107 protein-coding genes, 1 tRNA gene and 2 pseudogenes (1 of these 110 only partly in view) are annotated in these 112248 nt (G+C 63.9%); 45 read left to right on the forward strand and 65 right to left on the reverse strand.

The genetic code is table 11. From position 1 onward, the window contains the following. The coding region (locus AWB67_RS12525; RefSeq protein ID WP_235025127.1) for a methyl-accepting chemotaxis protein at positions 1-821 on the reverse strand (821 nt) is incomplete at its 3' end. Positions 822-1195: 374 nt separating this feature from the next. Here AWB67_RS12525 and AWB67_RS12530 point away from each other — a divergent pair. After that, positions 1196-1591 carry a response regulator gene (locus tag AWB67_RS12530; protein ID WP_087656571.1) on the forward strand — a complete coding sequence of 132 codons (396 nt, stop codon included), beginning with the start codon at positions 1196-1198 and terminating at the stop codon, positions 1589-1591. Positions 1592-1619: 28 nt separating this feature from the next. On the opposite strand, the gene AWB67_RS12535 is transcribed toward AWB67_RS12530, so the two are convergent. The 4 genes from AWB67_RS12535 to glcD all read right to left on the reverse strand — a co-directional run bounded on the left by AWB67_RS12535 (position 1620) and on the right by glcD (position 6849). Further along, a complete protein-coding gene (locus tag AWB67_RS12535; protein WP_087656572.1) occupies positions 1620-2930 on the reverse strand; it encodes an MFS transporter in 1311 nt (436 codons plus the stop codon). A gap of 110 nt (positions 2931-3040) precedes the next feature. Continuing rightward, positions 3041-4258, reverse strand: coding sequence for a glycolate oxidase subunit GlcF (gene glcF, locus AWB67_RS12540; RefSeq protein ID WP_087656573.1), 1218 nt, complete (start codon positions 4256-4258; stop codon positions 3041-3043). 24 nt (positions 4259-4282) lie between these two features. Further along, on the reverse strand, positions 4283-5350 hold the full coding sequence (glcE, locus tag AWB67_RS12545) for a glycolate oxidase subunit GlcE (RefSeq protein WP_087656574.1): 1068 nt from the start codon (positions 5348-5350) through the stop codon (positions 4283-4285). Beyond that, positions 5350-6849 (reverse strand): glycolate oxidase subunit GlcD, encoded by a 1500-nt coding sequence (glcD, locus tag AWB67_RS12550; RefSeq protein ID WP_087656575.1) that lies wholly within the window; start codon positions 6847-6849, stop codon positions 5350-5352. Before glcD ends, glcE begins: the two co-directional genes overlap by 1 nt. 222 nt (positions 6850-7071) lie before the next feature. On the opposite strand from glcD, the gene glcC reads away from it, so the two are divergent. The 3 genes from glcC to AWB67_RS12565 all read left to right on the forward strand — a co-directional run bounded on the left by glcC (position 7072) and on the right by AWB67_RS12565 (position 9502). Continuing rightward, entirely contained in the window at positions 7072-7839 is a 768-nt protein-coding gene (glcC, locus tag AWB67_RS12555; RefSeq protein ID WP_087656576.1) for a transcriptional regulator GlcC, read from the forward strand. A gap of 225 nt (positions 7840-8064) precedes the next feature. Beyond that, positions 8065-9129 (forward strand): HoxN/HupN/NixA family nickel/cobalt transporter, encoded by a 1065-nt coding sequence (locus AWB67_RS12560; protein ID WP_087656577.1) that lies wholly within the window; start codon positions 8065-8067, stop codon positions 9127-9129. Positions 9130-9133: 4 nt separating this feature from the next. Beyond that, positions 9134-9502: a hypothetical protein gene (locus AWB67_RS12565; protein WP_087656578.1), complete on the forward strand. Its 369-nt coding sequence runs from the start codon at positions 9134-9136 to the stop codon at positions 9500-9502. Here the strand turns inward: AWB67_RS12565 and AWB67_RS12570 are convergent, their stop codons facing one another. The 3 genes from AWB67_RS12570 to AWB67_RS12580 form a co-directional block, all read right to left on the reverse strand. Further along, positions 9503-10270, reverse strand: a complete 768-nt coding sequence (locus AWB67_RS12570) for an MBL fold metallo-hydrolase (RefSeq protein ID WP_087656579.1) — start codon at positions 10268-10270, stop codon at positions 9503-9505. 7 nt (positions 10271-10277) lie between these two features. Further along, positions 10278-11159 carry a bifunctional helix-turn-helix transcriptional regulator/GNAT family N-acetyltransferase gene (locus tag AWB67_RS12575; protein WP_087656580.1) on the reverse strand — a complete coding sequence of 294 codons (882 nt, stop codon included), beginning with the start codon at positions 11157-11159 and terminating at the stop codon, positions 10278-10280. An 81-nt stretch (positions 11160-11240) separates the two neighbouring features. Beyond that, a complete protein-coding gene (locus AWB67_RS12580) occupies positions 11241-11738 on the reverse strand; it encodes a winged helix-turn-helix transcriptional regulator (RefSeq protein WP_087656581.1) in 498 nt (165 codons plus the stop codon). A 192-nt stretch (positions 11739-11930) separates the two neighbouring features. Here AWB67_RS12580 and AWB67_RS12585 point away from each other — a divergent pair, with 192 nt between their 5' ends. Next, entirely contained in the window at positions 11931-12575 is a 645-nt protein-coding gene (locus AWB67_RS12585; protein WP_087656582.1) for a cysteine hydrolase family protein, read from the forward strand. Then, complete coding sequence (locus tag AWB67_RS12590) at positions 12572-14149, forward strand: aldehyde dehydrogenase (NADP(+)) (RefSeq protein WP_087656583.1); 1578 nt, start codon at positions 12572-12574, stop codon at positions 14147-14149. Before AWB67_RS12585 ends, AWB67_RS12590 begins: the two co-directional genes overlap by 4 nt. A 5-nt stretch (positions 14150-14154) precedes the next feature. Here AWB67_RS12590 and AWB67_RS12595 read toward each other — a convergent pair whose 3' ends face one another. The 3 genes from AWB67_RS12595 to AWB67_RS12605 all read right to left on the reverse strand — a co-directional run bounded on the left by AWB67_RS12595 (position 14155) and on the right by AWB67_RS12605 (position 16350). Next, the gene (locus AWB67_RS12595; protein WP_087656584.1) at positions 14155-15222 is read right to left on the reverse strand and encodes an extracellular catalytic domain type 1 short-chain-length polyhydroxyalkanoate depolymerase; all 1068 of its coding nucleotides are present in this window, start codon (positions 15220-15222) and stop codon (positions 14155-14157) included. Positions 15223-15300: 78 nt separating this feature from the next. After that, positions 15301-15792, reverse strand: coding sequence for a TIGR01841 family phasin (phaP, locus tag AWB67_RS12600; RefSeq protein WP_159964839.1), 492 nt, complete (start codon positions 15790-15792; stop codon positions 15301-15303). Positions 15793-15972: 180 nt separating this feature from the next. After that, positions 15973-16350 carry a phasin family protein gene (locus AWB67_RS12605; RefSeq protein WP_327365775.1) on the reverse strand — a complete coding sequence of 126 codons (378 nt, stop codon included), beginning with the start codon at positions 16348-16350 and terminating at the stop codon, positions 15973-15975. 562 nt (positions 16351-16912) lie between these two features. Here AWB67_RS12605 and AWB67_RS39525 point away from each other — a divergent pair. Next, positions 16913-17164: a hypothetical protein gene (locus AWB67_RS39525; protein ID WP_125477590.1), complete on the forward strand. Its 252-nt coding sequence runs from the start codon at positions 16913-16915 to the stop codon at positions 17162-17164. Positions 17165-17489: 325 nt separating this feature from the next. Here AWB67_RS39525 and AWB67_RS41815 read toward each other — a convergent pair whose 3' ends face one another. Both AWB67_RS41815 and AWB67_RS12615 read right to left on the reverse strand, forming a co-directional pair. Then, positions 17490-17699 (reverse strand): hypothetical protein, encoded by a 210-nt coding sequence (locus AWB67_RS41815; protein ID WP_087656699.1) that lies wholly within the window; start codon positions 17697-17699, stop codon positions 17490-17492. Positions 17700-17751: 52 nt separating this feature from the next. Further along, positions 17752-18465: a FadR/GntR family transcriptional regulator gene (locus tag AWB67_RS12615; protein WP_087656587.1), complete on the reverse strand. Its 714-nt coding sequence runs from the start codon at positions 18463-18465 to the stop codon at positions 17752-17754. A gap of 150 nt (positions 18466-18615) precedes the next feature. On the opposite strand from AWB67_RS12615, the gene AWB67_RS12620 reads away from it, so the two are divergent. From AWB67_RS12620 to AWB67_RS12635, 4 genes are all read left to right on the forward strand, one after another. Further along, entirely contained in the window at positions 18616-19497 is an 882-nt protein-coding gene (locus AWB67_RS12620) for a fumarylacetoacetate hydrolase family protein (protein WP_087656588.1), read from the forward strand. Continuing rightward, positions 19494-20279, forward strand: a complete 786-nt coding sequence (locus AWB67_RS12625) for an alpha/beta fold hydrolase (RefSeq protein WP_087656589.1) — start codon at positions 19494-19496, stop codon at positions 20277-20279. Before AWB67_RS12620 ends, AWB67_RS12625 begins: the two co-directional genes overlap by 4 nt. Before the next feature lie 23 nt (positions 20280-20302). Further along, positions 20303-21646 (forward strand): metal-dependent hydrolase family protein, encoded by a 1344-nt coding sequence (locus AWB67_RS12630; protein WP_087656590.1) that lies wholly within the window; start codon positions 20303-20305, stop codon positions 21644-21646. 155 nt (positions 21647-21801) lie between these two features. Continuing rightward, entirely contained in the window at positions 21802-22992 is a 1191-nt protein-coding gene (locus AWB67_RS12635; protein WP_235025129.1) for an MBL fold metallo-hydrolase, read from the forward strand. A gap of 336 nt (positions 22993-23328) precedes the next feature. On the opposite strand, the gene xylB is transcribed toward AWB67_RS12635, so the two are convergent. Together xylB and AWB67_RS12645 are read right to left on the reverse strand one after the other, a co-directional pair. Beyond that, a complete protein-coding gene (gene xylB / locus AWB67_RS12640) occupies positions 23329-24798 on the reverse strand; it encodes a xylulokinase (protein WP_087656592.1) in 1470 nt (489 codons plus the stop codon). 34 nt (positions 24799-24832) lie between these two features. Beyond that, positions 24833-25561 carry an SDR family oxidoreductase gene (locus tag AWB67_RS12645; RefSeq protein ID WP_087656593.1) on the reverse strand — a complete coding sequence of 243 codons (729 nt, stop codon included), beginning with the start codon at positions 25559-25561 and terminating at the stop codon, positions 24833-24835. Between the two features lie 656 nt (positions 25562-26217). Here AWB67_RS12645 and AWB67_RS12650 point away from each other — a divergent pair. Further along, entirely contained in the window at positions 26218-26910 is a 693-nt protein-coding gene (locus AWB67_RS12650; protein ID WP_087656594.1) for a FadR/GntR family transcriptional regulator, read from the forward strand. 7 nt (positions 26911-26917) lie between these two features. On the opposite strand, the pseudogene AWB67_RS12655 reads toward AWB67_RS12650, so the two are convergent. Beyond that, positions 26918-27412, reverse strand: a pseudogene (locus tag AWB67_RS12655) (YbiU family protein); the annotation flags it as partial. Between the two features lie 55 nt (positions 27413-27467). On the opposite strand from AWB67_RS12655, the gene AWB67_RS12660 reads away from it, so the two are divergent. Next, positions 27468-28427 carry a helix-turn-helix domain-containing protein gene (locus AWB67_RS12660; protein WP_087656595.1) on the forward strand — a complete coding sequence of 320 codons (960 nt, stop codon included), beginning with the start codon at positions 27468-27470 and terminating at the stop codon, positions 28425-28427. Between the two features lie 205 nt (positions 28428-28632). Beyond that, the gene (locus AWB67_RS12665) at positions 28633-31818 is read left to right on the forward strand and encodes a bifunctional diguanylate cyclase/phosphodiesterase (protein WP_087656596.1); all 3186 of its coding nucleotides are present in this window, start codon (positions 28633-28635) and stop codon (positions 31816-31818) included. A 3-nt stretch (positions 31819-31821) separates the two neighbouring features. On the opposite strand, the gene AWB67_RS12670 is transcribed toward AWB67_RS12665, so the two are convergent. Beyond that, positions 31822-33303 carry an amidohydrolase family protein gene (locus AWB67_RS12670; RefSeq protein ID WP_159964841.1) on the reverse strand — a complete coding sequence of 494 codons (1482 nt, stop codon included), beginning with the start codon at positions 33301-33303 and terminating at the stop codon, positions 31822-31824. Here AWB67_RS12670 and AWB67_RS40790 point away from each other — a divergent pair. Further along, a tRNA-OTHER gene (locus tag AWB67_RS40790) sits at positions 33267-33366 on the forward strand. The genes AWB67_RS12670 and AWB67_RS40790 overlap by 37 nt on opposite strands. Before the next feature lie 200 nt (positions 33367-33566). Here the strand turns inward: AWB67_RS40790 and AWB67_RS12675 are convergent. Then, the gene (locus tag AWB67_RS12675) at positions 33567-34382 is read right to left on the reverse strand and encodes a uracil-DNA glycosylase family protein (RefSeq protein ID WP_087656701.1); all 816 of its coding nucleotides are present in this window, start codon (positions 34380-34382) and stop codon (positions 33567-33569) included. A gap of 192 nt (positions 34383-34574) precedes the next feature. On the opposite strand from AWB67_RS12675, the gene AWB67_RS12680 reads away from it, so the two are divergent. Next, a complete protein-coding gene (locus AWB67_RS12680; RefSeq protein WP_235025130.1) occupies positions 34575-34892 on the forward strand; it encodes a hypothetical protein in 318 nt (105 codons plus the stop codon). A gap of 30 nt (positions 34893-34922) precedes the next feature. After that, the gene (locus AWB67_RS12685) at positions 34923-36497 is read left to right on the forward strand and encodes a S8 family serine peptidase (protein ID WP_087656597.1); all 1575 of its coding nucleotides are present in this window, start codon (positions 34923-34925) and stop codon (positions 36495-36497) included. Between the two features lie 21 nt (positions 36498-36518). On the opposite strand, the gene AWB67_RS12690 is transcribed toward AWB67_RS12685, so the two are convergent. From AWB67_RS12690 to AWB67_RS12725, 8 genes are all read right to left on the reverse strand, one after another. Then, the gene (locus AWB67_RS12690) at positions 36519-36863 is read right to left on the reverse strand and encodes a response regulator (RefSeq protein WP_087656598.1); all 345 of its coding nucleotides are present in this window, start codon (positions 36861-36863) and stop codon (positions 36519-36521) included. Between the two features lie 166 nt (positions 36864-37029). Beyond that, the gene (locus AWB67_RS12695; protein ID WP_087656599.1) at positions 37030-40482 is read right to left on the reverse strand and encodes a response regulator; all 3453 of its coding nucleotides are present in this window, start codon (positions 40480-40482) and stop codon (positions 37030-37032) included. A 90-nt stretch (positions 40483-40572) separates the two neighbouring features. Continuing rightward, positions 40573-41730: a 2-aminoethylphosphonate--pyruvate transaminase gene (locus AWB67_RS12700; RefSeq protein ID WP_087656600.1), complete on the reverse strand. Its 1158-nt coding sequence runs from the start codon at positions 41728-41730 to the stop codon at positions 40573-40575. A 54-nt stretch (positions 41731-41784) separates the two neighbouring features. Next, positions 41785-42951: an ABC transporter permease gene (locus AWB67_RS12705; RefSeq protein ID WP_087656601.1), complete on the reverse strand. Its 1167-nt coding sequence runs from the start codon at positions 42949-42951 to the stop codon at positions 41785-41787. A gap of 8 nt (positions 42952-42959) precedes the next feature. After that, entirely contained in the window at positions 42960-44114 is a 1155-nt protein-coding gene (locus AWB67_RS12710) for an ABC transporter permease (protein WP_087656602.1), read from the reverse strand. 21 nt (positions 44115-44135) lie between these two features. Next, positions 44136-44828 (reverse strand): ABC transporter ATP-binding protein, encoded by a 693-nt coding sequence (locus AWB67_RS12715; RefSeq protein ID WP_087656603.1) that lies wholly within the window; start codon positions 44826-44828, stop codon positions 44136-44138. A 1-nt stretch (position 44829) separates the two neighbouring features. Then, positions 44830-46038 (reverse strand): efflux RND transporter periplasmic adaptor subunit, encoded by a 1209-nt coding sequence (locus tag AWB67_RS12720; RefSeq protein WP_087656604.1) that lies wholly within the window; start codon positions 46036-46038, stop codon positions 44830-44832. A gap of 166 nt (positions 46039-46204) precedes the next feature. Continuing rightward, positions 46205-47056: an alpha/beta fold hydrolase gene (locus tag AWB67_RS12725; RefSeq protein ID WP_087656605.1), complete on the reverse strand. Its 852-nt coding sequence runs from the start codon at positions 47054-47056 to the stop codon at positions 46205-46207. Between the two features lie 96 nt (positions 47057-47152). Between AWB67_RS12725 and AWB67_RS12730 the strand changes: the two genes are divergently transcribed. Then, positions 47153-48004 (forward strand): LysR substrate-binding domain-containing protein, encoded by an 852-nt coding sequence (locus tag AWB67_RS12730; protein ID WP_200822219.1) that lies wholly within the window; start codon positions 47153-47155, stop codon positions 48002-48004. A 39-nt stretch (positions 48005-48043) separates the two neighbouring features. Here the strand turns inward: AWB67_RS12730 and gudD are convergent, their stop codons facing one another. From gudD to garL, 3 genes are all read right to left on the reverse strand, one after another. Continuing rightward, a complete protein-coding gene (gene gudD, locus AWB67_RS12735) occupies positions 48044-49393 on the reverse strand; it encodes a glucarate dehydratase (protein WP_087656606.1) in 1350 nt (449 codons plus the stop codon). A 37-nt stretch (positions 49394-49430) separates the two neighbouring features. Then, positions 49431-50531: a lactonase family protein gene (locus AWB67_RS12740; RefSeq protein ID WP_087656607.1), complete on the reverse strand. Its 1101-nt coding sequence runs from the start codon at positions 50529-50531 to the stop codon at positions 49431-49433. Positions 50532-50933: 402 nt separating this feature from the next. Further along, positions 50934-51719 (reverse strand): 2-dehydro-3-deoxyglucarate aldolase, encoded by a 786-nt coding sequence (gene garL / locus AWB67_RS12745; protein ID WP_087656608.1) that lies wholly within the window; start codon positions 51717-51719, stop codon positions 50934-50936. A gap of 197 nt (positions 51720-51916) precedes the next feature. On the opposite strand from garL, the gene AWB67_RS12750 reads away from it, so the two are divergent. The 4 genes from AWB67_RS12750 to AWB67_RS12765 all read left to right on the forward strand — a co-directional run bounded on the left by AWB67_RS12750 (position 51917) and on the right by AWB67_RS12765 (position 55157). Beyond that, positions 51917-53500 (forward strand): aldehyde dehydrogenase (NADP(+)), encoded by a 1584-nt coding sequence (locus tag AWB67_RS12750; RefSeq protein WP_087656609.1) that lies wholly within the window; start codon positions 51917-51919, stop codon positions 53498-53500. A gap of 170 nt (positions 53501-53670) precedes the next feature. Further along, on the forward strand, positions 53671-54375 hold the full coding sequence (locus AWB67_RS12755) for a FadR/GntR family transcriptional regulator (RefSeq protein ID WP_087656610.1): 705 nt from the start codon (positions 53671-53673) through the stop codon (positions 54373-54375). Positions 54376-54657: 282 nt separating this feature from the next. Continuing rightward, the gene (locus AWB67_RS12760; protein WP_087656611.1) at positions 54658-54840 is read left to right on the forward strand and encodes a hypothetical protein; all 183 of its coding nucleotides are present in this window, start codon (positions 54658-54660) and stop codon (positions 54838-54840) included. After that, entirely contained in the window at positions 54837-55157 is a 321-nt protein-coding gene (locus AWB67_RS12765) for a multicopper oxidase domain-containing protein (protein WP_327365785.1), read from the forward strand. The genes AWB67_RS12760 and AWB67_RS12765 overlap by 4 nt, the downstream gene beginning before the upstream one ends. A gap of 6 nt (positions 55158-55163) precedes the next feature. Here the strand turns inward: AWB67_RS12765 and AWB67_RS12770 are convergent, their stop codons facing one another. Together AWB67_RS12770 and AWB67_RS12775 are read right to left on the reverse strand one after the other, a co-directional pair. After that, positions 55164-55622, reverse strand: coding sequence for a type II 3-dehydroquinate dehydratase (locus tag AWB67_RS12770; RefSeq protein ID WP_087656613.1), 459 nt, complete (start codon positions 55620-55622; stop codon positions 55164-55166). A gap of 60 nt (positions 55623-55682) precedes the next feature. Beyond that, positions 55683-57050, reverse strand: a complete 1368-nt coding sequence (locus AWB67_RS12775; protein ID WP_087656614.1) for an MFS transporter — start codon at positions 57048-57050, stop codon at positions 55683-55685. Between the two features lie 209 nt (positions 57051-57259). Between AWB67_RS12775 and AWB67_RS12780 the strand changes: the two genes are divergently transcribed. Then, entirely contained in the window at positions 57260-58042 is a 783-nt protein-coding gene (locus tag AWB67_RS12780; RefSeq protein ID WP_087656615.1) for an IclR family transcriptional regulator, read from the forward strand. A gap of 6 nt (positions 58043-58048) precedes the next feature. On the opposite strand, the gene AWB67_RS12785 is transcribed toward AWB67_RS12780, so the two are convergent. The 3 genes from AWB67_RS12785 to AWB67_RS12795 form a co-directional block, all read right to left on the reverse strand. After that, positions 58049-58639 (reverse strand): TetR/AcrR family transcriptional regulator, encoded by a 591-nt coding sequence (locus tag AWB67_RS12785; protein ID WP_087656616.1) that lies wholly within the window; start codon positions 58637-58639, stop codon positions 58049-58051. Between the two features lie 19 nt (positions 58640-58658). Further along, entirely contained in the window at positions 58659-59042 is a 384-nt protein-coding gene (locus AWB67_RS12790; RefSeq protein WP_087656617.1) for a tautomerase family protein, read from the reverse strand. A gap of 74 nt (positions 59043-59116) precedes the next feature. Then, positions 59117-59689 carry a cytochrome b gene (locus tag AWB67_RS12795; protein ID WP_087656618.1) on the reverse strand — a complete coding sequence of 191 codons (573 nt, stop codon included), beginning with the start codon at positions 59687-59689 and terminating at the stop codon, positions 59117-59119. 268 nt (positions 59690-59957) lie between these two features. Between AWB67_RS12795 and AWB67_RS12800 the strand changes: the two genes are divergently transcribed. Then, a complete protein-coding gene (locus tag AWB67_RS12800) occupies positions 59958-61412 on the forward strand; it encodes an NAD-dependent succinate-semialdehyde dehydrogenase (protein WP_087656619.1) in 1455 nt (484 codons plus the stop codon). A 39-nt stretch (positions 61413-61451) separates the two neighbouring features. Here the strand turns inward: AWB67_RS12800 and AWB67_RS12805 are convergent, their stop codons facing one another. Next, on the reverse strand, positions 61452-62570 hold the full coding sequence (locus AWB67_RS12805) for a 3-deoxy-7-phosphoheptulonate synthase (RefSeq protein WP_087656620.1): 1119 nt from the start codon (positions 62568-62570) through the stop codon (positions 61452-61454). An 83-nt stretch (positions 62571-62653) separates the two neighbouring features. Further along, complete coding sequence (locus tag AWB67_RS12810; protein ID WP_087656621.1) at positions 62654-63706, reverse strand: Gfo/Idh/MocA family protein; 1053 nt, start codon at positions 63704-63706, stop codon at positions 62654-62656. 106 nt (positions 63707-63812) lie between these two features. Between AWB67_RS12810 and AWB67_RS12815 the strand changes: the two genes are divergently transcribed. After that, positions 63813-64769 carry a LysR family transcriptional regulator gene (locus tag AWB67_RS12815; RefSeq protein ID WP_087656622.1) on the forward strand — a complete coding sequence of 319 codons (957 nt, stop codon included), beginning with the start codon at positions 63813-63815 and terminating at the stop codon, positions 64767-64769. 12 nt (positions 64770-64781) lie between these two features. Here AWB67_RS12815 and AWB67_RS12820 read toward each other — a convergent pair whose 3' ends face one another. From AWB67_RS12820 to AWB67_RS12855, 8 genes are all read right to left on the reverse strand, one after another. Further along, entirely contained in the window at positions 64782-65030 is a 249-nt protein-coding gene (locus AWB67_RS12820) for a hypothetical protein (protein WP_087656623.1), read from the reverse strand. Between the two features lie 172 nt (positions 65031-65202). After that, positions 65203-65763 (reverse strand): LolA family protein, encoded by a 561-nt coding sequence (locus AWB67_RS12825; RefSeq protein ID WP_087656704.1) that lies wholly within the window; start codon positions 65761-65763, stop codon positions 65203-65205. A gap of 7 nt (positions 65764-65770) precedes the next feature. After that, the gene (locus AWB67_RS12830) at positions 65771-66247 is read right to left on the reverse strand and encodes a low affinity iron permease family protein (RefSeq protein ID WP_087656624.1); all 477 of its coding nucleotides are present in this window, start codon (positions 66245-66247) and stop codon (positions 65771-65773) included. Positions 66248-66326: 79 nt separating this feature from the next. Continuing rightward, complete coding sequence (locus AWB67_RS12835) at positions 66327-67283, reverse strand: ABC transporter permease (protein ID WP_087656625.1); 957 nt, start codon at positions 67281-67283, stop codon at positions 66327-66329. Positions 67284-67302: 19 nt separating this feature from the next. Continuing rightward, a complete protein-coding gene (locus tag AWB67_RS12840; RefSeq protein ID WP_087656626.1) occupies positions 67303-68280 on the reverse strand; it encodes an ABC transporter permease in 978 nt (325 codons plus the stop codon). Then, complete coding sequence (locus tag AWB67_RS12845) at positions 68277-69857, reverse strand: sugar ABC transporter ATP-binding protein (RefSeq protein WP_087656627.1); 1581 nt, start codon at positions 69855-69857, stop codon at positions 68277-68279. The genes AWB67_RS12840 and AWB67_RS12845 overlap by 4 nt, the downstream gene beginning before the upstream one ends. Positions 69858-70146: 289 nt before the next feature. Then, complete coding sequence (locus tag AWB67_RS12850; protein ID WP_087656628.1) at positions 70147-71175, reverse strand: ABC transporter substrate-binding protein; 1029 nt, start codon at positions 71173-71175, stop codon at positions 70147-70149. A 112-nt stretch (positions 71176-71287) separates the two neighbouring features. Continuing rightward, positions 71288-72343 (reverse strand): LacI family DNA-binding transcriptional regulator, encoded by a 1056-nt coding sequence (locus AWB67_RS12855; protein WP_087656705.1) that lies wholly within the window; start codon positions 72341-72343, stop codon positions 71288-71290. Positions 72344-72686: 343 nt separating this feature from the next. Here AWB67_RS12855 and AWB67_RS12860 point away from each other — a divergent pair, with 343 nt between their 5' ends. Both AWB67_RS12860 and AWB67_RS12865 read left to right on the forward strand, forming a co-directional pair. After that, positions 72687-73472 (forward strand): phytanoyl-CoA dioxygenase family protein, encoded by a 786-nt coding sequence (locus AWB67_RS12860; protein ID WP_087656629.1) that lies wholly within the window; start codon positions 72687-72689, stop codon positions 73470-73472. Next, positions 73469-74419 carry an aldose 1-epimerase gene (locus tag AWB67_RS12865; protein WP_235025131.1) on the forward strand — a complete coding sequence of 317 codons (951 nt, stop codon included), beginning with the start codon at positions 73469-73471 and terminating at the stop codon, positions 74417-74419. The genes AWB67_RS12860 and AWB67_RS12865 overlap by 4 nt, the downstream gene beginning before the upstream one ends. Before the next feature lie 103 nt (positions 74420-74522). Here AWB67_RS12865 and AWB67_RS12870 read toward each other — a convergent pair whose 3' ends face one another. Further along, entirely contained in the window at positions 74523-75392 is an 870-nt protein-coding gene (locus tag AWB67_RS12870) for a LysR family transcriptional regulator (protein WP_087656631.1), read from the reverse strand. 90 nt (positions 75393-75482) lie between these two features. Here AWB67_RS12870 and AWB67_RS12875 point away from each other — a divergent pair, with 90 nt between their 5' ends. Beyond that, positions 75483-76454, forward strand: a complete 972-nt coding sequence (locus tag AWB67_RS12875; protein ID WP_087656632.1) for a zinc-dependent alcohol dehydrogenase family protein — start codon at positions 75483-75485, stop codon at positions 76452-76454. 245 nt (positions 76455-76699) lie between these two features. On the opposite strand, the gene AWB67_RS12880 is transcribed toward AWB67_RS12875, so the two are convergent. Next, complete coding sequence (locus tag AWB67_RS12880; protein WP_374729816.1) at positions 76700-78550, reverse strand: outer membrane protein assembly factor BamB family protein; 1851 nt, start codon at positions 78548-78550, stop codon at positions 76700-76702. Between the two features lie 297 nt (positions 78551-78847). Between AWB67_RS12880 and AWB67_RS12885 the strand changes: the two genes are divergently transcribed. Beyond that, positions 78848-79459 (forward strand): histidine phosphatase family protein, encoded by a 612-nt coding sequence (locus AWB67_RS12885; RefSeq protein ID WP_087656633.1) that lies wholly within the window; start codon positions 78848-78850, stop codon positions 79457-79459. 190 nt (positions 79460-79649) lie between these two features. On the opposite strand, the pseudogene AWB67_RS41820 reads toward AWB67_RS12885, so the two are convergent. The 3 genes and pseudogenes from AWB67_RS41820 to AWB67_RS12900 form a co-directional block, all read right to left on the reverse strand. After that, positions 79650-79856: pseudogene (locus AWB67_RS41820) on the reverse strand (hypothetical protein); the annotation flags it as partial. A 314-nt stretch (positions 79857-80170) separates the two neighbouring features. Continuing rightward, complete coding sequence (locus AWB67_RS12895) at positions 80171-80488, reverse strand: hypothetical protein (RefSeq protein ID WP_087656634.1); 318 nt, start codon at positions 80486-80488, stop codon at positions 80171-80173. 135 nt (positions 80489-80623) lie between these two features. Then, the gene (locus tag AWB67_RS12900) at positions 80624-80872 is read right to left on the reverse strand and encodes a hypothetical protein (protein ID WP_087656635.1); all 249 of its coding nucleotides are present in this window, start codon (positions 80870-80872) and stop codon (positions 80624-80626) included. A gap of 119 nt (positions 80873-80991) precedes the next feature. On the opposite strand from AWB67_RS12900, the gene AWB67_RS12905 reads away from it, so the two are divergent. Then, entirely contained in the window at positions 80992-81366 is a 375-nt protein-coding gene (locus tag AWB67_RS12905; protein ID WP_087656636.1) for a hypothetical protein, read from the forward strand. A 4-nt stretch (positions 81367-81370) separates the two neighbouring features. Here the strand turns inward: AWB67_RS12905 and AWB67_RS12910 are convergent, their stop codons facing one another. From AWB67_RS12910 to AWB67_RS12920, 3 genes are all read right to left on the reverse strand, one after another. After that, the gene (locus AWB67_RS12910) at positions 81371-81625 is read right to left on the reverse strand and encodes a hypothetical protein (protein ID WP_087656637.1); all 255 of its coding nucleotides are present in this window, start codon (positions 81623-81625) and stop codon (positions 81371-81373) included. Between the two features lie 34 nt (positions 81626-81659). Beyond that, on the reverse strand, positions 81660-82859 hold the full coding sequence (locus AWB67_RS12915) for an amino acid aminotransferase (protein ID WP_087656638.1): 1200 nt from the start codon (positions 82857-82859) through the stop codon (positions 81660-81662). Positions 82860-82944: 85 nt separating this feature from the next. Continuing rightward, positions 82945-84378, reverse strand: coding sequence for an amino acid permease (locus tag AWB67_RS12920; protein WP_087656639.1), 1434 nt, complete (start codon positions 84376-84378; stop codon positions 82945-82947). Between the two features lie 320 nt (positions 84379-84698). Here AWB67_RS12920 and AWB67_RS12925 point away from each other — a divergent pair, with 320 nt between their 5' ends. The 3 genes from AWB67_RS12925 (at position 84699) to AWB67_RS41430 (ending at position 85815) form a co-directional block, all read left to right on the forward strand. Continuing rightward, on the forward strand, positions 84699-85172 hold the full coding sequence (locus AWB67_RS12925; RefSeq protein ID WP_087656640.1) for an Lrp/AsnC family transcriptional regulator: 474 nt from the start codon (positions 84699-84701) through the stop codon (positions 85170-85172). Positions 85173-85272: 100 nt separating this feature from the next. Further along, entirely contained in the window at positions 85273-85587 is a 315-nt protein-coding gene (locus AWB67_RS12930) for a hypothetical protein (RefSeq protein ID WP_125477591.1), read from the forward strand. A 63-nt stretch (positions 85588-85650) separates the two neighbouring features. Continuing rightward, entirely contained in the window at positions 85651-85815 is a 165-nt protein-coding gene (locus tag AWB67_RS41430) for a hypothetical protein (protein WP_200822220.1), read from the forward strand. A 57-nt stretch (positions 85816-85872) separates the two neighbouring features. Here AWB67_RS41430 and aroQ read toward each other — a convergent pair whose 3' ends face one another. Together aroQ and AWB67_RS12940 are read right to left on the reverse strand one after the other, a co-directional pair. Further along, positions 85873-86307, reverse strand: coding sequence for a type II 3-dehydroquinate dehydratase (aroQ, locus tag AWB67_RS12935; protein ID WP_087656642.1), 435 nt, complete (start codon positions 86305-86307; stop codon positions 85873-85875). Between the two features lie 169 nt (positions 86308-86476). Further along, positions 86477-87910, reverse strand: a complete 1434-nt coding sequence (locus AWB67_RS12940; RefSeq protein WP_087656643.1) for an MFS transporter — start codon at positions 87908-87910, stop codon at positions 86477-86479. A gap of 508 nt (positions 87911-88418) precedes the next feature. On the opposite strand from AWB67_RS12940, the gene AWB67_RS12945 reads away from it, so the two are divergent. Next, positions 88419-88808 carry a cupin domain-containing protein gene (locus tag AWB67_RS12945; RefSeq protein ID WP_087656707.1) on the forward strand — a complete coding sequence of 130 codons (390 nt, stop codon included), beginning with the start codon at positions 88419-88421 and terminating at the stop codon, positions 88806-88808. Here the strand turns inward: AWB67_RS12945 and AWB67_RS12950 are convergent. Further along, positions 88805-89008: a hypothetical protein gene (locus AWB67_RS12950; protein ID WP_125477592.1), complete on the reverse strand. Its 204-nt coding sequence runs from the start codon at positions 89006-89008 to the stop codon at positions 88805-88807. The genes AWB67_RS12945 and AWB67_RS12950 overlap by 4 nt on opposite strands. 193 nt (positions 89009-89201) lie before the next feature. Here AWB67_RS12950 and AWB67_RS12955 point away from each other — a divergent pair, with 193 nt between their 5' ends. The 6 genes from AWB67_RS12955 (at position 89202) to AWB67_RS12980 (ending at position 94608) form a co-directional block, all read left to right on the forward strand. Further along, positions 89202-89972 (forward strand): SDR family NAD(P)-dependent oxidoreductase, encoded by a 771-nt coding sequence (locus AWB67_RS12955; protein WP_087656645.1) that lies wholly within the window; start codon positions 89202-89204, stop codon positions 89970-89972. A gap of 13 nt (positions 89973-89985) precedes the next feature. Next, the gene (locus AWB67_RS12960) at positions 89986-90849 is read left to right on the forward strand and encodes a CmcJ/NvfI family oxidoreductase (RefSeq protein ID WP_087656646.1); all 864 of its coding nucleotides are present in this window, start codon (positions 89986-89988) and stop codon (positions 90847-90849) included. A 221-nt stretch (positions 90850-91070) separates the two neighbouring features. Further along, entirely contained in the window at positions 91071-92066 is a 996-nt protein-coding gene (locus AWB67_RS12965) for an ABC transporter substrate-binding protein (RefSeq protein WP_374729818.1), read from the forward strand. After that, positions 92063-92899: an ABC transporter ATP-binding protein gene (locus AWB67_RS12970; protein ID WP_087656648.1), complete on the forward strand. Its 837-nt coding sequence runs from the start codon at positions 92063-92065 to the stop codon at positions 92897-92899. Before AWB67_RS12965 ends, AWB67_RS12970 begins: the two co-directional genes overlap by 4 nt. Beyond that, positions 92892-93743 carry an ABC transporter permease gene (locus AWB67_RS12975; protein ID WP_235025132.1) on the forward strand — a complete coding sequence of 284 codons (852 nt, stop codon included), beginning with the start codon at positions 92892-92894 and terminating at the stop codon, positions 93741-93743. Before AWB67_RS12970 ends, AWB67_RS12975 begins: the two co-directional genes overlap by 8 nt. A gap of 52 nt (positions 93744-93795) precedes the next feature. Continuing rightward, the gene (locus tag AWB67_RS12980; RefSeq protein WP_235025133.1) at positions 93796-94608 is read left to right on the forward strand and encodes a type 2 periplasmic-binding domain-containing protein; all 813 of its coding nucleotides are present in this window, start codon (positions 93796-93798) and stop codon (positions 94606-94608) included. 6 nt (positions 94609-94614) lie between these two features. Here the strand turns inward: AWB67_RS12980 and AWB67_RS12985 are convergent, their stop codons facing one another. The 8 genes from AWB67_RS12985 to AWB67_RS13020 form a co-directional block, all read right to left on the reverse strand. After that, on the reverse strand, positions 94615-96993 hold the full coding sequence (locus AWB67_RS12985) for a two-partner secretion domain-containing protein (protein WP_235025134.1): 2379 nt from the start codon (positions 96991-96993) through the stop codon (positions 94615-94617). Positions 96994-97144: 151 nt separating this feature from the next. Further along, entirely contained in the window at positions 97145-98104 is a 960-nt protein-coding gene (locus AWB67_RS12990; RefSeq protein ID WP_087656650.1) for a D-2-hydroxyacid dehydrogenase, read from the reverse strand. Positions 98105-98106: 2 nt separating this feature from the next. Then, positions 98107-100101 carry a transketolase gene (tkt, locus tag AWB67_RS12995; protein ID WP_087656651.1) on the reverse strand — a complete coding sequence of 665 codons (1995 nt, stop codon included), beginning with the start codon at positions 100099-100101 and terminating at the stop codon, positions 98107-98109. A gap of 104 nt (positions 100102-100205) precedes the next feature. Then, on the reverse strand, positions 100206-102065 hold the full coding sequence (locus tag AWB67_RS13000; RefSeq protein WP_087656652.1) for a TRAP transporter large permease: 1860 nt from the start codon (positions 102063-102065) through the stop codon (positions 100206-100208). A 4-nt stretch (positions 102066-102069) separates the two neighbouring features. Beyond that, positions 102070-103110 (reverse strand): TRAP transporter substrate-binding protein, encoded by a 1041-nt coding sequence (locus AWB67_RS13005; RefSeq protein WP_087656653.1) that lies wholly within the window; start codon positions 103108-103110, stop codon positions 102070-102072. Positions 103111-103288: 178 nt separating this feature from the next. Continuing rightward, positions 103289-104053 (reverse strand): SDR family NAD(P)-dependent oxidoreductase, encoded by a 765-nt coding sequence (locus AWB67_RS13010; RefSeq protein WP_087656654.1) that lies wholly within the window; start codon positions 104051-104053, stop codon positions 103289-103291. 55 nt (positions 104054-104108) lie between these two features. Then, on the reverse strand, positions 104109-105110 hold the full coding sequence (locus tag AWB67_RS13015; protein ID WP_087656655.1) for a transketolase family protein: 1002 nt from the start codon (positions 105108-105110) through the stop codon (positions 104109-104111). Then, positions 105107-105952: a transketolase gene (locus tag AWB67_RS13020; RefSeq protein ID WP_087656656.1), complete on the reverse strand. Its 846-nt coding sequence runs from the start codon at positions 105950-105952 to the stop codon at positions 105107-105109. Before AWB67_RS13020 ends, AWB67_RS13015 begins: the two co-directional genes overlap by 4 nt. Before the next feature lie 214 nt (positions 105953-106166). Between AWB67_RS13020 and gcvA the strand changes: the two genes are divergently transcribed. Beyond that, entirely contained in the window at positions 106167-107057 is an 891-nt protein-coding gene (gene gcvA / locus AWB67_RS13025; RefSeq protein WP_200822221.1) for a transcriptional regulator GcvA, read from the forward strand. 12 nt (positions 107058-107069) lie between these two features. Here the strand turns inward: gcvA and AWB67_RS13030 are convergent, their stop codons facing one another. Continuing rightward, positions 107070-107492: an ACT domain-containing protein gene (locus AWB67_RS13030; RefSeq protein ID WP_087656658.1), complete on the reverse strand. Its 423-nt coding sequence runs from the start codon at positions 107490-107492 to the stop codon at positions 107070-107072. A 138-nt stretch (positions 107493-107630) separates the two neighbouring features. After that, a complete protein-coding gene (locus AWB67_RS13035) occupies positions 107631-108722 on the reverse strand; it encodes a LacI family DNA-binding transcriptional regulator (RefSeq protein ID WP_235025135.1) in 1092 nt (363 codons plus the stop codon). Positions 108723-108824: 102 nt separating this feature from the next. On the opposite strand from AWB67_RS13035, the gene AWB67_RS13040 reads away from it, so the two are divergent. The 4 genes in view from AWB67_RS13040 to AWB67_RS13055 are tightly spaced (at most 21 nt apart) and all read left to right on the forward strand, a layout consistent with a single transcriptional unit that may run on beyond the window. After that, entirely contained in the window at positions 108825-109841 is a 1017-nt protein-coding gene (locus AWB67_RS13040; RefSeq protein ID WP_087656660.1) for a Gfo/Idh/MocA family protein, read from the forward strand. 21 nt (positions 109842-109862) lie between these two features. Continuing rightward, complete coding sequence (locus tag AWB67_RS13045; RefSeq protein ID WP_087656661.1) at positions 109863-111455, forward strand: acyl CoA:acetate/3-ketoacid CoA transferase; 1593 nt, start codon at positions 109863-109865, stop codon at positions 111453-111455. Next, positions 111448-112230, forward strand: a complete 783-nt coding sequence (locus AWB67_RS13050; protein ID WP_087656662.1) for an enoyl-CoA hydratase/isomerase family protein — start codon at positions 111448-111450, stop codon at positions 112228-112230. Before AWB67_RS13045 ends, AWB67_RS13050 begins: the two co-directional genes overlap by 8 nt. A gap of 1 nt (position 112231) precedes the next feature. Then, on the forward strand, positions 112232-112248 hold the beginning of the coding sequence (locus AWB67_RS13055; protein WP_087656663.1) for an aldehyde dehydrogenase family protein. It continues 1525 nt past the right edge of the window; 17 of the gene's 1542 nt are visible here — the first part of the coding sequence; the start codon lies at positions 112232-112234; its stop codon lies beyond the right edge, outside the window.

Consider the following 112248-nt stretch of genomic DNA (forward strand, 5'->3'; position numbering starts at 1 on the left):
CGCGACGACAAATCGATATTGCCCGCCGCGATTTCCTTCGTCGCCGAGGCGATCGATTCGCTGCCCGAGCGCACCGTGCGCACGGTCGTGATGAGGCTTGTCTGCATTTTCGTAAGGCCGCGCAGCAGTTGGCCCATTTCGTCGTTCGACGTCACGACGACTTCGGTTCGCAGATCGCCGGCCGCGATGGCATCGAACTGCGCGAGCGCTGCGTCAAGCGGCCGCGCGATTTTGCGGCGCAGCGACACCCACGAATAAGCGGCGGCCGCCACGCCCAGCAGGATCGCGGCGATGCTCAGCGTGCGGAACCGGTTGAACTTCGCCTCGCCTTCTTCATACGCCGTCTTCGCTGATTCGAACTGGAACTTGCGCAATTCGACGCCCGACTTTGCGAACTCCGTGAAAAGCGCCTGCATTTCGTTGGCGCCCTTGAGAATTCTGTCGTGATCGTTGGCGCGAATGTCGGCGTAGCTGGCATCCAGCAGCTTTTGCAGCGCGAGCCGCTGGCTGTTGAAAGCGTCGGCCAGGGGCTTCTCGCCCGGCTCTACCGGCAACGCCGAGTAGGTCGTCCAGGCGTCGTCGGAGGTCTTGCGCATCAGCGCGCCGCGTCCGATCGCGTCTTCGGCGGCCGGCGTGCCCGCGTTCAGCGCGGCGCGGTCGAAGCTCAGGCGCTCGCGCGCCATGAACATCTCGGCGTTTCCAACCGACACGGCGCTCGGCATCTGGTTGGTGAAAAGTTCATGGCTCGTGGCATTGGACTGGCTCATGCCGATCAGGCCGATGGTGCCGATCGCTATCAAAAGCGCGCTCAGAAACGTCATGGCCAGTGCCAGCCGGCCTTTTATCGTCGAAAACATGGATGGTTGGGATCGCACCGCGAATTGCACGGCAGCGGCGGCGGTGCGCCTGCTGGGTGGAACGGGCGAGAACGCCCGGACAACCGTTTAACGACAGCGGCGCGATTACCTTGAGGATTTGCGCGCGCCTCGATGCGACGCTGCAAATTCGTCGCATCAATGTGCGGGCCCCGGAGCGCATGCGCAAAGCTACTCTCCGGGGAACTAATACAGGCTGGTTTTGCGTTGGCGAAACTTCGCAGCCTTGTCGCAGCGCGTGCCGCTGTATGGCATTGAGCTTGCTTGGCTGGTAAGAAGTGCGCGCCGCGCGCTGCTGAGTTAGGGACGGTGGAGCTCACATGAAGATCCTGGTTATCGACGATGTTCGCGATTCAGCAGACAGTTTGGCGGCGCTCGCGGCCGAATTGGGACACTCCGTCGAGGTGGCCTACGACTGCAAGACGGCGACGGAGTACGCGACCACCACTCGCTTCGACGTGATCCTGTGCGACGTCGGCCTTCCCGACGGCGACGGCAGACACGCCTGCGAACGCCTTCGCGACGAAGGCGCCTCGCAGGACGCGTGCATGATCGCGGTGACGGGGCGAACCGATTTGCACGACGACGACTTCCCGTCGTTCGATGGCTATTTGCACAAGCCCTTCGAATGGCCGGTGCTGAAGCATGCGCTCGAAACCTGGGCCGCCGCGGGCATCGACTCGGACGCGCCGCACCCAGCGCGTGACGCCCGTTAGAGACGTCGGGCCGGCGGAGCAGCCTCTCTCAGCGATTCACCGTCTGCCGCGGATGACGCAGCGCGAGCACCGCGCCTAGCACGAGTGCGCCCGCCACGCAGTAGATCCCCGCATTCGTGCTGTGCGTCACGTCCTTCATCCAGCCGATGATCGACGCGCTCACGAACCCTGCCAGATTGCCGATCGAATTGATCATGCCGATGGCCGCCGCCGCCGAGCCGCCCGCGACGATCGCGCTCGGATAGGTCCAGAAGACCGGCATCGTCGCGAGCATGCCGGCCGTGCCGACCGTCAACGCGATCATCGCGAGCGGGATGTTGCCGGTGAGTTGCGTGCTGGCGAAGAGACCGGCGCCCGCGAGCACCGCCGGAATCGCGAAGTGCCAGCGCCGCTCGCCGGTGCGATCCGCGCTGCGCGCCACGAGGAACATGCTCGCGACCGCGCACGCATACGGAATCGCGCTGAGAAGGCCGACGTCGAGCGCGCTCTTCACGCCGGTCGCTTTCACGAGCGTCGGCAGGTAAAAGCTGATGCCGTACAGGCCCATCATGCAGCAGAAGTAGATGGCAGCCATGCGCCAGATGCGCGCATCCGTGAAGACGCCCGCGAGCGACCCGTGCGTCTTGCCGGCGCTGTCGCGTTCGATGTTCGCTTCGAGCACTTGCTTCTCGTCATCGGTGAGCCAGCGCGCCGCGCGGATGCCGTTCGGCAGGCAGAAAAGCGTCACGACGCCCAGAATCGCCGACGGAATCGCCTCGAGCAAGAAGAGCCACTGCCAGTTCGACCAGCCGCCCACGCCCTGGAACGCGTTCATGATCCAGCCGGAGAGCGGCCCGCCGACCACGCCCGCGATCGGAATGCCCATCATGAAGAGCGCGTTCATGCGTGAGCGCCGCTCGGCGGGGAACCAGTAGGTCAGATAAAGCACGATGCCGGGAAAGAAGCCCGCCTCCGCCACGCCGAGCAGAAAGCGCATGACGTAGAACGCAATCGGCGTCTTGACGAACAGCGCCGCCGCCGAAATGATCGCCCACGTGATCATGATCCGCGCGATCCACACTCGTGCGCCCACGCGATGCATGATGATGTTGCTCGGCACCTCGAACAGGAAATAGCCGATGAAGAAGATGCCTGCGCCGAGGCCGTACACGGTCTCGCTGAACTTGAGGTCGTTCAGCATCTGCAGCTTGGCGAATCCGACGTTCACGCGATCCAGATAAGCCGCGACGTAGCAGATGAATAGAAACGGCAACAGGCGCCAGGTGGCTTTCGAGTAGGCGCGGGCTTCGACGGTGGCGCGGTCGAAGACGGTGTCGGTGGTTTTGGCGAGGATGTCCATATGTCTCCAGTCTCTTCGGATGATACGAAAAGGGGCCGCCCGTGCGCGGCTCGTGGCCGTGCGGGCGATCTAAAAATGCTCGGGTGATTCAAAAAATCTGAAGACGCGCCTCAAGCGATCGCTTCGTCGACGATCTCGATCCAGTGGCGCACCGCTGTGCGTCCGCCCGCGCCGAGGTGCGTCTGACAGCCGATGTTGGCCGTCGCGATGACGTCGGGCTTGCCGCTTTCGAGCGCGTCGAGCTTGTTGTCGCGAAGCCTGCGAGCGAGTTCGGGCTGCGTGAACGAATACGTGCCGGCCGATCCGCAGCACAGGTGCGCATCAGGCACGGGCGCGAGATCGAATCCGAGCCGGCCGAGCACGCCTTCCACCGAACCGCCGAGCTTCTGCGCGTGCTGCAGCGTGCACGGGCAATGAAACGCGACACGCTGATCCGCTTCGATGCTCAACTGTTCGAGCGGTAGCGCTGCAAGCACTTCGCCGAGATCGCGCGTCAATTCGCTCACGCGGCGCGCCTTGACGGCATAGAGCGGATCGTCGCACAGCAAGTGGCCGTATTCCTTGACGAACGCGCCGCAGCCGCTCGCCGTCTGGATGATCGCTTCGGCGCCCGCGTCGATCTTCGGCCACCATGCGTCGATGTTGCGGCGAGCGCGTTCGAGCCCCGCGTCCTGTGCGTTCAGGTGATAGTCGGTCGCGCCGCAGCAGCCCGCCTCGGGCGCGCCTTCGATGCTGATGCCGAAGCGGTCGAGCACGCGCGCGGCGGCCGCATTCGTATTCGGCGAGAGCGAGCGCTGCGCGCAGCCTTCAAGCATCAACATCTTCCGCGCATGCCGCTTGACTGGTCGCTGGCCGGCTGCGGCCGCTTCATGCGGAATCTTGTCGCCGAGCGCGGCGGGCAAGACCGGCCGCATCATCCGCCCGACTTTCAGCAGCGCACCGAACGTCTTCGCGCGCGGAATGACGTGGCGCAGCCCGGCGCGCAGCGCACGCTCAGCGGCGGGCCGCGCGACGCGCCGCTCCAGCATCTCCCGCCCGATGTCGAGCAGCGCGTGATACGTCACGCCCGACGGACACGTCGTCTCGCAGTTGCGGCACGTCAGGCACCGGTCGAGGTGGAGTTGCGTCTTGTCGGTGACGGGCTCGCCTTCGAGCATCTGCTTGATGAGATAGATGCGTCCGCGCGGGCCGTCGAGTTCGTTGCCGAGCAGTTGATACGTCGGGCAGGTCGCATTGCAGAAGCCGCAGTGCACGCACGAGCGCAGGATGTCCTCCGCTTCCTTTGCGCGCGGCAGCAGTTTGGCTTCGTCGCTGAGATTGGTTTGCATGATCGGTCGCCTCTCGGTCTCGCGTCAGTAGTCGGCGTACATGCGCCCGGGATTGAAAATGCCCTGCGGATCGAGACGCGCCTTCAGTTGCCGGTGATAGCGCATCAGCGGCGCGGGGATCGGGTGAAACGGCTCGATGCCCGGCGTTCGCGTAAAGCACGTCGCGTGGCCACCGTGCGCGCTCGCGATCTGGCGAATCGTCGCGGCGGGCGCGTCGCTCTTGAGCCAGCGCTGCGCGCCAGCCCAGTCGAGCAGAGCCGCGCCCGGCAAATCGACGAGCGGCGTATCGTTCGGCAGGGAGAGGCGCCAGAGCGGACGCGGGTCGTCGAAGAATGGCAGGCGCTGTTCGCGCAGCGACGCCCAGAAGCGCGCATCGATCGCTTCGCCGCCGATGCGTTCGAGCGCCGCGCGCACCGATCCCGCGCCGCCTTCGAGCCGTACGTGCAAACGGCCGTCGAGATGGCAGGCGCCCGTGACCGGCAACGCCGACTTGCGCCACGCGGACAGCTCGCGCATCGCCTCATCGGCGTCGATATGGAGCGCGAGGCAGCGCGACTCGCGCGGCTTCGGCAGCACCTTCAGCGACACTTCCGTGATCAGCCCGAGACAGCCGAAGCTCCCGCCGATCAGCCGCGACACGTCGTACCCCGCGACGTTTTTCATCACCTGCCCGCCGAAGCGCAGATGCTTCGCTTCGCCCGTGATCACGCGGCAGCCGAGGATGAAGTCGCGCACTGATCCCGCCCAGGGACGGCGCGGACCCGACAAACCGCTCGCGACCGCGCCGCCGACCGTCGCTTCGCCGCCGAAGGCTGGCGGCTCGCAGGGCAGCATCTGGCCAGCGTCGTCGAGGATCGCGTTGATCTCGGCGAGCGGCGTGCCGGCGCGCGCTGTAATGACGAGCTCACTCGGCTCGTAGCTCACGATGCCGCGATGCGAACGCGTGTCGATCTCGTCGGCGGCGACCGGCCGTCCGAGAAACGCCTTGCTGTCGCTGCCGCGGATGCGCAGCGGCCTTTTGTCCGCGAGCGCTTCGCGAACGTGTTCGACGAGGCGCGCGCTGTCGTCGATGGAGATCAGGTCACGTCGCATCAGAAGCGCTCCAGTTCGGGAAAGGGCAATGCGCCGTGATGCACGTGCATCGAGCCGAATTCGGCACAGCGGTGCAGCGTCGGCACGTTCTTGCCGGGGTTGAGGAGGCCGTCCGGGTCGAACGCGGCTTTCACCGCGTGGAAGAACGTCAGTTCGTCGCTGTTGAACTGCGCGCACATCTGGTTGATCTTCTCGCGCCCCACGCCATGTTCGCCCGTGATGCTGCCGCCGACCGCGACGCACAGTTCCAGGATGCGCGCGCCGATCGCTTCGGCGCGTTCCATCTCGCCGGGGGCATTGGCATCGAAGAGGATTAGCGGGTGCATGTTGCCGTCGCCCGCATGGAACACGTTCGCGACGCGCAGCCCATATTGTTCCGACAGCTCCGCGATACCGCGCAACACGCGCGAGAGTTCGCGGCGCGGGATCGTGCCGTCCATGCAGTAGTAGTCCGGCGAGATGCGGCCGACCGCCGGAAACGCGTTCTTGCGGCCGGCCCAGAAGCGCTGGCGCTCGGCTTCGTTCGCCGCGAGCCGGATGTCGGTCGCGCCCGCCGCGCGCAAGAGCGCCTCGACGCGCTCGCAATCCTCCTGCACGTCTGACTCCGCGCCATCGACTTCGCAGAGCAGCAGCGCTTCGGCATCGACGGGATAGCCCGCGTGGATGAAGTCCTCCGCCGCACGGATCGAGAGGTTGTCCATCATTTCGAGCCCGCCGGGAATCACGCCCGCCGCGATGATCTTCGCGACCGAATCGCCGGCTTTCTCGACGTCGTCGAAGCTCGCGAGCAGCACCTTCGCGCTCTGCGGCTTGGTCAGCAGCTTGACCGTGACCTCGACCACGATGCCGAGCATCCCCTCCGATCCGGTAAAGAGCGCGAGCAGGTCGAAGCCAGGCGAATCCAGCGCTTCGGAGCCGAGCGTGAGGCGCTCGCCGTCGATCGTCACGACCTCGACCTTCAGGATGTTGTGGACCGTCAGCCCGTATTTGAGGCAATGCACGCCGCCCGCGTTTTCGGCCACGTTGCCGCCGATCGAGCACGCGATTTGCGACGATGGATCGGGCGCGTAGTAGAGACCGTGGGGTGCTGCGGCCTGCGAGATCGCGAGGTTGCGCACGCCGGGCTGCACACGCGCGGTGCAGGCCTCAGGATCGAGTTCGACGATGCGATTGAAGCGCGCCATCACGAGCAGGATGCCTTTTTCGAGCGGCAACGCGCCGCCTGACAGACCCGTACCCGCGCCGCGCGCGACCACCGGTATGTGATGCGCTGACGCGTACTTCATGAGCGCGACGACTTCATCGACGGTGCCCGGCAGCGCGACCAGCATCGGCGTGATGCGGTACGCGGAGAGGCCGTCGCATTCGAAGGGGCGCAGGTCTTCTTTCGAGTGGAGGAGCTGGAGGTCGGGGAGAAGCGTCGTGAGGTCGCGCACGATCGCGGCTTTGTCGTGATCGCGCAAGGGGCCGTCGAGCGCCTCGTCGTAGGCGTAGGTCATGGGGTGTCGTCTCCAATGTTGGCGCTCGATAAACGCCTTGTTTGAACCGATTCTTGCGGCTTGCCACTGCCCTGTCGAACGGTTTCACACTGGTCGTACCACTTTCTGCCATGCGTTCTCTTAAATCAGAACCAGTGCTTCCCTTGCTGGTATAGCGTTTGGCGGAAAATGTGAGTCGCGGCGTGCTACCCTAGGAAGGTGGTCATACCAGTGGGAGGCGCGATGAAAGAGACCCAACCCGAAGCCAAACGCCAGCTCGCGGACGTGGTCGTCGAGAGAATCGAACGACTGATCGTCGACGGCGTGCTTAAGCAGGGGCAGACGCTGCCGTCGGAGCGGCGGCTGACGGAAAAGCTCGGCGTGTCGCGCACGGCGCTGCGCGAAGGGCTGAAGATCTTGCGGGCCCGCGGCCTGATCGAGACGTCGCAGGGAAAGGGATCGTTCGTCGCGAAACTGAGCGCCGAACCCGCGCAGGCGCCGATGATGCATCTGCTCGGCTCGCAGCCGCGCACGCTCTACGATCTGCTGGAGGTGCGCGAGATGATCGAGGCGGAATCGGCGCGGCTCGCGGCGTTGCGCGGCACGCCCGCCGACTACATCCTCATTACGCGGCGCTATGAAGAGATGGTGGCGGCGAACTCGCGGGACACGGACGCCTCGACGCACGCGCGGCTCGACCACGCGTTCCATCTCGCGATTTCCGAGGCGTCACACAATCCAGTGCTCGTGCATACGCTCGCCACGCTCAACGATTTGATGCTGAGCTCGGTGTTCGCGTCCGTGAACAATCTCTATCACCGCGAGGCGCAAAAACGCGCAATCGATCGTCAGCATGCGCGGCTCTATAACGCGGTGACCGGCAAGCTGCCCGAGCAGGCGCGGCGCGCGGCTAGCCAGCACATCAAGAGCGTGCGCGAGAACTTCGCGGAGATCGAGCAGGAGGAGCAGCGGCTCGTGCGCTCGACGTTGCGGCTGGAAGGGTGGACGTGACTATCGATAGCGCGGTCCAGGCGTGAAAGTGATCGTGCTGCGAAGCGTCTTAGCCTTGATGATGCTTCGCGTAGACCGTCGCAAGCAGTTCCTCGTCAATTGTTATCGTGATTCGCTGCATGGCGGTTTCCTTGGACGGAGCCTGATCGGGTATGAGCTATTTTTGTAAAGGTATCATTTGACGCGAAGCGGATACGAGCCAACCATCGACCTTACAAAAAGCACATGACAAACTTCATCCGGGCAATATTCGGCGATGACAACGGGCAGTTGCGTCAGAAGGTCGTCACGGTCTATGCGCTTCTCGTCGCGTTCAATGTTGCCGCCTGGATCTGGGCATTCGTCGCGTTCCACGACTATCCGCTGCTGATGGGCACCAGCCTGCTTGCGTATTCGCTTGGGCTGCGCCACGCGGTCGACGCGGATCACATCGCGGCGATCGACAACGTCACGCGAAAGCTGATGCAGGAAGGCAAGCGTCCGATCACGGTCGGGCTGATGTTCTCGCTCGGCCATTCGACGATCGTCGTGCTCGCATCGGTCGGCATCGCTGCGACTGCTATGGCCTTGCAAAGCAGGATGGCTGGCTTCAAGGAGATCGGCGGATTGATCGGCACGCTCGTGTCGACGTTTTTCCTCTTCGCGATCGCGCTGATGAACCTCGTGATTCTGCGCTCCATCATCCGTGCGTTTCGTCGCGTTCGGCGCGGTGAGCCATATAACGATGAAGACTTCGACCTGCTGCTCGCCGATCGCGGATTTCTCGCGCGCCTCTTCCGCCCGCTCTTTCGCCTGATCACCAAGAGCTGGCACATGTACTTCCTCGGCTTCCTGTTCGGCCTCGGATTCGACACGGCGACCGAAGTCGGGCTGCTCGGGCTTTCGGCCGCAGGTGCCGCGCAGGGCATGCCGATCTGGTCGATCCTCGTCTTCCCGGTGCTCTTCACAGCAGGCATGACGCTGATCGATACGACGGACAGCATTCTCATGCTCGGCGCATACGGCTGGGCGTTCGTCAAGCCGATCCGCAAGCTCTACTACAACATCACGATCACGACGATTTCCGTGATCGTCGCCTTGCTGGTCGGTAGTATCGAAGGGCTTGGCCTGCTCGGCGACAAGCTGCGGATGAGCGGCTGGTTCTGGGACTCTGTCGCGCGGCTGAATGAGAACTTCGGGTTGATCGGCTATGCGATCGTGGGGGTGTTCGTCGTCTGTTGGGTGCTGTCGGCCGTAGTCTACAAGTGGAAGCGCTTCGAAGAAATCGACGCTGGAACAACGTCTCTCTAAGACGATGCCATCGACCGTCCGCAACTCGCTCGTCTGGATCTTCGAGCCGTTCGAGCGCGATGCCACCTACATTCGAAAGAGGATGTTCGGCTGCGACGCCGCGTATGTCGATGGCCTGCTCTGTCTCGTCGCAGCCGATCGGGACAAGCCGTGGAATGGCTTGCTGGTGTGCACGTCGCAAGAGCGCCACGCGGCGCTTATCGAAGAGATACCTGCGTTGCGGCCGCATCCGGTGCTTGGCAAATGGCTTTACGTGCCGCAGGACGATCCGGAGTTTGAAGCCGTCGCAGAGAGGATGACGGCGCTCGTACTGGCGCGCGACGGGCGCATAGGCGTCGAGCCTAAGCCACGCCGGCGTAGCCGGAAAAAATGATTACGTTCGCTTCGCGAGATACGCATCGATCAGCGTGACGAGCCGTTCCCGGCCGAAGCTCGTGTCATGTCCCGCGTGAACGACGCGCACAGGCAATTCGCGCAGACGCTTCATCGTGCGCACGTAAGTCGGGATATCGGCGCCTTTGATCTCGTCGAGCAGCGGACCATCATAGATCGCGTCGCCTGAAAATAGCGTGCCGCTGGCCGCTTCCCAAAGCCCGATGCTTCCTGGCGAGTGCCCCGGCAGATGCAACACCTCGAAATGCCGGTCGCCGAGATCGACCACATCGCCTTCGGTGACGGTTTTCGTCACGGACGCGCCACGCAAGTGGTACTCCGACATCTGGTACTCGGCATGCGGAAGCGCCGTGATCAAGTCACCGTCGAACGGGTAACCGAATGCGCTGTATCGGCGAATCGCCGCCTCGCCCAATACCGATGCCAGCAGCGTTCCGCGCTCTCGCGGCGAGCGCAGGTTCTCCGCCTCCAGTTCGTGGACCAGCGTGTGCTCGAACTCGTGATGTCCGCCGACGTGGTCGGAGTGCGTATGCGTCGCGACGGCAGTCACGTCTTTTTGCAGCAGGTGCCGCGCGGCGTCGCGAAGGCTCGCGATGCCCATGCCGGTGTCGATCATCAAGTCGCGGTCGCGGCCGCGTACATGCCAGATATTGCAGCGCATGAGCGGCACGACGTGCGGCTCCCACAGCAAGGTGATTTCATCGCTGATGCGTTTCAGTTCGAACCATCGGTCGGCAATTGGGAGCATAGAGTGTTTAGAGTTTTTTTTCGAACCAGTGATGCGCGTATGGTTCGTCGTTGAATGCGTCGACCTCAATATATCCCGAGCGTCGATACAGGTTGATTGCCTCGGTCAAACCCCGGTTCGTTTCAAGGCGAATCGCGCGGGCGCCTGCCTTCTGCGCATGCCGCTCGGCTTCGGCCAGCAATTGCCGCGCGATGCCGAGCCCGCGTGCGGACGAGCTCACCCACATGCGCTTCAATTCAGCCGGCGCCTTCTTGTGAAACTTGAGCGCCACACAGCCTGCAACGCTGCCGCGCAGTCGCGCGACGATCAGTTCCCCGGCGGGGGGCGTCAGGTCCTGTGCATCTGCGGAAAGGCTCAACGCCGGATCGAAGCCAGTTTCAAAACGCCTATCGAGTTCGGCGAAGTATTTGTCGAAGCATGCGCGCGCGTCGTCGCTCGTCGGGTCTTCGATCTCCATGCGCACGAGCGACGGTTGCAGCAAGCGCTCGACTTCGGCCATCGCCGCGACGAGCGTCGCGCGTTGCTGCTCGTTAAGCGATTCGAGAATGTGCGAGGCGACCGAATCCGATCGGCGGTCCAGCTCGGCGCGTTCTGCGAGGCCAGCCTTGGTGAGGCGTGCTTTGCGCACACGACGGTCGTCGTCGCATGTTTCTACCACGACGAATCCCTGCTTTTCCAATGCGCGCAGCGTGCGGCTGATGTAACCCGAGTCGAGACCGAGTCGAGTTCGAAGCGCACGGACTTCGACGCCATCGATTCCGATTTCCCAAAGCAGGCGCGATTCGCCCATTGGACGGGCGCGGCCGAGGAAACGCTCGTCGAGCGCGCCGATGCCTTCGGCGACCGTCCGATTGAAACTTCGAACCTGCTGGATGGGATGCGCGTTCATATCTCTGACTTTAGTCAGAGATTTCGCGGAAGTCAAATTGATCAGCGCGAGCTTCGTGCCGCGATCGCGCGATGCAAGCTGCTACTTCCCCTTGAACACCGCGCGCCGTTGTTCCCGTTCCTTCGCGAACCGACTGCTCATGGTCGCATCCAGATCCTTCCGTTCGACTGGAACGCCGCAATGCGCGCAAACGTTCCCTAGCCCCACATCGTGTCCACATTCACGATGCACGAAACGCACGGCGACCTTCTCGCGCTTCTCCTTGCACCAGGTCTCGCCCCATGCGCGTAGTGCGTGAACGACGGGATAAAACGACCGCCCCTTCTCCGTCAGACGATATTCATACCGCAGCGGCTTCTCGCTGTACGGATGACGTTCGATCATCGCGTCCGCTTCCAGCGATTTTAAGCGTGTAGCGAGCATCTGCGGCGTTGCTTCGGTCTGAATCTGGATTTCCTCGAAGCGCGTCGCGCCCATGAACAGTTCCCTTAAGACCAGAACAGACCATCGATCGCCGACGATATCCAGCGACCGCGCAACTGGACACACCGTGCTGGCCTTCTCCGAAACTCGTGCCACGATTCATTCTCCCCAAGTCACTCTCAATTTCATAGTAGCACGATTCCCGGACGGCAACGCGTACCCGAATCGTACGGAACAGCGCAAACAATCTTGACACTATGTTTTTCATAGTCGTATGCTGCGACCAGCGCAACCGATGCGCGAAGCGTCGCGAAATCTTCGTATCAAAGCCTCTACTGGAGAACCGAAATGCCCGATTCCACCAACTACCGTGCGGAGCGCACCGGCCTGTTACTCGTCGACCCGTACAACGATTTTCTGTCGGAAGGCGGAAAGATATTCCCGATGATCAAGGAGATCGCGACGAACGTCAGGCTGCTCGAGAACCTCCGTTCGACCGTCGCTGCCGCGCGCAAGGCGGGGATACAGGTCGTGTACGTCCCGCATCGCCGCTGGCAACCCGGCGATTACGACAACTGGGACCATCCCAACCCGACCCAACGTCTTGTCCAGCAACGTCACACGTTCGAAAAGGGCACATGGGGCGGCGAATGGCATCCCGACTTCGTGCCGCAGGACAACGACATCATCGTCCACGAACATTGGGCGCAAAGTGGATTCGCCAACACCGATCTCGACTTCCAGTTGAAACAGCAGGGCATCACACATGTAATCGTCGTCGGCTTGCTCGCGAATACGTGCATCGAATCCACCTCGCGCTTTGCGATGGAACTTGGCTATCACGTCACGCTTGTGCGCGATGCAACGGCCGCCTTCACCGCGGAGATGATGCATGCGGCGCACAAGCTGAATGGCCCGACTTTCGCGCACGAAATCCTCACGACGCAAGAGTTGATCGCGGCGCTGCCCGTTTCGCAAGGAGAACCGTCGTGAAGCTCACTGGCAACCTGCTGATCGGCGCGCATGAATTGAGCGCGACCGCCGGCAGCATGAAAGCACTGAACCCCGCAACGAACGCCGAAATCGAACCGTCCTTCGCATTCGGCGGCGTCGCGGAAGTCGACCGCGCAGCACGACTCGCCGACGACGCCTTTGACAGCTACAACAACACGACGCTCGACAAACGCGCCGCGTTTCTCGAGCGCATCGCCGATGGCCTCGACGCCATCGCGCCCGAACTCGCGCAACGCGCGTCGCTCGAAACGGGCTTACCGGTCGCGCAGCTCGAAGCCGAAGCCGGTAAATCGGCGACGCAGTTTCGCCAGTTCGCGGCCGTCGTGCGTCAAGGGCGCTTCCGGCAGGCGACGATCGATCCCGCTCAGCCGGAGCGTCAACCGCGCGCGCGGATGGATCATCGGATGCAGAAGATCGCGCTCGGTCCCGTCGCGATCTTCGGCGCGAGCAATTTTCCGATCTCGTATTCGGTCGCGGGCGGAGACACCGCGTCGGCGCTGGCGGCGGGCTGTCCGGTGGTACTGAAGGCGCACAACGCGCATCCCGGAGCGTCCGAAATGATGGCTCGCGTGATCCGGCAGGCCGTCGAAGATTCGGGCCTGCACGAAGGCGTGTTTTCGCTGTTGCGTGGCGGCGGCAATGAAATCGGCGAGGCGCTCGTCGATCATCCGCTCATCAAGGGCGTCACCTTCACCGGCTCCGAAGGCGGTGGCATGGCCCTGTATCGGCGAGCACAGCAACGTCCCGATCCGATCCCCGTCTTCACCGAAATGACGAGCGTCAATCCGACCTTCGTGTTGCCTGCTGCGCTCGCGGCACGCGGCCGAGACATCGGCGACGGCTTCACCGAACGCATGCTCGTGACCGTCGGTCAGGCGTGTCTGAAGCCCGCGATCCTGCTCGCTATCGACGGTCCCGGCTACGCCGAACTCAGGCAGGCGATGATCGCCCGCGTAGAAGCAATGCACGCCCGCACGATGCTGACGCCCGGCATCTCGACGGCGTATCGCAAGAACGTGGAGCGGCAGCGCAACGCGGGGGCGGAGAGAATCGCAGCGGGCGGCAAGGCGCAGGGCGCGTGGGACGGCGAATCGATTCTGTTCGAAGTCGATGGGGCGCACATGCTCGAGGAGCCGTCGCTATCGGAGGAAGTGTTTGGACCGGCAGCGTTGCTCGTGCGCGCGAAGGACATCGAGCAATTGGTTGCCATCGCGAAGCAGTTTCGCGGACAGCTTTCGGCCACGATGCAGGTCGACCAGGCCGATCACGCGCTCGCCGCTCGTCTGTTGCCGGTGCTCGAGCGTCGCACTGGCCGCATCGTGATCAATGCGTTCGCGCATCCGCAAGAGGTGTCGAATGCGTCGATTCACGGTGGACCGTTCCCGGCGACGTCGGACAGCCGCTTCACGTCGGTCGGCACGACGTCGATCGAGCGATTCTTGAGGCCGGTGTGCTATCAGGGCTTTCCGGACGACCTGCTGCCGGAAGCGTTGAAGCGGGACAATCCGCGCGGCATCTGGCGCGTGATCGATGGTGATCTGGCTAAAGCCTGAGTGACCTATGCATCCAGCGCGAATTGCGCAAAGAACCGCACGATCTCGCGCGTCGCATGCGGCCCGCGAACGTCGGTGTGCGTGCCGTCGGGGTTGCCGCCGGACCACGCGTGGCCGAGCCCGTGCACGATCCACTGCTCGCCGACCGTCACGTTTTCCTGATCGCGAAACACGTGGCGCGTGTACGCGTAGCCGTTCTCCGCGCTTTCGAGATGCGTCAACGCGGGCGGATGCGCGTCTGCTTCATCGCCGAGCAAAAGGCGGCTCATCGCGACGATCTGCTCGCCGTTGCGCGGATGCACGGTATCGTCGGCATCGCCGTGAAAGACGATCAGCGGCACCGCGCGCGCCCGGATTCCCTCCGCCGACGACACCGGCAGACGCACCTTGCCCATGCCGTCGTTCATTGCGCAGAGCGCGGAAAGCGGTTCATCGGCGACGCCGAACGCCATGCCCGAATGGATCGCGGCGGCCGCATATAGCTCCGGATGCGTCACCGCGAGATTGACGGCCATCGCGCCGCCCGCGGACATGCCCGCGACATACACGCGCGCGGCATCGACGTTGCACATCGCCATCACTTCGCGCGTGAGGGCCGCGACCATCGCCGTCTCGCCCGATTCGCGCGTCTGGTCGCCCGGACGGAACCAGTTCCAGCAGCGAAAGAGATTAGCGCCTTCCGACTGCTCCGGATACACGACGATATAACCCTCGGCTTCCGCGACGGCATTCATGCCGGTGCCTGCCGCGAAGTCGTCCGGGTGCTGCTGCGCGCCGTGAAGCATCACCATCAGCGGCAGCGGCTGGCCGTCGTAGCCGCTCGGGATATAGAGTTTGAAGGGGAGCGTGTCGCCGTCGTGCTCGAAACGGCGGCTCAGCCATTGGGCTCCGCCAGTTGCCGGCTCGATTCGGACGACCGCTTCTTCCACTTCCGGGACTACGTCCTTAAGCGGCTGAGCTGCCACAGCCGTCTCTGGATCGACGAAAAATTGTGCCGTGAGCCCCATCGGTCCGAGTGCGAGAAGCGACCAGAACGTGTCTTGGGCCGAAGCAAACGGATCGGAAGTGGTCATCGGGTTTCCCTAAGTTAAAACGAACGCAATAAAAAGCCCGCCTGACGCGGGCTCCAAAACAACGGTGCTACAGGACAATCAATGCTTCTGAGCGATTTCGCTGCTCGCATCGACGACGACAGCAGCGGTTTCGTCGGCGGCATCGGCCGATTCCTTCGCGGCGTTCGACAAAAGTGCGACCGGACCCTTCGCGAATGCTTCACTCTGCTGCGCGGCCGTTTCGAACACGCCCTTCATGTTGAAGCCGTACTTGCCGAACTGGCTGCGCGTTTCGTTCAGAATGTCGGTTTCGGTCGAGCGGACGATATTCAGGAAATGGCGCGAATACGCTGCCGCTTTTTCCGGCAGCGCCGCGAACAGTTTCGGTTGCAGGCTCAGGAATTCACCCGGCTTTACGACCGGACCGGCCTTCAGAACCGAGGTGCTTTCTTCCATAACCGTCTTGATCGTCTGCACGTTCAGTTCGGCCAGTTGCTGGAGTCCGCTCGCATAGCGCTTGGACACGCTGACGAACAGCTGAAAATTCGATGCCGCACCCGACGAAGCCTGCTGGGGAAATGAAGGAAACATTGACCGCTCCTGTGTGAGAGTTCGCCCTGGACCGGTCAATCCGGACCATCGAATGGCTTTTTGCTGCATTGCAACAATGAAGCCATCATACGGCAGTCTCGGCAGGCGTCAAGCATCGATTTTCGATCTGTGCAAATTGGCGGCATGGACAAAAGTTCTGAACATTACCGGCTGAATCGGCTATTTGGAGGGCGTAATCGTCTTCAAAGCCTGCATGTTTTCTTCGGCACGCCGCGTCATTGCCGCGATTGCGGCCGTTTGCGACTGCTGCGCGATTTCCGCGAGCTGGCGCATATTGTCGAAGGCCTTTTGCAGCGATTTTTGAACGAATTCACTTTGGCTCGCCATCACTTCGGTAGGCGTAGCGCCTTGAATTTGCTGCGCCGCGGTCTGAATGGCGCGCGCATTTTCGTTCAGCAATTCGGTTTGCTTGCGGATCAGCGCCTGCATCCCTTCATAGGCGAGCCGATTTGCCTCCGTCAGTGCCTGCAGGTCCTTGCGCGTCGACTCGGTAATGGAAGCCGAATCGACGCCGGGGAATTTGAATTGCTCCAGCATTTTCGTGAAGTCGGTAAGCGGATTAAATGGCGTTGACATGGTGTCTCCTCGATCCGTTAATCAATAAACCAAAGTGAATTGGAGCGTCACACAGTATGGGCCAGCAGAAAATAAAATCCGCCTTTTATGCGACTGCCGGGCACTTGCTTCATCACGCTTGCCGAACCGTTACAGCCTTCTTTCGTTCTGACGCACGTCGCATGCCTGGACGCACGTCGAAAGCATATCTTCTGGTTTTTCGCGCGGCGCCGGTCTATAAATCATCATTGCAACGCCCCTTTCGCCCGTTGCCGACCCACAAAGTCACCCCGCACATATTCGTGCTTCCGACAGCGCGCGTCGGATAATGCCACGCAGCCTCTACCAACAGACTCGACCGGCATTCCAGTCAAAAAACGCGGGCTCGCCATAACACGCCCGCTTCCGTCATTTACGATGCTTTCCCGCCCGGCCCACGCCCAGCTTTCCGGGTTCCCGAGCGATAACAAATTCGGACGTTTGCCGATGTGCAAGGCACATTGGTAGCGTCGAAACGTAACCCGTGCATAAACGAGGCGCCAATATGAGAACCAGGCTTATTCGAGTTGCGAGTGCAGTCGTGCTGTCGATGGGCGTCGGTATCGCCTATTCGCAGACGACGCAACAAACCCCGTCCTCCTCCGATCAATCGTCGATGTCGCAGACTGCCGCGCCGAGCACCGGTGATTCGTCGTATGGCGGCTCACCGGCGCGGGGAGCCTATGACAGCGGACGCACCCGATACAACACCGCGTGCATCCCCGGCCTGTCGTGCGATATCTTTCAGGGATCGTAGAGAATCGCTTCACTCTCAAGAAGCGTCCAGCGTGGCGCTTCTTGCCGCCACCTCTCCCGCCCGATATTCTTGCCCATCGACCGTTCGACAACGCATTTCAAGGGGCAGCGTGGATGACCTGCTGCTGACGTGTTGACGAATTAAAAAAACTTCCCTAAACCGCCTGATAAGTTCTTGATTTCCTAATTGGAAAGGTTCACCTGAGCCTAGACAAATCGAAGCACGCGCAAGAATGGTCTTCGATGGCAATGACGACATGATTCTTCCCCTGTTCGTGCTCCGCGGTCATCGCGTTATCACGCCAAGCCTTTCGCGCCGGTCCTGTCTAGCCGTGGCTGTCGACCCCCGCACGGGCCCAGCTGAGGCCAGCGTACTGTGCTTCCTCTTCTGTGTCGAAAAGGCCAAGGACGCCCGATGCGTCAACCAGCCTGTTGTTTCGGGTAATGGTGCCACCCGCCGCGTACTTCTCGGGTTGCAGAATGTCTGCTTGCTGGAGGATTGCGTGGCCCCAGATGCTGTAGCCGTCTTCGCATATCGGATTGCATCAGTACAGGTCCTTACGTGCGCAAATCACAACGCGCGACCCGTCATAGGCCGAATAGATTGTGCTGAATCTGACGCAGGTGTCCGGTGAGCATCTGGCCGGCCTGCTCCGCGTCGCGGTCGCGTAGCGCTTCGACAATCGCCCGGTGCTGTGCCTCGTATTCCTTGCGGCGCTCAGGGGTGAGCGAGTGGCGCTTGAGACGACCCCATTCGCCCTGCTCGCGCACGCGATTCGTCAACTCAAGCACCTTCAGGAAAAACGAGTTGTGAGTCGCGAGAGCGAATGTGCGATGCAGCTCGCCGTCCCAATGCTCGAACTCCTCGACCGTCGCGGCAGCCTCCGAGCGCTCAATGCATTCCATCATTCGCGCGAAGTCCGATGACGTGGCGTTGCGCGCGATAAGTTTCGGCATCAGTGGTTCGATAAGAAGGCGCGCTTCCATCAGCTCCGCTGGACTCGTCTGAGTTTCTGGCGGCTCGTCGGCCACGACTTTGGATGGAGGCAATGACTCCGCTGCCCCCGCCAGGACGAACGTGCCGCTGCCGACCGTCTGCGTAATCAGACCGCGGTCTTTCAACTCCTGCAGGACGCGGCGCACAGCCCCGCGCGATGCACCGAACTGTTCGCTCAATTGCCGTTCGGCGGGAAGCCTGAAGCCGTCCCGCATCCGGCCTGATGCAATCTCATCGACCAAATAAGCCGCGAGCGCCTTCGCTCCCGCGGCGCGTATCGGACTTTTCGCTTCAACTTCGTTCATTTTTATAGCTCCCCGCAATGCGTTGACGCAATGATACCAAATTACGGTACCAATTGGCTATGTTTTGGTTAACCATGACTTGCGTGGTCTCCTTTTTGGTTCTACATTACGTCCTACGCCAACCAATTGGACCAAATTAGGAGTTACTCCATGAAACTTGCAAACCTTGAATTTGACGGCGCCAAGGCGCTCGCCCTCGTCGATGCTGAAAAGTCGGTGTTCTGGCCTATCGCTACCCTGGTCCCGGAGTTCGAAGGCGATATGGTCCAATTGGTCCAGTCGTTCGCAAAATTCAAGGGCGACCTCCGACCGCGCGGTGAAGGACGTCCCCTGAGCGAGGCAAAAGTGCTGGCCCCCATCGACCAGCCGCGCCGCAATATCTTCTGTGTCGGCAAGAACTATCACGAGCACGCGGCGGAATTCCAGAATTCCGGTTTCGACAGCAGCGCCAAAGATGGTGAACACGCCCCCGAAGCGCCCGTCATATTCACAAAGCCTGCCAGCACAGTCATCGGCCCGGGCGTGAAGATTCCGCGCCACACGAACGTCACGAGCCAACTGGACTACGAAGCGGAACTTGGCGTGGTCATCGGCAAGGCCGGCCGGGGCATCAAGAAGGCCGATGCGATGGACTATGTCTTCGGCTACACGGTCATCAACGACTTCACCGCTCGCGACCTGCAGAAGCTCCACCGCCAATGGTTCATCGGCAAGTCGCTCGACGGCTTCTGCCCGATGGGTCCGTATCTCGTGACGGCCGACGAAGTCGACGGCCAGAACGTTGATGTGAAATGCTGGGTGAACGGCGAACTGCGTCAGAACTCGAACACCCAGCAACTAATTTTCGACATCCCGACGCTCATCGAAACGCTTTCGGCTGGCATCGAATTGCAACCGGGCGATGTGATTGCGACGGGCACGCCTGCTGGCGTCGGCATCGGCTTCAATCCGCCGAAGTTCCTGCAACAGGGCAATGTGGTCCGCATCGAGATTCAGAACGTCGGCGTGCTGGAAAACGAGGTGGGCGAATGAGCACGGCGCTGATTCGAAACGTCGCCGTTGAAGTCGACGGCGACGGCCAGGCGGTGGTTTGTATTCATGGTCTCGGCGGGTCATCGAATAACTGGACGCCGGTGCTGTCGGCGTTCGAGGGTATGAAGGTCGTCCGGCCTGAGTTGCCGGGAAGCGCCCGGTCGGCACTGGCATCCCAACCGCTTTCCATCGACCTTTACGTCGATACCCTGGCGAGCGTGCTGGGAGAACTCGGCGTATCGAAGGCGCACGTCGTAGCGCACTCGATGGGCACCATCGTCGCGCAGCATCTGGCCGTCAAGCACCCGGAGCTCGTGAAGAGCCTCGCGTTGTTCGGTCCGTTACTGGCTCCGCCGGACCAGGGCAGGCCGGGCATTCAGGCTCGTGCGGCGCTGTCCCGCGAAAAGGGCATCGCCGGCGTGCAAGAAATCGCGGACGTCATCGTCAAGGCTGCGACGAGCGCCGAAACGAAGGCGCAGCGCCCGGTGACGCTCGCACTTGTTCGTGAAAGCGTGATGCGACAGTCGCCTGAGGGTTACGCTCAAAGTTGTGAAGCGCTGGCGGGCGCCCAGGCAGCCGAGGTCGAGAAGATTTCAGTTCCGACGTTGCTGGTCACCGGCGACGAAGATGGAGTCGGACCGCCGGCAGCGGTCAAAGCCATGGGCGAGCGCATCGCCGGAAGCAAGGTCAGGGTCCTGTCGGGCTGCGGCCACTGGACGACCTTCGAAAAGCCTGCCGAATGCGCCGAAGAGCTCAAGGCCTTCTATCAGTCAATGCAGTAAGTCCCCCACCTATCGGAGGAGACATGAACGCAACCGTATTCACCAACGTCAATATTTTCGACGGCACCGGCGCTGACCCGTACATCGGCGAAATTCTGGTCGAAGGCAATCGCATCACCCGCGTCGCCAAGAACGGCGATACCGTCAACACGCCGAATGCGCGCGTCATCGACGGCCGTGGCCGGTTCATCATGCCGGGCATGACCGAAGCCCACACGCACTTTTCGTGGAATGACCAGCCGTCGCTGTCGGCGATTCAGTTCATGCCGCCTGAAGAGCATATCCTCTGGTGCGTGCGTGTGGCCAAGCGCTATCTGGAAATGGGTTTCACGTCCGCGCTGGGTGCAGCCGCCGCGAAGCCACGTCTCGATGTCGTGCTGCGGAATGCCATCAACGCCGGCGAATTCCCGGGGCCACGCTATCTGGCAGGCAGCCAGGAAATCACGACGCTCGGCGGCTTGGGCGACAACACGCTGCCCCATCTTCCGTTCCGCGAGTTAAGTTTCGGCGAAGTTGTGAGCGGCCCGGAAGAAGTGCGTCGCGCGACACGCATGTTCATCAAGTACGGCGTCGACCATCTGAAAATCAACCTGTCCGGCGAATACATCGCCGGCATTCCGGCCGAAGTGTCTCCGTTCTCCGAGGAAGAAATCGCAATGCTCTCGGCGGAAGCCAAGCGTGCGGGAAAGCGGGTCGCCGCTCACGCCCGTTCCAGCGAATCGGTCAAGCAGTGCGTGCGTCACGGTCTCGAACTGGTGTTCCATGCGAGTTTCGCAGACGAAGAGGCGCTCGACATGCTGGAGGCGAACAAGGACAAGCATTTTGTCGCGCCTGGAATCGGCTGGCTGGTCAGCACGCTTTACCACGCCGAGAAGTGGGGCATCTCGGAAGAGGTCGCGACCAAAATGGGCTACGCCCGCGAGCTGGAAGTCGCTTCCGAAACCCTGAAGAAGATGCACAAGCGTGGTATCCGCATCTTGCCAGGCGGCGATTACGGCTTCGCGTGGATGCCGCATGGCACGAACTCTCGTGACCTCGAGCATTTCGTGAAGTACATCGGCATGACGCCGAAAGAGGCGCTCCTGTCGGCAACGCAACTGGGCGGCGAACTGATGATGCAGCCAGAGAGCATTGGCAAAATCGCCGAAGGCTACTACGCGGACATCGTTCTCGTCGACGGCGATCCGCTTCAGGACCTCAAGGTCCTGCAGGACCCGACGAAGATTTCTCTCGTTATGAAAGATGGCGAAATCATCAAGAGCTGCTACGACGTGAAGATTCCAGAAGCTGCCATTCATGTCACTGGAGGCAACGAGCCAATGCGGGACTCGGGTGTCAGCAAGGCACTGCACGCCGAGGCGCACTGACTTTTTTCCGGGCTCGCAATAGCCCGGCAATCCCACGATAGAAAGTGAGCCCAGACGCCCGCGCGTATCGCGCGGTGAGTCTGCGCGCGTCCAAAAAATAGCTTCGGAGACAAGCAGCGATGTGTGACTGCATTGGTAAGGCCCTCGAGCTGGGCATGTCACGACGAGGTTTTCTTGGCGCAGGCTGGAAAATGGCCGGCGCTGGCGTGCCGCTTCTCCTGGGCCTTCCTGCCAGTGCGGCCGAAGTCGACCAGCGCAAGCAATCGATGGTGGCCGCGCGAAGCCAGGCGCAAAATCACGACACCCGGCTCGTTTTGCTCGGCACCGCGGGCGGACCAGTATGGTGGCCCAATTGCGACCGCGAAGGAATTTCTTCTGCTCTTGTGGTCGGTGATGCCGTGTACGTCGTCGATTGTGGAGACGGCGTCGGGAAGCGCTACAAGCAAGCCGAGCTTGGTCCCATCAATACCGTCTCGGGCATGACCGGCATGGAGAATCTCAGAGGGATATTCCTCACTCACCTTCATTCAGACCACACCATCGATTACTTCAACCTGTTTCTGTACGGTTGGTACGACGGCCTGTCGGGAGTGAAGCAACCGGTTCAGATTTATGGGCCTGGACGGCGTGGCCAGATGGAGCCCATCTTCAACATCCCTGGCCAGAAAGCATCTGCGCCCCCTCCCATCGTCAATCCCGAGAATCCGACGCCGGGTACGGTCGACATGACCAACTACCTGTACCAGGCATACGCTCTCGATATCAATGACCGTCTGCGTGATGCCCATCGGCCGGACCTGCGCACGCTGATGCAGGTCCACGACATCGCCATTCCTCCGGTCGCTGGATTCAAGAGCCCGAACGAGACGCCCGTTCCTAACATGGAGCCGTTCCTTGTCCATGAGGATGAGCGGGTCCGCGTGACGGCGACGCTGGTCAACCATTTCCCGATTTGGCCCGCGTTCGCATTCCGCTTTGACACGGACGATGGCTCCGTCGTGTTCTCGGGTGATACCTCGCCATGCGACAACCTGATACGACTCGCCCGCAATACCGACGTTCTTGTGCATGAGGTCATCGACACCAGTTGGGTCGACGCGCTCTTTCCACCGCCCGTCGGCGAGAAGGAGGCAGCGTTCAAACAACATCTGCTGAGCTCGCACACCTCCATTGACGATGTGGGCAAAGTCGCCGAGGCGGCCGGTGCGAAAACGCTGGTGCTGTCTCACATCGCGCCGGGCCATGCGCCACGCGCGAACTTGATGCGAGCGCAACGCAACTTTTCCGGTCAGCTCATCATCGGCGAAGACCTGATGCAAATTGGTGTCGGCCGCAAACATGGCTGATTTCCGGAAATAGACGCCTGCTTACACTTTTTTTCTGCCAGCGACCTTCGTGTGGGCGGCGACAATGGCTTTGTCCGGCGTAGCGACATTCATCTTGGCCGGTAGTGCGGAGTCGGAGGCGGCGTAGCCGCCGCAGACGACGAACTGCCAGCGACGCCGGGTCGGCGAGGCCTAGGATGGCTGACTAAATCTAAAAAGAGGCGGTCAGCCCATGTCTGGAAACCGCATTCCCGACCGAAAGGTCGAAGTGATGAGAATAGCCTCTTCCCCGTCCCGTAAAGCATTTCGACGACCTTCCTTTGCAGCCACTACTCCGCTTGCCCGCTCTGAAATGGGCTATATGTTGAATCGAAAAAGTGGTTGCATCTGCTTGTGTAGAACTCGGAACGACTCTAGCCGCTCTGACAAGATTGAATGCCGCTCATCGTCTGGAATGAATTCCTCCCATAGCGATGGGGCGCGCACGACGACGGAAATATCTCCTTCAGCCGCTAACCAGCCAAGGCGGGCGGCTCCGAGCGCCGCGACACACTGTGTGTCGGGCGGGCGGCGTATCGGCACCCCAAACGCGTCAGCAATCAACTGTGTCCATAGCGTACTGCGTGCGCCTCCACCGATAAGGAACAGCGAAGCCATGCGGGTGCCGTCCGCACGCAGAGCATCGAGGCCGTCCGACAAAGCAAATGTAACGCCCTCAAGGACCGAATATGCAAGCATGGCACGGTCAGTCGACTCAACAAGTCCGCAAAACACGCCTTGCGCGTATGGGTCATTGTGGGGTGTCCGTTCACCAGAAAGGTATGGCAGGAACAAGGGGGCTTTGGCGCGGCTATTAACGCTGACCCGTTCTGCCTCACTTAGCAAACACCCTTCGTCGGCCGATGTGAGTTTGCATAGCCAACGAACGCAACTGGCCGCAGACAGCACAACGCTCGTCCGGTGCCACCTGCCCGGAATCGCGTGGCAAAGCGCGTGTACCCCTAGTAGCGGGCTCGGCCGAAACCGCTCGGTCACGACAGACACCACTCCCGAGGTACCGAGAGATAGAAATCCATCACCCGATTCCGCTGCGCCGACACCCAGCGCGCTAGTCGCGGTGTCGCCTCCGCCGGCCGCAACGATTACATTTTTGGGCAAGCCAAGTTCGCTGGCGACACTGCCAAGCACAACGCCGGCCGCTCGGCTTCCTTCTTCAATCGAAGGCACCTTTATTCGCGTCATGTCACATGCTTCCAAAAGCTCGTCGGACCACTCGCGACGTCCGACATCGAGCCAAAGGGTTCCCGACGCATCGGACGGGTCTGTGAGCTTCATACCGGTCAGACGCAGACGTAGATAGTCTTTCGGCAGCAAGACGCACGACAGTTGGCGGAAGTGCTCCGGCTCGTGTCTAGCGACCCATAAGAGCTTCGGTGCCGTGAGCCCGGGCATCGCGCAATTGCCTGCGATTTCATGCAGCCTCGGTGCGCGGGCAGTGAGTTCAGCGCATTCAGCCACGGCCCGCATATCGTTCCACAATATCGCCGGGCGAAGCGGCTGGTCTTTGGCATCGAGCAAAACGGCACCATGCATTTGACCAGAAAGGCCAATGGCTTGTATGCACTCAAACGCGTCGGGATAGTTCTTACGCAGCGTCGATAGCGCAATCCGCGTAGCTTGCCACCAATCCTCTGGGTCCTGCTCCGACCATCGGTGCCTCAGCCGCGATATTTCCAGCGGATGACGAGCGGTCCCGACAATGTGACCATCGCCGGCGAGCAGTAGGACTTTCAATTCGGTCGTGCCGAGGTCAATGCCGAGGAACATTATTTCAACCCAAGATGATTACTGCTTGTATCAACTAAAGGTCGAAGTTGGTCGGCATCAGCACTACGTCACGAATGGTCAAACCGCGTTGTCGCGTCAACATGAACATGATGACGTCAGCTACCTCACTGGCCTCAATCAGGCTGCCCGATGCTTTGGCTTCGTTTAGTTTTTCCTCTGGCCAGTCGGCGAGCAACGCGCTAATGACCGGACCGGGTGACACGGAGCCGACGCGGATTCCGTGTTTGAAGACCTGGCGCCGCACCGTCTGAACAAAGCAGTTAATCGCCCATTTGGACGACGCATAGACCGGCTCCCATGGTGTCGGAAAGTGAGCAGCGAGTGAACTGGTCACGATAATGTCGCCGGTCCGTCGGGCTATCATGTGGGGCAAAACGTCGTGAATGTTTTTCATCACGACATTGACGTTAAGATTCAGCATCCGGTCAATTGCGGCCGTATCCGCGTCCACCAGTTCGCCGCCGACGTATGTGCCTGCGTTGGCATGCAGGATGTCGATTTGCCCCGTGATTTCCAGCACGCGCGGCACGAGCGCCGAGCACGCCGTCGGGTCGAGCAAATTTACGACAAGCGGAACCGCCGCATCGCCGTGTTTGGCGCAGATTGTTTTCAGCGCAGCTTCGTCACGGTCCACTAGTACGACGCGTGCACCTGCCGACAAAAGTGCCTCGGTGCTGGCCAGCCCGATGCCTGATGCAGCGCCCGTGACAACGGCGACCTTGCCCTGCAGTTCTTTTTCCATTTCCGATTTCTCTCGCTGACTTAGCCATCTGTCGGACCGACCACCTGTTCGGCTTCCGCGGCTGGCAATGCGGAATTTGGACCTACATCTGTTCCTCGGTGTAAGCGTCCGATAATTCTCTATGCACGATAGCCCCGCTCGACATTTGATTGCTATTGAGTGGTCAATTGCTCTGTATAAGAGCAAATATGCGGTTCGAGTGATGTACTGTCAAGATGATTCTGGAGGGTAAAAACCCCCAGCGTTGGGCGGCAGCGTCCGCATTTTCCACGCGAACACCGAGGCGGCCCAGCCAAAGCGCGTCCGACCCGCCGCCGCACCAGGGCGCGTCATGCGACGATTTGGGTCGTCCGATGCAGAGCCCTGAGGATAATGAGTGGGCAGTGAACGGTCAGACCAGCCATGCCGGGCGTGTTTGCAGGGTTTGCGTGCGCGTGACGGGACGTAAAGAGGCGGGTACAGCGCTCACCGTGGGGTCGCGCATCGCTTCTAGCCATTCGCACGTTGGGGTCCCTGAAGCGAGTCGTCCATAACAGGATATAAAAGACTTGCCTATAGGCAGGTCGGCATGACCAACTCTCTATTTCATCCTGCAAGCAACCGAACGGCTCGGGAAAATACCTATTATCGAAGGGAAGACTTTTTTATTTCCGAACATGACGACAACCGAAGGCATCAGCCTTCCCGACAAAGTCTGCAAGCTGGTCATCGAAGCGATATTGCGCGGCGAGTTTGCCGTCGACAACAAGCTCCCCACCGAGTTCGAACTGACCGCCCGCTATGCCGTGTCGCGCACGACGATTCGCGAAGCCCTTTCGCGCCTGCGATCGGAAGGGATCGTCGAGTCGCGGCGCGGGTCGGGGAGCTACATCCTGCGCATGCCCGGTCGCGCGGAGCCGTCCGCGCCGTCCATCTCGAGCATCGCCGACGTCGAGCGGTATTACGCGTTCCGCCTGTGCGTCGAGGCGGGCGCGGCGGGCCTGGCCGCGCAGATGCGCACGGACGCCGACATTGCATCGATTCACGCCGCGTATCGCGCGCTCGACCGGCGCGTCGACGACGCGGTGTCAGGTGTGGAGGGGGATCTCGAACTGCATCTGGCGATCGCGCGCGCGTCGCACAATCCGTTTTTCATCTCGACGATCGAACACGGCCTCGCGCCGATCCGTCAATGCATGGAACTCGCGCGCAACCTCGGGCAAACGCAGAGCCACGCGCGCTTCGAGCAGGTGCAGGCGGAGCATCAGGCGATCATCGACGGCATCGAGGCGCAAGCGTCCGAGGAGGCGTCCGCCGCGATGCGCCGACATATCGAGAACTCGCGGCGGCGCATTTTCGAAGGCGCGTAACACTTGTTCACAGCGTGAACCCGAGCTGATCCTTCCCGAGTTCCGTCAAGCTCGCCTCCCCGGCCCTGCCGACGAAATCGGTTTCGAAGTTGTCGGCGGGAAAATCGGGCGGGCTGCGGCCATTGAGCAAAGTGGGCAACTGCCGCTTCAGATATTCGTCGTTTTTCGCGCAGGCCGGCGCGGCCGAGATGTACATCACGTTGCTGTAGCCCGTCCCGCGATGGGCGTCCTCCACCGCGTGGATCACGTCGCTGTGCCAGAACACCGTGTCGCCCGCCTGCATGTTCGGAATCGACGAAAGCGCCTCGTGCAGCGGCCCGTGCCACTGAGGTTCGATAGACAAAGCACGGCCCGGCAGCGCGCCGCACAGGTCATCGTCCGCGACCTCGTCCTGCAGTGCGCGCGGCAGCACGTACACCATCGCGTTGGCGATCGGCACGAACTGCAGCGTGCCGTCGCCCGGGCCTTGCGGCGTCAGCGCGGTCCAGCTCTGGAAGGTCTTAGCCCGGAGCGCGCCAGAGTGATACGATGCGGTCAACTACTTCGCGAATCCTGCCATGAAACCGGCTTACGAACACGTCGAGATGGGCAGCGGCTGCTCGGTGCGGGTGTACCACCGCCAGTTGCCGCGCATTCCGTTCGAATGGCACCATCATCCCGAGTACGAACTCACGCTCACGATGAACAGCCGCGGCAAGCGCTACATCGGCGATTCGATCGCAACTTACGCGGGCGACGATCTCGTACTCGTTCCGCCCGACCTTCCGCACACGTGGTCGTCGAACCGTTCCATCGATGCCAGCGCGCCGCAGGTCGCCATCGTCGTGTGGTTCGGCGGCGACTGGGCGCGGCGCGTGGCCGATTGCTGTCCCGAATACGACGCGCTTCACCGGCTCTTGAGACGCGCGGCCTGCGGGCTCGCGTTCAGTCCGGAGGCGGGCGCGGCGCTCAGGCAGCGCAGCGGCGAACTGCTCGCGGCATCGGCGCGGGAACGGCTGAATGCCGTACTCGACGTGCTCTGCCAGCTCGCCGACGCGGACGCGCAACCGCTCGCATCGCCGAGCGCATTCGACGGCAGCCGCATCGGACGGCCGTCGGGGCACGAGCCGGAGCGGATCAATCGCGCGCTGGCGGTCATCGAGGCGCGCTTTGCGCAGCGGCTGACGCTTGCGGAACTGGCTGCGTCGGCGACGCTGTCTGAGCGCACACTTAACCGCTATTTCGTGCAGCACGTCGGCGAAAGCGTGGGGAAATATGTGAATCGCGTGCGAATCGGCCACGCGTGCCGCATGCTCGCCGATACGTCGTGGCCGGTTTCCGTGATCGCCGCGCGCTCGGGCTTTCCGAACATCGCCAACTTCAACCGGCAGTTCCGGGCATTCAAAGACACGACGCCCGCGGCGTATCGCAAGGAATTCACCGGCAAGTCACAGCAGCCGCTCGACACGACTCCGCTCGACCTGCGCTCTCCCTCGCTCGAACGCGGTGCGCGCCAAAAACGCCCATCTGCACCTTAAAAGCACGGATCTGCACCCACATAGGGAAAATCAATCGAAAACTAAATATCGATGATTTTCTGCCGTTAGTCCTGTGATCCAACGGTTTCAGGTCGGCGAAACCGGCCGCACGAAACCGGACCACGACTAACCCAGTGAGGTCGATCTTGAGGCGTTCCCCAACCGTCGAGTCGCCCGCGCAGTTCCTCCAGCGCCGGAAAGTCTCATGAACCGCAACCTGTTCTTCCGGCTGCTGGCGCGGCTGCGAGTCGGCCGCAAGCTGCTGCTCATCTACCTGCTCGACCTGAGCGCGGTGATCTACATCAGCGGCATCCTGATCCACGAGAAATACCTCGCGATCGATTTCTCCAACAAGGAAATCGTCGGCAACGCGTATGTGCGTGATGCGCGCGACGCGCTGGTCGATGTCGCGCTGGCCGCTGCGGGCCAGCGTCCGCCGGCCGCGCGCTTCGAGCGGACCGCGACGCAGCTCGCCGCCGCCGAGCAGCAATACGGTGAGCATATGCAAAGCGCCCCGCTCAACGAGCGCGTGCGCAGCGCGCTCACCGCGATGGCGCACGAGCGCGACCCGAGCCCTGCCGCGGCGAGCGCGGCGCTCGACGCCTGCCGCGAGCTGATTACGCGCATCGGCAACCAGTCGAACCTGATCCTCGATCCCGACCTCGACAGCTACTACGCGATGTCGCAATCGATCCTGCGCTACCCCGCGCTGCTGGACGCCGTGAACGGCATCGGCCGTCATCTGCACGAAGGCATGCGCTCGGCGCATTCGCACGAAGAGGTGCGCACGCGCTATCTCGTGCTAGAAGGCCAGCTCGATGCCGTGTTGCAGGGCCTGCGTTCGGACTTCGCGGAAGCGGGCGCGGCGAACCATACGCTCGAAACCGCGCTCGCGCCTTCCGTCGAACGCATGCGCACCGCCGTGGAGGCGTTCCGGCACGCGGCGCGCATCGTCGTGGACAGCAGCGAGACGGCGGACCCAGCGATGCTCGCCATCGTCGATACGACGCAGCAGACGCTCGTCGTGAGCGTCGACGAAGCGTGGCGCAACACCGGCGAGCATCTCGACGGCCTGCTGCACGCGCGCGTGCACGGCCTCTTCTCGCGCATGTGGCTGCATCTCGGCACCGCGCTGTTCCTTCTGTGCATGATCCTCGCGATGGTGTATTTCGTCGCGCAGCAGATCTCGTATCCGCTGCGCAAACTCGCGGGTGTCATGGACACCGTGCGCCGCACCGGTGACCACTCGCAGCGCGCGACGTGGCACAGTCAGGACGAAATCGGCCAGCTCGTGCGCGGTTTCAACGACATGCTCGAACAGCTCGACCGCGAACGCGACGTGCAGAAGGAACTCGCCGCGACGGCGCGCGCGTCGGCGGCGCAATACGCGCTCGTCGAAGCGACGCCGGTGCCGATGGTCGTCACCGCGATCCCCGGCCACGAAGTTCTGCACGCAAACAAGCCGGGCCTCTTCTGGCTCAACGGCTGCGCGACCGATCCGTGGGCGTTCAGCCTCGATTCATCGACGCGCGCGCGTTTCTTCCAGCAGCTCTCGGATCACGACGCGATCGACGAATTCGAAGTCCACTGGAAAGCGACCAGCCAGCCGACCTGGGCGATGCTTTCCGCGCGGCGCTTCACGTTCCAGGGCCGCGATGCGATCCTCACCGCCTTCACGCCGATCAACCAGATCAAGCTGATGGAGCAGCGGCTGGAGCTGTGGGGCAAGGTCTTCGAGGCGTCGTCGGAGGCGATCGTGATCCTCGACAAGGACGGCCGCCTCGTCACGGGCAACCCGTCGTTTTATCGCGCGACTGGCTACCGTATCGACGATGTGGTCGGCAAGCCGGTGTCGTTCATCGTCGGCAACGGCGAAGACGGCGCGCACGGCGGCGTGATTCCGGGCCTCGATACGCGCATCGACCGCACGAGCACCTGGCACGGCGAAGCGCAGGTGCGCCGACGCGAAGGCGGCGATTATCCGGCGTGGCTGATGATCAGCGCCGTGCGCGACAAGCGCGGCAACGTCTCGCACTACATCTGCACGCTGATCGACATCACGGACCGCAAGAAAAGCGAGGAGCGCATCCAGTTTCTAGCGGAGCACGACGTGCTCACCGAACTGCCGAACCGCGCGCTCTTCGCGACGCGTCTCGGCGTTGCGATCGCGCAGGCGGAACGCACGCGGCAGCGTGTCGCGGTGCTGTTCATCGACCTCGATCATTTCAAGAACATCAACGATTCGCTTGGGCATCACATCGGCGACGGCCTGCTGCGCTCGGTGTCGCGCAGGCTCCTCAAGGCGGTGCGCAGCAACGATACGGTGAGCCGTCTCGGCGGCGACGAGTTCACGGTGATCATGAACGCCGTGACCAACGCCGGCGACGTCACGCGCACGATCGACCAGCGCCTTATTGCGCTGCTGCGCGAACCGCACGAGATCGGCGGCGTGACGCTGCAGGTGTCGTGCAGCGTGGGCGTCGCGCTCTATCCCGACGACGGCCGCGACATCGACACGCTGATGCAGAACGCCGATGCCGCGATGTATCAGGCGAAAGCGGCCGGGCGCAATCTCGTCAAGTTCTTCTCCGCCGACATGGCCGAGCACGCGCGCCACCGCCTGGCGCTCGAAGCGTGCCTGCGCACGGCGATCGCGCGCAAAGAGATGCGGCTCGCGTACCAGCCGTGCATCGACGCGCGCACGGGCGCGCTCGTGAGCGTCGAGGGCTTGTTGCGCTGGAACAATCCCCAACTTGGCTCAGTGCCGCCGGGGCAGTTCATCCCCGTCGCCGAGGAAACGCGGCTCATCGTGCAGATCGGCGCGTGGGTGATTGATGAGGCTTGCCGTCAGCTCGCGGAGTGGCGCGAGAACGATGCGCTCGATATCCGCGTGTCGGTGAATCTCTCCGCGATCCAGTTGCGCGATCCCGAACTGCTCCCGGTGCTGACGAAGAGCCTTGCGAAGCATCGCGTGCCGCCGCAAAGCCTCGAACTGGAGATCACCGAAACGGTGCTGATGGACAGCGCCGAAAACTACGTCGATGCGATCCGCGCGATCCGTGCGCTCGGCGTGAAGCTCTCGCTCGACGATTTCGGCACGGGGTATTCGAGCCTCAGCTATCTAAACCGCTTCCCGCTGGATCGTTTGAAGATCGACCGCGCGTTCGTGCACGACATGCTCGACGCCCCCGCCGATCTCGCGATCGTCAAGGCGATTATCGAGCTCGGGCACGAGCTGGGGTTGCGGGTGGTGGCCGAAGGCGTCGAGAGCGAGCATCAGGCAAAGATTCTGCGCGGCATCGGCTGTGACGAGTTGCAGGGGTTTCTCTTCTCGGCGGCGCTGTATTCGGAGGATTTGTGGTCGTGGTCGAACGAGCGGGCGGCGGCATGACTGTCAATACAACGCCGCCAGCCCCTTTCGTATCACGTCGGGCACGTTAGGCTCCGCCGCGATCCGCTTGAGGAAATTCGGATCGTCGGCGACGGTCAACGGGTCCAGTTCGATCGGACCGAGCACGGTCGAGAGCGCCGGTCCGGCAAATGCCGCCGGCTGGAGATTCGGCCCGGTGAAATCCTCTAGGCCGTCGTACGGCAAACGCGGGCGCTGATCCATGCCCGTGCTCTGAATCTCGTCGAGTGCGAGCGTCCAGACGACCGGCTTCGGCGCGTCCATCGCCGCGAGCCGCGCGTTGGCCGGCGCCGGCTTTCCGCTCTCGATCTCCTTCGCGAGCTTCGGCAATTGCTTGAACGCGCGTTTGAGCGCCTTCGTCGCCGCACCGAGCGAGACCTTCGCGACATCGGGATCGCCCGTCGCCTGTTCGAGAAACAACTGGCGTTCTTCCTTGCCGACCTTGAGCGTCTCGCCCTCGGCATCGAGCGCCCTCATGATCGCCGGCAGCCCATAGCGCGCCACGCCGTTGATCATCACGAGCTGGATCGCCGTCTCCTTCGATTCGATCAGCCCTTCGTACGGATCGCCCGTATTCCCATCGATCACAATCAGGTCCGCGCGCTTGCCCGCTTCCAGACTGCCGAGCGCCGCCTGCCACTTGAGGATCGCCGCCGCGTCGCGCGTCGCCATCGCGACGAGATCGCGCGCGCTGAACAATCCGTCGAGCATGTGCTGCGAGTACAGCCACGCCACCTTCAATTCGCCGAGCAGGTTCTTGCTGCCCGAAGGAGACCAGTCGCTGCCGATGCCGATCCGCACCTTCGCCTTGCGCGCCGCATCGACGTGGGCGGTCGCGCCGTACAGCAGCAGGTTGCTGAGCGGCGACCACACCATCGCGCCGCCGAAGCGGGCGAGCGTCTCGAAGTCGCCGGGGACGAGGCCCGCCGCGTGGATCGCGGTCAGCCGGTCGTTGATCGCCCACTTGCCCGGCGTTACTTCGAGCGCGAGGAAGTGTTTGCGCGCAGTGGATACGGTCGCGTCCGCGGGCGTGATGCCCTCCGCGAGATGCAGCAGGAAGCAACTATCCTCCTGGTTCAGCCGCGCGAGGAACGATTTCGCGCTTTTGGCATCGACATCGGCGATGCGCGCCTTTGCCTCCGACAGCGCCGGATCGTCGGTCTGTTCGACGTTGCGCAAAATTCCGCGATAGTAGCGCTGCACGCCCGCGTTGCTGCTGAGCATGATGCCCTGGCTCGTCGTGACGCCGCCAAGGATGCATTTGCACTCGACGTAGCGCACGAGCGGCGCGAGCAACGCGGCCTGTCCGCGCGCGTCGCGATATTTGCCGACGACCGTCATTGGTCCGCTGATGAGCCGCCGGTAGTCGGGATGATTCGGCCACTGCCCGCGATCCTGATAAAGCTGCGGAACGGGGCTCCAGAGCGGCAGCGCGTTGTAGCTCAGGTGGTTGTGCAGTTCGATCAACCCGGGAAAGATCGTGCCGCCGGTGTCCAGCACGCGGACGCCTTCGAATCCGGCCGGCGCGCGGTCGCTCCGGTTGCGGATGGCGACGATGCCGCCGTGGTCGATATAGACGACGCCCTTGCGCTTCACCGTGAACGTGTCGTCCATCGTCACGACGCGGCCAGCGAGCGCGCACCGCGCACTGTCGAGCGGATCGACGGGGCTGGCGAGGTCCGCCGTCGCGGGATCGGGCGAGAGCGGATACCAGCGACGCACGGCACGAGTCACGTCACCACCCCGCGTGTCACCTTGATCGTGATATTGCGGCGCTTGGCGAGCGCGTCGGGGCCGGTGCGCGTCGCCCAGCCGTCGTTTTCGCGCATCCACGCGGGCAGGCCCGCCGGATAGTCGCGCTCAGGGATAGGCACGCGATCGCCGACCGCCCACGTGTCGCCATAGAGGACGGGCGGCGTCGGCGTATCGGGATGGGTCAGGCCCGGATGCACGGCCTGCAAGCCGGCGTTCCAGTTGCGCAGGAGCTTTTTGGTGGCTTCGGCGAGCTTGGTCTTGTCGCCGGCGGACGAGCTTTCGGGCTGCGTGGGATGCGTTACGGCAGCATACGACACCTGCACCGCTTGACCTTGCGGCGTCGCGCGGAAGGCTTGCCAAGCGGCATCGGCCGCTTGTCCGAGCGCAAAAACGACCTCGATATTTTGACTATCGAAAAGCGCCTCGAACCAGCGGTTCCGATACTCGACCAGCTCGGGCTTCCTCGCCGTCGCCGCCTTCACGCTGCCGTACACGCTATACAGATACGTATTGATGCAGACATAGCTTTCCGTGATGCCGAGCTTCGCAAGCAGTCCCTGCACGCGACGCCCCGCCTCGCCGACGAGAATCCTGCGGATCACCGTCTCGTGCTGCGCCGGGTCCTGCCCGATAACGAGCACGCGCGCCGATCCGTCGAGCCGGCCGCGATGAAAGATCGGCCCCCACTCGACGCGAAACTGATCGGCAGGATAGACCGTCGCGTCGGGGTAATCGGAGCACAGTGTGAGAAACGGCTCGGCGACGTAGCCGGGATCGAAGGGATGCAACATGCGCGCCTCCTTGTCCTTTGGGACGAGCAGTGGCACTGCGAATCCTTGCCGCCCGTTGATGCGTTGCAGCGGCCGCATCGGGCGAAAGTCACGTTCGACTCTACCAGCATCGAAACATGCTGACCATCGGCTTTCATGATGGAACACTGGTCCGACTAAGCGTAATATCGAACGGCACAAGGAGGTCCTCATGTGTTCTTCGATCGCGCATCGGGCGGCGTCATGACTGGCGAAGCCCCGCGCATCCATCGGCTGCAACTCATGCTGGCCGGCCCATGCCTCACGGACAACGCTGACGCTCGCGAGGAACTCAAACGCGCCATCCGCGAGCTCGGCATGACCGTGAGCGGCGAGGGCGCGGCGTCGCTGTCCGCGCGCATCACCGATGCCGATTTCCAGAAGCTCTTCCCCGCCGCGTCCTGCACCGCCGACAGCCTTCCCGTACCGGACCGGCTCAAGCCCCATGTCTCGTCGATCTGCGAAGCGCCGAGGCATATTTCATTCGAATAACGCAACAATCTTGCATGGGGAGAAGAAGCAATGAAAGCCTACGATCCCAATGACCCCACCACCAAGCCCACCCGCCGCGATACTTCAGGCGAACAGCTTCGGGTCGCGATCACGTTCAACCGCGCGGGCCAGCGCGGCGGTCCCACGAAGTTCGCGGCGCGGATGTCGACCGATACCGTCGAGTCCTTCAAGCCCGATCCCGCGCAGGCCGACCTCGCGCTCGCCGAACTCGCGCGGCGCGGCTTCACGCTGACCGGCCGCGGTGCGCTCTCGGCGTCGATGCGCTGCACGCGCTCGCAGTTCGAGACGCTGTTCCAGACGAAGCTCCAGCGCATGAAGGCGCCGGGCGGAGCGGCGGCGCAGTTCAGCTCGGTGCTCTATCCGCCGGACAACGCGACGTGGAATCCCGATCCCGCGCTCGAAGCGCTGCTCGATGACGTCTATATCCAGTGGCCGCATATTTATATGGCGAAGGCCGCTGCAAAGAAAACGACCAAGTCGGCGAAAACCGCCAAGCCGCCCGCCAAGACCGCCAAGCGCAAAACGAAGCCCTCCGCCGGCACGCTGCCATCGGCGACGCCGCCCGCGCTCAACTACTACCACCTCGACGCCCCCGCCGACATCGCCCACCGCCTCAACGCAACGCCCGCGCATCTGAAGGGCATCACGGGCAAGGGCGTTCGGGTCGTGATGATCGACAGCGGCTTCGGCCACAGTCATCCGTACTTCAAGGCGAACGGCTACGCCTCGTCGATCATTCTCGCGCCGGGCGCCACCAACCGCCGCACCGATTCCAACGGCCACGGCACCGGCGAGTCGGCGAACATCTTCGCGATCGCGCCGGGCGTGACCTTCATCGGCGTGAAGCTCGACAACGAATCCGATCCGAGCGCAGGCGCGTCGGTGCTCGAAGGCCTTCAAGAAGCGCTCAAGCACGATCCGCACGTGATTTCGGTGAGCCTCGGCTACGACCTGCGCGCGCCGGACAACACGCCGCTCGCGAGCCTGCCGAACAGCCTTGTCGCGCTCGAAGCCGAAATCCAGGCGGCGGTGAAGCGCGGCGTCGTGATCGTGTTTTCAGCGGGCAACGGCCACTATTCGTTCCCGGGCCAGATGCCGGACATCGTCTCGGCGGGCGGGGTCTACGTCGACAAGTCGGGTGCGATGCGCGCGTCGGACTACGCGAGCGCGTTCACGAGCCTGATCTATTCGGGGCGCAACGTGCCGGACGCCTGCGGACTGGTCGGCCTCTTGCCGCATGCGAACTATCTCGCGCTGCCGATTCCGCCCGGCTGCGAGATCGATCGCGACGGCGCAAGCTACGACGGCACCGAAGCCGCCGACGGCTGGGGCGTGTTCAGCGGCACGTCGGCGGCAGCTCCACAGCTCGCGGGCCTGAGCGCGCTGCTGCTGCAGGCGAGCCCGGGGCTCAAGCCGTCCGACATCAAGGCGATCCTGCGCCGCACCGCGCGCGACGTCACGACCGGGCATGCGAACCCGTCCAGCGATCCCCGCGGCGTCGGAATTGCTGCGGGCGTGGGGCTGGACGGCGCGACGGGCAGCGGCCTCGTCGATGCCTGGGCGGCGGTCAAGCAGCTTTTGTGAACGCGGACCAAGAGGCGCGGCTCAACAGCCGTTGATCGCGCCTTCCAGCGATTCCTGCGACACCGGCTTGAGCAGGTATCCGTCGAAGGATTCGAGTTCTTCGGGGCTCATGTCCGCGCGCCCCGTCACCGCGACGACGCACGCCTGGTCGCTGCGGCTCGCCGCGCGCAGTTGCTGGCAGAGTTCGCGGCCGTCGACGTCGGGCAGGCCGATGTCGAGGAAGATTGCGTCGTAGGTGTTGGCCGTGATCAGCGCGAGCGCGGCCTGGCCGTCGTAGGCGACTTCCGGATCATGGCCGATGGAGGCCGCGAGTGCGGCGAAGGCGTCGGCGAGGCGCGGGTCGTCTTCGATAAACAGAATGCGCATGCTCGACTCCCGCGTCGAAAGATGACCACTGATGGCGTGAACGCGCGAAACGCGTCCCTATTGCGATGCAACAGCAGCGTTTGTGCCTGAACGCTGGCAAGGCCGTCCAGGCGCCCTTCGCGCGCCCTGACCCTCTGATTCGCGGCGACAAATTACAAACCGGCCGTCAGAAATTATTCTTCCGAGGCATCCAGACTCTCATCAGCGACGACAACCGGTCGATATCGATCGGTTTCGCCAGATAATCGCTCGCGCCCGCGGCCAGACACTGCTCCTGGTCGTCCTTCATCGCCTTCGCCGTGATCGCGATGATCGGCAGTTTCCGGAAACGCGCATCGGCACGAATCCGGCGCGTTGCTTCGAGGCCGTCCATGCCGGGCATCATCACGTCCATCAGCACGATGTCGATGTCCGGCGTCTTGTCGAGCGCGGCGATTGCCTCGAAACCGTTGCGGCCGATCTCCACGTTCAGCCCGTGATGCTCGAGCGCGCTCGTCAAGGAGAAAACGTTGCGGATATCGTCGTCGACGAGCAGCACGCGCCGGCCGTCCAGCGCGCGGTCGCGGGCCCGCGCGACGTTCAGCATCGTCTGGCGCTCGACGGAAAGATCGGTTTCCACCTTGTGCAGGAAGAGCGTGACTTCGTCGAGCAGACGCTCAGGCGAGCGCGCGCCCTTGATGATGATCGACTGCGAATAGCGCAGCAGCTCGGCCTCTTCGTCGTGCGTGAGGCTGCGGCCGGTATAGACGATGACCGGCGGAAACGAGCAGGCGTCCGTGCCCGCCATCTTGCGCAGCAGGTCGCCGCCCTGCATGTCGGGCAGCTTCAAGTCGACGATCATGCAGTCGAACACCTGCGTCTTCAGCAGTTCGAGCGCATCCTTGCCGAACTCGACCGGCGTGATCTCGATATCGGCGTCGCTGATCAATTCGACAATGCTCTCCCGCTGCCGCGCATCGTCCTCGACGAGCAGCACGCGCTTGATCTTCTGGCTGCTCTTTTCGTCGAGCCGCTGAAAGATCGCGGCAAGCTGTTCGCGCGTGGTCGGCTTGACCGCGTAGCCGATCGCGCCGAGATGCAGCGCGGTCTCGCTGCGATCGGACGCCGAGACGACGTGCACCGGAATGTGGCGCGTGCGCGGATTCGCCTTCAGCTCCTGAAGCACGACGAGCCCCGAGCGGTCGGGCAAATTCAGGTCGAGCAGGATCGCGTTCGGGACGAATTGTTCCGCGAGCCGCAGCGCTTCAACCGCCGTCGCCCCGATGATGCAGCGGTAGTTCAGTTCGTGCGCGAGATCGCGGAGGATGTGCGCGAACTCGGCTTCGTCTTCGATCACGAGGACCGTGCGGCGGCCCGAGGGAGCGTCGAGGCGGTCGTCGGGAATCGTCTGGATGATCGCTCCGTCATCGAGCGGCAGGACCGGAACGATGGGATTCACCCGGGGAAGCTCGGCAACCGGCGCCGGCTCGGCAGCGGCGCCGTACACGAGCGGCAACGTCAGCGTGAACGTGCTGCCCGCGCCGGGCGTACTGCTCAGCGAGATCGTGCCGCCGAGCAGATGCGCGAGACTGCGCGAAATCGACAAGCCCAGCCCCGTTCCGCCGTAAACCCGGCTCGTGGTCCCGTCGGCCTGCTGAAACGCTTCGAAGATCAGTTGCTGCTGCTCCGGCGCGATGCCGATGCCCGAATCCGTCACGACGAACTGCACGGCGTCGTCGCCCGCGCGCCTGAGCGTCACTGAGACCGAGCCTTTCTCGGTGAATTTCACGGCATTGGAAAGCAGATTCTTGAGGACCTGCTCGAGACGCCGAAAGTCGGTCGAGACTGTCGGACTCGGTTCGATCGCGTTCACGAAACCGAGCTGAAGCTGCTTCTGGCGCGCGAGTGGCTCGAACGTTCGCTGCAACGCTTCCACGATGCGTTGCAACGGCACGTCCTCGACATGCAGGTCGAGCTTGCCGGCCTCTACTTTCGAGAGATCGAGAATATCGTTGATGAGGCTGAGCAGATCGTTGCCTGCCGAGTAGATCGTGCGCGCGTATTTGATCTGCTCGCCGGTCAGATTGCCCGCCTTGTTCTCCGACAGCAGTTTCGACAGGATCAGCGAACTATTGAGCGGCGTGCGCAACTCATGCGACATGTTCGCGAGGAACTCGGATTTGTAGCGGCTTGCGCGCTGCAGTTGCTCGGCGCGCGCTTCGAGTTCGCCCTGCGCCGTGTTGAGCGCGACGTTGCGTTCATCGAGGATGCGTGCCTGATCGTAAAGCTGCTCGTTGTTCTGTTCGAGTTCCGCTTTCTGGTTCGCGAGATACGCCTGCGCCTGCGAAAGCGCGGCCGTCTGCTGTTCCAGTTCCTCGTTCGACGTGCGCAGTTCCTCCTGCTGCGTCTGCAATTCCTCGTTCAACTGCTGCGTTTCCTCGAGCGCGCGTTGCAGCCGTTCGCGATACTGCTCGGCCTCCACGAAGCCGCCGATGTTGCCCGCGATCGATTGCAGGAACTCGCGGTCGCGCTCGCTCACCGCATGCATGAAGCCGAGTTCGATCGCGCCGTTCGCGTGGCCATCGTTTTCGATCGGCAGCACGACGAGGCTCGCCGGTGTGTTCGCACCGAGCGCCGACGTCACCTTCCAGTAGCTGGCCGGCACGCTGTCGATGCTCGTGAGACGCCCCACATGCACCGCGTGTCCGACGACGCTATCCACGCCCGAGAACGATTCGGGAATCGCCGCGGATTGCGGATCGAAGCCGAACGCGGCCGTGCGCCGCAGCGTGCCGTCCTCGTCGCGCACGTAGAACGCGCCCATCGACACTTTCAGGTAATCGGCGAGGAAATCGAGCATCGCCTGGCAGAGCGCCGGCATCGACTGCGCGCCGACCACCTTGGCCGCCAGCAGCACCTGTCCGCCGCGCAGCCACGCTTGTCCGCGCAATTCCTCCGCCTGACGTTCGTGCTCGCTGATCGCGAGGCCGTAGGCGCCGGAAAGCTGCATCAACTCGCGCCGCCCGAACCACGCCAGGATCGCGCTGATCGAGAGGCTCAGCACAAGGAAAACGATCATCGTGACGATCGTAAGCTGCCGCGCCGACTGCACGCGTTCGACGCGCAAGGTCTGCTCGATGTTGAGAAACGCGTCGAGTTCGCGATCCGTTTCGCGCCGCTCCGCCATGCCGCGTCCGCCCTGCACGAGCGCGGCGGTGTCCTCCTGCTTGCGGCGCGAATCGAGCATGCCGTCCGCGATCTTGTCCCATTGCTGTTGCAACGCGCGAATGCGGGTCAGCCGGTCCACCTGAGCCGCGTTGTCGTCGACGAGTTGCACCATCGAATCGATTTCGGCGATGAGCTTCGGCTTCGCTATGTCGTAAGGCTCGAGAAAACGCGCGTCTCCGGTAAGGAGGAATCCGCGCAGCGCGCTCTCCTTCTCGCTGACGAGCCGCCCGATCTCCTGCGTGTTGCCGATCACGCGCTCGGAATGCTCGACCCAGTTGATCGCGGCGAGGAGATACAGCACGAGCCCGACAAAAGCGAGCGCCGTTGCGACCCCGGCGCCGAGCGGAAGCGCGATGTTGCGCGCGAGAATACGACGAAACGTCACCTGATCGACGCCGAACCGCGTAGGCATGTGCAACTCCGATGATGCGGGCCACGTCGCCCGCTTATTCTGTTCTTGGGTTCAACCGGAGCGAATCATAAACCGATTGGAGCGCAGTGCTCAGGCGGCTTGCGTCGATATGCCCGTTATGCCCATCGTTTGCAGCATGTCGCGTACCGCGTCGAGGGCGCCGCGCATCTCGCGCTCGCCGATCCGCCCGATGCAGCCGATCCGGAATGAATCCGCGACCGTCAGCTTGCCCGGATAGATGACGAAGCCGCGTTCCTTCAGGCCGTCGTAGAAGCGCTGGAAGTCGAACCGTTCGTCATCGAGCATGTGGAACGTGACGATGATCGGCGCTTGCAACCCGGTTTTGAGTAAAGGCTTGAAACCGAGTGCCGTCATGCCTTCGATGAGAACGCGGCAATTGTTCCGATATCGCCCGCCACGCCCTTCCACACCGCCTTCCGCGTTAAATTCTTCAAGCGCCTGATGCAGCGCGACGATTACATGCGTCGGCGGCGTGAAGCGGTACTGGCCGGTCTTCTCGAAGTTCGACCATTGATCGTGTAGATCGAGAACCAGCGTCGTCGCGTTGCCTTGCGAAGCTTCGAGCGCCGCACGACGGCAAATCACGAAGCCCAGCCCCGGCACGCCTTCGATGCATTTGTTCGACGATGCCGTGATCGCGTCCGCGTGCAATGCGCGGGCGTCGAGCGGGATCGCACCGAATGCGCTCATCGAATCGATCAGGAAGCGCTTGCCGTAGCGCGCGGCGAGTTCACCAATCTGCGAGACCGGATTGAGGATGCCCGATGTCGTCTCGCAATGCACCGCAAAGACGTGCGTAATCGACGGCGTGCGCTTAAGGATCGACTCGATTTTCTTGAGGTCGGGCGGCGCGTCTTCCGCCGTCTGATGCACGACCGTCTTGCGTCCTGCGATATCGAGGATGCGCTTCGCGCGTAATCCGTAAGCGCCATTGATCAGCACTAGCACCTTGCCATCGCGCGGCACGAGGCTCGTCAGCATCGCCTCGACGGCGAACGTCCCCGAGCCTTGCACCGGCACCGTTATGAACTCATCGCCGCCGTTCGCGATGTCGCGCAACTGCGCAAGCACCGATTTATTGATCGCGACGAAGTTCGCATCGCGCGAACCCCAGTCGTGCAGCATCGCCGCCTTGACGCTGCGTGACGTGGTCAGCGGGCCGGGCGTGAGGAGAAACGGGTCACCGGTTTCAGAGGCGAAAGGCGTGTCGGAAGGGGATCGAGGCATCGAAGATTCGTCCGGAGTCGGGAAGGTTACGCGTATTGTGCCAAGTCTGCCGCGTCAACGCGCCCGTAGCGCATCGACGATATTGAGCCGCGCCGCGCGAATCGCGGGGAAAAAACCACCGACGAGCCCCATCACCATCGAGAACGCCAGCGTCTTGATCACGACCGCGGGCGTCAGCACGAAGCCGAACGAGATGTCGGCGAAGGTCTGGAAGTTCGTCGTCGAGAAGGAGGCAAACTGCATCAGCGCGGCGCAGCCGAGGCCCGCCAGCCCGCCGACCAGCCCGAGCAGCAGCGCCTCCAGCAGGAACGCGGCAAGCACGTTGGCGCGCTTGAAACCAAGCGCGCGCAGCGTGCCGATCTCGGCGACGCGGTTCGCCACCGACGCATACATCGTGATCATCGCGCCGATCATCGCCGCGATCGAGAAAATGGTCGAGAGCGTGAAACCGAGGATGTTGATGAACGTCGAAAGCGCCTTCGACTGGTCGCCGTAGAACGTCCGCTCGCGTTTGGCCTGATCGGCGAGGCGCGGATCGACGTCGATATCCGCTGAGAATCGATCGAAACGATCTCCGGGTGCAAGCCGCACCACCATCGACGAATAGCTGGTGCGCCGGAACGACTGCATGAGCTGATCGACGTCGCCCCAGATCTCGGAATCGAAGCCGCTGCCGCCCGCATCGAAGTGGCCGACGATGGTCCAGTCGCGCTGCGCGAAGCGCAGATGCTCGCCGATGCGCGTCCCGCTGAACCCCTTCGCGATGCTGCTGCCGACCACGATCTCCGACGACCCCGGCCTGAACATGCGCCCCGCCACGAGTTTGACCTGCGGCCGCAGGCCCGGCCCCATCGGCGAGACGCCGCGAATCACAACGTTCGAGAGCCGCTCGGTGCCCGCCTTCGCGAGCGAGATCAGCACGACGGTTTCCTTCGACGCCATCGGCCGGCCGCTTGCATCCATCGCCACCGAAGGATGCATCTCCATGATGTTCGCCTGATTCCGGTCGATCCCGCTTTGCACCTCGGTTTCCGCGCCCTTGCGAATCACCACGACGTTGTCCTCCTCGCCGGTCGAGACGAGCGTCTTCTGCAAGCCGGCATCGAGCATCTGCACGGTCGCGAAGACGAACACGACGAGCGCGAGGCCGCCCGCCGTCAGGAGCGTGGTAAGGCGCCGGGCCCACAGGTTGCGCGCGATGTAGGAGAGCGGAATCGCCACGCGCGCCCCTAGCCGATCGCCCGCAGGCCTTCGACGATCCGCACCCGCGCCGCCTGCGCCGCCGGGATGATCGCGGCCGCGAGCGCCACGACGAACGCGCATGCGGCCTGCAACGCGAGCGTCTCGCCGGAAACGCGGAACACGGGGAACACACCGCCCGTCGCCTGCTTGAAGACGCTCGCGACCGGCGGCGTCGCGAGCATGCCGAGCGCGCCGCCGATCGTGCAGATCGCGATCGATTCGCCGAAGACGAGCAGCGCGAGAAAGCCCGGGCCGAAGCCGAGCGCCTTGAGGGTCGCGTATTCGACGGTGCGCTCGCGCGCGCTCATCGCCATCGCGTTCGCCATCACCGCCATGATGATCAGAATCACCACGTAGGACACGACGCGGATCGCCGCGATGATCTGGTTCGACATCGCGACGAAGCCGAGCTGAAACGCCTGCTCCGTTTCGGTGAGCGTCTCGGCCAGCGAGTTCTTGAAGACGGCGTCGACACGGTGCGAGACGGCGGCGGCATCGTCGGGGTTCTCGACGCCGAATACGTAGATGCCGACCTGATCGGCCCGTTTCGGCGAGATCTTGCGCACGCTCTCGTTCAGGTAGTCCCAGTGGAACAGCAACTGGCGCGTGATGGTGGATTCGTCGCGCCCTTCCATGATCCCGCGCACGACGAATTCCCATGTGCCCGGAAAGATCGTGCCCTTGATCGGGATCACATCGCCGACCTTGAAGCCGAACTGCGTCGCGAGTTGCCGGCCGATCAGGGCGCCCTTGCGGTCACGCACGTAGTCTGCGCGTTCCTTGTCTCCGAGGACGAGTTCGGGATACAAGTCGAGATAGTTGTCCGATACCGCGAACTGCGCGAAGAAGTTCTTCGGGTCGCGATACACGCCGCCGAACCAGTTCGAGCGCGCGACCGTCGTCACGCCGTCGACGCCCTTGATGCGGTTCTCGTAGCTGAGCGGCAGCGGGAACACGAGCGAGATCGCGTTGCGCGTCACGAGCCGCGCATTCGACGCCGCCGCGGCGCCCGCATACCACGCGTCGACGACCGTGTTCAGCAGCCCGAAAGCGAGTATCGCGATGGTCAGCCCGAGCACCGTCAGCGCGGTACGCAAACGGTGCCGCAGCGCGTTGCGCGTGATCAGCTTCAGCAGGACCATAACGCGCCGGGGCGATGCCGGTCAGGCGTCGTTCGCATGGATCAGCTCCCCCTTCTCCAGATGCACGAGCGCCTTCGCCGCGCCTGCCGCGTGCGCGTCGTGCGTCACCATGATGATCGTCTTGCCGAGCTCGCGGTTCAGGCGCTGCAACATCGAAAGAACTTCGGCGGCGGAGGTGCGGTCGAGGTCGCCGGTCGGTTCGTCGGCGACGATCAGGCGCGGATCGGTGATTAGCGCCCGCGCGATCGCCACGCGCTGCTGCTGACCGCCCGAGAGCTCGGACGGATAGTGGCTCGTGCGGTCGCCCATGTTCACCATGTCGAGCACCATCGCGACGCGATCGCGACGCTCCGCGCGCGTGAGGCGCGTGAGCATCAGCGGCAGTTCGACGTTCTCGAACGCGTTGAGCACCGGCATCAGGTTGTAGAACTGGAAGATGAAGCCGATGTTGGCCGCGCGCCAGTCCGCGAGCGCCGCTTCGCCGAGCCGCGTGATATCAAGGCCCGCGACGCGCAGCTCGCCGCTGTCCGGCCGGTCGATGCCCGCGATCAGGTTGAGCAGCGTGCTCTTGCCCGACCCCGACGGCCCCATCAGCGCGATGAAATCGCCGTCGCCGATGTCGAGTGTGATGTCGGTCAGCACGGAAACGTCCTGCACCCCGCGTCGATACGACTTCGCGACGTGGCTGATTTCGACGAGCGGCGGCGTGCTCATGCTATTTCTTCGCCAGAGTGACGCGCTCGCCGTCGCCCAGCTTCGCCGAGGGCGACAGCACCAGCACGTCGCCCGGCTTCACGCCGCTCACCGCCACCAGATCGCCGATCTTCGCGCCGGTCGTCACGGTAACTTCGTGCACGCGGCCGTCCTTCACGGCATAGACCACTTTCCGGCCATCGCGCGTGGCGATCGTCGCTGGCTGCACCGCGACCACCGGCTGCGTTTCGTCCGGCGGCACCGGCTTCGAGAGGAACGCGATTTTCGCGCTCATGTCGGGCAGCACGCGCGGATCGCGATCGACGAAACGCACTTTCACGAGCACGGTTGCCTTCGAGCGATCGACCGTCGGCACGATCCGCGACACGCGGCCCGCCGCCCGCAAGTCGGGCAGCGCGTCGAGCTGGATCTCGACCGGCGCGTCGATGCCGATCTTCGAAATGTTCGATTCCGCCACGTCCGCCTCGACTTCGAGCGTCTCCATGTCGGCGATCGTGACGACCGCGCCCTTGCTGTCGGAGGCCGACGAGAATGGCGTGATGTTGTCGCCCACGTTCGCGTGCTTTTCCAGCACGACGCCGTCGAACGGCGCGCGAATCACGGTCTGGTCGACGGCGACCTGCGCCGCGCGCGCATTCGCCTGCGCCGACGTAATCGACGCCCGGCCACTGTTGATCGACGCCACCGCCTTGTCGTAGCGGGCCTGCGCGGCGTCGAACTGGGTCGCGGGGATCGCGCCCTGCGGCGCGAGGATGCTCATGCGGCGCAGGTCGATCTCGGCGTTTTTCATCTCGGCGACCTGCAGTGCGAGATTAGCCTCCGCCACCTTCACCTGCGCCGACGCCTGCGCGAGCGACGCGGACACGTCGTCGCTTTCGAGCCGCGCGATCACCTGCCCTTTCTTGACGACGCTGCCTTCGAGCACGCCGAGCCATTCGACGCGCCCCTGCGCCTTCGACGCGACCGCGGCCTTGCGCTGCGGCACGACATAGCCGGTGGCGTTGAGGAGCGTGTAGTTTTGCGATGGATGAACGGAGGTGACGGTCGCCGTCTCGACGGCCGGCGGGCCCGTCAGCTTGAAAGCGAGGCCGATGAGCGCGAGGACGATCGCCGCGAGTACGGCGTAACGGAGCCAGCCGCGCCGCCGCCGTGGGACAGTGGCGGTGGGCGACCGGTCGATCTTCAGCTTTTCGAGATTGTGATCAGCCAATTTTGTGGGGCCTTGCGCCCGCGGCCGGCCACCTTGGCAAAGCGTGATGGAGGAACGCCTTTACATGAGTGACCGTCCGGCTCGTGGCGCCGTGAACGGGGTCCCAGTATAGCGCCGCGTTCTGCCTTTGCTTACAACGGTCTTGCTCGTCGTCTCACGCTCAATGTCATGCACGCGCGAACGCCTGCACGAGCCGGTTGAAGGCCCCGGCATGCGACACGTTCAGCCCGTGCGACGCGCCCTCGATGGTCTGCCGCTCGGCGAAATCCATCCACTCCGCGAGCTTCTCCACGTTGTTGCGGAACATGCGCGGGCTCTTCTGCCCTTCGATCAGCAGGGTTCGACACTTCACGTCACGGGCGGCTTCACGCGAATACGCGGGCAGCGGATCGCGGAACTGCTTCGGCAGCGTGGCGGCGTTGTCGATGGACATCGTGCGAAAGCCCGCCGGGCTCTTGCGCCACGAGCCGGGCACGCTCACCGAATCGACGAAAAGCTGCAACCCGGCATCGATTTCGCCTTGTTCGATCAGGTTCGCCACTTTCGCGCGCAGCGCATTGGTCGCGGCTGGCAGCGACGCTTCCGGCATGCCGTCGATCTGCAACGGGCCGCCCGGGTCTGCGAGCGTCAGCGACTTCACGAGCCGCGGAAAGCGGCGCGCGAGCTGAAACGCGACGCAGCCGCCGCGCGAATGCCCGACGAGATGCACCGGCTCGAGATCCATCGTTTCGATGAATTCGGCCAGTTCGGCGACGTGCGTTTCCCAACCGAATTCGCCCTGGATGCACGCCTCGCCCGCCGGCCAGTAATGGCTGAGGCTCACCGCGATCGTGCGGAAATCCTTCGCGAGCGGCTCCGTCTGGCCGCGCCAGAAGCGGTAATCGCAGAGCGATCCGTGCACGAACAAGAGCGGCTCGCCTTCGCCGCGCTCGACGTAGGGCACGCTGATGCCCGACGGGATCGTCGCAAAGGACATTTCGGACAGGGCAAGCACTGAGGGATCGATTCGCGCATTCATAGGTTGGCTCCTTGTGGACACTATGCCCGCAGCCAATATTCAAGAAAACCGCGTAATATTGATGGTATCCATTCGTTTTTCTGATACCAACATGAAATGAAAGCACTCGACCTCGATGTGATGACGATGATCGTCGCCGTGGCGGATACCGGCACGATCAGCCGGGCGGCGGAGGTCGTGCATCGGTCGCAGTCGGCGGTCAGCATGCAGATCAAGACGCTCGAAACGGCGCTCGGCAAGCCGCTTTTCGTGCGCAAGCCGCGCAGCGTCGTGCCTACGCAGGACGGCGAGGTGCTCCTGGCGTATGCCCGCCGCATGCTCGCGCTGCGCGAGGAAGCGTGGGCGGCGGTCGTGCGGCCCGATGTGACGGGACGCGTAAGCATCGGCGTGCCGGACGATTACGCGTCGTCGCTGCTGCCGCCGATTCTCAAGAAATTCTCAGCGACTTATCCGAAGGTGGAGATTCAGGTCGTCGGCCTGCCGAGCGTCGCGCTCGCGCCGATGGTGAAGGACGGCTCGGTCGATCTCGTCTGTGCGACGCGAGTGAAGGGCTTGTCGGGCGAGTTTATTCGCCTGGAGCCGATGGTCTGGGCCGCGGCGCCGAGCGCGCACGACATCTGGCGCGAACGGCCGCTGCCAATCGCGGTGTTCCTGCCGGGGAGCGTCGCGCGGGAGAACGCGATTCAAAGCCTCGAGCGCGCGAAGATTCCGTACCGGACTTCGTATGAGAGTCCGAGTCTGCTCGGGCTCATTACGATGGCCGAAGCCGGACTCGCGGTTACGCCGCTCGCGCGATGTGCGGTGCCCGCGCACTTTGCGCTGCTGGGCGCGGCGCAGGGCTTGCCGGAAATCGCGGCGCTGGAAGTGGTGCTCGCGAGGAGCACCGGGTCGAGGCGCCCGCCTTGCGATTTTCTGGCGGAGAAGATTATTTCGGAGTTGCGGCGGTAGTGGCGGCAGCCTTCCGGCCGCCACCCTCTAAAAGTTCCCTCACCGCACCAAACAAGGCTTCTTGTTATCGAACTTCCAGTTCGGAATCAGAAACTGCATCGCGACGCCGTCGTCGCGCGCGCCGAGGCCATGCTGCTGATAAAGCGCGTTCGCCTTTTCGAGTTCGTCCATGTCGAGTTCGACGCCCAGCCCCGCTTTCTGCGGCACTTTCACTTTCCCGCCCACGATTTGCAGCGGATCGCGCGTCAACCGTTGTCCGTCCTGCCAGATCCAGTGCGTATCGATCGCGGTGATCTTGCCGGGCGCCGCCGCCGCCACATGCGTGAACATCGCGAGCGAGATGTCGAAGTGGTTGTTCGAATGCGAACCCCACGTCAGGCCCCAGTCGTTGCACATCTGCGCGACGCGCACCGAGCCCTGCATCGTCCAGAAATGCGGATCGGCGAGCGGAATGTCGACCGATTGCAACTGGATCGCGTGGCCCATCTGGCGCCAGTCGGTCGCGATCATGTTGGTGGCGGTCGGCAGGCCGGTCGCGCGACGGAATTCCGCCATCACTTCACGCCCCGAGTAGCCGTTCTCCGCGCCGCACGGATCTTCCGCGTACGCGAGCACGTCGTGCTTGTCGCGGCAGAGGCGGATCGCTTCCGCAAGCGACCACGCGCCGTTCGGGTCCAGCGTCACGCGCGCGTTCGGGAAGCGCTCGGCGAGCGCCGTCACCGCTTCGATTTCCGCATCGCCTGCCAGCACGCCACCCTTCAGCTTGAAGTCGTTGAAACCGTAGCGCGCCTGCGCAGCTTCCGCGAGCCGCACGACTGCTTCCGGCGTCAGCGCGACTTCGGTGCGCACGCGCTCCCAGTCATCGCGGCCTTCGGCGCCGCTCGCGTATGGCAGGTCCGTCCTGTTGCGATCACCGATATAGAACAGATAACCGAGCATTTCCACTTCATCGCGCTGCTGCCCCTCGCCGAGCAGCGCCGCGACCGGCACGCCCAGATGCTGCCCGAGCAAATCGAGCAGCGCGGCTTCGAGCGCGGTCACCGCGTGAATCGTCGTGCGCAGGTCGAAAGTTTGCAGGCCACGACCGCCAGCGTCGCGATCGGCGAATTGGGTGCGCGCCTTGTTCAGCATTGCCTGCAGGTTGCCGATCGACTGGCCTACCACGAGCGGCCGCGCATCGTCGATCGTCTGGCGGATCGCTTCGCCGCCCGGCACTTCGCCCACGCCCGTGTGACCGGCGCTGTCCTTCAGGATCACGATGTTGCGCGTGAAGAACGGGCCGTGCGCGCCGGAGAGGTTCATCAGCATGCTGTCGCGCCCGGCGACGGGGACGACGCGCAGTTCGGTGACGGTCGGCGTGGCGTTGGCTTGAATCGGGGTCGTGGACATGAACGGGTACCAGTATGAGTTGATGAAGAAGCGATGCTTAAACCGTTAGGAGCGAAGGCGCGACCCGGGCGACGATTTCGACCCAGTTCGCCCCGTTGCCGCCTTCGCAGCGCGAAAGCAGCGAGAGCGCGCCGGATTCGGCGTCGATGCCGTAGACCGCCACGTGCGAAGACTTTTCCCCGCACGCAACGAGGAAACGGCCCGCCGGGTCGATCCGGAAGCCGCGCGGCTGGGTTTCGGTTTCGATGAAGGTTTGGTATTCGAGCGTGCCGTCCGGCTGCACGCGGTAGGTGATGAGCCGGCTCGTCGTGCGCTCGGAGACGTAGACGAAGCGGCCGTCCGGCGTGAGCTGCATGTCGGCGCCCCAGACGAGCGTGGCGAGCGTCTCGGGATCGATCGGCGTGCCGCCTCGGACTTGACCGTCCTTCAGGTGCGCGAGCGCGGCCGGACGCGGCGACACGCCGGCGGCACTCAGCCGGCCCGTCTCGCGATCGCGTTCGAAGACGGCGACCGTCGCGCGGAATTCGCTCACCACGTAGAGCGTGCTCTCGTCCCGCGAGAAGCGCAGGTGGCGCGGGCCGAAGCCCCGGTCGAATTCGAGCGCGTCGAGGTGGGCGAGTTCGCCGTGCTGGTCTTGCTTCAGTTCGTAGCAAAAGAGCCGGTCCGAGCCGAGCGACGTCACGTAGGCGAACCGCCCATCGCTGGAAACGATCGCTGCGTGCGCGTTCTGAATACCGTCGACGACGAAAAGCGGCTTGCCGATGCCATCGGCGATGCGCTCGACGTCGTAGACGCTCGCGCGGTTCTCGCCATAAGAAGCGCCGAACAGATACCGCGAGAGCGGGTCCGCCGACAGATACGCGAGGCTCGATTCGATCGGCGCGGTGACGCGGTGCGACAGGTCGCCGGTCGCGGCATCGATCGAATAGGCAATGATCGAAGGCCGCGCGCCGCGCGTCGCGGCGTAGAGGGTGCGCTCGTCGGGCGAGAGCGTCATCGGCTGGGTGCTTTCGGCGGCCACGTGCCGCGCGACGGCTTCGAGCTCACCGCTCTGGGTATCGAGGGAAAAGACGGAGATGTCACCGTCGATCGAGTTCGAGACGTACACGGAATAAGAATCGGGCAATGGTTGATTCATGATCGGTCGTTCCTCTAGTGGAATTTGATTTCGACGGCGGCGTTCAGCGATGCGACGTCCAATCCGTATAGTCCGCCCGCTACTTAGGCGATGTGCGGTTGAAATACCCGGACGGGGTCAACGCGGCCGACAGTTACGTTGTCTGATGACATTGTATGACTTTGCGATATACACGCAATAAGGGGTTTACCCTTTTGGCGATGTAACCCTTATCCTGAATGGCTTAGAGCCGCTTTTCTCCGCCCTAAAAAAGACTCAATGACGACATCGGACAACTCAGATCATAAGCGGGAGATCTGACAACACCGAACAACGAACCCAATAGCCAAAAAGACGAAAGCCGACTCCCGTCGGCTTTCGTCTTTCATGGGGCACTGAATGGGGCGTTGACCGCCCCGCCCGTTACCGCGGAATAAAGTGATTCTTGACCGCCTGCGCCGAATTCCTGAGCAAACCCATGTCCGCGCAAACGGCCACAAGCGTGCCGCCCATCGCCAGATAGCGCTCGGCGTCGGCCTGGACGGGCGCGAGTATCCCGCTTGCCTTGCCGCCCGCCTTCACGCGCTCGAACACATGCGCGATCGCCTGCTGCACGTCTGGATGATTCGCGTTGCCGATATGCCCGTAAGACGCCGCCAGATCCGACGGCCCGACGAACACGGCATCGACGCCATCGACCGCCGTGATCTCGTCGATCGCCTCGACCGCCGCGCGGCTCTCGATCTGCACGACGACGCAGATGTTGTCGTTCGCCACGTCGAAATAATTCGCGACCGTGCCGTACCGGTTGCCCCGCTGCCCCACCGACACGCCGCGAATCCCCTGCGGCGGATAGCGCGTCGCCGCGACGGCGCGCTCGGCATCGGCGGCGCTGTCGACGAAAGGAATCAGGAAGTTGAAGAATCCCGCATCGAGCAACCGCTTGATGACGACGCTGTCGTTCGCGGGCGGCCGGACCATCGGCGCCGTCGCACTGTCCTTGAGCGCCATCAGTTGCGGGATGAGCGTGAGCACGTCGTTCGGGGCGTGCTCGGCGTCGAGAAGCATCCAGTCGAAGCCGATCATGCCGAGCAGTTCGGTGGTGATCGGGCTCGCGAGCGACGCCCAGCAGCCAATGAGCCTCTCACCCTCGGCGACGGACGCCCGGAACGCGTTGGGCAGCGGCTGGTACGGTTTTGATGCAGTCATGGTGTCCCCTGGGAGGCGTGCGAAGTAACAAGTTATACGACGTCTGAACTCAGATTACCAACGTTCGACGTTGACGGAACAGCCGCGTAAACCCGTAACTTGTGAAAACCGATATCAGCACAGAGATAATCGCTTGCTGGGCAAAGCCTCTTTGTTATACGATGACTGATGTTAAGCTAACTATTTCTGGAGACGAGATGCAAATCACTGGCGACATGCTCATCGGTCGGCTCGCGGTGCGCGGTAGCGACAAGCCCCTGCACGCGTTCAATCCTTCCACCGGCGAAGAGATCGCCGCGCCGGTCTTCGGCAGCGGCACGGCGGAGAACGTCACGGCGGCATGCGAACTGGCGCAGAAAGCGTTCGACCCGTACCGCGCCCTGCCGCTCGCGGTGCGCGCGGAGTTTCTGGAGCGCATCGCCGATGGCATCGCAGGCTTGGGCGACGCGCTGATCCAGCGCGCCCAGGAAGAGTCGGGCCTGCCGAAAGCGCGTCTCGAAGGCGAGCGCGGCCGCACGATGGGCCAGCTCAAACTGTTCGCGCAAGTCGTGCGCGCCGGCCAGTGGCTCGCCGCGACGCTCGATTCGCCACTGCCCGAGCGCAAGCCGCTGCCGCGCTCGGACCTGCGCATGCAGAAGATCGCGATCGGCCCGGTCGCCGTGTTCGGCGCGAGCAATTTCCCGCTGGCGTTTTCCGTTGCCGGCGGCGATACCGCAGCCGCGCTCGCCGCGGGCTGCCCAGTCGTCGTGAAGGCGCACAGCGCGCACCTCGGCACTTCCGAGATGGTCGGCCGCGTGATCCAGCAGGTCGCGAAGGACATGGACCTGCCCGAAGGCGTGTTCTCGATGATCGTCGGCGCGGGACGGACGGTCGGAGAGGCGCTGGTCGCGCATCCGGCGATCAAGGCGGTCGGCTTCACGGGATCGCGTGCGGGCGGCACGTCGCTCATGCAGGTGGCCGCGCGCCGCCCCGAGCCGATCCCCGTCTACGCCGAGATGAGCAGCATCAACCCGGTCTTCCTGTTGCCGAACGCGCTTGCCACGCGCGGTGCGGCCATCGCGCAGGGTTTCGTCGATTCGCTCGTGCTCGGCGCGGGACAGTTCTGCACGAATCCGGGGCTCGCGATCGGCATCGAAGGCGCGGAGCTGTCGAAGTTCATCGAGACGGCATCGGCGGCGTTGAGCGCGAAACCCGCGCAGACGATGCTCACGTCGGGCATCCATGCGGCTTATCAGCAAGGCGAAAGCCGGCTGGCCGCGATCGAAGGTGTGGCGAGCGTCGCGCACGGTGTCGAAGCGAACGGCCCGACGCAAGCCTGTGCCGCGCTCTTCGTGACCGACGCGCAGACGTTCCTCGCCAGGGCCGAGCTGGAGGACGAGGTGTTCGGCCCCGCATCGACGATCGTGCGTTGCAAGGATGCGCAAGAACTGGCGGCGGTCGCGGAACATTTCGTCGGCCAGTTGACGGCGACGATCCAGATGGATCGCGACGACTTGCCTGCCGCGAAGACGCTCGTGCCGATTCTCGAGCGCAAGGCGGGACGTATCCTCGTGAACGGCTTCCCGACGGGCGTCGAGGTTTCGCACGCGATGGTCCACGGCGGTCCGTTCCCCGCGACGTCCGACAGCCGCGTGACCTCGGTCGGCACGACGTCGATCGAGCGCTTCCTGCGGCCGGTCTGCTATCAGGACTTCCCGGCGGACCTGTTGCCCGAAGCGCTGTCGGATGCGAATCCGCTCGATTTGTGGCGTCGCCGGGATGGCGAGACCGTGCGCGGTTGAGCGCCTTTTTGTGAATCATCGAAGCGGCTGCGAGGCCGCTTTTTCGTTGGCGCGACGCGTGCTCGGAGGATAATATTCAGACGTTGTCGGACGACTTGAAAGCGCGTCGTTGATCGAAGCTGCGCGGAAGTCCGACGACCCCATCGACGAACTCCATCCCGCAAGCCCTTATGAGCAGCCTCACCGACAAAGTCGTCGCCAGCCTCACCGAAGACATCGAGCGCGGCATGCTCCGGCCGGGCGACAAGCTCCCGACCGAGGCCGCGCTGATGAAGCAGTTTTCGGTGAGCCGCTCGGTCGTGCGCGAGGCGATCTCACGCCTTCAGGCGGCGCGTCTCGTCGAAACGCGTCACGGCATCGGCACGTTCATCCTTGGCACGGACAAGGACGCTGCGATGCATCTACCCGAAGCCGATCTCTCCAGCATGCTCGACGTGATGGCGATCATCGAGTTTCGTATCGACCTGGAAGCGGCCGCGGCGGCGCTCGCGGCGATGCGTCGCAACGAGCAACATCTGGAGCGGATCGCGGCAACGCTCGAACACTTCGAAGCCGAACTCGCGAACGGCAGCACCGACGTGCTGGCGCACGACGTCGAGTTTCACCTGCAGATCGCGCGCGCGAGTGGCAACCGCTACTTCTTCGACGTGCTGAGCCAGATGGGCCGCGCGGTGAGTCCGCGCACGCGGCTCGGTCGAGCGGAGATCGCGGAACTCGATCAGATCGAACGCCTGCGAAACGTGCTCGGTGAACACAAGCTGATCTATCAGGCGATCGTCCGGCAAGACGCCGACGATGCACGCGCCGCCATGCGCATGCACCTGAGCAACAGCCGCGAGCGGTTGCGTCGTGCTCACGAATCGACGGTGACTTAACGCCGCACCGGTTCGGCGCACCCACGTCTCAACAAATCGCGGCGTTCCTGCGCAATCCGAAACGTCATCCAAACACGACAACAGACGGTCATTTCGGACACCGTTGTCACGTCTTGTTCCCCGAACAAACGATCTCACCTGACAGCGCAGGAAAATCCTTCTGCACGCCTTCATCGACGTCAAAACTTGTGAGTGGTCGCCCACATACGCGCCCTATTCCGTCTCCTACGATTCGCAACGCTGAAGGTTTCGAACAAGAACGCAAGCGAACCGGAGCACGCCATGAAGATCTCGTCGGTCGTCGCCTTTGTCTTGAGTCTTGGACTTCTTTTGAGCGTCGAGCTTCACGCACAGACGACGCAACCGTCCAAGTCCTTCGCCGATCTTAGCGACACCACCGACGCCGCCACCGACAATGCCTCCGAGAACACGCCGGGCGGACTCGCATCGAGTCGCGCAACGTGATACGCGACACGCTCTTCGTGAAGACCAGCTATCAGGTCATCCTGCGCACGGAGTGCGAGGACTTCACGGGCGAGTTCGTCATGCATTGCCACATCCTCGAACATGAGGATCGCGGGATGATGCAGAACGTCGAGATCGTCTCGCCGACGACTGCCTTCCTCAGGCAGATGGCGACGCCCGTCAAGCTCGCGTCGAGCAAGGCCGAGCAGTGGTTCGCGCAACTTGTAGGAGCTAAATCGGCGAACGCGCAGGAAGTGTTCGCGTCGTCGCTGTGCACGGCGAAAGGCGCTTCGGTGCAGGCCTTTACGACTCGTTGAAATCGATCAAGAAGCGAACGGCGAAGTCTTGCGCAGCGCCATCGCCATCGCCTGCATCGCGACGAGATAGCCGTCGACGCCCAGTCCGCAGATCACGGCCGTCGCCGCGCGCGACACCAGCGAGTGGCGATACGTTTCGTCGCGCTTGTGGATGTTCGTGATGTGCAATTCGATCAGCGGCCGCTGCACGAGCTTGACCGCGTCCAGCACCGGAACCGACGCGAACGAGAACCCCGCCGGATTGATGATGACGCCGGCATCGCGTTCGAACGCTTCCTGCAGCCAGTCGACGAGCGTCGCCTCGCTGTTCGTCTGCCGGAACTCGCACGCGAGATCCAGCTTGCTTGCGAGTGCCTCCGTTTCCTGCTGCACGCGCGCGAGCGTCGTGGTGCCATAGAGATGCGGCTCGCGCTTGCCCAGCATGTTGAGGTTCGAGCCGTTCAGTACATATACGAGTTCAGTCATTGTGGTGCTCACGTTTGCGATGGTGTTGTGTTTCGTTGCTTCGAGTGCGGCATGCGCCGCTCAGTGGCTGTTGCTCATGCTGGCTTGCGGAAAGTCATCGTCGCCGGCGAGACGCGCGGCCGAGTCCGTGCGGTTCATGTCGATGCCGAGCGTTTCGGGCGCCGTGAGGATCGCGACCAGCGAGATCACGTTGAACGCCACGCACACCGCGACGACGCCCCACGGCGAGCCGTTGCAGATCGAAAAGAGCCACACGGCGAGCACCGGCATCGGACCGCCGGCGATGAGGTTCGCTCCGGTATAGGCGAGCGCCGAGCCGGAATAGCGCACGTTGGTCGGAAACGCTTCGGCGAACGCGACCGGCTGGATGCCGCTCTGGAACTGCGTGAAGCCGAGGAAGAAACCCATCGCGGCGAGCATCGGCAGGAAGCTCTTGGTATCGAGGATCTGGAAGTACACGAAGAGCATCAGGAGCGTCGCGATCGAACCGATGGCGAGCGCCTTCTTCCGGCCGATCTTGTCGCTCAGCATGCCGCCTGCGAGCGCCCCGACGATCGCGCAGACGTTCGCGCCCATCAGCAGCAAAAAGCCGGTCTGCTTCGGCACGGCGAGCGTCTTCGTGATGTAGCTGAGCGAGAACACGACGATCAGATAAAAGATCGCAGCCGGTCCGCAGAAGAAGAGCATCCAGCGCAGCACGGTCCGCCAGTGCAGGCGCAATGCATCGCGCAAGGGGCTCGCGACCTGCACGACCTGCGTCTTGCGCAATTCGACGAACGCCGGCGTTTCGCTGACCTTCAGCCGGATATACACGCCGATCACGATCAGCACGAAGCTCATCAGGAACGGAATGCGCCAGCCGTAGGAGTCGAACGCTTCCGCCGACATCATCGACGCCAGCAGCAACAGTACCCCGTTCGCCATGATCTGGCTGAGCGGCGAGCACAGGCCGAGCAGGCCCGAGTATTTGCCGCGACGGTCGGGGCTCGCGTGTTCGATCGCCATCAGTTGCGCGCCGGTCGATTCGCCGCCGAGCGCGAAGCCCTGCAGGATGCGCAACACGACGAGCAGGATCGGCGCCCACAGGCCGATGCTCGCGTAGGTCGGCAAGAGGCCCATCAGCATCGACGAAAGGCCCATGATCGAAACCGTGCCGAGCATGAGGTTGCGCCGGCCGAGTTTGTCGCCGAGGTGTCCGCAGATGACCGCGCCGAGCGGCCGCGCCGCGAGGCCAACGCCGAACGTCGCGAGTGACGCCAGCAGCGCGGAGGTCGAATCCATCGCGGGGAAAAAGAGCTTCGGCAGCACGGTCGCGGCCAGTGCGCCGTAAAGCGTGAAGTCGAACCATTCGAGCGCCGTGCCTACCGCCGCGGCGGTCACGGCGCGCGTGCGCATCGCTGCGTGCGCTTGCTGTGCTTCCTGAGTCATGTTGTCGTCTCCTCTACGGGTCGCTATGTCGGGCCGCTTTTTCGATGTGCGCGGCCGTTGGTCATCGGATGTTTTGGGCCGGCGCTCGACGAGCACCGAACCGTAGAGCGAGACTATCACTGGTGGGTGGGATGTCGTTCCAGGGTGGAATTTCATCTCATAATGTGCAAAACTCGCTGCACAAAAACAGCTTTCGATGGAGACAGACCATGCCCGGCGTCACGGAACGCACCCTCGCCGTCCTCGAATATCTCGCCACGCAGATGGAGGGCACGCCGCTCGCGCTCATCTCGGCCGAACTCGATATTCCGCGCAGCGCGTGTCATCGGCTGCTGGTCGATCTCAAGCAGTGCGGCTACGTGCGGCAGTTGCGCGAACACGGCGACTACGTGCTCACGACGAAGCTCGTCGGCTTGGGGCTCGGGTTTCTCGCGACGTCGGGCATCGTAGATATCGCGCAGACAATGCTCGACCGGCTCGCGGAGACGTCGGGGGAACTCGTGCGCCTCGCAATCGTCGATGGCGACAGGCTCACGTGGGTCGCAAAGTCGCAAGGGGCGCTCAAGGGCCTGCGTTACGACCCGGACATGGGCATGGACACGATCCTCTCGTGCAGCGCGACCGGCCACGCATGGATGATGACGATGAGCGACGAGCGCGCACTCGAACTGGTCTCGCGGCAGGGATTCGGGCAGCCGAAGCAGTACGGCCCGAAAGCGCCGACGACCGTGCAGGGCTTGCTGGAGTTCGTCCACGCGGCGCGGGCACGCGGCTATGCGACGATCGACCAGGTGTTCGCGCCGGGCATGACCGCGATGGCCGCGCCCGTGCAGCGCCGCAACTATCCGGCGATCGGCGTGATCAGCATTGCCGGGCCGGCCGTGCGGCTGGACGAGAAGCGCATGAAGAATCTTGGGCCTGCATTGCTCGCGGCTGCGTTCGAACTGGCGGCGGCGAGCAATGCGTCACCGCTTTTCAATCGCGGTCGGTAGGAAGGGTCATTCGCTGCCAAGACCGAGATGTTCGCGCGCGGCTTCGAGGATCTCGTCGGAGAGTGGATCGCCGCGTACGGCGCGCGCGAGCGTCACGGCACCGATCAGCATCGATAGCCGCGCGAGTGCGAGCTTTTTAAGCCGCTTTGTCTGGCGCGCCTCCGAATACGACGTCAGCACCGCGACGAGCGCTTTCAGTCCGCGTATATAGACACCTCGCACGGGCTTGTCCGCATCCTCGCGCCCCACGTCGGCGGCGAGCGAATTCGCCGGGCATCCCGCGCCGGGCTGGTCCCGCTGCTTCGCGCTGAGGTAGTGCTTCGCGAGCGCGTCGAGGGCGGCCGCTTCATTCGCGCCGTCTTTCGCGAACGACTTCCAGCGCGCCGCCGACTCCTCGAACGCTTTACCGCATGCGAGCGCGACAAGCTCGTCCTTCGAGTCGAAATGACCGTAAAAGCCGCCGTGGGTAAGGCCCGCGGACGCCATGATGTCCGCAACGGACACGCCGTTGAAGCCATGCTCCTTGAAAAGACGCGCGGACGCTTCCTCGATGAGCAGCCGGTTCTTGTCGGTTTGTTCGCGGGACACGCGCGGCATCGTTCAGCTCCGGAGTGACTTAAGTCGCATACTGCGCCTCGCCGTTGCCGAACGACCAGTTCTCCTTCTGCACTTCGACGAGGCTGATGAACACGTCCTCTCGTCGCAACCCGATTCGCTCGTGCAATCCGTCGACGAGCGCCTTGTAGAACGCGCGCTTCATGCCCAGGTCGCGGCCCGCGTTCAGCGTAATCTGCAGGATCACGCACTGCGGCGACCGCTCGATGCCGAGATACGTCGGATCAGCAATGAAATCACTTGGCTTGTGCTCGGTCACGATCATGAAGCGGTCGTTGGCGGGCACGTTCAGGGTGGTGGTCATCGCGTTGTAGACTTCGTCAGCGATGGCGGTGCGGTACTCGGCCGATTGGCCTTCGGCAAGATCGATACGTACGAGCGGCATGTCGATTTCCTCGATGCGGGCAGTGAAATCCCAGAATAGATGATGATCGAACTTTATTCAATAGATTTCAGTCGTCATCTATTTGGTCTGTGGTTTCGCCGTCCCGGCAGCATCCGCCGCAGCGTATCGTCGCGAAGAATCAGGTGATGGAAGAGCGCGCCCAGCACATGAAAACCGACCAGCGCGATCAGCACCCAAGCGGTGAACTTGTGGACATCGCCGAGCGCGTGTCCGGTCGATGAACCTGTCGCCGCGAGCGGCGGAAGCGGCACGATGTGAAAGAGCGACACGGCCCATCCGCGCGACGACGCATTGGCCCAGCCCATCAGCGGAAACGCGATCAGAAGCGCATAAAGCAGCCAATGCGTGACGCGCGCGGCCGTCCTGAAGACGCGCGGCACCATCTCCGGTTCGGGCAGCAGCGGATGCATCAGGCGCCATACAAAACGCCCGAGCATGACGATGACGATCAGCGCGCCAACGGAAAGATGCAGTCCCACGAGCCCGACAGGCTTCGTATCGCGATGCACGTCGGGCATCAGCCAGCCGATCGCATACTGAACGACGAGCAGCAATACGGTGATCCAGTGAAAGAATTTGTCGGCCGCGCTGAACGCGGGCCGGCTTGTTATACGGGTGTTGATCATGGGGAGCGGTTGTCGTCAAGGTGCAAGTGAAGCGACCAATTCCGGCATGATGCCGCCCGCAGTCGATGTCAGGCTTAGTAGCGGCTTACTTGTAGTACGGCGACTGTCAGGTAAAACGGTACGAACGCCCGTGCGCCGCCTGCAAACGTTCTCTCTGTCAACACGATCGGAAGTCCGTTAAAGTCGGACGAACGTCGCAGCAACAAACGCCGCAAGCCGCATCCCTCCGACGATTCGCTTTCCCGTCCACCCGAACGGAGCAACACCGATGCAACTCAAGTGCGCCAATCTCTTCGAGCAGTCCGCGTATGTCGGCGGAACGTGGATCGAAGCGACCTCCCAGCCGAACGAAACGGTCGTCAATCCGGCGAACGGCGAGCCGGTCGGCCGCGTGCCGCGTCTCACTGCGGCGCAAGCAAACGATGCGGTCAGCCACGCCGCAACGGCGTTCGACGAATGGCGCGAGTGGAGCGGCCGCGAGCGCGCGTGCGTGTTGCGCGAGTGGGCGCAGCTCGTCAAGACGCATCGCGACGATCTCGCGATCATCCTCAGTTCCGAGCAGGGCAAGCCGATCCACGAAGCGCGAGCCGAGATCGCGCAGGCGGCGAACTACATCGAGTGGTTCTCGGAGGAGTCGCGGCGCATCTACGGCGACAACATGCCCGCCGCGCGGCGCAGCCAGCGCGTTCACGTCATCAAGCAGCCGGTCGGCGTGTGCGCGGCGATCACGTCGTGGACATTTCCTTCGTCGATGGTCGCGCGTAAAGTGGGTGCCGCGCTCGCCGCCGGGTGCACGGTCGTGCTGAAGCCGTCATCGCAGGCGCCGTTTTCCGCGCTCGCGCTCTGCGTGCTCGCGGAAAACGCGGGCCTGCCGCGCGGCGTGTTCTCGGTGCTGACGGGCGACGATGACACGCTGATTCCCGCGCTGCTCGACAGCCCGCTCGTCAGGAAGGTGTCGTTCACCGGCAGCATCGACGCCGGCAAGAAACTGATGGCGCGCTGCGCGGACACAGTCAAGAAAGTATCGCTGGAACTCGGCGCGAGTTCGCCGTTCATCGTCTTCGACGACGCCGATCTCGACCTCGCCGTCTCCGGCGCGGTCGCGGCGCGGTTCCGCCACACAGGCCAGGCGGCGATGTGCGCGAACCGCTTTCTGATCCATGACCGCGTGCACGACGAGTTCGTGCGACGGCTAGCGGGCAAGGTGAAGGCGCTGAAAGTCGGCGACGGCATGCACGACGACTCGCAAGTCGGCCCGCTCATCGACGGCGCCGCGCTCGCGCGCATCGAGGCGATGGTGGCGCAGGCAGTCGGCGCGGGCGCGAAGGTGGTCGCGGGCGGGCAGCGCCATCCAGCGGGCCCGAACTTCTATCAGCCGACGGTGCTGACCGACGTCGATCCGTCGATGGACATTTGCGGCGACGAAATCCTCGGACCGGTCGCGAGCGTGATCCGCTTCAGCGACGAAGCCGAAGCGCTGCGTCTCGCGAACCAGCCTCGCACTGGGCTTGCCGCGTACTTCTACACGTCAGACCTGAACCGCTCGTTTCGCGTCGTGGAAGCGCTGGAATGCGGCGTGGTCGGCGTGAACGAGACGCTCGTGTTCAACGAGGTCGCGCCATTCGGCGGCGTGAAGGAATCGGGGATGGGGCGGGAAGGCTCGCACTACGGCGTCGATGAATATCTCGACACCAAGTACGTGTGCATCGGGAACGTCGGATGAAAAACGGCGCGTCCAGACGACGCGCCGTTCAGCAAGAACTCAGCGCTCGCGCCGTGCGCGCACCGCGCGCGCGAGCGTGTCGAGCACAGGCTCGGTCTGCGCCCAGCCGAGGCACGCATCCGTGATCGACACGCCGTAGCGCAGCGGCACGCCCGGCTTCAGGTCCTGCCGCCCTTCCTCCAGATGGCTCTCGATCATCACGCCGGTGATGCGCGTGTCGCCCTGCGTCAGTTGCGCGGCGACGTCGTTCGCGACATCCGTCTGGCGCAGATGCGACTTGCCCGAGTTCGCGTGGGAGAAGTCGACCATCACCTGTTCGCGCAGGCCGACTGCCTTCAGCGCGGCACAACACGCCTCGACCGACGCAGCATCGTAGTTCGGCCCTTTCTTGCCGCCGCGCAGGATGACGTGCGCGTCGTCGTTGCCGCGCGTCTCGAAGATGGCGGCCATGCCCATTTTGGTCATGCCCATGAACGCGTGGCTCGCGCGGGCCGCCACGATTGCGTCCGCTGCGATCTGCACGCCGCCGTCGGTGCCGTTCTTGAAGCCGATCGGGCAGCTCATGCCCGATGCAAGCTGCCGATGGCTCTGGCTCTCGGTCGTGCGCGCGCCGATCGCGCCCCACGCGATCAGGTCCGCGATGTACTGCGGGCTCAGCAGGTCCAGGAATTCGGTAGCCGTCGGCAGGCCGATGCTGCTCACGTCGAGCAGCAACTGCCGCGCGCGCCGCAGGCCTTCGTTGATCCGGTAACTGCCGTCGAGACGCGGATCGTTGATGTAGCCCTTCCAGCCGACCGTCGTGCGCGGCTTCTCGAAGTAGACGCGCATCACGATCAAAAGGTCGTCGGAGAGCGCATCGGCGGCGGTTTTCAGGCGGCGCGCGTAGTCGAGCGCCTGGTCGTGATCGTGGATCGAACACGGACCGACGACTGCCACGAGGCGATCGTCGCGGCCGTGCAGGATATTGGCGATTTCGGCGCGGCTTTTTTCGACGAGCGACTGCACCGTGGTGGGCACGGGCAGTTCGTCGAGCAGCAGCGCGGGGGAAATCAGCGGGCGCACGGCGCCAATGCGGACGTCGTCGATGCGCGTCGTGTCCTGGGTGGAGTCGGCCAAGCCGACTTCCTGATCGCGTTGCGGGTTGTCGATGCGAGTCAAGGCGGTTCTCCCGGGTCGTGCAGTGAGCAAATCGCGATTATCGCATTCGTTCCTTACTCGGCCGGGTCACTGTGCTGCGTGCCTCAAACAGGCGTCGTATCGACGATCGACCCCGTGCGCGCCGCCTCGACGATCGCCTCCGTGATGCGCAAATTCTGCAAGCCATCGCGCGCGCTGACGATCGGCTCCGCCTCGCCACGCACCACGCAGCCGAAGTGCTCGATCTGATGCTTGAGCGGATCGTCGCGCGTCACGTCGGCGACGCTCACGTCGAACGGCTTCCACCACGAGCGGTCCTCGGCGCGGCCGTAGGTCTTGAGGCGCATCGTAGGCACGGAGAGCGAGCCGAAGGTGCCCGCGATCACATAGCAATCCTCGTCGGGATAGGTCGCGTAGGCCTTGTTCTCCTGCGACGTCTGCTCCCAGCTCCGCGCGCTCGCGGCCGTGTCGGACAGCATGAACGTGCCAAGCGCGCCGCCCGCGAAACGCAGGTTGATCGCAACCGTATCCTCGACCGGAAAGCCGCGCGTCGCCTGCGACGCGAACGCCTGCACCGCGACGATGTCGCCGCAGAGCATGCGCAGGTTGTGCACCTCGTGGATCATGTTGAGCAGGATCGGGCCCGCGCCCGGTTCCTTGCGCCACGGGGCATCGGCGAAATAGTGGTCGGGCTTGAAGAACACGGCGCTGCCCATCACCGCGACGAGCTTGCCGAGCCGCCCCTCGTCGATCAGTTGCTTCGCGCGCGCCATGATCGGGCTGTGAGCGCGATGATGACCGATCAGGATTTTCGCGCCCGTGCGCTCCGCTTCCTTCACGAGCGTCTCGGCTTCCTCGACCGTCGGCGCGACCGGTTTTTCCAGCAGCATCGGCACACCGGCCTCGATGCACTTCAGCGCATGCTCGACGTGCAACTGGTTCGGCGTCGCGAGCACGACACCGTCGGGGCGGTCCTTCCCGAACAGTTCGTCGAGCGAGCGATAGAGCGGCACGCCGGCCTTCGCGGCGATATCGACGGCGGCCGGCGAAGGATCGACGATCGCCGACAGCATGCACGTCGGGCTCGACTGAATCACGCCCATGTGCGCGAGTCCGATATAGCCGGCGCCTGCCACGGCGATGCGTGTCTTGGTCATTGCAGCGTCTCCTTGATGTGACGATCGGTAACGATCGATCCCGATTGCGCGATGCATCGGGTTGGAGCTAGATTAATATGCATTCAATCGAACACAATGCGGCCCCATGGAAAATCACAGTGCGCTGATAGCGAACAATGACGCCTTCCTGCGTGACCTCCAGTTGTTCTGTCTGGTCGCACGGCGGGCTAGTTTCATCACGGCATCGACGGAAATGGGAATCTCGCCGTCGCACGTCAGCAAGCGGATCGCGATGCTGGAGGCGAGTCTGGGCGTAAAACTCTTCGCGCGCACGACGCGGCGCGTCAGCATCACGAGCGACGGCGAAGCGGCGTTTCAATGGGCGCAGAAGATTCTCGAAGACGTGCAGGGCATGGCAGACGCGTTCGCTAGCCGCGCGAGCGGGCCGCGCGGCCTGCTGCGCATCGCGACGAGTTTTCGCCTCGGACGCAATCATGTTTCGCCGATCCTGTCGCTGTTGCGCAAACAATATCCCGATCTCGAGCTATGGCTCGAACTGCTCGACCGCCGCGCGGACATGGTCGCGGAAAATTTCGACATCGACATACGCGTCGGCGACGTAGAGGAGCCGCATCTGATCGCGCATCGGATCACGGAGAGCGTGCGGATTCTGTGCGCGGCGCCGGATTACATCGTGCGCCGCGGGGCGCCGAAGCATTTGACGGAGCTTGCGCAACACGACTGCCTGCTTTTTCGCGGACGCGACGACCGCTTCGGCGTCTGGCGCCTGACCGGCCCGCACGGCGACGAAAGCGTCAAGCTAACGGGGCCGATGGCGTCGAACCATACCGATATCGTGCTCCAGTGGGCGCATGCGGGGCACGGCATTCTGATGGCGTCGGTGTGGGACGTCGCGGAGAGTCTGCGCACCGGCGCGCTCGTGCGCGTGCTGCCGAATTACCGGCAACAGGCGGACGTGCTCGCCGTGACGTCGACGCGGGCGTCGTCGTCGGCGAAGATTCGCGTGTGCATCGATTTTCTGAAGGAGCAACTGACGAGCGGACCGTTCGCGCTCGTCACGCAGGGGGTTGGCGGCGTGTGAGACAGCGTTACGTCATGCGGCGTGGCGCATCGCGCTTGCGCCGCTTTGAGGTTGTGGCTGGCGGTGGTCGATTTCCGCCCTTCCATAGTCGAGCGCGAAGCTGTGCGCCGTGCCCGCGCACGGAAAATGGCCCAGCACGCCGCTTGCGCGCTGCACGCCGTTGCGTTCCTTCACGATCAGCATCGCCGCGTATTGACCTTCGTCGTACGCCGCGAGCGGTATGAGGAAAACATCCTTGTATGCGACCTCGGTATTTCGCATTGTCGATTCTCTCCAGGTTCGTCTGCCTTGTGCGCTCCCGGTAATGGTTTCCCGGTGCGTCGTTATGTTTATCATTGTGAGTAAACATAATTACCGACGCAGTCGGGGTTTCCCCTAGGAAAATGTTTTTCTTGCTGTTATCTGATGAAATATTCGCGTAGTAATGACTTCTTCAGACGAAGAAGTCCTGCGGAAAGGTGATGTCGATGCGCAAGGCGTCCATCGTCACCGATTCGATGAGCGCGCCGAATTCGTCTTCCGAGACCACTTCGATCGGCAGCGACGTTGCAGGATCGAAGCGCAGACGATAGCGATGCACGCCCGCTACCGTTCGGGCGGAAGCGCCGTCGACCACTAAATGAGCGCCATCGATACGCATCACACCGCCCTTTCCGAGCGCGCGGACGTTACGCAGCAGCGTGCCCATGTCGGACTGATCGACGCGATGCCCGTGCGGGCCGCGAATCATCGGATTGTCGGGGTCGAGCGCCAGAGAAGGAAAGCGCGGAAAGCCGAATGGCCAGACGCGCGCCGTCCGCGTTTCTGGACTGTAGATGAGCGTCGCGCCCGCGTGCGGCCGGACGAAATCCATCCGGATGAAGCCGGGCTTGCGAAAGCTGTAGCGAAGTTCGATCGCGTCGCCGTCAGCGGGGTGCGAGCGGAGCGTCAGTTGGTAGGTCGTGAGCGCTTGGAAGCGCGCTTCGGCGGCCGTGAGGGCGGCATCGGGGGACATCGTTGATTCATTGCGCCGCGCCAGACTGCTCGTCGCGCGGCTTCGCATCCTCGCTCGCCATGCGCAGATACGCTGCCGCGAGCCGCCGAAGCTCATCCTCGCTGGCGTCCTCGATGCCGATCAGCTTGTCGCTCGCCGCGCGATGCGACGCGATCAGCTCGTTCAACTTCAGATGCAACGCGACGCTGTCCTTGTTCTGGCTCTGCTGGATCAGGAACACCATCACGAACGTGACGATCGTCGTCCCCGTGTTGATCACGAGTTGCCAGTTCTCCGAGTAGTGAAAAAACGGCCCCGTCACGCCCCACACGACCACCGAGGTCACCGCCAGCGCGAACGCGAGCGGAGAACCGGCCCAGCGCGTGACGGCGCTCGCGAATGCGTCGAAGGCTCGGGTGAGCGGATGGCCCGCCGCGTAGGCGGGGCTCGACGTATCGGGGACCGTGGCGAGTTCGTCGGTCGAAAGCGTGGCTTCCTTGCGCATCGTATTGCTCCTTGTCTTTGAAAAGCATAGAAGCAAGGCACATGCCTTACATCGACATTTCATCGACAAACGGAAAACGTCAATGCGCCACCTTCGCCGGCACCGCGCGACGCCTGAGCACCCTCGCCTGCAATACGATCACGAGCAGCAGGAACAAGCCGCGAATCACCGATTGCCAGTACGCCGACAAGCTGATGTACCCGAGCCCGTTCTCGAAGTTCAGCAGGTTGAACACGAGCCCGAGCAGCGCGACGCCCGCGATCGTCATCGCGATCGATCCTTCACCGCCGGTCAGCCGCGTGCCGCCGAGCACGACCGCCGAGATCGCGAACAGCTCCCAGCCGACGCCTTCGTTCGGCTGTCCCGCGCCGAACTGCGCGGCGAGGATCGCGCCCGCGATGCCCGCGAGCAGCCCGCTAACCGCGTACACGGCGACGAGCGTGCGGTCGACGTTGAGCCCCATCAGCCGCGACGCCTCTTCGCTGCCGCCGATCGCCAGTGCGTGCCGTCCGAAGCGCGTGTTGCGCAGTGCGATCCAGCCGAGCACGGCAGCGGCCGCGGCGACGAGTCCGGGAATCGGCAGATCGAACAGGTCACCCTGGCCGAACGCGGCGAAATTCGATTCCGCCGAGATCGCGACCGCGTCGTTGTGACCAAGCAGTAGCGCGAGCCCGTGCGCGCCGAGGCTCGTCGCGAGCGTCACGATGAACGGCAAAATCCGCATGTGCGTGATGACGAGCCCGTTCAGCACGCCGACGGCGAGCCCCGCGCACGAGCCCGCCAGCACCGCCGCGACGCCGCCGTGCGGACTCGCGAGCGCCGCGACCACGCTCGCGAGCGCGGCCACGGCGCCGACCGACAGATCGATGCCGCCCGTGATGATCACGAACGCCATGCCGACGGAGATCAGCGCGAACATCGAGTTGTAGCGCCAGAACGACGTGATGTTGTACGCCGACGCGAAGTGCTCGTAGCGCACGACGCCGAGCACGAGCAGCGCCACGAGCGCGATGAGGATCGGAAGGTTCTTTTTCATGTCGATGGCCTTTGAGCGCTCAGTGCCGGCGCCGCTGCACGTACACCGCCGCGATGATGATGCCCGCCTTCAGCACGAGCGCCGCCGCATCGGGAATGCCGTGCGCGAGCAGCGTGTAGCGCAGCAACTGGATGATGAGCGCGCCGATCAGCGTCCCCGCGATATACGCCTTGCCGCCGGTCAGCGCCGTCCCGCCGACGGCCACGGCGGCGATGGCGTCGAGTTCAGAGCCCAGGCCGATCACGTTCGCATCCGACGACGAATTCACCGAAATCGAGATCAGCCCCGCGAGTCCGGCGAGCGCGGCGCACACGGTGTACGCGATCATCTTCACGCGCGCGGTGGGGATGCCGCTCAGGTACGCGGCCTGTTCGTTGCCGCCGGTCACGAGCAGGTACTTGCCGAAGAGCGTCTTCCTCACGATCCACGCGAACAGCGCGACGAGCGCGAACATCAGCAGGATCTGGAACGGCACGCCCGCCACCTTGCCGAGCGCGATCCACTGGAACGCGGGGTTGTTGAACGCTTGCAGGCTGCCGTCGGTGACGACCTGCGCGATGCCGCGTCCCGCGATGAACAGCACGAGCGTCGCGACGATCGGCTGGACTTCGAGCCGCGTCACGAGAAAGCCGTTAAAGACCCCGCACACAGCGGCCGCGAGAATCGGCAGGGTGAAGGCGAGCACGAGGCCGAGCGGCCCGTCGATGTTCATGAAGAGCATCGGCGCAAGCGCCCCGGCGATCGCCATCGACGCGCCCACCGACAAATCGATCCCGCCCGTCGCGACGACGAGCGTCATGCCGATCCCGACGATCACGATCGTCACGACCTGCGTCAGGTTGACATTGAACGTCTGCAGCGACCAGAAGTGATCGGTGAAGATGAGGTTGAACACGATCATCGCGACGAGCACCGCGATTTCGCGCTGGATCGTCAGGCGATGTTTCTTCTTGGGCGTCGCCTCGGGCAGCGCCACGGCGGCGGGTTTTTGCGTCATGACTTCGTTCCTTCGCTTGTCCCCACCGCCTGCGCGAGCGTCGATGTTTCGCCCGAGCCGTAGGCGATCGCATCCATGATGGACGCCTCGCTCATGCGCGCGCCGTCGAGCCCGGCGACGGTCTCGCCGTCGCGGATCACGACCGCGCGGTCGGCCACCGCCGTCAGTTCTTCCAGTTCCGACGCCGAGAGCAGCACCGCGAGCCCCGAATCGCGCAGCTCGCGCACGATCTTCGCGACATCGGCTTTCGCGCCGACATCGATGCCGCGCGTGGGTTCGTCGAGGAGCAAGAGCTTCGGATCGGTTGCGAGCCAGCGCGCGAGCAGCACCTTTTGCTGGTTGCCGCCGGAGAGTTCGCGGATCGGCTGGTCGGGCGAACGCAGCTTGATGCCGAGCGATTCGATGAAGCCATCGACGATCTCGCGCTGCCTCGCGACATCAACGACGCCGCGCTTCGTCAGCGTGCGCAGGCACACGAGCGTGAGGTTGTCGCGCACGGAAAGCTCCGGCACGATGCCTTCGGCCTTGCGGTCTTCCGTCAGATAAGCGATGCCGCGCGCGATCGCGTCCTGCGGCGACCTGAGCGCGACGGGCTTGCCGTCGATCGTCAGCGTGCCGCGCTGCGGACGGTCGGCGCCGAAAAGAAGGCGCATCGTCTCCGTGCGGCCCGAGCCGAGCAGACCGGCCAGTCCGACGGCTTCGCCAGCGTGTACATCGAGCGTCACGTTGGTGACTTTCGCGCCGCTCGCGAGGCCTTCGGCGCTCAACGCGACGCCACCGCGCTTCGCCAGATTCGCCTCTTTCACGGCGCTGTCTTCCTGCACGACGGCGGCGAGCGTGCGGCCAAGCATCGTCGTGACGAGTTGCAGCTTGTCCATGCCTTCCATCGCGCTTTCGGCAACGGTCTGGCCGTCGCGCATCACCGTCACGCGGTCGCAGAGCGCATACAGTTCGTCGAGCCGGTGCGACACGAAGATCACCGCGCGGCCGTCGTCGCGCAGACGCCGCACGACGTTGAAGAGCAGTTCGACTTCGCGCTCGTCGAGCGAGGACGTGGATTCGTCCATGATGACCATCCTCGCGTCCGACGATACGGCGCGCGCGAGCGCGACCATCTGCTGGATCGCGGTCGAATAGTCGCGCACGGGTTTTTCGACGTCGATCTGCAAGCCGAACGAGTCGAGCAGCGCCTTCGCTTTGGCGCGCACGCTCTTCCAGTCGATCATGCCGAAGCGGCGCGGCTCGCGACCCAGAAAAATGTTCTCCGCGACCGAACGGAACGGCACGAGGTTGATTTCCTGATAGATCGTGCTGATGCCCGCCTCGCGCGCTTCCTTCGGCGTGCGGAAATCGACTTCGCGGCCATCGAAACGGATCGTGCCGCCCGAGCGCCGGTAGGCACCGGTAAGGATCTTGATGAGCGTCGACTTGCCCGCGCCGTTCTGGCCGATCAGCGCATGCACCTCGCCCGCCGCGACCGTCAGCCGCGCGTGGCGCAACGCCGCGACGCCGCCGAAACTGATGTCGATGTCCTGCATGTCGAGCAGCGGACGCGCGGTTTGTGCCGGCGTTTCCATGTGCTGCGTCTCCTTCTGTCTTCGGTTCGCTTCAACCTTGAGTTGTCGGCCAGCCGCGCATGGCGACGCACCGCCACATCGGGCGGCCTGCGACCTTCCGGACCAGCCGTCTGGCCCTCCCGGCGCCAGACGCCGCGCGCCCGCATCCCAAGCAAGGACGACGGCCTGGCCGACAATCCCGTCGGCAACACTTGAGTCCGGCGTACAAAAGGAGCGGCCGCCCGCGTAAGTTCGCAGACGCGCCGCTCCAAACACCTTCGCTATTACTGTTTCCAGCTCGTGAGCGCGATCAATACCCGTACTGCATGCTTTCCTTGACGTTGCTCTTGTCGTAGAAGCGGTCGGAGACCTTGACCCACGGCGGCACCGTTTCGCCCTTCGCGAACTTCTGCGCCACGTCGCAGGCGAGCGGCCCGAAGAACGGGCTCGATTGCACGCTCGCGCCCAGTTCACCCGCTGCGATCGCTTCGAGTCCGCCCTTGGTCCCGTCGATCGTCACGAGCACGATGTCCTTGCCCGGCTGCTTGCCGGCCGCCTTGATTGCGGCGATCGCGCCGAGCGCCATTTCGTCGTTGTGCGCGTAGACGGCGGTCACGTCCGGATGCGCCTGAAGCAGCGTCTCCATGACCTGGCGGCCCTTGTCGCGCGCGAAGTCGCCGCTTTGCGACGCGACGATCTTCATGCCCGGATTCTTCGCGATGACTTCGTCGAAGCCCTTCTTGCGGTCGTTCGCGGCGGACGCGCCCGTCGAGCCTTCCAGTTCGATGATGGTCGCCTTGCCGCTCGTCGCCTTGACGAGCCAGTCGGCGGCGCGGTGGCCCTGGTCGATGAAGTCCGAGCCGATGAACGTGATGTAGTCGCGCCCGGCCTTCGCCATCGACTGGTCGACGTTACGGTCGACGAGAATTACCGGGATGCCGGCCTTCTTCGCCTGCAACACGACCGGCGCGAGCGGCTTTTCCTCGCGCGGCGGGAACACGAGCAAATCGACGTGCTGCGCGATCATGCTCTGGATATCCGCGACCTGCTTCGCGGGCGAACTGTTGGCGTCGGTCATGACCATCTGCCATCCGCACTTCGCGGCGACGTCCTTGAAGCTCTTGGTCTCGGCGAGACGCCACGGGTTGTTGCTCTCGGTCTGCGCGAAGCCGACTTTCAGCGGCTTTTTGTTGGCGATCTTGGGCAGGGCGTCGTCCGCGGCGCTGGCGATGCCGGCAGCTCCGAGGCCCGCGACGAGCGACAGCGCGACGAGCGATGCCGCGAGCGGACGAATGCCAGTGGCGCACCGGCGTGAGGTTTTTGTTCCAAGCGACAGCATGTCTTCCTCCGATAGGGATGGTTTGCTTGTTCTGTGCTGCTGATGCGCACTGCGGTTGTAGTTCTTATGGCTTCCGAAGTCCGTCGATTATTCCACCGTGTTTTATTAACGGTCAATCGCTAATATTATTAGTTGCGAGCTGCTTTGCTTCGGTAATTACCCTGACTGACGCGCGTTCGACGAGCGGTCCGTCGAGCTTCACCGTCCGATGCCGCACCGGTGCGCCGGCCGCGCGGTTGTGCTCTTCCTGCAGTAGCGTTTCGACCGCCCAGCGGCCTAGCTCGTAGTTCGGCAGCACCACCGTCGAAAGCGGCGGATGCGTGTGGCGCGCGATTTCCTGGTCGTCGTAGCCGAGCACCGAGACGTCTTCGGGTACGCGCAGGCCGAGTTGTTTCAGTGCCTCGATCGCGCCGAGCGCCATCAGGTCGTTCGCGCAAAAGATCGCGGTCGGCGGGTTGAGTTCGCGCATCAGCGAGAGCGTCTGTTCGAAGCCCGTACCCGAACTCCAGTCGCCCTCGCGCACGAGTTCCGGCGCGTATGGCAGGTCGGCGGTGGCGAGCGCCGTGCGGTATCCCTTCAGGCGGTCGCGCGCCGCGTCCTGCCACGGCTCGCCGTTGATATAGCCGATCCGCCGATGCCCCGCGTTGAGCAGGTGATCGGTCGCGGCGTGACCGCCCGCGACCTCCGCCGGCACCACCGACGACAGGTTCACGTCGCTCGTGTAACAGTTGAGCAGCACGGTCGGCACCTGCGAGAGCGCGGCGGGCGGCGTCACGCGCCGCGTGTAGACGGTCGCGTAGATCACGCCGAGCACGTTCGGGTTGGTGAGCGCCGCGTCGAGGACCTGCTGCTCGATCTCCGCGTTGCCGTGCGTCGAATAGACCGCGAGCATGCGGCCGTGGGCGAACGCGGCATCGCGCGCGCCGTCGATGTTCACGACCGGATGCGGGCTCGTCGAGATCTCGTCGGCGAGATAGACGATCAGGTTGCGCTCGCCGGGGGCGTCGAGCGCGAGCGGTTCGCGCGCCGTCATCCGGTAGCCGAGTTCCTGCGCGGCCTTGAGCACCTTGTCGCGCGTCGAGCCGGAAAACTTGGCGCCGCTCGCGTTGTTCAGCACGAGCGAAACCGTCGATTGCGAGACGCCAGTGAGCTTCGCGATGTCGGTCATCGTCGGGCGGCGTTGCGTGGATTTTTTCATTGTGTAGGCCGCTCGCGGGCGGCTGATGCCTGCATTCTTGCGTCGCACGTTACCACTAATAATATGCACGGACAACGCTCGGAAATGCTGTCGGTGTTATTACTAATAATATTGACGGGGCCGTGTGGCGCGTGCGATTCTGCGCGAATTGCGTGCAACTTCGTTGCACGGAGCCAGCGTACGGCGCGTGGCTGACGCAAGCGCGCTCAGGGTTAGACGAATGGGATCAGAGTACGGCGCTGAAGCGCCAACTCTGAACGACAACGCCAACTGGCCGACCGAGCCAAGCCTGGCCGACAAAGGAGACGACGCAATGCCCCGATACGACGAAAGCGCCCGCGATGCGCTCGCCGCCGCGTTCGAACGCGACGGCTTCGTCACGCTTCCTGAGCACTTTCCGCGCGCGACGCTCGAAGCATGGCGCACCGCGTTCGCCCCGCTCCTCGCGCCGCATCGAAGCGCGGGCGACGGAAATCGCGGCCCGGGGCGCTATTACGTGACATTGCCGTTCGAAGGCGAATTCGCCGACCCCTCCATCTTCTGCGACGACGACGTGCTCGGCATCGTCGAGCGCGTGGCGGGTCCAGACCCGGTGATGTGCCAGCTCGCCGCCGATACGCCTGTGCGCGGCTCCGCGTTCCAGGACTGGCATCGCGACACGCCGCCGCTTTTCGACCACTTCCCGGAGACGCCGTCGTTCCAGCTTGCGGTTAATTTTCCTCTCGTCGATGTGGACGAAGAGAACGGATCGCTCGAAACGACGCGCGGCACGCATCGCATCTCGCGTGAGGAAGCACTCGCGGGCCTGGCTGACGGCCGCTTTCCGCCCGAGCGCGTGCCGATGCGTCTCGGCGACGTGATGATTCGCGACGTGCGCGGCCTGCATCGCGGGACGCCGAATCTCACCGATACACCGCGTCCGATGGTCGTGATCGGCTATAGCCGCGCGTGGTATTTCCGGCCGGAAGTCCACATCGACGTGCCGCGCCGCGTGTTCGCCACTCTGCCTGCTCGCGCGCGACGACTTCTGCGTTACAACCCGCAAGTCGATGAAACACCGTACATCTTCGACGAAAACTACCGGAACTTCGCATATTGAGCGCCGCAGTCAACGCGCCACTAATCCCCGACGGCCGCGCGCTCATCGAACTGCGGCACGGCGCGCGCCGTGTGCTGATCGCGCCGGACGTGGGCGGCGCGATCGCCGCATTCTTCGACGAAACCGACTCGGGCCCGCTCCACTGGCTGCGCCCCGCGACGCGCGAAGCGCTTGCGGCGCGCGATCCGCTCGGGATGGCGAGTTTTCCGCTGCTGCCATACTGCAACCGCATCCGCGACGCGCGTTTCGTGTTCGACGGCCGCGCGATCGATCTCTCGGGCGACGGCAACGCCTTCGATCACGCGCTGCACGGGCACGCGTGGCGGCGGCCGTGGCGTGTGGTTTCATCGACGGAGACGGCGGTCGAGTTGCATTTCAGCCATGAGCCCTCGGCCGACCCCGCGCACCACTGGCCGTTTAGCTACGAAGCGGCGCAGCGCATAGCGCTCACCGCCGGCGCGCTGACCGTGACGATGGCGGCGCGCAACCTGTCCGACCGGCCGATGCCGTTCGGCATGGGCCATCACCCGTACTACCCTCGCACGTCCGCGACGCGCATCCACGCGCGCGTCGCCGCGATGTGGCACGCGACGCCCGACCTGCTGCCGACGCATCTCGCCACGCATCCGAGCGTCGACCGGCTGGCGTCGCCGGAAGGCATGCCGGCCGACGCCTTCGATCTCGACAACAATTACGCCGGCTGGTCGCGCAGCGCGACGATCGCGTGGCCCGACGAGGCGCGTGCGGTCACATTGCGCGCCGAGGCGCCGTTCGACCACATGGTGTTGTACGCGCCAGCAAGCGAGCCGTCGCTGTTGTGCGTCGAGCCGGTGAGCAATACCGTCGACTGGATCAATCTCGATGCCGCGCGTGATGTTACGGGCGGTTGCGTGCTGGCGCCGGGGGAATCGGTGAGCGCGTCGTTTGCTTGGGTGCCGTCGCGCTAAGTCGCGCGAGGCGCCGCAGGTCGCGGTGATAGCGAAAAAACATCGCGCCCCGGCGGCGCTTCGCAGATCCACGTGCCGTCGCTGCTGCGTTACGTTGCCGTGTTCACGCGCCGCCGAGCTCATCGACGACCACGTCGAGCAAAGCGCGCAGCCGCGCGAGGCGCCGCAAATCGCGGTGATAGCCAAGGAAGACATCGCGCCCCGGCGGCGCTTCGCCCAGTTCGACGCGCCGCAGTTCCGGCGCCGCGTCGCCGAGCGGGCAAGGCAGCACCGCGAAACCGATGCCCTCTGCGCACATCCGCGCCTGCGCCTCGCGGTTGTTGCTCGTGAACGCGATGCGCGCTTGCGGCAGCATCCGCTTCACCCATGCGACGTCCGGCAGCGCGCCGAACGCGCTGTCCATGCTGATGAGCGCGTGGCCGTCGCCGCTGCCCGCTGTCGGCGGTACGAGGTCGAGGTGTCCGTAGAGCGCGTAATCCATGTGCATGAGCTTGCGCTGGATGACATCGGGCTCGTCGAACGGCGTGATGCGAAAGACGAGATCCGCCTCGCGCCGCGCAAGGTTGTAGCGCCGAGAATCGGTCACGAGTTCGATCGCGACGCCGCGCTGACGCGCCAGAAAGCGCGCAAAAACCGGCGTAAGCACATGCACGCCGAACCAGTCGGAAGACGACACCCGCAGCAAGCCCGTCAGTTGCTCCTCGCTGCCCGCGAGCGAGCGCGAAAACCCGAGCGCTTCTTCCTCCATCCGCTCCGCGTAGCCGAGCACGGCAGTGCCTTCGTCGGTCAGGACGAAGCCGTCGGCCGTACGCTGGAAAAGCGTCTGTCCGACGGCTTCTTCCAGCGCGCGCAGGCGCCGGCCCATCGTCGGCTGCGTCTGGCCGACGAGTTTCGCCGCCCCGCCAAGCGTGCCCGCCCGCGCGATCGCGAGGAAGATGCGGACGTCGCTCCATTCGATTATCTGACCATTCATTTTCGTTTGGATGTCGTGCGAATTCGTCGATTTACGTGCGTTATAGCATGGGTAATTATGGGCGCATCGCAACGTTTTTGAGAACCGATCATGTCTATGCAAGCCCTCGTCCTCCACCGTTACAACGGCCCGCTCGAACTCACCGAACTTTCGAGGCCCGAACCCGGCGCGGGGCAAGTCCTCGTGCGCATCGCGGCGAGCGGCCTCAATCCGCTCGATACCAAGATCCGCGCCGGTGGCGCCGCCCATGCCAAACATCCGCTGCCGCTCGTGCCCGGTATCGACATGGCGGGTGTCGTTGAAGCGGTCGGCGCGGGCGTCACCGCGTTCCGTCCCGGCGACGAGGTGTACGGCATGACGGGTGGCGTCGGCGGGATTCAGGGGTCGCTTGCGCAATACGCGGCCGTCGACGCCGCGCTGCTCGCCACAAAGCCCACGAATCTCTCGATGCGCGAGGCCGCCGCGCTGCCGCTCGCGTTCGTCACCGCGTACTCGGGGATTGTCGATCGCGCCCGCGTGCAGGCCGGGCATAGCGTGCTCGTGCAGGGCGGCGCGGGCGGCGTGGGGTACGTCGCCGTTCAACTGGCGCGCTCGCTGGGAGCGGCGGTCTCGGCAACGGTGAGTGCGCGGGATATCGAGATCGTCGAGCGGCTGGGCGTCGCGGCGATCGATTATCGTGCGCAGACCGTCGAGCAGTATTCGGGGGCGGGGTTCGATGTCGTCGTGGATACGGTCGGCGGCGCGACGCTCGATGCGTCGTTCGCGGCGGTGAAACATTTCGGGCACGTGGTGAGCGCGCTCGGATGGGGCACGCATGCGCTCGCGCCGCTGTCGTTTCGCGAGGCGACTTACTCGGGCGTGTTCACGCTGTATCCGCTGTTGAGCGGCGAGGGGCGCGCGCATCTCGGCGAGATGCTGGGCGTCGCGACGCGGCTCGCGGAGGCGGGGCAACTGGTGCCGCGGCTGGATTCGCGGCGGTTCGAGCTGGCGTCGGCAGGGCTCGCGTTCGACGCGGTCACGGATGGGACGGCGCGGGGAAAGATCGTGGTCGATGTGGTGTAACGGAGCAATTCGGCGTCGCGAAAAGGCCATGCTGAACGTCTCGAAATCCGCACTGCCGAATCGGAAAGCACGGCGTTACGGGCGCGATGGCTTGCACTGGCGCCGGCACTGGGCAGTTCTGCGTGTCGAAATGCGAAGCTGAACGCCTCGAAATCCTGAAAAGCGGCAAGGCGTTGCGAGCGCGGCGGGCACGTCCTGCATCGCGACTGGATGACACCCCAGCCGCGCCCCAAAGCCCGACTCCGCTATCTCAGCATCCCAAACACCCCCACCCCGTTCCTTGTCCCGACATACACCTTGCCGTTCGCGATCGTCGGCGTGATGAACTTGTTGCCCTGCCCGAACTGGTCGCGCGATCCCGACTGATTGCTGTTGTAAAGCTCCGTCGCGAGATTCGCCGCGTCGTAGGCGTGCAGCACCGCGATCGTCCCGTTTTCCACCGCCCACACGACGCCGTTCGCGTTGCCGTTCGCCGAGATGCTCGGCGTCGTGCCGGGCGAGCCGAAGGTCGTCGGCGTGCGGCTGACGGGCGCCGCCGACAGCCGCGCGTTCGCGACGCTGAACGCCTTCAGCGAATCGCCGATCGACCCGATGTACACCGTCCCGTTGAAATACGCCGGCATCCCGAATTCCGGACCTGTGATCTGCCCGCGAATCTCCTGATAGATATGGTCGGCGTTCGAATCGAATTTGCCCATCGAATCGCGGTTCACCACGTAGATGATCGAGTTCTTGCCCGCGCCGAGCGCGAGATGCTGGGTCACGCCGTTCGCATCGGTGAGATCGGGCAGGACGAGCGCGCCGCCAGAACCCAGGTCCTCGTCAGCGTTCGACTGCTCGATCGTGTTCGACGCCTGGAAATAGTCGGTGACCGTCATCGATGGCGACGGGCCGAGCTTCAAAAAGCCGTTGCCGTAGTCGCCGAGCGCGGGGTGTTCGGCAGCGTTGAGAGTCGGATCGAAGGTGCCGTTGGCGTCGAGGAAATAGATCGACGTCCCGTCCGACGCCATCCCCGCGCCGCTCATCCAGATCGCGCCGCCCGAGCCGTTCGGCGTGAGGTTGAGCACGCTCGTCTGGGCGAGTGTGTCGGCGCTGTAGGCGATCACCCAGCCCGTGTACGGCTGGATGTCGCAATGCGACGTCCAGCCGGTGTAGATCACGCCGCCCAGCAGCAGCAGCGACTGGCGTTCGGCGTACTGGCCCGGATCGAAGATCACGCGGCCGTTCACGCTGTTCGCGCCGTTGCCCGGATACGACGCCGTGATCTCCGTCGGGCCGCCGAAAAGCTCCGCGCCGGTCGTGAGGTCGAGCGCGTGGATACGCTGGTGGTAGGCGTTCGCGCCGTCCTTCGACATCCCGACGACGTAGATCGCGCCATTCGGCCCCCGCGACCGGTCGATGACGGGCGTCGCGGTGATGCCGATCTGCGGCGTGATTTGCGGGCAGCCGTGGTTGTCACTGGTCGTTTCGCCTGCGCGGAGCGTCGATTTGCGCCAGAGGACAGTGCCGGTGTCGGCGTCGAGGGCGTAGACGCTCGCGTTTTCGGTGGCGACGTAGAGCACGTTGTGCGTGCCGTTCGCGATTTTCAGGGCGGCAAGGTAGAGCGGTTGGGCATCGACGGGGCCATCGACGCTGAAAACCGCGAGCTTGCCGAACGATGCGGCATTGACCGTCGCGGGCGCGAGTACCGTTTCGTTCAGATGCTGGCCCGTGCGGGCGATGTCGTTGTGGTACGTGGCGACGTCGGCTGCGTTGGCGACCGGCGTGCCGCCCGAGCCGCCGCTTGTGCCGCCGCTTGTGCCGCCGTTCGTGCCGCCGCTTGTGCCGCCGTTCGTGCCACCGCTTGTGCCGCTGCCCGAACCCGTGCCCGTGCCCGTACCTGTGCCGCTGCCGGCCCCCGTCCCGCCGCCCGAAGCCGGACTAGCCTCCGATGCCGCGCCGGAACCGCTTGCCGGACTGGCGCCGCCGTTCGTCGTCGATGCGGGCGTGGAACTGCTGCCGCCGCTGCAACCGGCGAGTGCGACCGCGGACGCGAACAGCAACGCGCAGAAATGCCCCCAAAAACGGCCCGGGCAAAGCAAGCGGCTCATGAGCATTCCCCTTCCGACAGGCAAAAGCGTTCATCCCGATTATCGTCCGCTACGTCGAAACTGGCCGGACATGGCCGGTTTCGGACGTTTTTTTGGCGGATTCCACGGAAAACGCGGCGGATTGCTGCGAGTACCAACTCGACGCGCGCCAAGTCGGTTGACGAAATAAACAGCCGACGAGGCGAGCAGGACCGACGCGCCATCGCGATGCCGTTTAGCCAGCAAACCCCGTACCGGCACCGCTTCGAATGCAGTCGTAGAATCGTCACTCGGAATCCCCTTAACACCCAGTGAGACCCGCCGATGAATGCCAACGCCTCCGAAGATTCCACTAGCCGAGCCGAGATCTGGCTGATCCGCCATGGCGAGACCGAATGGAGCCTGTCGCGCCAGCACACCGGCCGCACCGACATACCGCTCACCGAGCACGGCCGCGCGCAGGCGCAAATGCTCGCGCCGATCCTCGCCCAGGAACATTTCGATCGCGTGCTGACAAGCCCGATGTCGCGCGCGATCGAAACGTGCCGCCTCGCCGGCCTGGGCGATCACGCGGAAGTCGAGCGGGAGTTGCGCGAGTGGGACTACGGCATCTACGAAGGCCGCACGACGCCGGAGATCCGCGAAAACGCGCCGGGCTGGTCGATATGGGAGTCGCCGATTCCCGAAGGCGAGAGTATCGGTGAGATCGAAGCGCGGGCGCGGGCGTTAGTGCAGCATCTAGCCGCGTCGCCGGGACGGATCGCAATTTTTTCGCACGCGCACTTCCTGCGCGTGTTCGCGGGCTGCTGGATCGGCGATTCGGCGGCGCTCGGCGCGCATCTCCTGCTCGATACGGCGACGATCAGCATCCTCGGTTTCGAACGCGAAATCCGCGCGATCCGGCAGTGGAACGTGCGCCATCCCGATATCAAATAGGAGCGCGTCGGCGCCGCCATCCGAAGCGTTTCCGGCGCCGCCTTCCCTCACGGCAACGCGCAACCAATCACATATCCCGCCTCGTCCCAAGCGACCCGTGCCCGCCCGCGACGACCACCACGTATTGCTTGCCGCTCGCATTGGCGTAGCTCATCGGCGTGGCCTAGCCGCCGGCCGGCAGGCGCGCCTGCCAGAGCTTTTTGCCGTCGCGCACGTCGAACGCGCGCACGACGCCCGAAGGCTCGTTCGACGATTCGTTGTCGGAGACGTGGCCGCTCAGGATCACGAGGCCGCGCGTGACGGCGGGCGGCGAGGTCGAGTAGTAGCCACCGGGGGTGAACGGACCGATGTTCGCGCGCAGGTCGATTTCGCCGTTCTTGCCGAAACCGGGGCAAGGGGTTCGATGTGTTCTGCTGGGGTGCGGGCAGCAATCCCCATACCAAAGGGGTTTCGCTGACGCCTTGGGGGTGGCGGTCTCTACCGTTTGAAGCGGTGCTTGCTTGTTTTTTGCGGCGACGCGAGCGATTGGGCGCGGTTACGCCAGGGCGGAGCCGGAAGGAAGTGGACTGGGAAAATTGCGGTATGGCAAAACCAAACACTGGTTTTCAGTTTTGCCTTCCCAACGGGTAGGAAGCGCGAGTACGGCTGATCCCGGGGAGGGGCAATTCCATAGACCGATAAGGTTCAGAGAAGCCCAACGAGCGCATTACATCAAACGCTATAGACGCCGCCCCGTCCGTGCGCCAGCGGCCGCGCATTGTCGAGCCCTTGCTTCAAATCCCACCGCTCCGAAAACCTGGGGGCACTCAGCCAGTGAATGAACTCATCCTGCCAATTCCCCCAGGCGTTTTCGTCGAAATCGAATTCCTCGTCGATGCGGCCGCCGTCTCGCAAATACGCCCCCACGAGACACTTGCCGTTCCAGTAGGCGACAGCCACGTCGGTCAAATCGGCGGTCGTGCCGGCTGGCAAGTCGCGCAGGAACATCGCAAGCTGTGCCCGGAAGGACGCGAATTCACAGGAGGCCATCGACAACTCCGCTTTGTCTGGTACAAGTCAGTGAAGAATGCACCGGGCCAGAAAGTCCGTCAATTTCCCGTCGTGTCGCGCGGCACATTCGCTCAGGGCCCGCACGACCCCGTTCGGACTCCGCTACCCATACCCCTAGCCGAATGCACCTTTATTAAGATCTTTCTCGAATTCCGACGTCCATTTCGTGCCATGCCCCGTTCGATACGCCTTTTGCTTCAGCGTCGACTTGCGCACGATCGTGAGGTGCCCCTGCAACGGATAGACATCGTCGACGATGTCCATGTTGACCGTTTCCTCCAGCAGGAAATCGTCTTCGCTCAGCTGGTGGCGACTCAGGATGACCAGGAAATCCGCTTTTTCGTCCTGCGCGATTACAGACATTTGAACCTCCGCGTTCTTCCGCATTCGACGATTTCAAGTTAGCACATGCATCGCCGCCCTGCCGAGGATGCCGCGCGACGCGGTTAAGATGAGCCCGGGTCGATCATCGGACGAAGGTCATGACACGCAGATTTGCAGCGTTATCGCTAAACATTCTTCTTGCGACGGCCGCGACCGCCGCCTCGGCCGACGACACCGCGTGCGGCACGCTCGAAGGTGCCGACGCCGGGAGCGGCGCGTTTTCGTTGAACGAAGGGGAAGCGGTCGATCTGATCAGCGCGGGCAAGCGGGTGCGCGGCACGTTGCACGTGTATCGCGACGACGCGGTGTTTCGCATCTACTGGCAGCCGGACGGCAGCCCGGAAAACTACGTGCTGGCGAACGCCGGCACGGACAGCATCCGGCTCATCGCGACGCCGCCGCGCGGATCGCCCGTCGCCGAAGGCCCGGGGATGATGCCCAAGCAGCAAGTGCTGTCGTGTCCGAGCCTGTGACGACTCAAGGTTTCACCGCCGGCACGTTGCCAGCGGCGGAGCGTCCCGGAGAGGGCGCGGGCGGCGGCGTGGCCGCACTCGAGCCGCCGCGCACGACAGCCTGGTCGTCTGCGGCGGCTTTCGGGTTCTTCGCCTGTTCCGACTGCTTCGTCAGCGCTTGCGTCTGAAGCAGCTTCTTCGTGCGGTCGTTGAGTTCCGCGTGGGCCGTCGCCGACGCGCAGCACGCGCCGATCAGGCAAAGCGTCAGGATTCTGTTCATCGACGTCTCCTTGCGGGCGCCGGACGACACCCTGTTACTTGTTGGCGGCGAGCACCTTGCCGAACGCTTGCACCACCGGCCCGACGTTCGTCTCGTTCAACCCCGCGACGCACATCCGCCCCGAGCGCAGGATGTACACGCCGAACTCCTCGCGAAGCCGGTCGACCTGCGCCGCCGACAGCCCCGTGTACGTGAACATGCCGCGCTGCTTCACATAACGCGCCAGCGCTTCGCCGCGCACGTGATCGCGCAGGCCGTCGTGGATCGCGACACGCATCCGCGCGATGCGCTGGCACATCGCCGCAAGCTCGCTTTCCCACGATGCCTTCAGCACCGGCGTGTTCAGCACGCGGGTGACGATCTTCGCGCCGTGCGTCGGCGGATTGCTGTAGTTCGAGCGCACCGAGCCGGTCAACTGGCCGAGCACGCGATCCGCCGCGCCCGCGTCCTCGCAAATCACGTGCAGGCCGCCGCAGCGCTCGCCGTAGAGCGAAAAGTTCTTCGAGAACGAATTCGCGACAAACGCCGTCACGCCGCGCCGCCCCAGTTCGCGCACGGCGAAGGCATCGTCGTCGAGGCCGGCGCCGAAACCCTGATACGCCATGTCCACGAAGGGCAGCAAGTCGCGCGCCTGAAGCACGCCGATCAGCCGCTCCCACTGCGCGCGGTCGAGATCGACGCCCGTCGGGTTGTGGCAGCACGCGTGCAACAGGACGATGCTCTTTGCAGGCAGCGCGTCGATTGCGGCGAGCATCGCGTCGAATTTCAGGCCGCCGGTCGTTTCGTCGTAGTACGGGTACGTGTTCACCTCGAAACCCGCACGCTCGAAGATGAACCGATGGTTTTCCCACGTCGGATCGCTGACCCAAACCTGCGACTGCGGGAAATAGCGCTTGATGAAGTCAGCGCCGACTTTCAGCGCGCCCGAGCCGCCGAGCGTCTGCACCGTCGCGATGCGGCCGTCTGCGCGCGCCGGATTCTCGCCGAACACGAGCGCCTGTACGGCGTCGCGATAATGCGCGAAACCTGCCATCGGCAGATAAGGCTTCGGGCCCGGCTCATTCAGGATCGCCGCCTCGGCTTCGTGGACGGCGCGCATCACGGGCAGACGCCCCTCGTCATCGAAATAGATGCCGATGCTCAGATTGACCTTGTTGCTGCGCGGGTCCTTCTGGAAGTCTTCGTTCAGGCTGAGGATCGGGTCGCCGGGATATGCATCGATATGTTCGAACATGATGTTTGCTTGTCGGTCGGAGCGGGAAAGCGGACGTCGTACCGACGGCCGCCGGGAAAGGCGCCAGATATGGCGCCCGGCTCAATCATCGATTATCGGCCACGAAAGGCTTGCGCGCCGTGACGCCGGCCGTCGCGCCCGAAACAGCACCATCGCGCGAACGGAAGCGGTAGCTGATCGCGAGCACCAGCAGCCACACCGGAATCAGATACACGGAAAGCTGCAGGCCCGGCGTGATGTACATGATGACCAGAATGCCCGCCAGGAACGCGAGACACAGGTAGTTCGTGAACGGATAGCCCAGACTGCGGAACGTCGTCGTCTGGCCGGCCTTGCGTTTGTCGCTGCGAAACTTCAGGTGAATGATGCTGATCATCGCCCAGTTGATGATGAGCGCCGATACCACGAGCCCCATCAGCAGTTCGAACGCCTTGCCCGGCATGAAGTAGTTGATCAGCACGCAGGCGCCCGTCGCGAACGCCGAGACGCCAAGCGCCGCGAGCGGAATGCCGCGCCGGTTGACCTTCAGGAGCGCGCGCGGCGCGTTGCCCTGCTTGGCGAGGCCGTAGAGCATGCGGCTGTTGCAATAGACACCGCTGTTGTACACGGAAAGCGCGGCCGTCAGCACGACGGCGTTGAGGACGTGCGCGACGACGTTGCTGTTCATCGCGTGGAAGATCAGCACGAACGGGCTGCCGCCGGTCGCGACCTTTTCCCACGGATACAGCGACAGCAGCACGCCGAGCGCGCCCACGTAGAAAATCAGGATCCGGTAGATCACCTGGTTGGTCGCGCGGGGGATGCTTTTCGAGGGATCGTCGGCTTCGGCCGCCGTGATGCCGACGAGCTCCAGCCCGCCGAACGAGAACATGATGACGGCCATCGCCATGACGAGGCCGCTCATGCCGTTCGGGAAGAACCCGCCGCGCTGCCACAGGTTCGTGACGCTGGCTTCGGGACCGGCCGTGCCGGAGAACAGCAGATAGCCGCCGAACCCGATCATGCCGACGATCGCCAGCACCTTGACGATCGCGAACCAGAATTCCATCTCGCCGAAGGACTTGACGCTCGTCAGGTTGATCGCGTTGATGAGCCCAAAGAAGACGAGCGCGGAGACCCACGTCGGCACGCCGGGCCACCAGTACTGGACGTAGATCCCCACCGCCGACAGCTCCGCCATGCTCACGAGGATGTACAGCACCCAGTAGTTCCAGCCGGACATGAAGCCCGCGAAGTGCCCACAATACTTGTTGGCGAAGTGGCTGAACGAGCCGGCGACGGGCTCGTCGACGACCATCTCGCCCAGTTGCCGCATGATCAGGAACGCGATGGCGCCCGCGATCGCGTAGCCGAGCAGCACCGACGGACCCGCCATCTTGATCGTCTGCGCGATGCCGAGGAAAAGCCCCGTGCCGATCGCGCCGCCGAGCGCGATCAACTGGATATGGCGGTTCTTGAGCCCGCGCTTGAGCTCCTCGCCGCCGGCGTTGCCTCCGTAGCCTTCTTTGTCTGAAACCATCTGTGCTTGTCTCCGTTTATCGATTTTGTGCGGGCGCGAATTCGGGTGGATTTCGCGCCGCGCGCCGCCCGGCGTTCGTGGCGCCGGGTTTCGCATACCGGTTGCGTCGCTATCGGCTCGCGTGCAATTAAATTTCCGCGTCAACGTTTGCCGCGCGTGTCGCCGCGCGCTTCCGAAGCGGGCGATTTTAGCTTATGCGCCTCTCTTGCAGCGGCACCCAGTGTATATTTGAGATGGCAAAATAGGATTTCATAAGGCACGCTGGCAAACCCTGACTGATGCACCGAAAACGCCATCTTCCCCGCTAAAAGGAAATAAAAGTGCATAACGTGACGCTCGACCGTATCGACATGCGTCTGCTCGGCGCGCTGCAGGAAAACGGCCGGATGTCGAACCTCGAACTCGCGCTGGCGATCAAGCTTTCGCCCGCGCAGACCTTGCGGCGACATCGGCGGCTGGAGGAAATCGGGGTGATCCGGCGCTATGAGACGCGGCTCGACGCCGAGAGCCTCGGTTTCGGCGTCGTGGCGTTCATCCAGGTGACGATGGAGCGCGGGCATATCCGCGACCTGATGAAGTTCAAGGAGTTCGTCGCGAAGCTCGCGCAGATCCAGGAGTGCTTCTCCGTCACCGGCGATATCGATTACGTGCTGAAAGTGGTTGCGCGCGATCTGAAAGCGCTGTCGGAATTCCTGCTCGACACGCTCATGCAAATCCCCGGAGTGAGCCGCGTCCAGTCGATCGTTTGTCTCGACGAACTGAAAGGCACGAGCGCGATGCCGCTCGAAACCTGACCAGTTCCTTCCCCGGAAACACCGCAAGACCATTGACGATGAATTGAGGCGAAAAACCCGCGCTGTTCCAACGATTGGATTCGAGGTCGAGAACCCACACTTGACTCATCCACTCAACGAGGACGCCGACATGTCGCACAGCATCGAACACATCGCCGAGATCGAACCGCGCAGCGCAACCGCCCTGAAACAGGCGTCCGTTTTCGACCTCCCCGCGACCGAAGCCGAACTCATGCTCGCGCTCGACAAGGCGTCGGCGAACATCATGCGTCTTGCCGGCAACCTCGGCTGGACCGCGACGGGGAGCGCCGCCAGCGCCCGCGAAGACGAGCTGGCACTCAAGGAACAACGCGCACTGGCGCGCAAGCTGATCGAGCGGCTGCTGACGCTGCCGTCCGCGCCCGTGCGTCACTAATCGACCGCAACACATTTCACTCGCGCATCGAAAAGCGCACTTGCCACGTTTCGGGGAAAAGCAATGAACTGGATGATCGTTCTGGGAATCTGGATGGCGGTCGCGTTTTGCGTCGTATTGTTCGTCCGTGGCGCTCAAGTGCGCGATCCGGGCTTCGAGCGCCGCGCCGATGCGGACGACCGCGAAGCCTTCGCGCTCGGCCGGGGCCGCACGCTCAGCCTGGATTGAGACAGGCTATTAAGAAGCCGCGTCGAGCGACGCGGCCTTCTGCTTCAAATTTCTAAATCACATAGCGGAAAGCGCGGCGCGCAGGCCGAGCAGATAGCTTTCCACGCCGAATCCGCAAATCTGTCCTTTCACGATCTCCGCAAACACCGACTTGTGGCGAAACTCCTCGCGCGCGTGGATGTTCGACATATGGATCTCGACGATCGGCACGGTCAGAATCGCGAGCGCATCGCGGATGCCGTAGCTGTAGTGCGTCCACGCGCCCGCGTTGATCAGCACGGCGGCTGCGTTGTCGGCATAGGCCTTGTGGATGCGATCGCACATGTCGCCTTCGCTGTTCGTCTGATAGCTCTCCACTTCCACGCCCAGTTCCTTGCCGAGCGCCTGCAGCTTGGAATCGATTTCGTCTAGCGTGACCGTGCCGTACTGCTTCGGGTCGCGCTTGCCGAACATGTTGTGGTTGATGCCATGAAGCATCACGATCTTTTTCATGATTGTTCCTTCGATTGAACGGATGGGACGGTTGATTGACTCGGGCGCAAAGCCGCGGCGGAGAGGGCGGCGGGCGCATTTTAATGCGCCGCGTTATCGCCGGGTCTGGGAATGATTTAAACGAAGAGGAACCGGCCGCGCCCCGCGGCGCGGCCGTCTCATGCGTACATTACGCGGACGCCTTCACCAGCTTCTCGTCGGCGACGGTCTGCGCGCGCAGGCGGTCGTACTCGTCCTTGTCCATTGGACGGGCGTCGGGTTCGCCGAGTTGGGCCATCGGGATGCGGTAGGTCTCCCGCGCGCTCCACGCCGCGAGCGCCGCGATGATCGTGACCGCCAGCGTGATCGTGCCGACCGTCATCGGGATGTTCGTCGATCCCGGCGGCGCGACCGTCGCGAATACCGCCGGCAACAGCGCCGTGACCAGCGTGCCGACGTTTTGGGAGATCGCCATCGCCGAGACACGCGCGCGAGTCGGGAACAGTTCCGGGTAGAAGCTCGGGAAGATCGCGTTGTAGCCTTGGTAGACCACGCCCCACATCAGGATCGACATGATGAACGCGAGCGTCACGCTGTGGATGCTGATCGCGTACAAGTAGCCGAACGAGAGCAGCCCCGAGGCGACCGCCCCGACCGCGACCGGAATCTTGCGGCCGATCCGGTCCGACAAGTCGCCGACGTACGGGATCACCAGCACCGCGACGATGTTGCCGACGACCGGAATCCACAGGTAGACGCTCTTCGAGAAGTTGACGCCGTAAGCTGCCTGAACCGCATAGGCCGCCCCGAAGATCGTCGCGACGACCGGGATCACGTTCATCAACGCCATGCAGACGACGCGCAGCATGTCCTTCCAGCAATACTTGAACGCTTCCTTGATCGGCGACTTCGGCACGGAAGCATGGTCGGCTTCGTTCGCGAAGGCCGGAGTTTCGTCGACTTCACGGCGGATGATGTAGCCCGCGACCAGCACGCCGGCGGACAGCAGGAACGGAATGCGCCAGCCCCACGAATTGAACATGTCTTCCGGCATGAAGTACGCGAGCGGCAGGAAGATCGCGGCGGCGAGAATCTGGCCCGCCTGCACGCCTTGCAGCGTAAAGCTCGCGTAGTAGCCGCGCCGGCCGAAAGGCGCGTGTTCGAGAATCATCGAGCTCGCGCCGGAGATTTCACCGGCCACCGCGAAGCCTTGCACGAGACGCAAGATGACGAGCAGCGTCGGGGCGAGCATGCCGACCTGGTGATACGTCGGCAGGAGGCCGACCGCCATCGTCGATCCGCCCATCAGGAACATGCAAACGAGCAGCACGGTCTTACGGCCGTGGGTGTCGCCCCAATGGCCGAGGAAGAACGCGCCGATCGGACGCGCCACGTAGCCTACGCCATACGTCGCGAGCGACGCGACGATCGCCACCTTCGGGTTGCCGGATGGAAAGAACAACTGCGGGAAGATCAGCGCGGCAGCCTGCGCATAGATGAAGAAGTCGTAGTACTCGAGCGCCGAGCCGATCCAGCCGCTCGCCGTGGCTTTCTTGGTCTGCTTGCGGTGATGGTTGTCGTCGGGATCGACGGGGCCGCCTTTCGACAGCGAATTCGTTTCCATGTTGTCTCCTGATTCTCGACCGTTGGGACAGCTTCTAAGGCCACCTCTCCGACACACTGACTGCGATGGATTGCCTGGGATGGGCAGTCCGCGTCTTCCTTCGATACCGTATTTCTTTTGATTGCTCCACTGTTGATTACGGGTTGTTCGAACTGGCTGATCGACGGGCAGTTCCAAAATCGCTATGCCGATGAAACAGAAACAAGCCACCTTCCGATGATCTCGCGCGAACCGTCGCCTTACGATGAGGCAAAACCCGATGACGACAGGCTTGAGGCAAGCTTGTATTCGGCACGCGAGCGGATCGGCGCACGATTCGGGCCCGATCCTGGACGGCCTTTACCTTCACGCGGTGCTGCGCTTTCGGGCGCTTGTGCACTGCAACCCGTAGCGCTAAATTACTATGCGGGTGCGCAATCATAATGCGGCCGGACGGAAAATCAGAATGCGTTTTGAGCGCACAATCGGCGGGGTGGTGGGGAACGTCAACGAGGCGGGGAGATGCGCAATGTCCTCTGCATTGAACTACATGCGGCTCTACGCCGATGGCGCGGGCGAATCGCATTTCAAACCGGCAGTCATCGAGACGTTCACGCGCGAGTTCGCGCCTCCAGCGCCGGCCTTCAACGTTTCGAGCTTCATACCTGCGTTACGTAGCGGCTTCCTGCTGTTGCCTGCGGGATGGATCGGCGAGTTGCATCCGTCGCCGCTTCGCATGTGGATATTCGTTCTTCGGGGGGAGATGGAGTTCGAGGCATCGGACGGCGAGTGTCAGCCGGTCCGCACAGGCGACGTTCTCCTTCTTGAAGATACGACCGGGCGCGGGCATCGAAGTCGCGTGATCGGCGATACGGCGGCTAGATTGGCCGTCGTTGAACTTGAGCCGGAGCGCGCCTAATCCCTCAACCGGATCTCGGATACGAACACAAACGGTGCAGCGACATCGCCGCCGTGGAAATACCCGCTGCATGCACAGACCGCGAGCCGTTCCAGGTTCTCCGAGTCGTATTGCGCCGCTTCGGTGCGTTGAGGCTTCGCCGGTCGGCGCCAGGCCTTGGCAAGACGCGCTGCCATGTCAAGTCGAGTGAGCATTTTCATTCGTCTCTCCCTACGCTGGGACGATCCCTCTCTCCAAGCATAGGCCTCCAATAAAACGAACATAACGATCGATTGGTCATTTCGATATTGGCCAGAGCAAAGGGCTTGGAAAACGCCTTCCATACGCCCCACTGAAAATGCTTATTGCTTTTGATTGTTTCAAAGTGGTGCGTGTCAGGTATAGGTTTACTGCATGAACCTACCCTCCAGTTCGTCAAAACCCGTCGCGTGGATCGCCGGTGTCGGTGCATCGGCCGGACTCGGTGCCGCCGTCGCACGCCGCTTCGCCAACGAAGGCTTCGCCGTCGCGCTAACGGGGCGTACCGAATCGCGCGTCGAAGCCCTCGCCGATGAAATCCGCGCCGCTGGCGCAGAAGCCCACGCATTCCCCGGCGACGTGGCGGACGAGGCATCGATCAAACGCATCGCCGCGCGCGTGAGCGAAACCGGTGCGCTGCATGTGGCGGTCTTCAACGCGGCGAGCGGGGTCCGCGCACCATCGCTCAACCTGACCGCCGATCAACTCGAAGACGCGCTGCGCGTCAACGTCATTGGCGGCTTCGTGTTCGCTCAAGCCGCTCTGCGCGCGCTGCTCGACAACGGCCGCGATGCAGAGGCATCGCACGGTCTCGGCACCCTGCTCTTCACCGGCGCCACCGCCGCGTTGCGCGGAAGGCCACCGTTTGCCGCGTTCGCAGCCGCGAAGGCCGCGCTGCGCTCGCTGTCGCAAAGCTTCGCGCGCGAGTTCGGGCCGCGTGGCATCCACGTCGCGCATGTTGTGATCGACGGCGGGATCGATGGCGAACGGCTGCGTCAGGGCGCGCCGCAACGTGTCGAGCAGGCAGGCGCCGACGGCCTGCTGCTGCCCGACGCCATCGCCGAAACGTACTGGCAACTTCATGTGCAGCATCGAAGCGCATGGACGCAGGAGATCGACCTGCGCCCCTACAAGGAACCGTTCTGAAGAGGAGCACCCGATGGCGACCGTACTCACCGACGATCCGCAAACGCAAGCGCCGCACGCGGTCGAGGCCGAGCTGAATTACTTGCAGGCGGGCGAAGGACGGCCCGTCACCTACACGTTCGAGCCTCCGCCCGGCACGCCGTGGACGTCGGGCACGCTCGAACCGCGCCGCGTACGCATCAGCGACGCGCGGCCGCTCGCCGCCGCGGGTGCGCTGTCGCTGCATACGAGCGGGTTCGAACGCGTCGCGCACGCGAGCGCGCTGCGCGATTTCTCCGACGATTCGGCGATCCGCTCGATCTACTATCCGGAAGCCGAGAAGCTGCTTTTGAGCGTGACCGGCGCGGGAAAGGCGCTTATCTTCGATCACACCTTGCGCGACAGTCAGAACGGCTCGCGCGCCACCGCGTCGTTGCGCGAGCCCGTGCGCCGCGTGCACAACGACCAGACCTTCGTGTCCGGCCCGCGCCGCGTGCGCGATCATCTGCCACCGGCCGAAGCCCGCCAGCGGCTGCGGCACCGCTTCGCGATCGTGAACCTGTGGCGTCCGATCGACGTCGTCGAGCAGTTGCCTCTCGCGCTGTGCGATTCGCGCACGATCGCCCCCGACGATCTCGTGCCGAGCGATCTCGTCTATCGCGACAAGGTCGGCGAGACGTTTTCGTTCACGTTCAATCCGGCGCATCGCTGGTACTACTTCCCGAAGCTGCGTCCCGACGAGCCGCTGTTAATCAAGATCTACGACTCGCGCACCGACGGCACCGCGCGGCTCACCGCGCACACTGCGTTCGAACACCCGGAGACGGCCGCCGATGCGCGTCCGCGTCGAAGCATCGAGTTGCGCGCACTGATCTTCTGGCCTGACAGCGAAGCGTGAGAGAGGCTGCATCCGTGTACACGAGCTAACCTAAGCACGTTTTATTGGTTGGACTGTCGTTTGCCTGAAGCGAGAATTTCCGGTAACGCGCTTAACACTTCGCGCCCGATTCCTCGCTTCCATTCTTCAGGTTCAATCCAATGACGGCCTCTCACTTGTCGCTCCGTTCACTCGGACTCAAACGTTCCTTCATCACGGCGTGCGTGGCGGCCGCAGTGGTTATGCTCGCCGCCTGCAAGCCCCAGGATGGTGCGACGCAGTCATCGGCGAGCGCGGCGTCTGCGCGTCAGGAAGTCACATACTTCAAGTATCCCGACAACCCCGCGTTCGACCTCGTCTATCTCGCCGACAAGCTCGGCTATTTCGAGAACACGAGCACGCGTCCCAAGTACGTGGGCAAGGTTTCGGCGCCGCAGATCATCCCGCTCGTCGGAACCGGTGAGATCGACTTCGGCACGCGCATGGTGCCGCTCGTCATCTCGGCGATCGCGAGCGGCGCGGACATCAAGGTCGTGTCCGCCGGCGGCGAGACGCTGCCGGACGCGCCGCACATGAAGTATTTCGCGCGCAAGGACTCGGGCATTCGCGAGCCGAAGGACTTCGAAGGCAAGACCGTCGCGTTCAACAGCTTTGGCGCATGCGCGGAGTTCGTGACGAAGAAGTATCTGTCGCAGCACGGCGTGGACGTGTCGAAGGTGAACTGGCTCGTCGTGCCCGACAACCAGTCGCAGCAGGCGCTCGTCACGAAGAACGTCGATATCGCGATCATTCATCCACCGTTCTCCGGTGCCGCCGAGCACGATGCGCAGCTCCACAAGCTGTGGAGCGACTGGGACGAAGACGGCGGCCTCGGCGGCATGGCGCCGTATAGCGTGAACGGTGCGTTTGCGCGCGCGCATCCGCAAGCGGTGAAGGATTTTGTGAGCGCGATCGCAAAGGCAGGCAACTGGGTCAACGAGCATCCCGACGAAGCGCGCAAGCTGACCGCCGAACGGCTCGGCATCGACGTGAATCTCGTCGAGCGCTATGCGTATGTGAAGGACCTCGTCGTCACCGAGCCGCCGATCCAGTACTACATCGACATCCTCGAACAGGCCGGGAAAATCCCCAAGGGCAAGGTCGCGGTGAAGGACGTCTATACGAACGAATTCAACGCGCTTGCCGGGAAGCAATCGCAGGCTAACGCGACGCCCGGCGTCGCCGGGAGCCGCTCATGAGCGAGACGGCGCGTCATCGGGACAAGATCGTCGCGCGCGATCTCTCGCTCGCCTATGCGAGCCAGACGGTGCTGAAGGGTTTCGATCTCGCCGTGCGCGAGGGCGAATTCCTCTCGCTGCTCGGGCCGAGTGGCTGCGGCAAGTCGACGTTCCTCAACATCCTCGCCGGGCTCGTGCCGCACACGTCGGGCGATATCCGCATCGACGGGCAGCCGGTCATCGCCGTGCGCGACAAGCTCGGCGTCGTGTTTCAGGGCTATGCGCTTTTTCCGTGGCGCACGGTGCGCAAGAACGTCGAGACCGGGCTGGAGATTCGCGGCGTGAATCGCGCGCAACGCAGAGCGGAGGCGGAGCGGTATCTGCAACTCGTCGGGCTGATCGATTTCGCTGATCACTATCCGCATCAGCTCTCCGGCGGCATGCGGCAGCGCGTGGCGATCGCGAGGGCGCTTGCCTATGGTCCCGAGGTCCTGCTGATGGACGAGCCGTTCGGCGCACTCGATGCGCAGACGCGCGAGTCGCTGCAACAGGAACTGCTCGGCATCTGGGAGCAGAGCGCGAAGACGGTCGTGTTCGTCACGCACAGTATCGACGAAGCGATTTTTCTGTCGGACCGCGTGGCCGTCATGGGACGCGGGCCGGGACGTGTGAAGGAGATCATCGACGTCGATCTGCCGCGTCCGCGTGGGCCGGCGATTCGTCATTCGGCTGCGTTCATCGCGCTCAGGCAGCGCGCCTGGAATAGCCTGAGCACGGAGATCGGCGCGTTGCGGAGCGTCGCGGCTTCTATCGAGACGCCTGACGACATCTACGCCGGAGCGCCCCATGTCTGATCAAACGGTCAGGGCCCGCGAGATTCCGACAGGAACTGAACGTCGCGAGGCCGCCGCGCCATCCATCGATCGACGCGCCCGACTCTGGGCCACGTTCGATCGAAGCATCGCGCTCGTCGGCTTTCTCCTGCTGTGGGAATTGCTGCCGAGGCTCGGCGTCGTGAGTGCTGCGTATCTCAGCCCGCCGTCGGCCGTGTTCGCGGCGATCGTCCGGCTCTTCGACGGCGGCGAAGTTTGGAAGCACCTGAGCGCCAGCGCGATCCGATCGATCAGCGGACTGTTGCTCGCGGTCGCGGGCGGCGTCGTCTGCGGCTTCACGCTCGGATGGTTTCGCCGCGCCGAGCGTATCGCCGATCCGCTCTATCAGTTGCTGCGCCAGGTTTCCGCGTTCGCGCTGTTTCCGGTCTTCATGCTGTTCCTCGGGATCGGCGAATCGTCGAAGATCGCGATCATCGTGTGGGCCGCGTTCTGGCCGGTGCTGCTCAACACGATCTCGGGCGTGAAGCAGGTGGAACGCATCTTCATCGACGGTGCGCGGTCGATGGGCGCGTCGCAAGGGTTCATCTTTGCGAAGGTCGTGCTGCCCGCGGCGTTGCCCGAGATCCTGACGGGCATCCGGATCGCGGGCGCGTACAGCATCACGGCGCTCGTCGCGGCCGAGATGATCGGCGCGCGTTCGGGACTCGGCTTTTACACGCTGAACTCGCAGGAGACGTTCCAGATTCCCGACATGTACGCGGGCATCGTGCTGCTCGCGCTCTTCGGGCTCGCGATCAACCAGAGCCTGTCGCTGCTTGAGCGGCGGCTGCTCAGGTGGCGGGTGGGCCTGGCACAGAATGGCTAGGGCCGGCTTTTCCGATGCAGGCGCTGGGTGGCTTCGCTGGCTGCCGGCCGGGTTGGCAGCGCTTACTGTTTTAGCTGCGCTTACGTGGGCAGATACCCTGCGAACGTACTTCGATACCGATCGCGCTTTCGCTGCGGCGTCCGCACGCGGCACGCTGCTCGTGGCCGTGCCGCCGCGGCCTCAGCCAACGCTGACCGTCGGCCATGTGGACCGGACGCTGCGCGCGCCGGATTCCTTTTCCGCCGCGCTCGCCAATGATCTCGGACGCCGCGCGGGTCTGCCGGTCACCTTCGTGCTCGTCGAGCCGCGCGCGGCGCAAGAGGCGGTGCGCTCGGGCAAAGCGGATGTAGCGATTGCCGGCCTGCCCTTCGCGCCCGATGCATCGCTCGCTTTCGCGCCGACGTCCTATGCGACCGGGCGCGGCCTCGCGCTCGTGCTGCGGCATGGCAACGTGAAAGATTGGGACGATCTGCGCGGACGTGCGATCTGCGCATCGGCGGGAAGTCCGTTTGCAGCGCAAACAGCGCGTCGCTATCACTCGAGTTTGCAGAGCTTCGAGCGACCGCTCGACGCTTTGCTCGCGTTTCAAGCCGGCGAATGCGCGGCACTCGTCGACGATGAACTCGTCGTCCGCGCTTTGCTCAAGCAATCCGGCTGGGCTTACTATCGCGCGTTGCCCGGCACGATCGCGGCATCGCCCGCGTTCATTGCATCGGCGGGCGGCGATGCGGCCACCGCCGCCTTCATCGATGACGCCGTGCGCGACTGGCGCCGTGGCCGCTGGCTATCGACGGTTCGGCAGGATCTCGCGAGCCGTCTCGCCTTCGACATGTTCAACGCAGAGAACGACTTGTATTGCCATTGAGCGCGCTCACTGCCCCTGAACCTGCCACTGCAAGACTGGATGGGTAGCGCCCGCCGGAATGACCCACGTCCCCCCCAGCCCAAAATTCCACGACGGCGCGAAGCTCTCGGATGTGCTCATCTGCGCCGTGGTGAGTCCGTTCGCGACGGGTACATACGGACCGCCGTCCGACTGGCCGCTCGCTTCGACGTCCCAGTAGACGTTGGTCGAGCCCGGGTTGTTCGAATCGAACAGGCCGCCGCGCGGCCCCGGCCCGAGTCCGTTCGTGACGATGGAGATGGAGAAAGACTCGTCCACCGTGCCCCCGTTGCCCTCCACGAGCCCTGCCGCGCCGCTGATCTCTCCGCCCACGTTCCCCGCCGCGTACGATTGCCGCACCGTGCCGTTGTTCAGCCCAACCAGGCCGCCGCTCGACGAATGCGAGCCGCCGCCAACCGAGCCGGTCGCGAACGATTGCAGGATCGTGCCGTTGTTCACGCCAACGAGCCCGCCGAATTCCCCTGAGCCGCCAACCTCCGCGCTGCTCCACGAGCGCTCGATGATGCCGTCGTTCTGGCCGACGAGTCCGCCTCCGTAGATCGCGATCGTTTCCGGCGAGCCGACGCTGCCGATCGAATACGAGTTCGTGATCAGCCCGCGGTTGCGTCCCGCGATGATGCCGCCGGTGCCGTTCGAGGCGGGGTCCGCGCCGCCCGATACGCCGAGATTGCGCACGACACCCGCCGTGCCGATCACGGCGAAGAGGCCCGCATATTCAAACGCCGACGGATCGGAAAGGCGGCTGCCCACGCCACGCAACACGTGGCCCAAGCCGTCGAACTGCCCGTTGAACTCCGCGTCCGCGCCGACCCCAATGCCGTTGAACGCCGGATCGCCGGCCGCGCCGGTTACGTCCTTGCCGAGCGCGTAGATGCCGTTGAGATTGTCGGCGACGTGCGTGAGATCGGCGATCGAATTCACCAGCCGATACGCCGTGAGCTGCGTCTTCAGGCCGCTGTAAGGCGCCGCGCTCCACGCCGCGTTCGTGCGGATCGTGCCCGGCACGAAGGCGCCGTTCATGTCGTAGAGCGCCGCGACGAACCCCGAGCTGCGCGACCAGTCGATCGTGCCGCGATTGGTCACGCCCGCGCCGTTGTCGATGCCGCTCGCGTCCGCGCGCAGCGTCAGGTTGCCCGCGCCGGCGTTGCCGAGCGTCGTCGTCGAACCGATCGTGACCGAGTGGAACGCGTTGACCGCAAGCGACGCGCCGCCGTTCCAGCGCAAGGTCGAGAGCAGGTTGACGTCGCCTTGCGTCGCATTCAGCGCGACCGATGTTCCCTGCGACAACTGCGTCGCGAGAATCGCCGCCGTCAGCGGACCGATGTCGAGCCGTGGCGTATTCAGGTTCCATTGCGCGGCGCGGATGTCGGCATCGTCGAGATGGAGGGCGTTCGCGGCCGTATCGACCGTGCCGCCGCTGCCGGAGACCTCCGTCGCGTCGATGCGGCTGTGCACGTGCGCCGTGCCCTTCGGCGCCACGAGCCATATGTGGCCGTCGCGCGTGGCGGTGCCCGTCGCGCGCAGCGCCGTGTTGTTGCCGGCGAGCGCGAACACGTTGCCGTCGGCGGCTTGCAGCGCGATGCGCGCCGCTTCGATCGTGCCTTTGTTGACCGCGTCCCCATGACTGCCGGTCGCGGACACGAAGGTTTGCGGCGTGGCGGCAGGATCGTAGATCAGCGGGCCCTTGATCTGCACGCTATCGCCGACGGCCAGTTCCACCGAGCCCTTCGGCGCGCCGATGCTGCCGTCGTTCTCGGCGAGCGTGCGTGAGACGAGGTAGACGTTGCCGCCGCTCGAACTGATCTTCCCCATGTTCACGACGGTGCCGCTGCCCGTGCCCGCGAAAAGCGGCGTATCGCCGTTCATGAAGTGATCGTTGTCGGTATCCAGTGTGGCGGCAACGAAGTGGCCGCCGGTCGTGACCACGCCGTTCTTACCGATCAGCACGCCCTGCGGATTGACGAGGTAGAAGTGGCTCGTCGCGCTCAGCGTGCCGTCGATCACCGAGCGCTCGTTACCGGTGACGCGCGCAAGCGTCGAGTTGTAAATGCCGCCGTTGTTTACGTTGACGGTATTGCCGTTGCCGATCGAAAAGCTGGTCCAGTCGATCACGGCTCGCTGCGTGTCTTGCGTGACGTTGAGCGTGTTGCCCTGCACGGCAATCGTGCCGCTGCCTGCAACGAAACGGCCGCCTGCCGGTAGCGGGCCTGCGGCAAACGCGAGTTGTGTCGCGCCGATGGCAAGCAACAGCACAAGCTTCGCGAGACGATCTGAGGTACGACATGCATTCCTGAAACGCCCGCGCATGCGGGAGCCCGGTCCCATCGAACAGGGATCGTTCGCCATGTCAGTCTCCTTCATTCTGCGAAGCTAACTAAAAAGCGCCCAGGGTACTTGCGTACCGTAGGGCGCTTTTAACTTTAGCAGACCGTTTCAGAAAAGCCAGACAACCTGGAACGACATGGAGTCAGCTATTTCGGCCATCACATGTTGCACATCAGGCATCGACCAGATTACGCGGCGTCCCCCTGACGAAATGCTCGATGTTCTCCATCAACTGGTCGGCGAGCGACTGCTGCGCTTCGTCCGATGCCCACGCGACATGCGGCGTCACGATCACGTTCGGCCGGCCCGCGATGCGCATCAGCGGGTTGTCTTCCGCAGGCGGCTCGCCCGAGACGACATCGAAACCCACGCCGCTTATAAGACCTTCGTCGAGTGCGCGCGCGAGATCGGCTTCATCGACGAGACCGCCGCGCGCCGTGTTGATGATGAGCGGCTTCTGCTCCATCGCGCGGAACTCGGGCATCGCTAGCATGCCGCGCGTTTGCGGTGTGAGCGGGCTGTGCACGGTGATGATGTCGCTCGTCGCGAGCATCTCGTCCCACGGCGCGTAGAGCGGCCCGAGCCCCTGCCGGCCCTTGTGTGCCGCGAAGATCGGCCGCATGCCGAAGACCTTCGCGATCTCCGCGACGCGCTGTCCGAGCACGCCTTCGCCGATGATGCCGAGCGTCGCGCCCGCGAGATCGTGGATCGGATGATCGAAGAAGCAGAACTGGCCGGACTTCTGCCAGACGCCGTTCAGCACGTCGTCGCGATAGGCGATCAGGTTGCGACGCAACGCGAGGATCAGCGCGAACGTATGCTCGGGCACGGTGTTCACCGCATAGCCGCGAATATTCGCGACCGCGACGCCATGCCGCGCGCACGCCGCCTTGTCGACGCAATCGGTGCCGGTCGCCGCGATGGCCACGAGCTTCAGTTGCGGGTTTTGCGCGAGCACGTCGTCGGTGATCGCAACCTTGTTCGTGATGACGATAGAGGCGCCTGCGATGCGCGCGACGACGTCTTCGGGACGCGTCTGCGCGTACTCCGCGAGTTCGTGCGCGAAGCCCGGCGTGCGCAGTTTGATCTGCGGAGCGAGCGTGGCGCGGTCGAGAAACACGATCTTGTGCATGGTCAGCCTTTGTTGGTTTGGAGGAGGCGCTTCGCCTCGGCGGCGATGTGTGCGGGCGTGATGCCGAAGTGTTCATAGAGCGCCTCGGCGGGGCCGGACGCGCCGAAGCCCGGCATCCCGATAAAGCCGCCGCGCTCGCCGAGATAGCGGTCCCAGCCGAAGCGCACGGCAGCTTCCACCGCGACGCGTACCGTGCCCGCGCCGAGCACTGAAGCGCGATACGCGGCGTCCTGTTCGTCGAAGAGATCGCAGCACGGCATCGAAACAACGGCCGTCGCGATGCCTTCCTCTTGCAAGCGTGCGCGCGCTTCGAGTGCAAGCGCGACTTCCGATCCGGTCGCGATGAGCGTGACGCGGCGCGCGCCGCCATCGGCTTCGGCGAGCACGTAAGCGCCGCGCTGCGACAGGTTCGATGCAGCGTGCGTCGTGCGCACCGTCGGCAACGCCTGGCGCGCGAATACGAGCGCGCTCGGCCCGCGCCTGTGTTCCAGCGCGATCATCCAGCACTCGGCGGCCTCGACGGCATCGGCGGGACGGAACACGAGCATGTTCGGCATCGCGCGCAGCGACGCGAGAATCTCGACGGGCTGATGCGTCGGCCCGTTCCTGCCGACGCCGATCGAATCGTGACTGAACACGAACTTGACCGGCAGGCCCATCAGCGCGGCCATGCGCATCGCGGGGCGCTCGTAGTCGGAGAACGCGAGATAGGTGACGGCGAGCGGGATGATGCCGCCGTGCGCCGCCATGCCGTTCGCCATCGCCCCCATCAGGTGCTCGCGCACGCCGCAGTGCACGTAGGCGCCGCTGCGATCGCTTGCGGTGAACGCCTGCAGGCTACGCTTGTGGCCCGTCGGCGCTTCGAGGTCCGCGCAGCCGACCATGCGTTCCGGCAGATACGGCACGAGCAGATCGTTGATCTCGCCCGAGATCGTGATGCCCGCCTGTGCGTCGCCCGCCTCGATCACGCGCCGCTGATACGCCTCCAGCACTTCACGCAATTCATCGGGCAAGCGGCCCGCCTGAATGCGCTCGAACTCCGCGCGTTCAGCCGCTGGCAACGCGGCCACGCGCGCTTGCCACGCGCTGTACTCGCCGTCGCTGCGATGCCCTGCGCTGCGCCATGCGTCGAGCACGTCGGCGGGCACTTCGAAGGGCGCGTGCGGCCAGCCGAGTTCGCGGCGCGCGGCGTCGGCGTCCGCATCGAAGAGCTTGCCGCTGTGACCCCCGCGCTGTCCGGCCAGGCGCGCGATGCCGCGTGCAATCACGGTACGGCACGCGATCATCGAAGGGCGCGGGTCCTGGCGCGCGCTATCGAGCGCCGCCGATACCGCTTCGAGATTGTGCCCGTCGACTTCGACCACGTGCCAGCCCGCGACGCGAAAGCGCGCGCTCACGTCCTCGGAGATCGAGAGCGACGTGCTCCCGTCGTCGGTGATCTGGTTGTCGTCCCAGCAGAGGATCAGCTTGCCGAGTTGCAGATGCCCCGCGAGCGAAATCATCTCCTGCCCGATGCCTTCCTGGAGGCAGCCATCGCCGACAAACGCATACGTGTAGTGATCGACGATGCCGCTGCCGAAGCGTGCGTTCTGATACGTCTCCGCGACCGCCATGCCGAATGCGTTCGCGATGCCCTGGCCGAGCGGACCCGTCGTCACTTCGATGCCGGCGGCTGGTTCGAACTCGGGATGCCCCGCGCAGGTCGAGCCCATCTCGCGGAACGATTTGAGCGCGTCGATTCCGAAGTGCTTGTAGCCCGTGAGGTGCAGCAGCGCGTAGAGCAGCATCGAGCCGTGTCCGTTCGACAGGACGAAGCGGTCGCGATCGGGCCATTGCGGATCGGCGGGATTGAACTTCATGTGGCGCGTGAAGAGCGCCGTCGCGATCTCGGCCATGCCGAGCGGCACGCCTTGATGGCCTTCGCCGGCGCGCACGATCGAGTCGATGGCGAGGAAGCGGATCGCATCGGCGAGTGGCCGGGGGTCGGTGTTTGACATGACGCATGTCTCCTGGGCCGCCTGCGATGCAGGCGGCGTCTATGGCAATCGATGGAAAAAGCGGTGGAAAAAGCGAGCCCCCGCCTGAGCGGCGAGGGCGAAGATCAGTGCAGGAAGCCGGTCGAGATCCACGGCACTGCCGCGACCACGATCAACCCGACGATGAGCGCGAGGATATAACCCACGATAGGCTTCATCCCCTCATCCGGATGGATGCGGCTCACTGCGCAAGCCGAGTAATACCCCACGCCGAACGGCGGAGCGAACAACCCGACACCCATCGAAAGAATCACGACCATCGAGTAGTGAATCTCATCGATGCCCATCTGCCGCGCGATCGGAAACATCAGCGGCCCGAACAGCACGATCGCGGGAATCCCTTCGAGCACGCTGCCAAGCACGATAAACGCGAGGATCGATGCCGCCATGAACATCGCCGCGCCACCCGGCAAGCCGCCCATCGTGCGGGCAAGCTGGCCGGAGAAGCCCGACTGCGTCAACGCCCAGGCCATGCCGGTAGCCGCACCGATGATCAACAGAATCGCGCCCGACAGCGCCGCCGTATCGATCAGCATCGGCTTCAACCGCGCCCATTCGAAGCGTCGATAGATCAAAAGCCCAGCAAGCACGGCATACGCGATGCCGATAGTCGACACCTCGGTCGCCGTCGCGATGCCTTCGACCACCGCCGCGCGGATCACGAACGGCAACGCGAGCGCCGGCACCGCGATCACCAGCTTCTTCGCGATCTCGGCACGGTTCGCGCGACGCACGCCCGACAGATCGTCGCTACGATAACGCCACCACACGACCGCACACAACGTCACCGCAAGCACGACGCCCGGCAGCATGCCGCCCGTGAAAAGCGCGGAGATCGACACGCCCGTCACCGAGCCGAGCGTGATCAGCACGAGACTCGGCGGGATTGTCTCGGTCTGCGCGCCGGTCGCGGCGAGCAGCGCGACGAGGTCGCCGGACTTCGCACCACGCGCTTTCATCTCGGGAAACAGCACCGGCGCAACGGCGGCCATGTCGGCGGCCTTCGAGCCGGAGATACCCGACACGAGATACATCGCGCCGACGAGCACGTAAGACAAGCCGCCGCGCACGTGCCCGAGCAGGCTCGCGAGAAACGCGATCATCGCGGCGGCCATGCCGGTCATCTCGATCAACTGGCCGAGGAACACGAAGAGCGGCACCGAGAGCAGGATCAGGTGCGACATGCCCTCGTCCATGCGACCGACCACGACGACGAGCGGCGTGCTCGTCGTGAGCGCGAGGTAGCCGAAGGTCGCGAGGCCGAACGAGAACGCGATCGGCACGCCCGAGAGCACGGTGAGCATCACCAGCCCGACGAAGAAGATCAGCAGGTTGAGGTTGCCGAGGTCGCGAAATACCGGGGCGAGCGAATAGAAGATGCCGCCGACCACCGCGACCAGCGCAAGCGCCGCGACGGTCAAGCGCCAGTTGGCGCTGCGGACGAGCCGCAAACACGCGACGAGCAGCATCAGCCCCGTGCCGACCGGCAGCGCCGCCGCGCGCCACGAGTTCGGGATTTCGAGCGCGGGCGTCGTGATGAACGCCTCGTCCTGTGCGAACTCGACGGCCGGTCCGATCACGAGCACGAGGAACGCGAGCGGCGCCGCAATCGCGATCACTTCAAGGAACGCTCGCACGCCCGGCGACGCCATGCCGACCAGCGCCGTCATCCGCATGTGCTCGCCGCGCCGCAGCGCGACCACCGCGCCGAGCATCGCGAGCCAGAGGAAGAGGATCGACGCGAGCTCGTCGGACCAGACGAGCGGCGCGTGCAGCAGGTAACGGCTCGTCACGCCCGTGAGCAGCACCACGATTTCCGCGAGCACCAGCAGCGCGGCAGGGATCTCCACAAGATGGCCGAGAACGGTGTCGAGGACACCGGCGATGCGGCGCGGCGCCGCGTGCGAAGCCGTGTACGTAGTCATGGCATCACACCAGCTTGCCGACGTTCTTTTCCAGGAGCGACCAGCCTTCGTTGCCGTACTTCGTCTTCCAGTCGCCGTAGAAGCTCGTCTTGCGCAGCGCGTTGCGGAAGGCTTCGCGATCGACCTCCACGATGTTGATGCCCTTCGTCTTCAGGTCCGTGCGCAGCGACACGTTCAGCCTCGCGATGTCCGCGCGCTGGAGCATGCCGGCCGCTTCGAATTCGCGCGTGACGATCGCGCGCATGTCGGCGGGCAGTTTCTCCCATGCGCGGCGGTTGCCGAGAATCCAGTACGCGTCCCACACGTGCGAGGTCAGGCTGATCGACTTCTGCACTTCGTAGAGCTTAGCCGTCGCGATGATCGGCAGCGGATTTTCCTGACCCTCCACCACGCCCGTCTGCAACGCGGAATAGAGTTCGTTGAAGTTGATCGGCGAGGGGCCGGCGTCGAGCGCCTTGAAGAGCGACGTAAGCATCGGCGCCTGCGGCACTCGGATCTTGAAGCCCTTCAGGTCCTCGGGTGTCTTTACGACGCGCGTCGACGAGCTGATCTGGCGGAAGCCGTTGTCCCAGGGACGCGAGACCGTCACGATCCCGGCCTTCTCGATCTGCGCGCGCACGTAAGTGCCGAGATCGCCGTCCATCGCCTTCCAGACGGAATCGTAGTCCTGGAACGCGAAGCCCGTGTTGACGATGCCAGCCGCCGGCGCGAGCGTCGCGAGAATCGACGACGCCTGGTTGAAGAACTCCACGCCGCCGCTGCGCACTTGCGAGAGGAGGTCAGTGTCCGAGCCGAGCTGGTTCGCCGGGAAGAGCTTGATGTCGAGCTTGCCGCCCGTGGCTTCGCGGATCTTGTTCAGCGCTTCCTGCGCGCGGATGTTGACGGGGTGGGTCGGGTCCTGGCCGGTCGCGAGCTTGTAGTTGAACTCGGCGGCGGACGCGCGGCCAGAAAGGCCCAGGAGCGGCGCCGCGGCAGCGACCGTGGCACCTGCTTTCAGGAACGTGCGGCGGTCGATGCCCTTCAGGGCGGTCGGACGGGTTGTCATGGTGTGCTCCTCCAATACTGGGTATCGGTATGGTTATCGCGCCCTTGTCCGGCGCATTTTGTGGCGCCGCGTGGGCGCTTCATTCGATGCATTCCTACAACCCGCTCTGCGGCGCGTTTGCCTTGGACGCCTCGCTTTGCAGCGAAGCGTCCGTGTCCTGCTGCAATTGCAATGCTGATCAACCGTGAATCAGCATGCCTCCGTTGACGTCGATGACGGCGCCGGTGATGTACGACGAAATGTCCGCTGCGAGGAACAGGAACGCGCCGGCGACGTCGTCCGGCACGCCGAGGCGGCCCGCCGGAATGCCCGCGAGAATCTCGCCGCGCTTGTCCTCCGGAATCTTGCCTGCGTTGATGTCGGTCTGGATCAGACCCGGCGTCACGCAATTGACGCGAATGCCATCGCTGCCGAGTTCGCGCGCCATCGCCTTCGCGAGACCCAGCACGCCCGCCTTCGCGGCCGAATAGTGCGGGCCGCCCAGAATGCCGCCGCCTCGCTGCGCCGACACCGACGACATGCAGCCGATCGACCCGCTCTTCTGCTTCTTCATTTGCGGCACGACGGCTTGCGACAGATACAGCACGCCGCGCAGGTTGACGTCGAGGATGCGGTCCCAGCTTTGCGGGTCGATGTCGAGGAACTTCGCCGCCTGCGTGATGCCCGCGTTGTTGATGAGCACGTCGATCGTGCCGAAATCGGCGACGACTTTCGCCACTGCGTCATCGCACGCCTGCCGGTCGGTCACGTTGCACACATAGCCTCGATGCTCCGCGCCGATCGATGCCGCCGCTTCCTTTGCCTGCGCTTCGTCGAGATCGAGAATCGCGACCTTGGCGCCGTGCTTCGCGAACATGCGGGCGGTCGCCATGCCGATACCGCGGGGGGATGCTGCGCCGGAAATGACGGCGACCTTGCCTTCGAGAAGACGCGAGTCGGACATGATGGGTTTCTCCTGATTGCCGATGTTGGTGTGTTGTGTGTGTTTGAAGCGTGGTTCAGCCGAGCCAGCCCTTGATGGTGTCGACCATGACGTTCGTCGAGATGCCGTAGCGGTCGTGCAAGGTCGGCAACGCGCCCGCGTCGAGGAAGGCATCCGGCAAGGCGATCTGGCGGAACGGCGGCGTGATGCCGGCCGTGAGAAGCGCGGTGGCGACGCCTTCACCGAGGCCGCCGATCCCCGTATGGTTTTCCGCGACGACGACGAGGCGCCCCGGGCGCTTGGCTTCGCGCAGGATCGTGGCAGTGTCGAGCGGCTTGATGGTCGGCACGTGCAACACGCCCACGCCTACGTTGTCCGCTTCGAACGCCTTCGCGACTTCGAGCGCGCGCATCGTCATGATGCCCGTGGAGATGATCAGCACTTCGGCGCCGTCGCGCAGCAGCTTGGCCTTGCCGAGTTCGAACTGATAGTCGTATTCATCGAGCACGACGGGCACGTTGCCGCGCAAGAGGCGCGCGTACACGGGGCCTTTGTGCTCCGCGATCGCGGGCACCATCTGTTCGATTTCGAGCGCGTCGCACGGGTCGATCACGGTCATGTTTGGCATCGCGCGCATCAGGGCGAGATCTTCCGCCGCCTGGTGGCTCGGGCCGTAGCCGGTCGTGAGTCCGGGCAATGCGCAGACGATCTTCACGTCGAGGTTGTCTTCCGCGATCGCCTGGTGCATGAAGTCATACGCGCGGCGCGTTGCGAACACGGCGTAGGTCGTGACGAACGGCTGCGCGCCTTCGTGCGCCATGCCGGCGGCCGCGCCCATCAGCAACTGCTCGGCCATGCCCATCTGGTAGTAGCGCTCCGGAAACTCCTTCGCGAAGAGATGCAGGTCGGTGTACTTGCCGAGATCGGCGGTCATGCCGACCACGTTCTGCCGTTCGCGCGCCAGTTCGACGAGCGCGTGCCCGAACGGCGCCGAGCGAGTGATCTGCCCTTCACCCGCAATCGACGCGATCATCGCCGAGGTCTTCAGGCGCGGCTTCTTGGCGGTGGTATCGCTCATGCTTGTCTCCCCTCTTCTAGCGCGGCGAGCGCCAGTTGCCATTCGTGCGGATCGACGCGGATGAAGTGATTCTTTTCGCGCTCTTCCAGGAACGGCACGCCGCAACCCATGCGCGTATCGCAGACGATGATGCGCGGCCGTGGTTCCGCATGATTGCGCGCGCTGTCGAATGCTGTCTGTACGGTATCGATGTCGTTGCCGTCGATGCGCTGCACGTACCAGCCGAATGCTTCCAGCTTTTCGACGAGCGGCTCGAACTGCATGATCTGCGTCGAGGGGCCATCGGCCTGCTGGTTGTTCACATCGACGACGGCGATCAGGTTGTCGAGCTTCCAGTGCGCCGCCGACATGATCCCCTCCCAGATCGCGCCTTCATCGAGCTCGCCGTCGGAAAAGAGCGTGTAGACGAATGCGTCGGAACCCTTGCGCTTGAGGCCGAGGCAACGGCCGACCGCGATCGTCAGACCGTGGCCGAGCGATCCGCCTGACATCTCCATACCCGGCGTGTAGCTCGCCATGCCGGACATCGGCAGGCGGCTGTCGTCGCTGCCGTAGGTCTCGAGTTCTTCCGGCGGCAGGAAGCCCGCTTCGAACAGCGCTGCATAGAGCGCGATCGCATAGTGGCCGTTCGAGAGCAGGAAGCGGTCGCGGCCTTCCCACTCGGGGTTCTCGGGCTGATAGCGCATCGCGCCGAAGTAGGCCACCGCCAGCACGTCGGCGATGTCGAGTGCCTGGCCGATGTAGCCCTGCCCCTGCACTTCGCCCATCAGAAGCGCATTGCGCCGAATGCGGTAGGCGCGTTCCGCGATAGGGGCGCGTTGCCCGGCTTCGCTCGTATTCACACGTGTCTCCTTTTATCGGCAGACGTATGAGCTGTCGGCCTGTTTTCGGACGATGCGAAGGACCTGTTTCAGCGCCCTGGCATCTACCTCGCCGTATCGGGAAAACCCTTGTTCCATAAGGCTCGGCGAGTGATTCAAGCGTATCGGCTTGAGCTTCTGCGCTCAAACGAATTAAAGTGGCTGATCGCTGAATTGAATTCACCTGGTTACTGCAATGCAAAATCGCGCGACACTCAAGTCGATACAAGCCTTCGAGGCCGCAGCCAGGCTCTCGTCATTTGCGCTTGCAGCAGAAGAGTTGTTCGTGACACCTTCGGCGATCAGCCATCAGGTGAAGCTGCTGGAGGACCAATTGGGGGTGCGGCTCTTTCATCGTGTGCATCGTGCGGTGGTGCTCACCGACATCGGCCGCAAGTACGCCGAGGAGATCGGCGCGGCGTTCGGGCGCATCGAATCGGCGACGCGGGACATCGGCCGTGTCGCAAAGAGCGACATCCTCACCGTGCATTCGACGCCGAGCTTCGCGACGCAATGGCTGATGTCGCGGCTAGCGCGTTTCAGCGCGCTGAATCCGGACATCGACGTGCGGCTCAATGCATCAACGGAACTGTGCGACCTGACAACGGGCGCCGTCGATGTCGAGATCCGCTATGGCGCTCGCAAGATGCAGCCCGCCGGCACGATGGTGCTCGAATTGCCGCCGGAAACAATCGTGCCGCTTTGCTCGCCCTCGCTGATGCAGGGCGAGCATCCGATCCGCACGGTCGCGGACTTGCGGCACCATGCGCTGATTCACAGCGAGGGGTGTCTCGTGGGATGGCGCGACTGGATGCGGCTGCATCGGAAGACGGTCGTGGACATCACGCGCGGGCCGCGCTTCGCGCGCTCGTTCATGGCGATCAGCGCGGCGGCCGATGGGATGGGCGTGTGTCTGGAGAGCCTGCTGCTCGTGAACCGGGAACTCGAAACAGGGCGGCTCGTGGCGCCGCTCGGCGAGGAAGGGCTCAAGGTGAACGGCTACACGATGAATCTGCTGAAATCGCGCGCGGAACTGCCGAAGCTGCGCAGCTTCCAGGATTGGCTGTTTGCCGAGCTTGAAAAATGAAGCAGGCGTCCTTCAGGCTCTCTGCAAAAGATCCATCGCTTTTTCGGCATCGGCCAACGAATCGACAGCGAGATAGGCAATGAACTGCGTGCCGAGTACCGCAGCGGATACGCCCCTGAGATTGATCCCGCCTTCGGCCAGTATCTGGCTTAGTTGCGCGATGATCCCCAACTGGTCCATACCCATGACGCGCACCGAATGCAGGCTCGGGCTGACGCTGAATCCGACTTGAGTCGCGGCGCGTACTTCCTGCTCGCCTTGCAGCGGCGCGACGAACACGACGCCCTTCCCCGGCGATTCCGGCGTCCTTCGCGCGACGACAAATTGCAAATCGGCAGCGGCATCGCGCAACGCGTTTAATACATGCGCCAGTCCGCCCGCCTTGTCATCGATAGTGGCGGCCCACACATCGACGAGTTCTACGTTGAGTTCCATGACATTCCCTCGCGCCTGAAACGGCTTCCCTATAAAAATCTACTTCACCGAGGGCGTGCGGGCAAGGTCGGTAGCGGGAGTTTCAGCGAGTGCCATGCGGTTGATCAGCATCAATACGCCCTGCGCGCGATGCGGCTATCAATCGCCTTCAGCGACCTCGCGGCGCCTGCCTGCCCTCGACCCGGCGTTCGCATGATGCGTCCCTGCACCGACGCTCGACTCCCGTACGACCAATTCCGGCACCGCGAAAAACTGCACGGTCGGCTTTTCATCGTCTGCGGATTCATTCAGCCGCGCCAATAGCGTCTCGCTCGCCATCGAGCCGAGCTTGTCGGCGCCTGCGGACAGCGTCGTCAGAGGCGGATTCGTATGCTCGGCAGCCACCACGTTGTCGCAGCCGACCACCGCCAGCGCCTTGCCCGCGCGTTTGCCCATCCTGTCGAGTTCGTGCAGCACGCCGATCGCCACCTGATCGTTGTAGCAAACGACCGCCGTCGGCCGGGGCTTCATCTCGAAGATCGCGCGCACCGCCTGGCGCCCGCCTTCGGGCGTCAGTTCGACGTCGATGATCCAATCGTCGGCGACCGGCAAGCCGTGCTTCGCCATCGCCGACATGAAGCCTTCCCGACGCTGCTTCGCCACCGCATAACCCGCGCGATGCCCGGCGAACGCGATCCGCGTATGCCCTTCGCCGATCAGGTGCTCGGTGGCGAGCGCAAACCCGTAGCCGTTATCGACACCGACGGTATCGACGTCGACGCCCATCGGCCGCATCACGAGCACGAGCGGAATGCCCCACGACTGGATCTCGCGCGGCAGTTGATCGTCGGTTCCCAATGCGGGCGACATGATCAGGCCCGCGACGTTCTGCTCGCGCATCGAGCGCAGCACGCGCGTCTGCGTCGCGACGCTTTCGGCGGTGTGCGCCATCAGCGTCGTGTAGCCCGCCTGCGCGAGCACCCGCTCGATCGCGACCAGCAACTCAACGAAGAACGGATTCGTGAGGTCGTTGATCACCATGCCGATCGTCGTGCTCCGACGCCCTCGCAGCGCCGCAGCTCCGCGGTTGTACACGTAACCGAGACTGCGGGCCGCCTCGCGCACCTTCTCGGCAGTCTCCGCCTTGATACGCGGACTTTCCTGAAGCACGAGCGAAACCGTCGACTTCGAAACGCCCGCGCTCGCCGCGATGTCCTGAATCGTCGGACCAGACTTTATGTTGCTTTGCACAATTGGAACGTTCCAAAAAGTGTTTGACATCGATAATCCAGTCTACTACATTGATTGGAACGATCCAACGACAGAAATTGGAACGTTCCAATGGAGAGAGACATGTCGACAAAAGTTACTTGGGCGCTGATCGGCGCGAGCACGATCGCCGACGAATGGATGGTCGATGCGATTCGCTTGCAAGGCGGCGCGATCGCAGCGGTGGTGAGCGGACAAGCGGAGCGCGCTCGCGCCTTCGCCGACAAACACGGCATTGCCGCGCCGTCGACCGATCTCGACGCCGTACTGGCCGATCCCGCGATCGACGCCGTCTATGTCAGCAGCACCAACGAGAAGCATCTGCCGCAAGTGCTGGCCGCCGCGAAAGCGGGCAAGCACGTGCTCTGCGAAAAGCCGCTCGCACTCGCTGAAACCGAAGCCGCGCAGATGATCGAAGCGTGCGCCGCGCAGAAAGTCGTGCTCGGCACCAACCACCATCTGCGCTGCGCGGCGACGCATCGCAAGATGCGCGAACTGATTCGCGCGGGCGCCGTCGGCACGCCGCTCTTCGTGCGCGTCTTTCACGCGGTGTCGCTGCCGCCGCATCTGCGCGGATGGCGCGTCGAGCGCCAGGACGCGGGCGGCGGCGTCGTGCTCGACATTTCGGTTCACGACGTCGATACGCTGCGCTTCCTTCTCGACGACGAACCGGTCGAAGTCAACGCGATGACCTCGTCGGGACACATGGGCGCGGCGGGTCTCGCCGACGGCGTGATGGCGATCATCCGCTTCCAGAACGGCGTGCTTGCCCAGATCCACGACGCCTTCACCGTCCCCTTCGCCCCGACGGGCCTCGAAGTCCACGGCACGGCAGGGTCGCTCTTCGCGCGCGACGTGATGACACAGCGCCCGCTCGGCGACGTGCAACTGCGCAACGCCGAAGGCACGCACGACGTCGCCATCGATCACGCCAACCTTTACGCGACTTCCGTCGCCCAGTTTCATCGCGCGATCCGCGACGGGGAAAGCCCGGCCGCGACCGGCATCGACGGATACCGCTCGCTCGTCACCGCGCTCGCGCTCGTCGAGTCCGCCGAAGCGGGCGAGCACGTCCGCGTTCCGAATCAATTTGCCCGTTGAGCACGTCAGAGGAGACGCACCGTGGTTTCTAGCAAGGTCATTTCACTGGAGAAGGCAGCGAGCCTGATCAACGACGGCGACACGGTCACCGTCAGTTCATCGAGCGGCCTCGGTTGTCCGGATGCGATGCTCGCCGCGATCGGCGCGCGTTTCGACAATGAGAACCATCCGCGCCGCCTGACGCTGCTCCATCCGATCGCCGCCGGCGACATGTACGGGATCAAGGGCATCGATCACGTCGCGAAGAAAGGGCTCGTCGATTGCGTGATCGCCGGCTCGTTTCCGAGCGGTCCGTCGAGCCTGCCGATGCCTGACATCTGGCACATGATCGTCGACAACGATATCCGCGCCTACAACCTGCCGAGCGGCGTGCTGTTCGACATGCACCGTGAAGTCGCGGCGAAGCGCCCGGGCGTGTTGACGAAGGTCGGACTCGATACCTTCGTCGATCCGGCGCGGCAAGGCGGCGCGATGAATGCGCTGGGTGCGGAGAACCCGATCGTCGAGAAGGTTTCGTTTGCCGGCGAAGAGTGGCTGTATTACCGCAACTTCGTGCCGCAGGTCGCCATCGTGCGCGCCACGACGGCCGACGAGCGCGGCAACCTCTCGTTCGAGCACGAAGGCGCGCTCCTCGGCGGACGCGATCAGGCGCTCGCCGTGCGCAACAACGGCGGCATCGTGATCGCGCAGGTCAAGCGCGTGGTCAAGGCCGGCTCGCTGCACACGCAGGCGGTACACATTCCGTGCAACCTCGTCGACTATGTCGTGGTCGACCCCGAGCAGAAGCAGACCACGCAGATCAACTATGACCCGGAGATCAGCGGCGAAGTGAAGCTGCCGGACAGCGCGTTCGCGTTCGCCGAGTGGAACGCGGACAAGGTGATCGCGCGGCGCGCCGCGATGGAACTCGCGCACAACGACGCCGTGAATCTCGGCTTCGGCATCTCGGCGAACGTGCCGCGCATCGTGCTCGAAGAAGGCTATCGCGACGACGTGACGTGGGTCATCGAGCAAGGCGCGGTCGGCGGCATTCCGCTACTCGGCTTCGCGTTCGGATGCTCGGGCAACGCGGACGCGATCATGCCGTCGCCGTCGCAATTCGTGTACTTCCAGGGCGGTGGATTCGACGTCTCGCTGCTCTCGTTCCTGCAAGTCGATCGCGCGGGCAACGTCAATGTGTCGAAGCTGCCGAGCAAGCCGTATCTGACGGCGGGCTGCGGCGGATTCATCGACATCACGACGCATGCGAAGCGCATCGTGTTCAGCGGCTTCTTCACGGCGGGCGCGAAGCTCGAAGTCGGCGACGGGCGCCTCACGATCGTGAAGGAAGGCAAGAAGAAATTCATCGCCGACGTCGATCACGTGACGTTCAGCGGGCGGATGGGCCGTGAGCGCGGGCAGGAAGTGCTCTACATCACCGAGCGATGTGTGGTGCGCCTGAGCGACGCCGGACTGGAGGTGACCGAGATCGCACCCGGCATCGACCTGCGGCGCGACGTGCTGGATCAATCCGACATCGAGTTGCGCGTCTCGCCTTCGCTCAAGGTCATGGATGCGGCGATTTTCACGGATGCGCCGTTCGGCCTGAAGCTCAAGGAGGCACGTCATGGCTGAGCGTCGATTCATCCAGATCGAACGTACAGGACCGGTCGCGGTCGTCACGCTCGATCGTCCCGAGAAGCTGAATTCGCTCACGCCTTCCATGCTCGACGAGCTCGAAGCCGCGGCGGCCAGCCTCGAATCCGATGCGACGCTGCGCGCCGTCATGCTCACGGGCGCCGGAGAGAGGGCGTTCTGCGTCGGCGCGGACATCAACGAATGGGCGGCGTTGGCGCCGCTCGACATGTGGCGCGTGTGGGTTGCGCGGGGTCATCGCATTTTCGACCGGTGGGCTGCGTTGCGCTTGCCCGTCGTGGCCGCCATCAACGGTCCCGCGTTCGGCGGCGGGCTGGAACTTGCGGCGGTCGCGGACGTGCGCGTCGCCGATCCGGCCGCAACCTTCGCGCTGCCCGAAGCGAGCATCGCGACGTGTCCCGGATGGTCCGGCACGCAGCGGCTCGTTTCGCTGATCGGCCCGAGCCACGTGAAGTCGCTTGCGCTGACGGGCCGCAGGATCGATGCGCAGCGCGCCTACGCGATTGGCCTTGTCGACGAAGTCTCCGATCCGAAGCAGTCGCTTCGCGCGGCTCTCGCAGTCGCGGAAAAGATCGCGACGCTCGCGCCGGTCTCCGTGCAACTGACCAAGCAACTGATCAACGCCGCTTCCGGCTTCGGGGCGGGTGCCACGCTGGAAGCCATGGCCGGAGCGCTGTCCGCAACGACGAATGACGCGCGGGAAGGCATGGCGAGCTTTCGCGAACGTCGCAACGCGAATTACGAGGGTCACTGAAATGACGAATCAACTTGC

Source organism: Caballeronia terrestris (genome assembly GCF_001544515.1).
Taxonomy (GTDB): domain Bacteria; phylum Pseudomonadota; class Gammaproteobacteria; order Burkholderiales; family Burkholderiaceae; genus Caballeronia; species Caballeronia terrestris.

Bases quoted from the DNA above. Each gene is read 5' to 3' on its own strand.
- AWB67_RS12530 (WP_087656571.1), top strand. From the start codon at position 1,196: ATGAAGATCCTGGTTATCGACGATGTTCGCGATTCAGCAGACAGTTTG.
- AWB67_RS12535 (WP_087656572.1), bottom strand. From the start codon at position 2,930: ATGGACATCCTCGCCAAAACCACCGACACCGTCTTCGACCGCGCCACC.
- glcF (WP_087656573.1), bottom strand. From the start codon at position 4,258: ATGCAAACCAATCTCAGCGACGAAGCCAAACTGCTGCCGCGCGCAAAG.
- glcE (WP_087656574.1), bottom strand. From the start codon at position 5,350: ATGCGACGTGACCTGATCTCCATCGACGACAGCGCGCGCCTCGTCGAA.
- glcD (WP_087656575.1), bottom strand. From the start codon at position 6,849: ATGACCTACGCCTACGACGAGGCGCTCGACGGCCCCTTGCGCGATCAC.
- glcC (WP_087656576.1), top strand. From the start codon at position 7,072: ATGAAAGAGACCCAACCCGAAGCCAAACGCCAGCTCGCGGACGTGGTC.
- AWB67_RS12560 (WP_087656577.1), top strand. From the start codon at position 8,065: ATGACAAACTTCATCCGGGCAATATTCGGCGATGACAACGGGCAGTTG.
- AWB67_RS12565 (WP_087656578.1), top strand. From the start codon at position 9,134: ATGCCATCGACCGTCCGCAACTCGCTCGTCTGGATCTTCGAGCCGTTC.
- AWB67_RS12570 (WP_087656579.1), bottom strand. From the start codon at position 10,270: ATGCTCCCAATTGCCGACCGATGGTTCGAACTGAAACGCATCAGCGAT.
- AWB67_RS12575 (WP_087656580.1), bottom strand. From the start codon at position 11,159: ATGAACGCGCATCCCATCCAGCAGGTTCGAAGTTTCAATCGGACGGTC.
- AWB67_RS12585 (WP_087656582.1), top strand. From the start codon at position 11,931: ATGCCCGATTCCACCAACTACCGTGCGGAGCGCACCGGCCTGTTACTC.
- AWB67_RS12595 (WP_087656584.1), bottom strand. From the start codon at position 15,222: ATGACCACTTCCGATCCGTTTGCTTCGGCCCAAGACACGTTCTGGTCG.
- phaP (WP_159964839.1), bottom strand. From the start codon at position 15,792: ATGTTTCCTTCATTTCCCCAGCAGGCTTCGTCGGGTGCGGCATCGAAT.
- AWB67_RS12605 (WP_327365775.1), bottom strand. From the start codon at position 16,350: ATGCTGGAGCAATTCAAATTCCCCGGCGTCGATTCGGCTTCCATTACC.
- AWB67_RS39525 (WP_125477590.1), top strand. From the start codon at position 16,913: ATGAGAACCAGGCTTATTCGAGTTGCGAGTGCAGTCGTGCTGTCGATG.
- AWB67_RS12615 (WP_087656587.1), bottom strand. From the start codon at position 18,465: ATGAACGAAGTTGAAGCGAAAAGTCCGATACGCGCCGCGGGAGCGAAG.
- AWB67_RS12620 (WP_087656588.1), top strand. From the start codon at position 18,616: ATGAAACTTGCAAACCTTGAATTTGACGGCGCCAAGGCGCTCGCCCTC.
- AWB67_RS12625 (WP_087656589.1), top strand. From the start codon at position 19,494: ATGAGCACGGCGCTGATTCGAAACGTCGCCGTTGAAGTCGACGGCGAC.
- AWB67_RS12630 (WP_087656590.1), top strand. From the start codon at position 20,303: ATGAACGCAACCGTATTCACCAACGTCAATATTTTCGACGGCACCGGC.
- AWB67_RS12635 (WP_235025129.1), top strand. From the start codon at position 21,802: ATGTCACGACGAGGTTTTCTTGGCGCAGGCTGGAAAATGGCCGGCGCT.
- xylB (WP_087656592.1), bottom strand. From the start codon at position 24,798: ATGTTCCTCGGCATTGACCTCGGCACGACCGAATTGAAAGTCCTACTG.
- AWB67_RS12645 (WP_087656593.1), bottom strand. From the start codon at position 25,561: ATGGAAAAAGAACTGCAGGGCAAGGTCGCCGTTGTCACGGGCGCTGCA.
- AWB67_RS12650 (WP_087656594.1), top strand. From the start codon at position 26,218: ATGACGACAACCGAAGGCATCAGCCTTCCCGACAAAGTCTGCAAGCTG.
- AWB67_RS12660 (WP_087656595.1), top strand. From the start codon at position 27,468: ATGAAACCGGCTTACGAACACGTCGAGATGGGCAGCGGCTGCTCGGTG.
- AWB67_RS12665 (WP_087656596.1), top strand. From the start codon at position 28,633: ATGAACCGCAACCTGTTCTTCCGGCTGCTGGCGCGGCTGCGAGTCGGC.
- AWB67_RS12675 (WP_087656701.1), bottom strand. From the start codon at position 34,382: ATGTTGCATCCCTTCGATCCCGGCTACGTCGCCGAGCCGTTTCTCACA.
- AWB67_RS12685 (WP_087656597.1), top strand. From the start codon at position 34,923: ATGAAAGCCTACGATCCCAATGACCCCACCACCAAGCCCACCCGCCGC.
- AWB67_RS12690 (WP_087656598.1), bottom strand. From the start codon at position 36,863: ATGCGCATTCTGTTTATCGAAGACGACCCGCGCCTCGCCGACGCCTTC.
- AWB67_RS12695 (WP_087656599.1), bottom strand. From the start codon at position 40,482: ATGCCTACGCGGTTCGGCGTCGATCAGGTGACGTTTCGTCGTATTCTC.
- AWB67_RS12700 (WP_087656600.1), bottom strand. From the start codon at position 41,730: ATGCCTCGATCCCCTTCCGACACGCCTTTCGCCTCTGAAACCGGTGAC.
- AWB67_RS12710 (WP_087656602.1), bottom strand. From the start codon at position 44,114: ATGGTCCTGCTGAAGCTGATCACGCGCAACGCGCTGCGGCACCGTTTG.
- AWB67_RS12715 (WP_087656603.1), bottom strand. From the start codon at position 44,828: ATGAGCACGCCGCCGCTCGTCGAAATCAGCCACGTCGCGAAGTCGTAT.
- AWB67_RS12725 (WP_087656605.1), bottom strand. From the start codon at position 47,056: ATGAATGCGCGAATCGATCCCTCAGTGCTTGCCCTGTCCGAAATGTCC.
- AWB67_RS12730 (WP_200822219.1), top strand. From the start codon at position 47,153: ATGAAAGCACTCGACCTCGATGTGATGACGATGATCGTCGCCGTGGCG.
- gudD (WP_087656606.1), bottom strand. From the start codon at position 49,393: ATGTCCACGACCCCGATTCAAGCCAACGCCACGCCGACCGTCACCGAA.
- AWB67_RS12740 (WP_087656607.1), bottom strand. From the start codon at position 50,531: ATGAATCAACCATTGCCCGATTCTTATTCCGTGTACGTCTCGAACTCG.
- garL (WP_087656608.1), bottom strand. From the start codon at position 51,719: ATGACTGCATCAAAACCGTACCAGCCGCTGCCCAACGCGTTCCGGGCG.
- AWB67_RS12750 (WP_087656609.1), top strand. From the start codon at position 51,917: ATGCAAATCACTGGCGACATGCTCATCGGTCGGCTCGCGGTGCGCGGT.
- AWB67_RS12755 (WP_087656610.1), top strand. From the start codon at position 53,671: ATGAGCAGCCTCACCGACAAAGTCGTCGCCAGCCTCACCGAAGACATC.
- AWB67_RS12760 (WP_087656611.1), top strand. From the start codon at position 54,658: ATGAAGATCTCGTCGGTCGTCGCCTTTGTCTTGAGTCTTGGACTTCTT.
- AWB67_RS12770 (WP_087656613.1), bottom strand. From the start codon at position 55,622: ATGACTGAACTCGTATATGTACTGAACGGCTCGAACCTCAACATGCTG.
- AWB67_RS12775 (WP_087656614.1), bottom strand. From the start codon at position 57,050: ATGACTCAGGAAGCACAGCAAGCGCACGCAGCGATGCGCACGCGCGCC.
- AWB67_RS12780 (WP_087656615.1), top strand. From the start codon at position 57,260: ATGCCCGGCGTCACGGAACGCACCCTCGCCGTCCTCGAATATCTCGCC.
- AWB67_RS12785 (WP_087656616.1), bottom strand. From the start codon at position 58,639: ATGCCGCGCGTGTCCCGCGAACAAACCGACAAGAACCGGCTGCTCATC.
- AWB67_RS12790 (WP_087656617.1), bottom strand. From the start codon at position 59,042: ATGCCGCTCGTACGTATCGATCTTGCCGAAGGCCAATCGGCCGAGTAC.
- AWB67_RS12795 (WP_087656618.1), bottom strand. From the start codon at position 59,689: ATGATCAACACCCGTATAACAAGCCGGCCCGCGTTCAGCGCGGCCGAC.
- AWB67_RS12800 (WP_087656619.1), top strand. From the start codon at position 59,958: ATGCAACTCAAGTGCGCCAATCTCTTCGAGCAGTCCGCGTATGTCGGC.
- AWB67_RS12810 (WP_087656621.1), bottom strand. From the start codon at position 63,706: ATGACCAAGACACGCATCGCCGTGGCAGGCGCCGGCTATATCGGACTC.
- AWB67_RS12815 (WP_087656622.1), top strand. From the start codon at position 63,813: ATGGAAAATCACAGTGCGCTGATAGCGAACAATGACGCCTTCCTGCGT.
- AWB67_RS12820 (WP_087656623.1), bottom strand. From the start codon at position 65,030: ATGCGAAATACCGAGGTCGCATACAAGGATGTTTTCCTCATACCGCTC.
- AWB67_RS12825 (WP_087656704.1), bottom strand. From the start codon at position 65,763: ATGTCCCCCGATGCCGCCCTCACGGCCGCCGAAGCGCGCTTCCAAGCG.
- AWB67_RS12830 (WP_087656624.1), bottom strand. From the start codon at position 66,247: ATGCGCAAGGAAGCCACGCTTTCGACCGACGAACTCGCCACGGTCCCC.
- AWB67_RS12835 (WP_087656625.1), bottom strand. From the start codon at position 67,283: ATGAAAAAGAACCTTCCGATCCTCATCGCGCTCGTGGCGCTGCTCGTG.
- AWB67_RS12840 (WP_087656626.1), bottom strand. From the start codon at position 68,280: ATGACGCAAAAACCCGCCGCCGTGGCGCTGCCCGAGGCGACGCCCAAG.
- AWB67_RS12845 (WP_087656627.1), bottom strand. From the start codon at position 69,857: ATGGAAACGCCGGCACAAACCGCGCGTCCGCTGCTCGACATGCAGGAC.
- AWB67_RS12850 (WP_087656628.1), bottom strand. From the start codon at position 71,175: ATGCTGTCGCTTGGAACAAAAACCTCACGCCGGTGCGCCACTGGCATT.
- AWB67_RS12855 (WP_087656705.1), bottom strand. From the start codon at position 72,343: ATGACCGACATCGCGAAGCTCACTGGCGTCTCGCAATCGACGGTTTCG.
- AWB67_RS12860 (WP_087656629.1), top strand. From the start codon at position 72,687: ATGCCCCGATACGACGAAAGCGCCCGCGATGCGCTCGCCGCCGCGTTC.
- AWB67_RS12870 (WP_087656631.1), bottom strand. From the start codon at position 75,392: ATGAATGGTCAGATAATCGAATGGAGCGACGTCCGCATCTTCCTCGCG.
- AWB67_RS12875 (WP_087656632.1), top strand. From the start codon at position 75,483: ATGTCTATGCAAGCCCTCGTCCTCCACCGTTACAACGGCCCGCTCGAA.
- AWB67_RS12880 (WP_374729816.1), bottom strand. From the start codon at position 78,550: ATGCTCATGAGCCGCTTGCTTTGCCCGGGCCGTTTTTGGGGGCATTTC.
- AWB67_RS12885 (WP_087656633.1), top strand. From the start codon at position 78,848: ATGAATGCCAACGCCTCCGAAGATTCCACTAGCCGAGCCGAGATCTGG.
- AWB67_RS12895 (WP_087656634.1), bottom strand. From the start codon at position 80,488: ATGGCCTCCTGTGAATTCGCGTCCTTCCGGGCACAGCTTGCGATGTTC.
- AWB67_RS12900 (WP_087656635.1), bottom strand. From the start codon at position 80,872: ATGTCTGTAATCGCGCAGGACGAAAAAGCGGATTTCCTGGTCATCCTG.
- AWB67_RS12905 (WP_087656636.1), top strand. From the start codon at position 80,992: ATGACACGCAGATTTGCAGCGTTATCGCTAAACATTCTTCTTGCGACG.
- AWB67_RS12910 (WP_087656637.1), bottom strand. From the start codon at position 81,625: ATGAACAGAATCCTGACGCTTTGCCTGATCGGCGCGTGCTGCGCGTCG.
- AWB67_RS12915 (WP_087656638.1), bottom strand. From the start codon at position 82,859: ATGTTCGAACATATCGATGCATATCCCGGCGACCCGATCCTCAGCCTG.
- AWB67_RS12920 (WP_087656639.1), bottom strand. From the start codon at position 84,378: ATGGTTTCAGACAAAGAAGGCTACGGAGGCAACGCCGGCGGCGAGGAG.
- AWB67_RS41430 (WP_200822220.1), top strand. From the start codon at position 85,651: ATGAACTGGATGATCGTTCTGGGAATCTGGATGGCGGTCGCGTTTTGC.
- aroQ (WP_087656642.1), bottom strand. From the start codon at position 86,307: ATGAAAAAGATCGTGATGCTTCATGGCATCAACCACAACATGTTCGGC.
- AWB67_RS12940 (WP_087656643.1), bottom strand. From the start codon at position 87,910: ATGGAAACGAATTCGCTGTCGAAAGGCGGCCCCGTCGATCCCGACGAC.
- AWB67_RS12945 (WP_087656707.1), top strand. From the start codon at position 88,419: ATGTCCTCTGCATTGAACTACATGCGGCTCTACGCCGATGGCGCGGGC.
- AWB67_RS12950 (WP_125477592.1), bottom strand. From the start codon at position 89,008: ATGAAAATGCTCACTCGACTTGACATGGCAGCGCGTCTTGCCAAGGCC.
- AWB67_RS12955 (WP_087656645.1), top strand. From the start codon at position 89,202: ATGAACCTACCCTCCAGTTCGTCAAAACCCGTCGCGTGGATCGCCGGT.
- AWB67_RS12960 (WP_087656646.1), top strand. From the start codon at position 89,986: ATGGCGACCGTACTCACCGACGATCCGCAAACGCAAGCGCCGCACGCG.
- AWB67_RS12965 (WP_374729818.1), top strand. From the start codon at position 91,071: ATGCTCGCCGCCTGCAAGCCCCAGGATGGTGCGACGCAGTCATCGGCG.
- AWB67_RS12970 (WP_087656648.1), top strand. From the start codon at position 92,063: ATGAGCGAGACGGCGCGTCATCGGGACAAGATCGTCGCGCGCGATCTC.
- AWB67_RS12975 (WP_235025132.1), top strand. From the start codon at position 92,892: ATGTCTGATCAAACGGTCAGGGCCCGCGAGATTCCGACAGGAACTGAA.
- AWB67_RS12985 (WP_235025134.1), bottom strand. From the start codon at position 96,993: ATGGCGAACGATCCCTGTTCGATGGGACCGGGCTCCCGCATGCGCGGG.
- AWB67_RS12990 (WP_087656650.1), bottom strand. From the start codon at position 98,104: ATGCACAAGATCGTGTTTCTCGACCGCGCCACGCTCGCTCCGCAGATC.
- tkt (WP_087656651.1), bottom strand. From the start codon at position 100,101: ATGTCAAACACCGACCCCCGGCCACTCGCCGATGCGATCCGCTTCCTC.
- AWB67_RS13000 (WP_087656652.1), bottom strand. From the start codon at position 102,065: ATGACTACGTACACGGCTTCGCACGCGGCGCCGCGCCGCATCGCCGGT.
- AWB67_RS13005 (WP_087656653.1), bottom strand. From the start codon at position 103,110: ATGACAACCCGTCCGACCGCCCTGAAGGGCATCGACCGCCGCACGTTC.
- AWB67_RS13010 (WP_087656654.1), bottom strand. From the start codon at position 104,053: ATGTCCGACTCGCGTCTTCTCGAAGGCAAGGTCGCCGTCATTTCCGGC.
- AWB67_RS13015 (WP_087656655.1), bottom strand. From the start codon at position 105,110: ATGAGCGATACCACCGCCAAGAAGCCGCGCCTGAAGACCTCGGCGATG.
- gcvA (WP_200822221.1), top strand. From the start codon at position 106,167: ATGCAAAATCGCGCGACACTCAAGTCGATACAAGCCTTCGAGGCCGCA.
- AWB67_RS13030 (WP_087656658.1), bottom strand. From the start codon at position 107,492: ATGGAACTCAACGTAGAACTCGTCGATGTGTGGGCCGCCACTATCGAT.
- AWB67_RS13040 (WP_087656660.1), top strand. From the start codon at position 108,825: ATGTCGACAAAAGTTACTTGGGCGCTGATCGGCGCGAGCACGATCGCC.
- AWB67_RS13050 (WP_087656662.1), top strand. From the start codon at position 111,448: ATGGCTGAGCGTCGATTCATCCAGATCGAACGTACAGGACCGGTCGCG.